Annotated in this window: 96 protein-coding genes, 1 tRNA gene, 1 pseudogene and 1 riboswitch (1 of these 99 cut by a window edge); of the genes and pseudogenes, 47 read left to right on the top strand and 51 right to left on the bottom strand. The window is 75.0% G+C overall.

Annotation, left to right across the window (positions count from 1 at the left end; genetic code table 11):
- Positions 1–316: 316 nt before the first annotated feature.
- Entirely contained in the window at positions 317–943 is a 627-nt protein-coding gene (locus DQ244_RS08945; protein WP_113811093.1) for an alpha-ketoglutarate-dependent dioxygenase AlkB, read from the bottom strand.
- Positions 944–996: 53 nt separating this feature from the next.
- Positions 997–3219, bottom strand: a complete 2223-nt coding sequence (locus tag DQ244_RS20150) for a RecQ family ATP-dependent DNA helicase (RefSeq protein ID WP_113811092.1) — start codon at positions 3217–3219, stop codon at positions 997–999.
- An 80-nt stretch (positions 3220–3299) separates the two neighbouring features.
- Between DQ244_RS20150 and DQ244_RS08935 the strand changes: the two genes are divergently transcribed.
- The gene (locus tag DQ244_RS08935; RefSeq protein ID WP_199580304.1) at positions 3300–4133 is read left to right on the top strand and encodes a PHP domain-containing protein; all 834 of its coding nucleotides are present in this window, start codon (positions 3300–3302) and stop codon (positions 4131–4133) included.
- Between the two features lie 6 nt (positions 4134–4139).
- Here DQ244_RS08935 and DQ244_RS08930 read toward each other — a convergent pair whose 3' ends face one another.
- Positions 4140–5303, bottom strand: a complete 1164-nt coding sequence (locus tag DQ244_RS08930) for a benzoate/H(+) symporter BenE family transporter (RefSeq protein WP_113811091.1) — start codon at positions 5301–5303, stop codon at positions 4140–4142.
- A 42-nt stretch (positions 5304–5345) separates the two neighbouring features.
- Here DQ244_RS08930 and DQ244_RS08925 point away from each other — a divergent pair, with 42 nt between their 5' ends.
- Entirely contained in the window at positions 5346–5882 is a 537-nt protein-coding gene (locus DQ244_RS08925; RefSeq protein ID WP_113811159.1) for a GNAT family N-acetyltransferase, read from the top strand.
- A gap of 8 nt (positions 5883–5890) precedes the next feature.
- Here the strand turns inward: DQ244_RS08925 and DQ244_RS08920 are convergent, their stop codons facing one another.
- Positions 5891–7603, bottom strand: a complete 1713-nt coding sequence (locus tag DQ244_RS08920; protein WP_113811090.1) for a signal peptidase I — start codon at positions 7601–7603, stop codon at positions 5891–5893.
- 63 nt (positions 7604–7666) lie between these two features.
- Positions 7667–8053 (bottom strand): hypothetical protein, encoded by a 387-nt coding sequence (locus tag DQ244_RS08915; protein ID WP_113811089.1) that lies wholly within the window; start codon positions 8051–8053, stop codon positions 7667–7669.
- A 421-nt stretch (positions 8054–8474) separates the two neighbouring features.
- Between DQ244_RS08915 and DQ244_RS08910 the strand changes: the two genes are divergently transcribed.
- Both DQ244_RS08910 and DQ244_RS08905 read left to right on the top strand, forming a co-directional pair.
- Positions 8475–9620 (top strand): Cache 3/Cache 2 fusion domain-containing protein, encoded by a 1146-nt coding sequence (locus DQ244_RS08910; protein WP_113811088.1) that lies wholly within the window; start codon positions 8475–8477, stop codon positions 9618–9620.
- Positions 9621–9697: 77 nt separating this feature from the next.
- On the top strand, positions 9698–10780 hold the full coding sequence (locus DQ244_RS08905; protein ID WP_233491276.1) for a PP2C family protein-serine/threonine phosphatase: 1083 nt from the start codon (positions 9698–9700) through the stop codon (positions 10778–10780).
- Between the two features lie 67 nt (positions 10781–10847).
- On the opposite strand, the gene DQ244_RS08900 is transcribed toward DQ244_RS08905, so the two are convergent.
- From DQ244_RS08900 to rpsD, 3 genes are all read right to left on the bottom strand, one after another.
- Positions 10848–12533: a SpoIIE family protein phosphatase gene (locus DQ244_RS08900; RefSeq protein ID WP_113811087.1), complete on the bottom strand. Its 1686-nt coding sequence runs from the start codon at positions 12531–12533 to the stop codon at positions 10848–10850.
- Between the two features lie 192 nt (positions 12534–12725).
- Positions 12726–13340, bottom strand: coding sequence for a hypothetical protein (locus DQ244_RS08895; RefSeq protein WP_113811086.1), 615 nt, complete (start codon positions 13338–13340; stop codon positions 12726–12728).
- A gap of 43 nt (positions 13341–13383) precedes the next feature.
- Positions 13384–13986 carry a 30S ribosomal protein S4 gene (rpsD, locus tag DQ244_RS08890; protein WP_113811085.1) on the bottom strand — a complete coding sequence of 201 codons (603 nt, stop codon included), beginning with the start codon at positions 13984–13986 and terminating at the stop codon, positions 13384–13386.
- A 62-nt stretch (positions 13987–14048) separates the two neighbouring features.
- Between rpsD and DQ244_RS08885 the strand changes: the two genes are divergently transcribed.
- The 3 genes from DQ244_RS08885 to DQ244_RS08875 all read left to right on the top strand — a co-directional run bounded on the left by DQ244_RS08885 (position 14049) and on the right by DQ244_RS08875 (position 16813).
- The gene (locus DQ244_RS08885) at positions 14049–14804 is read left to right on the top strand and encodes a DUF2470 domain-containing protein (protein ID WP_113811084.1); all 756 of its coding nucleotides are present in this window, start codon (positions 14049–14051) and stop codon (positions 14802–14804) included.
- Positions 14805–14846: 42 nt separating this feature from the next.
- Entirely contained in the window at positions 14847–15248 is a 402-nt protein-coding gene (locus DQ244_RS08880; RefSeq protein ID WP_113811083.1) for a DUF4345 domain-containing protein, read from the top strand.
- 71 nt (positions 15249–15319) lie between these two features.
- On the top strand, positions 15320–16813 hold the full coding sequence (locus DQ244_RS08875) for a uracil-xanthine permease family protein (RefSeq protein ID WP_113811082.1): 1494 nt from the start codon (positions 15320–15322) through the stop codon (positions 16811–16813).
- A 79-nt stretch (positions 16814–16892) separates the two neighbouring features.
- On the opposite strand, the pseudogene DQ244_RS08870 reads toward DQ244_RS08875, so the two are convergent.
- Positions 16893–17456: pseudogene (locus tag DQ244_RS08870) on the bottom strand (peroxiredoxin family protein); the annotation flags it as partial.
- Between the two features lie 169 nt (positions 17457–17625).
- Here DQ244_RS08870 and DQ244_RS08865 point away from each other — a divergent pair.
- On the top strand, positions 17626–18021 hold the full coding sequence (locus tag DQ244_RS08865; RefSeq protein ID WP_113811080.1) for a hypothetical protein: 396 nt from the start codon (positions 17626–17628) through the stop codon (positions 18019–18021).
- Between the two features lie 44 nt (positions 18022–18065).
- The gene (locus DQ244_RS08860; RefSeq protein WP_113811079.1) at positions 18066–18995 is read left to right on the top strand and encodes an SDR family NAD(P)-dependent oxidoreductase; all 930 of its coding nucleotides are present in this window, start codon (positions 18066–18068) and stop codon (positions 18993–18995) included.
- A 63-nt stretch (positions 18996–19058) separates the two neighbouring features.
- Here the strand turns inward: DQ244_RS08860 and DQ244_RS08855 are convergent, their stop codons facing one another.
- Positions 19059–19610 carry a hypothetical protein gene (locus DQ244_RS08855; protein WP_113811078.1) on the bottom strand — a complete coding sequence of 184 codons (552 nt, stop codon included), beginning with the start codon at positions 19608–19610 and terminating at the stop codon, positions 19059–19061.
- Positions 19610–20743: a serine hydrolase gene (locus DQ244_RS08850; protein ID WP_113811077.1), complete on the bottom strand. Its 1134-nt coding sequence runs from the start codon at positions 20741–20743 to the stop codon at positions 19610–19612. The genes DQ244_RS08855 and DQ244_RS08850 overlap by 1 nt, the downstream gene beginning before the upstream one ends.
- A 194-nt stretch (positions 20744–20937) precedes the next feature.
- On the opposite strand from DQ244_RS08850, the gene DQ244_RS08845 reads away from it, so the two are divergent.
- The 6 genes from DQ244_RS08845 to DQ244_RS08820 all read left to right on the top strand — a co-directional run bounded on the left by DQ244_RS08845 (position 20938) and on the right by DQ244_RS08820 (position 27635).
- Positions 20938–21579 carry an NAD(P)-dependent oxidoreductase gene (locus tag DQ244_RS08845; RefSeq protein WP_113811076.1) on the top strand — a complete coding sequence of 214 codons (642 nt, stop codon included), beginning with the start codon at positions 20938–20940 and terminating at the stop codon, positions 21577–21579.
- Positions 21580–21608: 29 nt separating this feature from the next.
- On the top strand, positions 21609–22085 hold the full coding sequence (locus DQ244_RS08840; protein ID WP_113811075.1) for a hypothetical protein: 477 nt from the start codon (positions 21609–21611) through the stop codon (positions 22083–22085).
- Positions 22086–22158: 73 nt separating this feature from the next.
- On the top strand, positions 22159–24867 hold the full coding sequence (locus DQ244_RS08835; protein WP_113811074.1) for an FtsX-like permease family protein: 2709 nt from the start codon (positions 22159–22161) through the stop codon (positions 24865–24867).
- Complete coding sequence (locus DQ244_RS08830) at positions 24857–25687, top strand: ABC transporter ATP-binding protein (protein WP_113811073.1); 831 nt, start codon at positions 24857–24859, stop codon at positions 25685–25687. The genes DQ244_RS08835 and DQ244_RS08830 overlap by 11 nt, the downstream gene beginning before the upstream one ends.
- Positions 25684–26331, top strand: coding sequence for an ABC transporter ATP-binding protein (locus DQ244_RS08825; RefSeq protein ID WP_199580303.1), 648 nt, complete (start codon positions 25684–25686; stop codon positions 26329–26331). Before DQ244_RS08830 ends, DQ244_RS08825 begins: the two co-directional genes overlap by 4 nt.
- 77 nt (positions 26332–26408) lie before the next feature.
- Positions 26409–27635, top strand: coding sequence for an EAL domain-containing protein (locus tag DQ244_RS08820; protein WP_113811072.1), 1227 nt, complete (start codon positions 26409–26411; stop codon positions 27633–27635).
- 9 nt (positions 27636–27644) lie between these two features.
- Here the strand turns inward: DQ244_RS08820 and DQ244_RS08815 are convergent, their stop codons facing one another.
- From DQ244_RS08815 to DQ244_RS08805, 3 genes are all read right to left on the bottom strand, one after another.
- Positions 27645–28556: a sensor domain-containing diguanylate cyclase gene (locus DQ244_RS08815; protein ID WP_233491275.1), complete on the bottom strand. Its 912-nt coding sequence runs from the start codon at positions 28554–28556 to the stop codon at positions 27645–27647.
- Positions 28557–28701: 145 nt separating this feature from the next.
- A complete protein-coding gene (locus tag DQ244_RS08810) occupies positions 28702–29784 on the bottom strand; it encodes an alkene reductase (protein WP_113811071.1) in 1083 nt (360 codons plus the stop codon).
- A gap of 58 nt (positions 29785–29842) precedes the next feature.
- Positions 29843–31576: an ABC transporter ATP-binding protein gene (locus DQ244_RS08805; RefSeq protein ID WP_304557014.1), complete on the bottom strand. Its 1734-nt coding sequence runs from the start codon at positions 31574–31576 to the stop codon at positions 29843–29845.
- A 179-nt stretch (positions 31577–31755) separates the two neighbouring features.
- Between DQ244_RS08805 and DQ244_RS08800 the strand changes: the two genes are divergently transcribed.
- Both DQ244_RS08800 and DQ244_RS08795 read left to right on the top strand, forming a co-directional pair.
- Complete coding sequence (locus tag DQ244_RS08800; protein WP_113811070.1) at positions 31756–32172, top strand: MarR family winged helix-turn-helix transcriptional regulator; 417 nt, start codon at positions 31756–31758, stop codon at positions 32170–32172.
- A 27-nt stretch (positions 32173–32199) separates the two neighbouring features.
- Entirely contained in the window at positions 32200–32550 is a 351-nt protein-coding gene (locus DQ244_RS08795) for a hypothetical protein (protein WP_113811069.1), read from the top strand.
- Between the two features lie 29 nt (positions 32551–32579).
- Here the strand turns inward: DQ244_RS08795 and DQ244_RS19615 are convergent, their stop codons facing one another.
- Positions 32580–32750, bottom strand: a complete 171-nt coding sequence (locus DQ244_RS19615) for a hypothetical protein (protein ID WP_199580302.1) — start codon at positions 32748–32750, stop codon at positions 32580–32582.
- A gap of 121 nt (positions 32751–32871) precedes the next feature.
- Here DQ244_RS19615 and DQ244_RS20070 point away from each other — a divergent pair, with 121 nt between their 5' ends.
- Positions 32872–33003 (top strand): hypothetical protein, encoded by a 132-nt coding sequence (locus tag DQ244_RS20070; RefSeq protein ID WP_255411600.1) that lies wholly within the window; start codon positions 32872–32874, stop codon positions 33001–33003.
- A 3-nt stretch (positions 33004–33006) separates the two neighbouring features.
- Here DQ244_RS20070 and DQ244_RS08790 read toward each other — a convergent pair whose 3' ends face one another.
- The gene (locus DQ244_RS08790) at positions 33007–33504 is read right to left on the bottom strand and encodes a DUF1992 domain-containing protein (RefSeq protein ID WP_113811068.1); all 498 of its coding nucleotides are present in this window, start codon (positions 33502–33504) and stop codon (positions 33007–33009) included.
- A gap of 140 nt (positions 33505–33644) precedes the next feature.
- On the opposite strand from DQ244_RS08790, the gene DQ244_RS08785 reads away from it, so the two are divergent.
- The 3 genes from DQ244_RS08785 (at position 33645) to DQ244_RS08775 (ending at position 38094) form a co-directional block, all read left to right on the top strand.
- Complete coding sequence (locus DQ244_RS08785; protein WP_113811067.1) at positions 33645–35114, top strand: SulP family inorganic anion transporter; 1470 nt, start codon at positions 33645–33647, stop codon at positions 35112–35114.
- Between the two features lie 70 nt (positions 35115–35184).
- Positions 35185–36198, top strand: a complete 1014-nt coding sequence (locus DQ244_RS08780) for an ATP-dependent DNA ligase (protein WP_113811066.1) — start codon at positions 35185–35187, stop codon at positions 36196–36198.
- Positions 36199–36261: 63 nt separating this feature from the next.
- Positions 36262–38094 carry a sensor domain-containing diguanylate cyclase gene (locus DQ244_RS08775; protein WP_113811065.1) on the top strand — a complete coding sequence of 611 codons (1833 nt, stop codon included), beginning with the start codon at positions 36262–36264 and terminating at the stop codon, positions 38092–38094.
- Between the two features lie 6 nt (positions 38095–38100).
- On the opposite strand, the gene DQ244_RS08770 is transcribed toward DQ244_RS08775, so the two are convergent.
- Positions 38101–39093 (bottom strand): sensor histidine kinase, encoded by a 993-nt coding sequence (locus DQ244_RS08770; RefSeq protein ID WP_113811064.1) that lies wholly within the window; start codon positions 39091–39093, stop codon positions 38101–38103.
- Between the two features lie 141 nt (positions 39094–39234).
- Between DQ244_RS08770 and DQ244_RS08765 the strand changes: the two genes are divergently transcribed.
- The gene (locus tag DQ244_RS08765; RefSeq protein ID WP_113811063.1) at positions 39235–39729 is read left to right on the top strand and encodes a phosphoribosyltransferase; all 495 of its coding nucleotides are present in this window, start codon (positions 39235–39237) and stop codon (positions 39727–39729) included.
- A 211-nt stretch (positions 39730–39940) separates the two neighbouring features.
- Here DQ244_RS08765 and DQ244_RS08760 read toward each other — a convergent pair whose 3' ends face one another.
- From DQ244_RS08760 to msrA, 3 genes are all read right to left on the bottom strand, one after another.
- Positions 39941–41518, bottom strand: a complete 1578-nt coding sequence (locus DQ244_RS08760; protein WP_113811062.1) for a methyl-accepting chemotaxis protein — start codon at positions 41516–41518, stop codon at positions 39941–39943.
- Between the two features lie 130 nt (positions 41519–41648).
- A complete protein-coding gene (locus tag DQ244_RS08755) occupies positions 41649–42767 on the bottom strand; it encodes a class I SAM-dependent methyltransferase (RefSeq protein ID WP_113811154.1) in 1119 nt (372 codons plus the stop codon).
- Between the two features lie 56 nt (positions 42768–42823).
- Positions 42824–43486, bottom strand: a complete 663-nt coding sequence (gene msrA / locus DQ244_RS08750; protein ID WP_113811061.1) for a peptide-methionine (S)-S-oxide reductase MsrA — start codon at positions 43484–43486, stop codon at positions 42824–42826.
- A 98-nt stretch (positions 43487–43584) separates the two neighbouring features.
- On the opposite strand from msrA, the gene DQ244_RS08745 reads away from it, so the two are divergent.
- The 4 genes from DQ244_RS08745 to DQ244_RS08730 all read left to right on the top strand — a co-directional run bounded on the left by DQ244_RS08745 (position 43585) and on the right by DQ244_RS08730 (position 46050).
- Positions 43585–44607, top strand: coding sequence for an NADP-dependent oxidoreductase (locus DQ244_RS08745; protein WP_199580301.1), 1023 nt, complete (start codon positions 43585–43587; stop codon positions 44605–44607).
- A gap of 28 nt (positions 44608–44635) precedes the next feature.
- The gene (locus DQ244_RS08740) at positions 44636–44845 is read left to right on the top strand and encodes a hypothetical protein (RefSeq protein ID WP_113811060.1); all 210 of its coding nucleotides are present in this window, start codon (positions 44636–44638) and stop codon (positions 44843–44845) included.
- Positions 44842–45528 (top strand): alpha/beta hydrolase, encoded by a 687-nt coding sequence (locus tag DQ244_RS08735; protein ID WP_113811059.1) that lies wholly within the window; start codon positions 44842–44844, stop codon positions 45526–45528. The genes DQ244_RS08740 and DQ244_RS08735 overlap by 4 nt, the downstream gene beginning before the upstream one ends.
- A 75-nt stretch (positions 45529–45603) precedes the next feature.
- Positions 45604–46050 (top strand): rhodanese-like domain-containing protein, encoded by a 447-nt coding sequence (locus tag DQ244_RS08730; protein ID WP_113811152.1) that lies wholly within the window; start codon positions 45604–45606, stop codon positions 46048–46050.
- Here the strand turns inward: DQ244_RS08730 and DQ244_RS08725 are convergent.
- Both DQ244_RS08725 and DQ244_RS08720 read right to left on the bottom strand, forming a co-directional pair.
- Positions 46034–46588 carry a GNAT family N-acetyltransferase gene (locus tag DQ244_RS08725; protein ID WP_113811058.1) on the bottom strand — a complete coding sequence of 185 codons (555 nt, stop codon included), beginning with the start codon at positions 46586–46588 and terminating at the stop codon, positions 46034–46036. The genes DQ244_RS08730 and DQ244_RS08725 overlap by 17 nt on opposite strands.
- Positions 46589–46611: 23 nt before the next feature.
- A complete protein-coding gene (locus DQ244_RS08720) occupies positions 46612–47418 on the bottom strand; it encodes an SDR family oxidoreductase (protein ID WP_113811057.1) in 807 nt (268 codons plus the stop codon).
- A gap of 176 nt (positions 47419–47594) precedes the next feature.
- Between DQ244_RS08720 and DQ244_RS08715 the strand changes: the two genes are divergently transcribed.
- The 5 genes from DQ244_RS08715 (at position 47595) to DQ244_RS08695 (ending at position 52471) form a co-directional block, all read left to right on the top strand.
- The gene (locus DQ244_RS08715) at positions 47595–48887 is read left to right on the top strand and encodes an Nramp family divalent metal transporter (protein ID WP_199580300.1); all 1293 of its coding nucleotides are present in this window, start codon (positions 47595–47597) and stop codon (positions 48885–48887) included.
- A gap of 23 nt (positions 48888–48910) precedes the next feature.
- Positions 48911–49014, top strand: a riboswitch (TPP riboswitch).
- Positions 49012–49647, top strand: coding sequence for an ECF transporter S component (locus tag DQ244_RS08710; RefSeq protein WP_113811056.1), 636 nt, complete (start codon positions 49012–49014; stop codon positions 49645–49647). It overlaps the preceding riboswitch by 3 nt.
- A 7-nt stretch (positions 49648–49654) precedes the next feature.
- Positions 49655–51079, top strand: a complete 1425-nt coding sequence (locus DQ244_RS08705; protein WP_233491274.1) for an ABC transporter ATP-binding protein — start codon at positions 49655–49657, stop codon at positions 51077–51079.
- A gap of 70 nt (positions 51080–51149) precedes the next feature.
- A complete protein-coding gene (locus tag DQ244_RS08700) occupies positions 51150–51920 on the top strand; it encodes an energy-coupling factor transporter transmembrane protein EcfT (RefSeq protein ID WP_199580299.1) in 771 nt (256 codons plus the stop codon).
- 116 nt (positions 51921–52036) lie between these two features.
- Positions 52037–52471, top strand: a complete 435-nt coding sequence (locus DQ244_RS08695) for an ATP-binding protein (protein ID WP_113811055.1) — start codon at positions 52037–52039, stop codon at positions 52469–52471.
- A 10-nt stretch (positions 52472–52481) separates the two neighbouring features.
- On the opposite strand, the gene DQ244_RS08690 is transcribed toward DQ244_RS08695, so the two are convergent.
- Positions 52482–54983 carry a SpoIIE family protein phosphatase gene (locus DQ244_RS08690; protein WP_113811054.1) on the bottom strand — a complete coding sequence of 834 codons (2502 nt, stop codon included), beginning with the start codon at positions 54981–54983 and terminating at the stop codon, positions 52482–52484.
- 2031 nt (positions 54984–57014) lie between these two features.
- On the opposite strand from DQ244_RS08690, the gene DQ244_RS08680 reads away from it, so the two are divergent.
- Positions 57015–58355: an APC family permease gene (locus DQ244_RS08680; protein WP_233491273.1), complete on the top strand. Its 1341-nt coding sequence runs from the start codon at positions 57015–57017 to the stop codon at positions 58353–58355.
- Positions 58356–58467: 112 nt separating this feature from the next.
- On the opposite strand, the gene DQ244_RS08675 is transcribed toward DQ244_RS08680, so the two are convergent.
- Positions 58468–59157 (bottom strand): GAF and ANTAR domain-containing protein, encoded by a 690-nt coding sequence (locus DQ244_RS08675; protein WP_113811148.1) that lies wholly within the window; start codon positions 59155–59157, stop codon positions 58468–58470.
- Between the two features lie 126 nt (positions 59158–59283).
- On the opposite strand from DQ244_RS08675, the gene DQ244_RS08670 reads away from it, so the two are divergent.
- Positions 59284–59784, top strand: a complete 501-nt coding sequence (locus tag DQ244_RS08670) for an ATP-binding protein (RefSeq protein WP_113811051.1) — start codon at positions 59284–59286, stop codon at positions 59782–59784.
- A gap of 2 nt (positions 59785–59786) precedes the next feature.
- Here the strand turns inward: DQ244_RS08670 and DQ244_RS08665 are convergent, their stop codons facing one another.
- The 7 genes from DQ244_RS08665 to DQ244_RS08635 form a co-directional block, all read right to left on the bottom strand.
- Positions 59787–61367 (bottom strand): GTPase, encoded by a 1581-nt coding sequence (locus DQ244_RS08665; protein WP_113811050.1) that lies wholly within the window; start codon positions 61365–61367, stop codon positions 59787–59789.
- Positions 61364–63061: a GTPase domain-containing protein gene (locus tag DQ244_RS08660; RefSeq protein ID WP_113811049.1), complete on the bottom strand. Its 1698-nt coding sequence runs from the start codon at positions 63059–63061 to the stop codon at positions 61364–61366. The genes DQ244_RS08665 and DQ244_RS08660 overlap by 4 nt, the downstream gene beginning before the upstream one ends.
- A gap of 38 nt (positions 63062–63099) precedes the next feature.
- Positions 63100–63735, bottom strand: a complete 636-nt coding sequence (locus tag DQ244_RS08655; RefSeq protein ID WP_113811048.1) for a flagellar brake protein — start codon at positions 63733–63735, stop codon at positions 63100–63102.
- A gap of 183 nt (positions 63736–63918) precedes the next feature.
- Positions 63919–64617 carry an NYN domain-containing protein gene (locus DQ244_RS08650; protein ID WP_233491272.1) on the bottom strand — a complete coding sequence of 233 codons (699 nt, stop codon included), beginning with the start codon at positions 64615–64617 and terminating at the stop codon, positions 63919–63921.
- Positions 64618–64721: 104 nt separating this feature from the next.
- Positions 64722–66833 carry a bifunctional diguanylate cyclase/phosphodiesterase gene (locus tag DQ244_RS08645; RefSeq protein ID WP_199580297.1) on the bottom strand — a complete coding sequence of 704 codons (2112 nt, stop codon included), beginning with the start codon at positions 66831–66833 and terminating at the stop codon, positions 64722–64724.
- Between the two features lie 116 nt (positions 66834–66949).
- Positions 66950–68569: an acyl-CoA dehydrogenase family protein gene (locus DQ244_RS08640; protein ID WP_113811046.1), complete on the bottom strand. Its 1620-nt coding sequence runs from the start codon at positions 68567–68569 to the stop codon at positions 66950–66952.
- A gap of 292 nt (positions 68570–68861) precedes the next feature.
- Positions 68862–69308, bottom strand: a complete 447-nt coding sequence (locus DQ244_RS08635; protein WP_147251493.1) for a hypothetical protein — start codon at positions 69306–69308, stop codon at positions 68862–68864.
- Between DQ244_RS08635 and DQ244_RS08630 the strand changes: the two genes are divergently transcribed.
- From DQ244_RS08630 to DQ244_RS08620, 3 genes are all read left to right on the top strand, one after another.
- Positions 69301–69834 carry a hypothetical protein gene (locus DQ244_RS08630; RefSeq protein ID WP_147251492.1) on the top strand — a complete coding sequence of 178 codons (534 nt, stop codon included), beginning with the start codon at positions 69301–69303 and terminating at the stop codon, positions 69832–69834. The two genes, DQ244_RS08635 and DQ244_RS08630, sit on opposite strands and share 8 nt — an antisense overlap.
- Before the next feature lie 227 nt (positions 69835–70061).
- The gene (locus DQ244_RS08625; RefSeq protein WP_147251491.1) at positions 70062–71471 is read left to right on the top strand and encodes a hypothetical protein; all 1410 of its coding nucleotides are present in this window, start codon (positions 70062–70064) and stop codon (positions 71469–71471) included.
- 137 nt (positions 71472–71608) lie between these two features.
- Positions 71609–72445, top strand: a complete 837-nt coding sequence (locus DQ244_RS08620; RefSeq protein ID WP_233491271.1) for a class E sortase — start codon at positions 71609–71611, stop codon at positions 72443–72445.
- 10 nt (positions 72446–72455) lie between these two features.
- On the opposite strand, the gene DQ244_RS08615 is transcribed toward DQ244_RS08620, so the two are convergent.
- Positions 72456–72839 carry an SRPBCC family protein gene (locus tag DQ244_RS08615; protein WP_113811042.1) on the bottom strand — a complete coding sequence of 128 codons (384 nt, stop codon included), beginning with the start codon at positions 72837–72839 and terminating at the stop codon, positions 72456–72458.
- Positions 72836–74119: a competence/damage-inducible protein A gene (locus DQ244_RS08610; protein ID WP_113811041.1), complete on the bottom strand. Its 1284-nt coding sequence runs from the start codon at positions 74117–74119 to the stop codon at positions 72836–72838. Before DQ244_RS08610 ends, DQ244_RS08615 begins: the two co-directional genes overlap by 4 nt.
- Before the next feature lie 151 nt (positions 74120–74270).
- Here DQ244_RS08610 and DQ244_RS20145 point away from each other — a divergent pair, with 151 nt between their 5' ends.
- Positions 74271–74981: a hypothetical protein gene (locus DQ244_RS20145; RefSeq protein ID WP_113811040.1), complete on the top strand. Its 711-nt coding sequence runs from the start codon at positions 74271–74273 to the stop codon at positions 74979–74981.
- A 15-nt stretch (positions 74982–74996) separates the two neighbouring features.
- Here the strand turns inward: DQ244_RS20145 and DQ244_RS08600 are convergent, their stop codons facing one another.
- Together DQ244_RS08600 and DQ244_RS08595 are read right to left on the bottom strand one after the other, a co-directional pair.
- Entirely contained in the window at positions 74997–76484 is a 1488-nt protein-coding gene (locus DQ244_RS08600) for a protein kinase domain-containing protein (protein ID WP_233491270.1), read from the bottom strand.
- Positions 76481–78082, bottom strand: coding sequence for a serine/threonine protein kinase (locus DQ244_RS08595; RefSeq protein WP_233491269.1), 1602 nt, complete (start codon positions 78080–78082; stop codon positions 76481–76483). Before DQ244_RS08595 ends, DQ244_RS08600 begins: the two co-directional genes overlap by 4 nt.
- A 304-nt stretch (positions 78083–78386) precedes the next feature.
- Here DQ244_RS08595 and DQ244_RS08590 point away from each other — a divergent pair, with 304 nt between their 5' ends.
- Positions 78387–79163 carry an enoyl-CoA hydratase-related protein gene (locus DQ244_RS08590; RefSeq protein WP_113811038.1) on the top strand — a complete coding sequence of 259 codons (777 nt, stop codon included), beginning with the start codon at positions 78387–78389 and terminating at the stop codon, positions 79161–79163.
- Positions 79164–79246: 83 nt separating this feature from the next.
- On the opposite strand, the gene DQ244_RS08585 is transcribed toward DQ244_RS08590, so the two are convergent.
- Entirely contained in the window at positions 79247–79465 is a 219-nt protein-coding gene (locus tag DQ244_RS08585; protein ID WP_113811037.1) for a hypothetical protein, read from the bottom strand.
- A gap of 103 nt (positions 79466–79568) precedes the next feature.
- Between DQ244_RS08585 and DQ244_RS08580 the strand changes: the two genes are divergently transcribed.
- Positions 79569–80207 carry an MBL fold metallo-hydrolase gene (locus DQ244_RS08580; RefSeq protein ID WP_113811036.1) on the top strand — a complete coding sequence of 213 codons (639 nt, stop codon included), beginning with the start codon at positions 79569–79571 and terminating at the stop codon, positions 80205–80207.
- A 27-nt stretch (positions 80208–80234) separates the two neighbouring features.
- On the opposite strand, the gene DQ244_RS08575 is transcribed toward DQ244_RS08580, so the two are convergent.
- The 3 genes from DQ244_RS08575 to DQ244_RS08565 all read right to left on the bottom strand — a co-directional run bounded on the left by DQ244_RS08575 (position 80235) and on the right by DQ244_RS08565 (position 81845).
- Complete coding sequence (locus DQ244_RS08575; RefSeq protein WP_199580296.1) at positions 80235–80510, bottom strand: GlsB/YeaQ/YmgE family stress response membrane protein; 276 nt, start codon at positions 80508–80510, stop codon at positions 80235–80237.
- Positions 80511–80637: 127 nt separating this feature from the next.
- Positions 80638–81105, bottom strand: a complete 468-nt coding sequence (locus tag DQ244_RS08570; RefSeq protein ID WP_113811035.1) for an SRPBCC family protein — start codon at positions 81103–81105, stop codon at positions 80638–80640.
- Complete coding sequence (locus DQ244_RS08565; protein WP_233491268.1) at positions 81105–81845, bottom strand: GntR family transcriptional regulator; 741 nt, start codon at positions 81843–81845, stop codon at positions 81105–81107. The genes DQ244_RS08570 and DQ244_RS08565 overlap by 1 nt, the downstream gene beginning before the upstream one ends.
- Before the next feature lie 142 nt (positions 81846–81987).
- Here DQ244_RS08565 and DQ244_RS08560 point away from each other — a divergent pair, with 142 nt between their 5' ends.
- Together DQ244_RS08560 and DQ244_RS08555 are read left to right on the top strand one after the other, a co-directional pair.
- Positions 81988–83016 (top strand): ATP-dependent 6-phosphofructokinase, encoded by a 1029-nt coding sequence (locus DQ244_RS08560; RefSeq protein WP_113811033.1) that lies wholly within the window; start codon positions 81988–81990, stop codon positions 83014–83016.
- A 74-nt stretch (positions 83017–83090) separates the two neighbouring features.
- Entirely contained in the window at positions 83091–83669 is a 579-nt protein-coding gene (locus tag DQ244_RS08555; RefSeq protein ID WP_158544501.1) for a TetR/AcrR family transcriptional regulator, read from the top strand.
- Positions 83670–83676: 7 nt separating this feature from the next.
- Here DQ244_RS08555 and DQ244_RS08550 read toward each other — a convergent pair whose 3' ends face one another.
- Both DQ244_RS08550 and DQ244_RS08545 read right to left on the bottom strand, forming a co-directional pair.
- Positions 83677–84930 (bottom strand): metallophosphoesterase, encoded by a 1254-nt coding sequence (locus DQ244_RS08550; protein WP_233491267.1) that lies wholly within the window; start codon positions 84928–84930, stop codon positions 83677–83679.
- Positions 84931–85060: 130 nt separating this feature from the next.
- Positions 85061–85675, bottom strand: a complete 615-nt coding sequence (locus tag DQ244_RS08545) for a CYTH domain-containing protein (RefSeq protein ID WP_113811031.1) — start codon at positions 85673–85675, stop codon at positions 85061–85063.
- Positions 85676–85738: 63 nt separating this feature from the next.
- Between DQ244_RS08545 and DQ244_RS08540 the strand changes: the two genes are divergently transcribed.
- Together DQ244_RS08540 and DQ244_RS08535 are read left to right on the top strand one after the other, a co-directional pair.
- Complete coding sequence (locus tag DQ244_RS08540; protein ID WP_113811030.1) at positions 85739–86710, top strand: endonuclease/exonuclease/phosphatase family protein; 972 nt, start codon at positions 85739–85741, stop codon at positions 86708–86710.
- Positions 86711–86789: 79 nt separating this feature from the next.
- On the top strand, positions 86790–87632 hold the full coding sequence (locus DQ244_RS08535; protein ID WP_113811029.1) for a PRC-barrel domain-containing protein: 843 nt from the start codon (positions 86790–86792) through the stop codon (positions 87630–87632).
- Positions 87633–87639: 7 nt separating this feature from the next.
- On the opposite strand, the gene DQ244_RS08530 is transcribed toward DQ244_RS08535, so the two are convergent.
- The 9 genes from DQ244_RS08530 to DQ244_RS08490 form a co-directional block, all read right to left on the bottom strand.
- Positions 87640–88401, bottom strand: a complete 762-nt coding sequence (locus DQ244_RS08530; RefSeq protein ID WP_113811028.1) for a nitrilase-related carbon-nitrogen hydrolase — start codon at positions 88399–88401, stop codon at positions 87640–87642.
- A complete protein-coding gene (locus tag DQ244_RS08525) occupies positions 88398–89579 on the bottom strand; it encodes a pyridoxal phosphate-dependent aminotransferase (protein WP_113811027.1) in 1182 nt (393 codons plus the stop codon). Before DQ244_RS08525 ends, DQ244_RS08530 begins: the two co-directional genes overlap by 4 nt.
- Before the next feature lie 46 nt (positions 89580–89625).
- On the bottom strand, positions 89626–89841 hold the full coding sequence (locus DQ244_RS08520; RefSeq protein ID WP_199580295.1) for an RNA-binding S4 domain-containing protein: 216 nt from the start codon (positions 89839–89841) through the stop codon (positions 89626–89628).
- A gap of 5 nt (positions 89842–89846) precedes the next feature.
- Positions 89847–90566, bottom strand: a complete 720-nt coding sequence (locus tag DQ244_RS08515; protein ID WP_233491266.1) for an MOSC domain-containing protein — start codon at positions 90564–90566, stop codon at positions 89847–89849.
- A 7-nt stretch (positions 90567–90573) separates the two neighbouring features.
- The gene (locus tag DQ244_RS08510; protein ID WP_113811025.1) at positions 90574–91488 is read right to left on the bottom strand and encodes an aldose 1-epimerase family protein; all 915 of its coding nucleotides are present in this window, start codon (positions 91486–91488) and stop codon (positions 90574–90576) included.
- Between the two features lie 42 nt (positions 91489–91530).
- Complete coding sequence (locus DQ244_RS08505; protein ID WP_113811024.1) at positions 91531–92586, bottom strand: hypothetical protein; 1056 nt, start codon at positions 92584–92586, stop codon at positions 91531–91533.
- On the bottom strand, positions 92583–93170 hold the full coding sequence (locus DQ244_RS08500) for an RNA polymerase sigma factor (RefSeq protein WP_233491265.1): 588 nt from the start codon (positions 93168–93170) through the stop codon (positions 92583–92585). The genes DQ244_RS08505 and DQ244_RS08500 overlap by 4 nt, the downstream gene beginning before the upstream one ends.
- A 189-nt stretch (positions 93171–93359) precedes the next feature.
- Entirely contained in the window at positions 93360–93716 is a 357-nt protein-coding gene (locus DQ244_RS19380) for a hypothetical protein (RefSeq protein WP_158544499.1), read from the bottom strand.
- Between the two features lie 62 nt (positions 93717–93778).
- Positions 93779–94264 carry a GNAT family N-acetyltransferase gene (locus DQ244_RS08490; protein WP_113811022.1) on the bottom strand — a complete coding sequence of 162 codons (486 nt, stop codon included), beginning with the start codon at positions 94262–94264 and terminating at the stop codon, positions 93779–93781.
- 63 nt (positions 94265–94327) lie between these two features.
- Between DQ244_RS08490 and DQ244_RS08485 the strand changes: the two genes are divergently transcribed.
- Positions 94328–95491 (top strand): acyl-CoA dehydrogenase family protein, encoded by a 1164-nt coding sequence (locus DQ244_RS08485; protein WP_113811021.1) that lies wholly within the window; start codon positions 94328–94330, stop codon positions 95489–95491.
- An 86-nt stretch (positions 95492–95577) separates the two neighbouring features.
- Positions 95578–96033, top strand: coding sequence for a DUF1707 domain-containing protein (locus DQ244_RS08480; protein ID WP_113811141.1), 456 nt, complete (start codon positions 95578–95580; stop codon positions 96031–96033).
- A 31-nt stretch (positions 96034–96064) separates the two neighbouring features.
- Here DQ244_RS08480 and DQ244_RS08475 read toward each other — a convergent pair.
- A tRNA-Leu gene (locus tag DQ244_RS08475) sits at positions 96065–96150 on the bottom strand.
- A 175-nt stretch (positions 96151–96325) separates the two neighbouring features.
- On the opposite strand from DQ244_RS08475, the gene DQ244_RS08470 reads away from it, so the two are divergent.
- Positions 96326–97156 (top strand): DUF3662 and FHA domain-containing protein, encoded by an 831-nt coding sequence (locus DQ244_RS08470; RefSeq protein WP_113811020.1) that lies wholly within the window; start codon positions 96326–96328, stop codon positions 97154–97156.
- A gap of 70 nt (positions 97157–97226) precedes the next feature.
- Positions 97227–97265 carry the beginning of an FHA domain-containing protein gene (locus tag DQ244_RS08465; RefSeq protein WP_113811019.1) on the top strand. It continues 420 nt past the right edge of the window, so the window shows 39 of its 459 coding nt (coding positions 1–39); its start codon is at positions 97227–97229; its stop codon lies beyond the right edge, outside the window.

Here is a 97265-nt window from a genome sequence, read left to right as displayed (position 1 = left end):
CCACGACTGCACGAGCCGCGGCACGGGGTATTACTTGGCACTGACTTTCGGCACGCTGTTGAGTTCTCAAGGAGCGGACGCGCAACAACTCGACCCTTCCGGGCTCCGTCACTGGCTGGATGTCCAACTCTACGCCGCTTCCAGAGCTTCCCCCGCGGGGGGCTCCTCGGTCTCCCTTGCGGGCTTCCGTGGGGCGCAGGGAGAACAATACATGCCCAGATCGGCCCCCTGCAGGGGGGGTCCCTGGGCCCTGGAGCGGGCCCCCTCAGGGGCCCGCGTCGAGCGTGCGAGGCGTGGGGGGAGGGGTGGTCCTTCCTCAGGCGACGCCCCGAGGCCGGAACTGGACGCTCACCCGCGGTCCGACGGGCTTCGTCGTCTTCGGGATGCAGTGCTCCCACGTGCGCTGGCACGAGCCGCCCATGACCACCAGGTCGCCGTGGCCCAGGGGGAAGCGGAGCGACTCCCCGCCACCGAGGGGGCGGAGGAGGAGCGGGCGCGGCGAACCGAAGGACACGATCGCGACCATCGTGTCGGTCGAACGCCCGCGGCCGATGCGGTCGCCGTGCCAGGCGACGCTGTCCCGCCCGTCGCGGTACAGGCACATGCCGGCGGAGACGAAAGGCTCCCCGAGCTCCGGGCCGTAGTGACGGTTCAGTTCACCCCGTGCCTCGGTGAGCAGCGTGTGCGGCAGCCGCTCCTCCCTGCCGTACCAGCGGAGCAACCGAGGGACCGCGACCTCGCGCTCGTACATCTGCCGGCGGTCCTCCCGCCAGCCGATGTCGCCGAGCAGGACCTCGAGCACCTCGTCGGAGCCGCTGACCCAGCCGGGGAGGTGGTCCACCCACGCGCCCTGACCGAGCTCGTGCCGCACGACCGCGTCGAGCCGACCGAGGCTCGCCTCGTCCGCGAGGTCCCACATCGAGGGCTGGTGCGCCAGCGTCATGGGGAGGACGCTACCCGGACTTTTCGCACATGTGTGCGAAAAGCTGTGGAGAACTACGCGGTGAGCGCCAGAGCGAAGGGCAGAACGGACGACGCACCCGCGCGGCGCAGCTCCCGGCCGGCGACCGTCATGGTCCAGCGGGAGTCCGCCAGGTCGTCGACGAGCAGCACCGGACCGGAGACCTCGGTCAGGCGTTCGCGCAGCTCGGGTCCGACGACGATCCGGTCCCACACCGCGGCCAGGCGGAAGGCGCTGTTGCCGCCGGGCTGACCGGTCGGCCCACCGTGCGCGAGGGACAGCTCGCCCAGGTAGGGGAGTCGTCCCAGCCGGGCGAGGCCCTGCGCCACACCGCTGACCAGCCGGGGTCGGCGGCGGGACGGGATCGCGACGACCGCCGCGGGCCGCTCCGCCCAGTCCCAGGCAGCCAGGACCCGCCCGCAGGCACGCAGCAGCTCCTCGTCCGGCGGGACGTCGGAGACCGAGCGGCGCACCGGAACCTCGAACGCGGCGTCGGGGTCCTCCTCGATGCCGGGCGCCTCCAGGTCGAGCTCCACCACGCCGCCCAACCCGTCGTCACCCAGCAGGGAGCGGAGCCGCTGCCCCCAGCCGAGGTCGGTGAGCCGGGCGACCGCGCGGCCGGTGGCCATCTGCTCCGACTGCGGGATCTTGCCCTTCACGTCGACACCGAGCCGGTCGGCGCCGGTCGGCCACATCGCCCGGGGGGCGAGCTCGACGCCGGGGCGGTCCAGGGCGGCCGAGGCCTTCTCCGCGGCGGCCTCGGGGACGTCGGTCGAGTACCAGGGGCCGGCGCAGACGTCGCACCGGCCGCAGGGGGCCGCGGTCGGGTCGTCGAGCGCGGACTGGAGGAAGGACATGCGGCACTCCGCCTCGTCGACCGGCCTGGCGTAGGCGAGCATCGCCCGCTGCTCGGCCTCCCGGGTGCGCGTGACCCGGCCGTAGCGGTCGGCGTCGTAAACCCACGGGCGGCCGGTCGAGCGCCAGCCGCCCTGCACCCGCTCCACGGCGCCGTCGACGGCGAGCACCTTGAGCAGCAGCTCCAGCCGGGAGCGGCGCACGTCGGCGACCGTCTCCAGGCGCGCCACCGACCACGCCTTGCCGTCGGCCATCGCGGTCAGCACCGCGGCGGCGTGGTCCTCCCGGGGCATGGACGACGTCGCGAACCACTGCCAGATGGCGATGTCCTCCGGGCCCGGGAGGAGCAGCACGTCGGCGTGCTCCACGGCGCGACCGGCACGACCCACCTGCTGGTAGTAGCTGACCGGCGACGACGGGGCGCCCAGGTGGACGACGAAGCCCAGGTCGGGCTTGTCGAAGCCCATCCCCAGGGCGGAGGTGGCGACGAGCGCCTTGACCCGGTTCTCGCGCAGCGCCTCCTCGGCGTCCTTGCGGTCGGCGTCGTCGAGCCGGCCGGTGTAGGCGCGCACCTCGTGGCCGGCGTCGCGCAGCAGGTTGGCGGTCTCCTCCGCGGCGGCCACGGTGAGCGTGTAGACGATGCCGCTGCCCGGCAGGTCGCCGATGTGGGAGGCCAGCCAGGCCAGGCGCGCGCGGTCCGAGGGCAGGCGGAGGACGCCCAGCCGCAGCGAGTCACGGGAGAGCGGGCCGCGGACCGTGGTCACCTCGACGCCACCGGCGCCCAGCTGCTCGGCGACGTCGTCGACCACGCGCTCGTTCGCCGTCGCCGTCGTGGCCAGGACCGGCGTGCCCTGCGGCAGGGTGCCCAGCAGGTCGCGGATCCGGCGGTAGTCGGGCCGGAAGTCGTGCCCCCAGTCGGAGACGCAGTGCGCCTCGTCGACCACGACCAGGCCGCAGCGCGCGACGAGGCCGGGCAGCTGCTCCTCGCGGAAGCGCGGGTTGGTGAGGCGCTCGGGGGAGACGAGCAGGACGTCGACGTCGTCAGCGGCCAGACGGGCGGCGATGTCGTCCCACTCGGTCATGTTCGCGCTGGAGATCTCGACGGCGCGGATGCCGGCGCGGGCGGCGGCGGCGACCTGGTCGCGCATCAGCGCCAGCAGCGGGCTGACCAGCAGCGTGGGCCCGGCGCCGCGGCGGCGCAGCAGCGCGGTGGAGACGAAGTAGACCGCCGACTTGCCCCACCCGGTGCGCTGCACCACCAGGGCCCGGGCGGAGCGCTCGACCAGCGCGGCGACCGCGGCGTCCTGCCCCTCGCGGAAGACGGCGTCGGGCCGGCCGGTGAGCTCGCGCAGGATCTCCAGGGCCTCGTCGGCGATCTCCGACGGCGGGGCAGCGGTGGTCATGCCGACGACAGTAGGCATGCGGGCCGACAGAACGGGTGCCCGCGCGCGGGGTGGGGACGGCGGTGGAGAATCCACAGGCGATGGCACACCAGGGGCAGCTTCCGGCCGACAACCACGTGCACACCCACTGGTCGTGGGACACGCCGGACTCGTCGACGATGCGGAGGGCCTGCGAGCGGGCGATCGCGCAGGGGCTGCCGGCGATCGCGTTCACCGAGCACCTGGACTTCACCGTCTGGCAGGCCGGGGACCGGGCCACCGAGGAGGGGCTGGTCGACCGCTTCCCGGCCCACCAGCTGCCGATCGACGTCGAGGGCTACTCCGCCGAGATCGCCGAGGTGCGCGACCGGTTCCCGGAGCTGCGGATCTGGTCGGGGATCGAGACCGGTGAGCCGCACCTGTTCGCCGCGAGCATCGCCAAGCACCTCGAGGACTCCCCGGTGGACCGGGTCCTCGGCTCCCTGCACTCGCTGTCGGACGAGGGCCGGCTGATCGGCGTCGGGCGGCTGCTGCACGGGGACGCCGACGCGACCATGCGCCGCTACCTCGGCGAGATGGTCGGGATGATCGAGAGCAGCGACGTCTTCCAGGTCCTGGCGCACGTGGACTTCCCGCGGCGCTACTGGCCCGGCGGCAGCCACCGGTTCGTGGAGAAGGACTACGAGGAGGAGTACCGGGCGGTGTTCCGCGCGCTGGCCGGCAGCGGCCGCGCGCTGGAGATCAACACCAGCAGCCCGCTCGCCTCGGCCGACCAGGTGCGCTGGTTCCACGAGGAGGGGGGCGAGGCGGTCAGCTTCGGCAGCGACGCCCACGCGCCGGCGGCCGTCGGGCAGAAGTTCGACCTGGCCGTGGCGGTCGCCGAGGCCGCCGGGTTCCGCCCGGGGCGCGACCGCTTCGACTTCTGGCGCCGCTGACCCCGGTCACGCCGCGACGGGGGACGGGCGGAACCACGCCCACAGCACCAGCCCGACCACCAGCGACCAGAACGCCGAGCCGATGCCGGCCACCGTCGTGCCGCTGATCGCGACGAGGAAGGTGGCGACGACGGGGATCCGGTCCTCGGCCCGGGCCAGCGCCCCGCTCAGGGACGAGGCCAGCACCGGCCACAGGGCCAGGCCGGCGGCCGCGGCGACGAAGCCGGCGGGCGCCGTGGCCACCAGCGCGGCGACCGCGGCCGAGACCAGCGCGAAGCCGACGTAGGCGACCCCCGCGGTGCGGGCGGCCAGGTAGCGGCGTCCCGGATCGAGGTCGGCCTCGGGACCGGCGGCCAGGGCCGCGCTGATGGCGGCCAGGTTGATCGCGTGGCCGCCGAAGGGCGCGCCGAGCAGCGTGCCGGCGCCGGTCACCGCCATCGCCGGCCGCCACGGCGCCCGGTAGCCGTACGCGGCCAGCACCGCCATGCCCGGCACGTTCTGCGAGGCCATGGTGACCAGGAACAGCGGCAGCGCCAGGCCGATCGCGGCGACGGACGTGAGGTCCGGCGTCGTCCACTCCAGGCTCGGGACCAGCTCCCCGAACGGGACGCCGCCCTCGCGGAGGGACAGCCACCCGATGATGCCGAGCGTGACCGCGAAGGCGGCCGGCACCGCCCAGCGCGGGGAGAACCGGAGCAGCGCGATCCAGACGGCGACCACCGGCAGCACCAGCCAGGGGATCTCCAGCGCCGACCGGACCGGCTCGAGGCAGAGCGGGACCAGGACGCCGGCCAGCATCGCCTGCGCGAGGACCGGCGGGATGGCGGCGATCGCGCTGCCGAGCCGGGGCCACGCCGCGGTGAGCAGGACGAGCGCCCCGACCAGAACGAACGCGCCCACGGCCACGGGCCAGGACGGCGCGGAGGCGGTCGCCAGGAGCGCCGCGCCGGGGGTGGACCAGGCGACGGTGATCGGCATCCGGGTGCGCTGCGCGAGGAGCACGGTGGCGAGGCCCATCGCAACGGACAGGACCACGAGACCCGAGGCGGCCTGCGCCGGCGTCGCCCCCACCGCCCGGAGCCCGGTGAGCACGACCGCGAAGGAGCTCAGGAACCCGACGAGGGCGGTCACCAGTCCCGCGACGGTCGTCGACGACGGAGCGGCGGGCACGGGCCGCGACGCTAGCGGAGCACCGCTCTACCGTTGGTGATCATGGGTTCCCCTGCTCCGGTCGTGCGTGACGCCACGGCTGCCGACGCGGCGGTCTGCGCAGCGATCTACGCGCCGTACGTCACCGACAGCGCCATCACCTTCGAGCTCGAGCCGCCGTCCGCGGCGCAGATGGCCGGCCGGATCGCCGCGGCGCAGCGCGCGCACGCCTGGTTGGTGCTGGAGGACGACGGCGTCGTCGTCGGGTACGCCTACGCCGGTCCGTACAAGGAGCGCGCCGCCTACCGCTGGTCCTGCGAGGTGAGCGTCTACCTGGACGGCGGACGACGACGGCGCGGTGGCGGCGGCCGCACGCTGTACGAGGCGCTGTTCGCCCGGCTGGCCGAGCGCGGGTTCCGCACCGCGGTCGCGGGGATCACGCTGCCGAACGAGCCCAGCGCGGGGCTGCACACCGCGCTGGGGTTCGAGCCGATCGGCACCTACCGGCGGATCGGCTACAAGCAGGGGCGGTGGCGCGACGTCCTCTGGACCCAGCGGAGCCTGGGCCCCTACGACGACGAGCCGGCCGAACCGGTCTGAGCCGGCGGTCAGGCCAGGCGGCCGCGGAGGCCACCAGCGCGCGGGAGCGGGGTCGTGTAGTCGGAGTCGTACGCGGCGGCCGGGTGGGACGCCGGGACCGGCGGCTTCCCCCGTCGCCGGGCCGCGGCATCCGGGACCACGAACCGGTAGGTGGCGTCGACGTCGCGCACGGCGAAGACGTCCTCCTCCTCGCCGGCGTGGTGCAGGACGACGGTGTCGAAGCGCTCGGCGACCCGGTGCAGGGACTCGGCGTCGGACACGTCGATGACGGTGCCACCGGTGGCGAACGCGGCGACCGGCACGATCCGGTCGGCGTGGCGGACCGCGAAGTCGTCGGCGGCGTCGCCGCGGCCGATCCGGCCCATCCAGGCACCGCCGGCGGCGCAGGCCAGGGCGAGCGCCAGGACGAGCACCGCTGCGGCCCGGGCCACCCCGAGGGGGACGGTCGTGCCGGCGACCTCGAACGACCGGGGGACGACCTGGTCGGCCGTCACCTCGGTCTCGGTCCGGGTGTTCAGCGCGGTCTCGGCGTCCCCGGCCAGTCGGAGCGAGGTCGCGTCGAGCGCGAAGTCCAGGGGGGCGGGGCCCTCCGCCTCGAAGGGGATCCCCCGCACGGAGCCCGAGGTCGCCGTCGTGGGCGTGATGCGCAGGGTCGCGCCGGCGCCGCCCCCGCCCACCTCCGCGTAGTGCTCGGCGAGCACGGAGGCGGCGAGGGTCGTGTCGACGGTGACGCTCGCGGTCGCCGTGCCGTCCTGCAGGCGGACGACCGGCCCGCTGTTGAGGTAGGCGCCCCAGCCGTCCGGTGCCTCGACCGAGACGTCGAGACGCAGGACGCCCTGGAGGTCGGTGAGCCCGTCGGAGTCGAGGGTGCTCGCGTAGGAGACGGTGAGGCCGTCGGTGAGCTTGGTCCAGACGGTGTCGCCGGACTCGATGACACCCTCCGGGTAGGTGGTGCCGCGCGTGGCGGTACCGGTGTAGCTGAACGCGCCCCGTTCGGTGACCGCGAGGGTCTCGCTGCCGGTCTCGGTGGAGGGAGCGAGGAACAGCGCGCCGGCGGCGAGAGCGGCGACGAGCGCCACGGATGCGGAGGCGAGGGCGACCTGCCGGGCGCGGGCCCGGGCCCGCATCGACACGGCTCCCGCGGTCGGGCGTGGCAGGCTCGGACGCGGGAGGGCCGGACGCGGGAGGGCCAGAGCCGGGACGGAGAAGGACGGCATCCGGAGGGACGGCGCACGCCGGCGCCTGGCCCGTCGTGCCCTGCGTTCCTCACCGGCCTTGGCCGCGCCCACGACGAGGACCGTGGCGAACCCCACGACCGCGAGGGTCCAGGGCGAGGTGAGGGCGGCGAGCGTCTGGCCGCCGTTCGGGACGCGGAAGAAGAGACTGCCCAGGATCTCGTCCCGGGTCGGGCGGTCCTCGTCCAGGAAGTCGTTGTTGTCGCCCTGGGTGATGAAGCCGTCGGCGTCGGCCGCGACGATGCGGTGCATGACGACGGTGCCGAGGGATTCGCTGCGGTAGGCGACGACGTCGCCCACCGAGTACGAACCGGCCTCGCTGAGCACGGCCAGGTCCCCCGCGGAGAAGCCCGGCTCCATGCTGGTGCCGTAGGTGCTGAGGTAGGTCGTGCCTCCCCCCAGCGAGGCGGGCCAGAACAGCCACAGCGTCACGAGCACCAGCGCGGCGACGGCGCTGGTGCTGATGACTCTCGGTGCGGATGTCATGGAGGCCCTTAGCGGGTGCGGGCGGGGCGGCTACGAGAGCCGCCCCGCCCGGTGCGGAACTGCTTAGTTCGAGGTGACCGTCAGGGCGAGCTGGTCGAACGCCGTGAAGAGCAGCGGCGAGGTGAAGGTGCACGTGATCGTGTCCGTGCCGGAGACGCCGCAGGTGTTGGCCTGGCCGGCCGCGTTGGTACCCGCCAGCTTCATCGTCAGGACCGCGCTCGCGTTGGCGATGTTGTTGCTGGTGGTGAAGACGACCGAGTCGAGCCGGCTCTGGTCCGTGGAGTTGGGGGTGTAGGCGATGTTGCTGATGACCGCACCGCTGACCGACGTCTGGATGTAACCGGCGACGTTGTTGTCCGCGGTGATGGTGTTGGCGCTGGTGAAGGCGGAGGTCGTGACGCCGGCAGCGGCAACCGCGACTCCGGCGAGCAGAACGCGCGACTTGCGCATTGCCTGGGTCCTTTTCTCTCAGCGGCCTGGCCCGCCCGAGTGCTGGTCACTCGGGTCATCGGCACCGGCCTGTCGTTCGACAACCAGGTCTTCGGCACCGTCCGACACATTCTTAACTCCATTCCCAGAAGAAACTCGAGTCTCCGAGTCGACAATGAAAAGGCGGTGACCGAACACCATTCTTCTAATGCGCGGGAGTGCAACCCGGCTCCTTGCGGCGTGCCTACCGCCATCGCCGGACGAGCGACCTACCGTGTTCCGCAACCCGTCGCCCGTGGACTTCCCGAGGTGCCGATCCCGAGGTGTCAGCAGGAGGTATCGCGTCGTGCGCTCGTCGATGTCGCAGGGACCGGTCGCGCCCGCGCCGCCGGCGCCCGTGAGGGGAACAGCCCCCCGGCGCAGCACCGAGCGGGACACCAGCATGGAGGCCGCCGCCCAGCAGGCGGGCGTGCTCGCGCAGGCCTCCCGCGAGGTCTCCGACACCTCGCGCGAGGCCGCGGCGTCGCTCGCCGAGCTGCGGGCCGCGATCGGTGACATCTCCGCCAGCACCAGCCGCGCCTCGACGGTCGCCGAGGACGCCGTGCGCGACGCCCAGGCCGTCGACGAGCGGATCACCGCCCTCCAGGCGGCCAGCGCCTCGATCACCGAGTTCGTCCGCATGATCACCGCGATCAGCCAGCAGAGCCGGTTCCTGGCGCTCAACGCCTCCGTCGAGGCCACCCGCGCCGGTGACCTGGGGCGCGGCTTCGCCGTCGTCGCCGACGAGGTCAAGGAGCTCGCCGGGCGCACCGCCCAGGCCGCCCAGGACATCGACGCGCAGATCAAGGCGGTGCAGAAGGAGACGCAGCAGGCGGTCGAGGTCATCCAGCGGATCACCGGGACGCTCGGCTCCATCGCCGAGGCGCAGGACGCCATCGCCGCCGCCGTCGAGCAGCAGCGCGCCGCGACCGAGCGCGTGGTCGAGAACGTGGACCGGGCGGCCAGCGGCTCGGCCCGCATCACCGACGCCGTCGCGCAGCTGGCCGAGAGCCAGCGGGTCGTCTACGTCCGGCGGGCGCTCACCGTCGCCGAGCAGCACCTGGCCGACCTCGGCGGCGCCCGGCTCGGCGAGCACCGCTCTCCCGTCACGGTGACCGACCAGGTCAGCGGGGCGGTCCGCACGGCCCAGCTGGCCGACGTCCTCATCGGGGACGTCGCGCTGGACCGGGGCGACGACCCGCGCCGTCCGGCGCTGCTGGTCGACGAGGTGGTGCGGCAGGTGGGCGGCAGCTGCACGCTGTTCCAGCGCCTCGACGACCAGGGCAGCATGGTCCGGGCCGCGACGACGGTGCTCAACCCCGCCGGTCGGCGCAACGTCGGCACCTACATCCCCCGGACGGGCGCCGACGGCACACCGAACCCGGTCCTCGCCGCCGTCCTCGCCGGGAAGATCTACACCGGAGAGGCGACCGTCGCAGGGCGGCAGTACTTCACCGCCTACACGGGGCTGCAGGACGACGCCGGAGCCCTGATCGGGATGCTCTACGTCGGCCTCCCCCTGGACTCGATGCCCGGCTCCGGCAGCTGACGAGCACGTCGGCGTCGTCGTCTAGGTTGGGAACCCGGTTCGACAGGCGCCGGGCTCCCGGGCCGGACGAGGGGAACGTGGTGAACCGGTCGCGGCGGATCGACGCGGTGGTGCCCGCCGTCGTCCTCGCGCTGGTCGTGCTGGGCGAGATCGTCAGCGGCCGCGAGCAGGTGGTGCTGGGCCTCTCGGTCATGGCGCCGCTGATGGCCGCCACGTCGCTGGGCCGGCGGGCCACCATCGCCTACGGATCGGCCGCGTTCGTCGTCGCCACCGTGCTCGGGCTCTACTCGCAGCAGTACACGGGGGACGCCGTCCTGGCCCAGAGCATCCGGCTCGTCGCGGTCGTGCTCGCGGGGGTCATCGCCGTGGGCGCCTGCGACCTGCGGCTGCGGCACGAGCGCCAGGTGGCGCGGCTCAGCGCCGAGGCCGCGGCCACGCGCGCCGTGGTGCGCACCGGCGAGACGCTGCAGCGGGCGCTGCTCGGCGCCCCGCCCCAGGTACCCGGCATGGAGACCGCGGCCCGCTACCTGCCCGGGGACCAGGGCGCGCAGGTCGGCGGCGACTGGTACGACGCGTTCCCGCTCGCCGACGGCCGGATCATGCTCGTCATCGGCGACGTCGCCGGTCACGACGCCCCCGCCGCGGCCACGATGGCGCAGACCCGCGGCATGGTGCGCGCGCTCGCGCGGTCCGGGCACACCTCCCCCGCCGCCCTGCTCACGGCCCTGGACGACGTGCTCGCCGGGCTCGGCCTGGACACGCTGGTCACGGTGACCGTGGCGACGGTCGACGTCCGTGGCGCCGTCGCGCCGCTCTGCTGGTCGAACGCCGGCCACCTGCCCCCGGTGCTGGTGCGCGCCGACGGCACCGCGGGGCTGCTGGAGCGCACGCCCGAGCGGCTGCTGGGAGCAGGCCCGGCAGAGGCGTCGCGGAGCGAGCACCACGTCGAGCTGCACCGCGGCGACTCGATGCTCTTCTACACCGACGGGCTGGTCGAACGCCGGGGCATGACCCTGGACGACGGCACCGCCTGGCTGGTGCGCGCGCTCTCGCGGATCGGGCAGGAGCCGCTGGACCGGGTGTGCGACGGGCTGCTCGGCGCCCTGGGTTCCCGCGGCGACGACGACATCGCGCTGCTGGCGGTGCGGTTCCCCCGCTGAACCTCGGCCCTCCGGCGCGGTCAGGTGCGACGGCAGGACGGCGTCGACGTGCCGGAGCTCCGGGGGATCAGCCGCAGCGGAAGAGGACGAAGGCGACGTCGTCGTCGGGGGCGTCGCCGAGCAACCGCTCGGTGAGCAGGGCGCCCAGCTCCGCCGGGCCCAGGTGCCGCCCCTCGACGAGTGCCTCCGCGGCCCGGGAGATGCCCTCGTCCAGGGCCTCGTCCCGCCGCTCGATCAGGCCGTCGGTGTAGAGCAGCAGCGTCGAACCGGGCGGCATCCGGAGCTCGCCCTCGGGGCGCTCGGCTCCGTCGTCGACGGCCAGCGGGAGGGCGGAGCCGTCCTCCAGCTGCCGGACGGTGCCGTCGGCCTGCACGAGCAGGGCCGGCGGGTGACCGGCGCTGCTGTAGCGGATGCTGCCGCTGCGCGGGTCGATGACGGCGCAGAACACGGTGCTCACGGCAGCGCCGGGGACCAGCGCCGCGAACCGGTCGAGCGCGGAGAGGACGTGGCCCGGTGAGCGGCTCTCCAGCAGCAGCGCCCGGCCGGCGCTGCGCAGCTGACCCATCACGGCGGCGGCGGGCAGGCCGCGGCCGACGACGTCACCGACCACCACGCCGTAACCGCCGTCGGGCATGTCGACGACATCGTACCAGTCGCCGCCCACCTCCAGCGTGCCGGTGGCCGGCTCGTAGTGGACGGCGAATCCCGCCGGGAGCACGGTCGGACCGAGGACGGCGCGCTGGAGGGTGACGGCCACGTCGGTGAAGAACTGGGCGCGGGCCCGCTCCGACCTCGCCCGCTCCTCGGCCCGCCGACGCTCGCGCGCGACCGCCTGCGCGTCGGTCACGGTCGCGGCGACCTGGCCGGCGGCCAGCGACATGAAGATGCGGTAGTCCTCGTCCAGCGGCAGGTGCGGGCTCGCGCCCAGCACCAGCGCGCCCACCGGCTGCTCCGCACCGGCCGCCGTGAGCGGGAGGACGACCGCGGTGTCGACGTCGGCCGGCCCCACCGGGCTCGCGCCGTGGGTGGCCAGGCCCGGGAGGTGCGAGGCGAGACCCGTGACGGTCTGGATCTCCCCGGTCGCCATCGCCCGGCGCACGTGCTCGGGAATGGGGCCCGCGGTCAGGTCCAGCCCGGCGCCCAGACCCTGCGCCGCCACCAGCCGCGGCTCCGCGTCGTCGTCCTCGGTCAGGTAGACGACCCCGAAGGGGCAGTCGCTGCGCGCCTCGGCGAGGATCCCGAGGGCGGTGGCGACCGCCTCCGTCGTGTCACCGTGCGAGGCGCGGGGCAGGCTGCCCAGCTGCTGCAGGACGCCGAGCCGCCGGGCGGCCAGCACGCGGTGCGTGGTCTCGACGACGGTGTCGAGGAGCCCGACGACCCGGCCACCGGGTTCGACGACGGGGCTGAACGAGAAGGAGAAGTAGGTCTCCTCCTCCCAGCCGTTGCGGGTCATGACCAGCAGCAGGTCCTCGGAGTACGTGGGCCGCCCGGCGAAGACCTCCTGGACCATGGGCTCGAGCGCGGGCCAGATGTCGGCCCAGACGTCGCGGGCCGAGCGGCCGAGCGCGGAGGGGTGCCGGGCGCCGAGCATGGGGGCGTAGTCGTCGTTGTAGACCATGACGAGGTCCGGACCCCACATGAGGAGGAACGGGAAGCGCGAGTTGAGGGCGGTGCTCAGCGCCGTGCGGAACGTCGCGGACCAGTTCTCCGGGGGACCCAGCGGCGTGGCGGCCCAGTCGTGCTCCAGGACCATCCGCTGCAGCTCGGTCCGGGGCGCGCCCGGTACGAGCTCCGCCAGATGCCTGTCCAGTGCTGTTCCCCCCACGCCCGGAGCACGTCCCGGCCGGCCTCACGGACAGTCGTCGGATCGTGCTCCGCCGCATTCTTGCACCGGTGCGCCCGATCGGTGCATTGGGCAAGACCTTCCACCCTTCGACCCTGCGGGTCAGCGGGCGAACCAGCTGTCCGCCGGCAGGTCGGGGAGCGGGGGCGGCTCCGGGTCGGGGGAGCGCGGCGGCTCCCAGGGCCACAGCTCGACGACGTCGTCCACGGCGCGGGCCATGCCAGCGCCGTCCAGCTCCACCGTCGTCTCCTGGATCCCGAGGTCGTCGCAGCGCAGGACGAGGCGCAGCGGCCCCGGCGGCGGCACGGGGCTGAGCCACCAGGACTGGTGGATGGACGAGTGACCGCCGGAGCCACCGCCCTGGTGGAAGATCAGCCCGTTCGCGTCGCCGCGGCCGGCCATCGTGCCCGCCCGCCTGCCGTCGGCGAACTCGACGCCGAGCAGGAAGCCGCGCCCCGCACCGGGCCCGTGCCGCCAGAACAGCTCGTTCAGGTCGCGGCCACCGGTGATCTGCGCCGACGGCCGGGCCTGCGCGACCAGCTGGAACGCCACGCCGGTCGTGTAGACGTGCAGCCCGATCACCGCGACGCCGACGTCGTCCGTGCGCGCGAGCACGCGGTTCTGCGGCAGGGCGACCGGGACCTCGTTCTCCGGCGGGTTCATCCGCCGCAGGAAGTCCGGGTCGGGCTCGCCGTCGGAGTGGTACGAGGTCCACATGGCCGCGGAGCCTGGCGGCCCCGCGACCGCGCGGCAAGCGAGATCAGCGGGAGTAGTACTCCACGACCAGCTGCTCCTCGCAGACGACCGGGACCTCGTCGCGGGTCGGCGTCCGCTCGTAGCGGGCGACCAGGTCGGCCAGCCGCACCTCGAGGTACTTCGGGGCCTCGGCGTGCGCGCCGGAGGCGGCGACGAGGAACGGCTCCTTGGTCCGCGACTTCTCCGCGATCTGCACGAAGTCGCCCGGCTTCAGCCGGTAGGAGGGGCGGTCGACCCGCTTGCCGTTGACCAGCACGTGCTGGTGGGTGACGAACTGGCGGGCCTGGTAGATGGTCCGCGCGAAGCCGGCGCGCAGCACCATGGCGTCCAGCCGCGACTCGAGGTCCTGGATCAGCGCCTCGCCGGTCTTGCCGCCGGTGCGCCTGGCCCGGTCGAACGCGGCGCGCAGCTGGGTCTCGGAGATGTCGTACTGCGCGCGCAGCCGCTGCTTCTCCTTCAGCCGGGTGGAGTAGTCGCTGTCCTTGCGGCGCTTCCGGCCGTGCTCGCCCGGCGGGTACGGACGGCGCTCGAAGTACTGGACGCACTTCGGCGTGAGCGGGATGCCCAGCGCGCGGCTGAGCCGGACCTTGGGGCGGGGCGTGTTCACGGGTGACCTCCGGTTTGGTTAGGCTCACCTTACTACTCGATCCCGAGCACCCGAGGTGGTCCATGACGGCCGGCCCGACCCACTCGTCCGCGGCCCTCGACCGGCAGCCGCCGGCCGCCGAGCGCGCTCGCACCGTCGCGCTGCGACCCACTGCCGCCCTGCACGTCGCCGGCACCGGCTCCTGCCCGGTCCTGGCCGCGACGACGACGGCCGACGGCGACGTGCTGCTCGTCGTGCCCGGGTCCGGCGGAGTGGTGGAGGCGCTGCGGACCTCGCCGCTGGGCGACGTCCCGGCCCGGCTGTCCGTGACGGACCGGTCCTCCCTGCCCCTGCGGCACCCGGTGCGGGCGCTGGTCCGGCTCTCGGGCTGGCTCACGCCCGTGCCGGCCGGGGAGGTCGCGGACCTGGTGCTCGACTTCGCGGAGACCTCGCCGTCGGAGGCGCTGTTCGAGGTGGGGCTGGGCGCCGTCCTCCTGCGGATGGACCTGGCCGAGGTGGAGCTCGAGGAGTCGGGGACCTGCGCCGACGTCGACCCGGACGACTTCCGCGCCGCCGCACCCGACCCGGTCAGCCGGGCGGAGGCCGAGCTGATGGCCGCGCAGGGCGAGCCGCTGGGCCGGCTGTGCGCCCGGGTGCAGAACTGGGCCGGCCGGCGGGACGACGTCCGGCTGCTGGGGCTGGACCGCTTCGGCATCCGGTTCCGGGTGCAGGGGCGGCACGGGTGCTACGACCTGCGGGTGCCGTTCGCCGCGCCGCTGACCGGGCCCGGCGGGTTCGCCGCCGCGCTCGACGACCTCCTGACCTGCGGTCCCGCCTGATCTGCACTGGTCCCGACGGCCGGACTGTGCCACGGTCCTGCGATGACCTCCTCCGACGGCGGCCGACGCGGCCTGCAGATCACCCTGGGCGTGCTCTCCGCGATCCCGCTGGCCTCCGGCCTCGGCGGAGCGCTGCTCGGCCCGGCCTCGCTGCCCGGGAACACCGGCCCCTTGGCGCCGGACGTGGAGAACGAGTACCGCTACACCCACGCGGTCTACGCCGCGGTCGCCCCGCTGATCTGGTCGGCGATCCCCCGGGTCGAGCGGTCGGGCGCGCTGGTCCAGGGGGTCTCCGGCGCGCTCTTCGTGGGTGGCCTGGTGCACCTGCTGGCCTGGCAGAAGGCGGGCAAGCCCCAGCCGGCGCTGGTCGCGGGCGCGGCGCTCGAGCTGCTCGGGACGCCGGTGCTCGTGGCCTGGCAGCGGAGGGTCGCCGCCCGGAGCTGACACCTGCGGCTCGTCGTCGTCGCCCTCTGGAACGATGCGCGCGACGTTCGTGCAGCGCGAGGAGGCACCCGATGGCGTTCGGCTGGAAGCTGTACGGGGACGGGAAGACCCCACCGCTGGGCGAGGCGGTCGCGCCGGACGAGCGGCTCTCCTGGCCGCGCACGGTGGGCATCGGCGCGCAGCACGTGGTCGCCATGTTCGGGGCGACCTTCGTCTTCCCGCTGCTCATGGGCCTGGACGCCAACCTCGCGATCATGATGAGCGGGGTCGCGACGATCCTGTTCCTGCTGATCGTGCAGGGGAAGGTACCGAGCTACCTGGGCAGCTCGGCGTCGTTCGTCGGCGGCGTGATCGCGGTGCAGGCCGCCGGCGGCTCGGACGCCGAGGTGCTCGGCGCGCTGCTGGTGTCGGGCGTGGTCCTGGCGCTGGTCGGCCTGGTGATCCACCTGGTGGGCGTGCGCGTGGTGAACCGGGTGCTGCCGCCGGCGGTGACCGGCGCCGTCGTGATGCTCATCGGCTTCAACCTGGCACCGGTGGCGACCGCGACCTACTGGGTGCAGGACCAGTGGGTGGCGCTGGCCACCATGGCGTTCGTCATCGTCGCCTCGCTGCTGCTGCGCGGCTTCCTCGGCCGGATCTCGATCCTGCTGGGCCTGGTGTTCGGCTACCTGCTGTCGATCCTGCTCGACCTGACCGCCGGGCCGATCACCTCGGTGCTGCCCGGCCAGAATCTGCAGGACGCCGACGGCAACCCCTGCGACGGAGGCGCGTACTGCCTGCCGACGCCGTTCGCGCACGACCGGGTGGACTTCAGCGCCGTCGGGGAGTCCCCGTGGTTCGGGCTGCCGTCGTTCAACGGGCCGAGCTTCTCCTTCAACTTCGCGCTGCTGGTGCTGCCCGCGGTGATCGCGCTGGTCGCGGAGAACGCCGGGCACGTGAAGGCGGTGGCCGAGATGACCCGCCGCGACCTCGACCCGATGATCGGCCGGGCGGTCTTCGCCGACGGTGTGACCACCGTGGTGGCGACGTCGGTCGGCGGATCCCCCACCACCACGTACGCGGAGAACATCGGCGTGATGGCGGCGACCCGGGTGTACTCGACGGCGGCGTACTACGTGGCCGCTCTCGTCGCGATCGTGCTCGGCCTGGTGCCGAAGTTCGGGGCGCTGATCAACGCGATCCCCGGCGGCGTCCTCGGCGGGATCACGGTGGTGCTCTACGGGATGATCGGCCTGCTCGGCGCGAAGATCTGGAAGGAGAACCGCGTCGACTTCGCCAACCCGGTCAACCTCGTGCCGCTGGCCGCGGGGATCATCATCGCCGTCGGGAACTCGGGCAACGACGCTCCGCTGCTGCAGTTCAGCGAGGACTTCTCCCTGGGCGGCATCGCGCTGGGGACGATCGTCGCGGTGGTCGGCTGGCACGTCGCGCGGGCGCTGGCCCCGGCGGAGATGAAGGCGTCGCTGACGCGCGAGGGCCCGCACCCTGCCGCCGGCTCGACCTTCGGCTCCGTGCACGGCGAGGAGTTGCCGGCTCCGGTCGGGAGCCCGGACCGCACGACCTGAGCCACCGGCCGACTGCACGCTGAGGGCCCTCTCGGATCGTCCGAGAGGGCCCTCAGCGTGTTCTCGTCGACGTCCGCGATCAGGGGCGGTTCGGCGGGTGCTCGGCTCGCCACTCGTCGAAGGCGGCGAGGAACGACTCGGCCATCTCCTTCTCCGCCACCAGCTGGTCGCGGTCCCGGTCGTCGACCATCCGCTCGCTCAGCGCCATCGTGTTGAAACGGATGGCGCGGAAGTAGGGGATGAACGAGGCGGGCTGGAACGCCCGCTTCGACGGCTTCGGCTCGACGCCGTCCGGCGTCCACTCCGCCACCGCCACCGGGTCGAGGCCGATGCCCTCGAGAGCGCTGAGGACCGGTTCGTCGTCCGTGCGGTCGGTGAAGTCCCGCGACAGCTCGCGGAAGACCTGCCGCCCGTCCGGCGCCACCGCGACGATGATCGGCCGGAAGATCGAGGCGTCCTCGTCCCAGGCGCCGAGCGGCTTGGCCAGGCGCTCCCCGTCCGGGTCGCTCACCCAGCGGAACGGCAGGTGCCAGGTGCGGTTCATCGCCAGCTGGACCTCGGGCGGGTCGACGGAGGCGAGCACCACCTCGGTGCCGGCGTCGGCGAGACGGGACAGGGACCGGGCCAGGCGGACCGCCTGGGCGCAGCAGTACGGCTACCAGTCGCCCCGCAGGCCGACCAGCAGGAGGGCGGCGCGCTCGTCCGAGCGCAGGGCGAGGAGATCGGCGGCGTCCATCCCCCGACCGTACGGACGATCCCGGCCCACCGCAGCCGGGCTGCCGGACGGCCCGACCCGCCGTAGCCTCCGCACCGTGCAGCCCCTGGACGAGCCTACGGAGTTCGTCGAGCAGATGTACCTCGCCGTCGTCGAGGAGTCCTGGCTGTGGGAGGTGCCGCTCGGCGTCCCCGACGGCCACGGCGGCTACGAGCACGGCCCGTGGGACCCGGCCGAGTGCTCGAGGCAGCTCGTCACCTGGTTCGACGCCGGCCTGGTCGAGCTGTACGCCGACCCACCGGACGACGCGCCGCGACCGCGGGACCTCCGCGAGTGGCGGGCCTGGAACGGCCGGCCCCGGGTCGGTCCCGCCGCCGAGGTGGCCCGCGCGGTGCTCACCGACCCGGCCCGCTGGACCGGCGCCTCCGAGGCCGGCTTCCTGCGGCTGTCGCTCAGCTCCGCCGGCAGGGGCCTGGACGCCGCCTGGACCTGAGCCCCGCACTGCCGGACGGCGACCGGCGCACCAGACTGGCGCCCATGGCCTGGACCCCGGACGACATCCCTGACCTGACCGGCCGCATCGCGGTGGTCACCGGCGGGAACGGCGGTCTCGGCCTGGTCTGCGTGCACGAGCTGGCCAAGGCCGGCGCCCACGTGGTCCTCGCCGCGCGCGACCAGGACAAGGCCCGCGTCGCCGACGAGCAGGTCCGGGCCCGCAACCCCGCGGCGCTCACCGAGATCGTGCCGCTGGACCTGGGCTCGCTGGCCTCGGTCGCGTCCACCGCCGAGACGATCCAGCGGTCGCACCCGCGCATCGACCTGCTGGTCAACAACGCCGGCGTGATGGCCATGCCGAAGCGGACGACGGACGACGGCTTCGAAATGCAGTTCGGCGTCGACCACCTCGGCCACTTCGCCCTCACCGCGCACCTGCTGCCCGCCCTTCTCCGGGCCGACGCCGCCCGCGTCGTCACCGTCACCAGCACCGTCCGCTTCGCCGGCAGCCCGGTGGACCCGGCGGATCCCCACTACACGCGCGGCTACGGGCCATGGCGCGCCTACGCCCGCGCCAAGTGGGCCAACTACCACTTCGGGCTCGGCCTGCAGCGGCAGTTCGAGAAGGCGGGGCTGCGCGCGACCAGCAACATCGCCCACCCGGGGCTGTCGAACACCGACCTGCAGTCGCGCACCGTGCGCGAGGGCGGCGCCGGCTGGCTGGGTGCGGCATCGGAGGTGCTCGCGAAGCGCAGCGGCATGCCCGCGGCCCTCGGCGCCCGGCCGCAGCTGCGCGCGGCCACCGACCCGGCCTCGCGCGGCGGAGAGCTCTACGCGCCGCGGTACGCCTCGAACGGACCGGCCGTGCGCCGTCCGATCCTGCGCCGCTGGGACCTGGACCGGCGGATCGCCGACCTGTGGGCGCTCTCCCAGCGCGAGACCGACGTGCTGCTCGACGTCACCCGCGCCTGACGACTGTGCGCTGATCGGGGTGACGGGGGCGGCATCACCCCGGTGAGCGCACGGTCGGCGGTCTCAGAGGCGGCCGGTGGCCTTGAGCTCGACCGCGGTCAGGACCTCCCAGCGGATCGCGGTGCTGCCCGGCCGGACCAGCCGCCAGTAGCGGTCGAACCGCCGCCGCACCTCGGCGTCGGTCGACATCACCCGGGTCTCCGAGCTCAGCTCCGTGCCGCCCCGCTGCGGGGTCAGCCGGAAGTCCATCGCCGCCTTGACCCAGCCGCGCTGCGTGAACCGGCGGAAGCTCTCGGCGTCCAGCTCGGGTCCGCTGTCGCCACCGGAGAGCTTCCAGGCCTCCAGGGCCCCGCCGAACACCACCGACTCAGGCTCGTCCGACCCCAGCAGCGGGACCGGCAGCGCGTCGAGGAACGGCCGGTCGTGCAGCTCGCCGGACCCGCGGCCCGAGAGCACCACCGGCAGGAACCGGGCGGCGGAGAGGGTCAGGGTCACCGGCAGCTCGGAGAGCCGGACGGCGTGCAGCGCCGACCACACCGCGGCCGGCGGGGCGCCGATCCACCGGGCCTGCCGGGTCACGTGCTCCGGCCGGGGGAGGACGTCGTCGAGGTCCATCAGGCGAGCGCGTCGTACACGGCCCGCACGTAGGCCTCGCTGCGCGGCGAGCCGATCAGCCCGTCACCCATCCTGTTCATCATGTAGGTGATCGTCAGCCGCCGGTCGAGGTCCATGACCGCCAGCGAGCCGCCCCAGCCGCCCCAGTAGAAGGTTCGGCCCTCCGGCACGTACGGCACCGTCGGCGAGCCGAGGCAGAAGCCGTTCCCCCACCGGAACGGCGCCCCCAGGACCAGGTCCACGCCGTTCGCCTGCTCTTCGAAGACCTGCTCGATCGTCGACGGCGACAGCAGCCGCACGCCGCCGGCCTCGCCGCCCAGCGAGAGGATCCGCAGGACCTTCATCACGCCGCGCGCGTTCGAGTGCCCGTTCAGCGCGCCCAGGTCGGCGGCTCGCCACTCCGGGGAGTTCGCCGCCTTCGCCGACGCCTTCGGACCGGTGAAGGTCTTCACGCTCACCGACTCGGGGTCCAGCGTGCGCGGGTCGACGGCGGGCGGCGGCGGGGGGACCACCGGGGCGATCCGCGACACCTCCGACTCCCGCGCGCCGATCTGGAAGTCCGCGCCCAGCGGGTCGGCGATGTGGTCGGCGACGAACCGCTTGAACGTCGTGTTGGTGATGCGCCGGATGACCTCGCCGACCAGGTGCCCCTGGTTGTTGGCGTGGTAGCCCGAGGCGGTGCCCGGCTCCCACCACGGCCGCTGCTGCGCCAGCCGCTCGGTGGCCGTGGGCCAGTCGTACATGTCGCGGATCGAGAAGGGCTGCTCCCAGCCGGAGACGCCGGAGGTGTGCGAGAGCAGGTGCCGCACCTCGACGTGCTTCTTGCCCTTGGCGCAGAACTCGGGCCAGTAGTCACCGACGGGCGCGTGCAGGTCCAGCTCGCCGCGCTCGACCAGCATCAGCGCGGCCAGCGCCAGCACGCACTTCGTCGTCGACCAGACGTTGACGATCGTGTGCTCCGACCAGGGCTCGGTCCGCGCCTCGTCCCGGTAGCCGCCCCACAGGTCGACGACGGTCTCGCCGTCCAGGTCGACGGCGACCGATGCGCCCAGCTCCTCGCCGTCCAGCTGCTGCGCGAGCGCCTCGCGCACGCCGGCGAACCGCTCGTCGCACCGCCCGTGGACCTCCGCCATCGACCCCTCCTCGCCGCCGGCGACCCCGTTGTCGCCCCTGGCATGAGATCACGGCCACAGCGGCGGTGGCACCCGCTGTCAGGCCCCCGGGACGCGAGCACTCGGAGGACCCCGGCCACCAGCCCCAAGGGCAACGGCCGGCCGCGGTCCCATCGGTGGCGGAATGGCCGCCCTCCCGGGCGGGTTCCCCGGGCATGGCACGGATCAGCGTCTTCGGCGGAACGGGTTACACGGGCGGCCACCTGGTGGCAGAGGCGGCGCGGCGCGGTCACGAGGTGACGTCGTACAGCCGCACGCTGCCCGAGCAGCAGGCGGACGGCGTCACCTACGCCCAGGGCTCGCTGCTCGACGAGGCCACCCGGCGCGCCGCGCTCGAGGCCGCCGACGTCGTCGTGGTCGCCGTCGCCCCGCGAGGCGACATGGCCGGATCGGTGCGCGACGGCATCAGGGCGCTGGCCGCCGAGGCCGAGCAGGCCGGCGTGCGCGTGGGCGTCGTCGGAGGTGCCGGGTCGCTGCACGTGGCCGAGGGCGGCCCGCGCCTGTTCGACACCCCGGACTTCCCGGCCGAGTACAAGCCGGAGAGCCTCGAGATGGCCGCCGCGCTCGACGACCTGCGCGAGACCTCGACGCTGGACTGGTTCTACCTCTGCCCGCCCGCCGCCTACGGCGGCTTCGCGCCCGGCGAGGCGCTCGGCACCTACCGGGTGGGCGACGACCTGCTGCTCACCGACGCCCACGGCGGCTCCTTCATCGGCGGCGCCGACTTCGCCCTCGCCCTGGTCGACGAGATCGAGCAGCCGGCCCACCGGCGGGCACGCTTCACCGTCGCCTACTGACCGCCGTCCCCTCCCGGCAGGATGCAGACGTGTTCAGCTGGCTGAGGCGACGAGAGCAGGACGAGCCCGAGATCCCCGGCATGGTGACCTCCCGCCGCCGACGGCGGGATGAGCAGCCCGCCGGCCCGCACCCGGCGCTGCGCTCGACGCTGCACCACGCGGTGCTCAACGACACCTGGCTGTTCGACATCACCGAGGGCGGTTTCGTCGACGCGCCCGGCACCTGGGGACCGCTGGACCCGCAGGACTGCTCGGCGCAGCTGCTCCGCTGGTTCGACGCCGGGCTCGTGGAGCTCCACCAGGACGACGACCCGTCCGGCGAGGCGCTCACCGATCCCGCGGTCGACCTGGACTACGAGGCCGCCGACCTGCCGCTGATCCCGTTCGGCGAGGCCCGGGCCCTGCTCGCCGATCCCGGGCGGTGGACCGACGAGACGCCAGACGGGTTCGCCGTCCCCGTCCCCACCGAGCGCGGCAGGGACACCCCGGTCGACCGCTGGCCCTGATCGGGGCAACGACTGCGCAACGAGTCCGGACGAGGGATCGGAACCGTCCCCGGGCCCGGATAGGTTCCCGGCGATGATCAGGATCCGGTCGGCCCTGCGCCACCTGCGCCTCCGGCTGCTGCCGGTGCCCGCGCAGGCGCTCGGGCTCGCCGTGCTGGTCGTCGTCCTCGCCGCGGCCCTGGTGTCCGCGCCGCTCATGGTGGCCGGCGCCGAGCAGGGCGCCTGGGAGCAGGAGCGGGAACGGCTGGGCGAGACCGTGCTCGGCCCCACCCTGGGCACCACGAGCCAGTCCCGGCGGCAGCGCTTCTCCGACGATCGGATCCCCCGGACCGCCCAGCTCGACGACGCCGTCACCGCGGCCGCCCGCCAGGCACGGGTCGAGGGCTCCGGGCTCGGCCTCCCGCAGACGCTCGCGTACCTGATGGACCCGCTGCGGTTCAGCTCCGCCGCGACCACCGGTCCCGTCCAGCTCGTGCACCGCACGGAAGCCACCGCGCACGTCCGGGTCGTCGACGGCGCCGTCAGCGACACCGGCGTGCTCATCCCCCAGGGGATGGCCGAGCGCGCCGGTCTCGGTCCCGGTGACCGGCTCCCCGTGACCCGTCCCGGCACCCCGTTCGTGGTCACCCTGGAGATCAGCGGCGTCTACGCCGACCTCGTCGCGCCGCTGCCCGAGTTCTGGCAGCCGCAGGGCTTCCTCTTCCTCCCCGTGCTCGACGAGCGCAGCGGCAACCTCGTGTACCCGCCGCCCGCGGTCCTCGGCTCCCGCGCGACCGTGATCGGCACCGCCGCCGAGGTCGAGGAGAACCTCTTCCTCGAGTGGTTCCTCCCCCCGGTCCCCGGCCTGCGGGTGGACGGCGCCCGCGACGCCGTCGCCGCGATGGAGCGGATGCAGGCGGCGATCGCCTCCCCCGAGTCGGAGGTCTCGGCGCTGATCGAGCAGGAGGGCTACCAGGTCCCTGTCGGCCGGTCGGCGCTGCCCACCGTGCTCGAGGGCGTCGACACCACCACCCGCCTGCTCGAGCCCCCGGTCCGCGCAGTCGGCATCGGTGGCGGGGTGGCCGCGCTCGCGCTCGTCGGCGCCTGGGCCGGGCAGCGGGTGCGCCGGCGCGAGGACGAGCTCCGCTCGCTGGTCACCCGCGGGCTGTCCCCGGTGCGCGGCGCGGTCGACGCAAGCCGCGAGGCGCTGCTGCCCGTGCTGGCCGGCCTGGCCGTCGGCGGCGCCGTGGGCTGGCTGCTGGTCCAGCGCCTCGGCCCGGCGGACACCTTCCCGCCGGGTGTGCTGGCCCGGGCACTGGTGGTCCTGGCCGCGGGCGGTCTCGCCGCGCTGGCCGTCGTTGCCGTCGTCACCGCCGTCCTGGTCACCCGGCTGGACTCGATCGGCAGCGGGCAGGCCGCGCACCTGCTCGGGCGGGTGCCGTGGCTGGCGGTCACCGCCGTGCTCGCCGTCGTCGCCACTGTCCCGCTGGTCACCGCCGAGCCGGCCGAGGACGGCGGAGGGATCGACGTGCTGACCCTCGTGGTCCCCCTGCTGATCACCGTCGTCGTCGCCGGGGCGCTGAGCGCGGTGCTCCCCCGGCTGTCGGCCGGCCTGGGCACCCGCCTGCGGCGGCTGCCCGTGGGCCCGTTCCTCGCCGCCCGCCGGGTGCTGGCCGGGCACGGCGCGGCGCGGCTGGTCGTGGTGACGACGGCGCTCTCCCTCGGGCTGGTCGTCTACGCCGGGGCCCTGGGCGCCTCCACCGACCGGACGATCGCCACGAAGGCGGCGGTGGCGACCGGCAGCGACGTCGTGGTCCCGATCGGCGCGGACACCACCGGTGCGGACCTGCCGGCCGGCTCGATGGTCGTGGGCGTGGAGAACGACGCCACGCTTCTGCCCGGTGACACCCGCATCAACGTCCTCGCGGTGCACCCCGAGCAGGTCGCCGGCGTGGTCCGCTGGGACGAGGGCCTGGCCGACCGGCCGCTGGACGAGCTCATGCGCGCGCTGGCCGACGCCGACGGCCCGCGGGTGCCGGTCGTCGTCGCCGGGGACGTGGCCGACGGCGTGCTCGAGGGCACCGGCGGTGAGCTCACCCTCGACTTCCAGTACTACTCGCTGCCCGCGCAGGTCGTCGGCCGGGCCGAGGCCTTCCCCGGGCAGACCTCGGCCGAGCCGCTCGTGGTGGCCGACTGGGACGGCTACCTCGCCGCCATCGAGGACGCGGGCCGCGACCCTGCCCTGGTGCTCGGCCGCGAGGTGTGGTCCCGCGGTGAGGTGCCCGCCGTGTTCGAGGCCCTCTCGGCGGCCGGCTACACGCCGGATCCCTCCGCGCAGGTGTCGACCGCGGCCGACTTCGCCGCCCGCCCCGAGCTCGCCGCGCAGACCTGGTCGCTGGACTACCTCCGCGCGATCGCGCTGGCCGCGGGCGTGCTGGGCCTGGTCGGCGTCGCCATGCACGCGGTCGCCCAGCAGCGTCGCCGCACCGTCGCCGGGCTGCTGCTGCGGCGCATGGGCATGAGCCGCCGGGCCGCCGACGTCTCCGCCGGGCTGGAGATCGGCCTGCTGGCCGGGCTCGCCGCGCTGGTCGCCGTCGCGGTGGCGCTGCCCGCCTCGGCCCTCGTGCTGCGGGTGATGGACCCGGTGCCGAGCCTGGAGCCCGAGGCCGTCTTCGCGGTGCCGTGGGGCAGCATCGCCGCCGTCGGGGCCGGCGTCGTGCTGGTCACCGCCGCCGGCTCGTGGCTGGTCGGCCGCACCGCCCGGCGGGCCACCGGAGGTCAGGTGATGCGCGATGCGACATGACGGCCCACCCGCGGCCACCTGTGAGGGACTGGTCCGCATCTACTGGTCGCCCAGCGGTGAGGTGCACGCGCTCAAGGGCGTGGACGCCGTCGTGCCCGCCGGGGGCCTGACCGCGATCACCGGCCCCTCCGGCTCCGGCAAGAGCTCGCTGCTGCGGATCCTCGCCGCCCAGGACCGGCCCACCGCCGGACGGGCCGAGGTCGCCGGGCACCCGCTGACCGGGCTCTCGGCGCGGAAGCTGCGGGCGCTGCGCCGCCGGCACATCGGCTACGTGTTCGCCCGGCCCCCGCAGAACCTGCTGCCGCACCTCACCGGTACCGAGCACTTGGCGATGGCCGCCCGCTTCCGCGGCGTCGGGCGGACCGAGGCCCGTCGCGAGGGGGCCGAGCTGCTCGACCTGCTCGGGATCGCCGACCGCGCCGACCACCTGCCCGGGCAGCTCTCCGGCGGCGAGCAGCAGCGGCTGGCCTTCGCCCAGGCGGTGATCGGCCGGCCGGCGCTGGTGGTCGCCGACGAGCCGACCAGCGAGCTCGACAGCACGACCACCGCCGACCTGCTCGCCGCCGTGCACCAGCTCACCCGCACCGGCACCACCGTCGTCATGGCCACGCACGACCCGCTGGCCGCCGGCGCCGCGGACCAGGTCATCCACCTCCGCTCGGGCGCGGTGTCGCACGAGGAGGTGGCCGGGCGACGGCTCGCCGTCATCGACGGCGACGGCCGCGTGCAGCTGCCCGAGGAGGCGCTGGCCCGCTTCGCCGCCCGCCGCGTGCTCATCGACGTCACCGACGACGGCGTCGTGCTGCGGGAGCCGTCGTGACCCTGAGCGCGTCCGGCGTCCACAAGACCTACCGCCGGGGCCGCGAGCGGGTGCACGCGCTGCGCGGGGTGGACATCGAGGTGCGTCCCGGCGAGATGGTGGCGCTGCTCGGCCGCTCCGGGTCGGGCAAGACGACGCTGCTCAACTGCCTGCTCGGCTGGGAGACCCCCGACGCCGGCGCGGTGTCGGTGCCCGGCGTCGCGGCCCCCGACCGGGCACCGTGGACGACGATCGCCGTCGTCCCCCAGCGGTTCGGCCTGCTGGACGAGCTGACGCTGACCGACAACGTGGCCCTCCCCGCCCGGCTGGCCGGGCTGCCCGAGCCGCACGACGCCGCCCTCGCAGCGCTGGAGGCGCTGCGCCTGGGGCACCTCGCCGCGCGGACACCCGAGGAGGTCTCGCTGGGCGAGCAGCAGCGGACGGCGCTGGCCCGCGCGCTCGTCGTCCGGCCGGCCTTCCTCGTGGCCGACGAGCCGACCGGGCGGCTGGACGAGGAGCTCACCGGGCACGTGCTGGCGGGCCTGCGGGAGCACTGCGGATCGACCGGGTGCGGCGTGCTGCTGGCCAGCCACGACCCGGTGGTCATCGCCTCGGCCGACCGCGTGGTGCGGCTGCACGACGGCCTCGTCGTCGACGGCGCCTGACCCGCCCGGGTGGTCCCCCTCCAGGACCGGTCCCGGCCTGCCGATGAGGACCCGACATCTCGGCGGAGGGAACCCACGTGGGCAGAGATCGCTCGGCGGCCGAGCAGCAGATCGCGGATCTGCTGCACACCGCCCGCAAGTCGCTCCGGCTCAGCGTCGCCTTCCTGAGCCGGCTGGACGGGACCACGCAGACCCTCGAGGTGGTCGACACCTCGGTTCCGTTCCTCTTCCAGGAGGGCTACCAGCAGCGCCAGGAGGTCACCCTCTGCCAGGCCGTGCTGGACAAGAAGGTGCCGCAGGTCATGCCGAACCTGAAGGACTTCCCCGAGGCCATGAAGCTGCCGGCCGCGCGCATGCCGCGCCTGCGCAGCTACGTCTCGGTGCCGGTGACCCTGAGCGACGGCTCCCTGTACGGCACCTTCTGCGCCGCCGGGCTGACCACCGACAAGGACCTGAGCCAGCGGGACAAGGCGCTGATGGACGTGCTGGCCTCCGCCGCCGCGGTGATCATCGAGCCCGAGGTCCGCTCGCAGGAGCGCCGCGAGGAGATCTCCGGGCGCCTCGACCCGCTGATGGCCGCCGGCGGCCCCGTCGTCGTGCTGCAGCCGATCGTCTCGCTGGCCACCGGTGAGCGGGTGGGCACCGAGGCGCTCAGCCGGTTCCCCGGCGACTGGGGAATGGCCCCCGACGTCTGCTTCGCCGAGGCGCACAGCATCGGCGCGGGCCACCGCCTGGAGGTGCTCGCCCTCGAGCGCGCCGCGGCCCTGCTGGACCGGGTCGACGGGTACGTGTCGATGAACGTCTCCCCCGCGACGCTGCTCACCCGCGAGTGCGGCGAGCTGCTCGCCCGGCTGCCGCTCGACCGGATCCTGCTGGAGCTCTCCGAGCACGACCAGGTGGCCGACTACCCGGCGCTGCTGGACGCGCTGGCGCCGCTGCGCGCCGCCGGGCTGCGGCTGGCCATCGACGACGTCGGCGCGGGGTTCTCCTCCCTGCGGCACATCGTCGTCACCTCCCCCGACGTGATCAAGGTCGACCGCAGCATCGTCGCCGGCCTGGACATCGATCCGGTGCTCACCAAGCTGGTCGGCTCGCTCGTGGAGTTCGCGCACGGCTGCGACGTCCACGTGGTCGCCGAGGGCGTCGAGACCGCCGCGGAGCACGCGGTGCTGCGGGGCCTGGGCGTGGACTACGGCCAGGGCTGGCACTACGGCCGTCCCGGGCCGCCCGAGGCCCTCGAGGTCAGGGCGGCGCCGGCCATCCCGGCACCGCGCAGGCCGCTTCCCGCCGCCGTCGAGGTCTGACCGCGCGCCTCAGGACGAACGCGGTTCGCGGCGGCGCTGGTGGCTCTTCGCCCCGTACATGGCCCGGTCGGCCCGGGCGATGACCTCGTCGGCGGGCTCCCCGGGCCGGCCGATGGCGGCACCGACGCTCACCCCGACCCGCAACGCCCCCTCCGGTCCCTGGAACGGCGCGCCGAGCCGGACGGCGACCCGGGTGGCCAGCGCCCGGAGCCCCTCCTCGTCGGCGTCGGGGCAGAAGATGACGAACTCGTCGCCGCCGAACCGCGCCACCAGGTGCTCCGGCGCGGCCACCTCGGCCAGCCGCGCGGCCGCCTCGGCGAGCAGCCGGTCGCCCACCCCGTGCCCGTGCACGTCGTTCACCCGCTTGAAGTCGTCCAGGTCGCAGAACAGCAGCCCGCACCCGGGCGCTCCCTCGTCGGCGAGCCGGGCGCTCAGGGCGTCGAACAGGGCACCCCGGTTGGCGACGCCGGTGAGCGGATCGGTGCGCGTCTGGTGGCGCAGCACGGCCTCGCGGGCCCGGTCGGCGGTCACGTCGATGCCCACGCAGGCGATGGCGTAGGCACGGCCGTCGTCGTCGTGCAGCACCGTGTTGCGCATGGCCACCCGGCGCCGCTCGCCGCCGGCCGCGATCCAGTCGCCCTCCTGCGGGTGGGCCTTGCCGCTCTCGATCGCGGTCGCGACTGCGTGCTCGGCGAGCGCGACGTCCTCGGGGACCACCCAGACGTCCCAGAACCGACGGCCCAGCAGGTCGGCGGCGTCGCGGCCGGTGAACCGCTCCAGGGCGGGGTTGGCGAAGAGCACCCGCCCGTCGGGGCCGACGATGCACAGCAGCGCCTCGACCGCCTGGACGAAGGCGTGCGCCAGGTGCGCCTGCTCCTGGACGGTCACGGCCGACGGCCGCGCACCCTCCTGCTCGAGCACTGGCTCACTCCCGGGGTTTCGGTGGGGACGGGGGATCCGGACCGGATCCGTGACGGTACGGGCCGGATCCGCGTTGCGGAACTGCCCGGCCCCCACCCGTCCCCACCGTGTTCGCACGCGACCCGTGCGGCGGATTGCCGGACGGTCAGCGCCCGGCCGCCGCCAGGAACGGGTAGTCGGTGTAGCCCTCGGGTCCGGAGGCGTAGAAGGTGCTCGCGTCGGGCTGGTTCTCCGGGTGCTCGCCCTGCCACCGCTCGACCAGGTCGGGGTTGGCGATGAGCGCGCGCCCCACGGCGACGGCCTCGGCGTGCGCGTCGTCGATCAGCCGCAGGGCCTCCTCGCGGGTGGTGACCGAACCGAAGCCGCTGTTGGCGATCAGCGGGCCGCCGAAGCGTCTGCGCAGCTCCTGCACCAGCTCGCCGCCCGGTTCCACGTGCAACACGCTCAGGTAGGCCAGGCCGAGCGGGCGGAGCTGGTCGACCAGGGCGCCGTAGGTGGCGAGCACGTCGTCGCGGTCGGTCTCCAGCGCCCCCTGGATGTTGTGCTCGGGGGAGATCCGCAGGCCCACCTTGCCGGCGCCGATCCGCTCGGCCACCGCCGTCACCACCTCGACGACGAAGCGGGCGCGGTTCTCGGGGGTCCCGCCGTAGACGTCGTCGCGCTGGTTCGACGCCGGCGAGAGGAACTCGTGCAGCAGGTAGCCGTTGGCGGAGTGCAGCTCCACGCCGTCGAGGCCCGCGGCGACCGCGCGCTCGGAGGCGGAGACGAAGTCCTCCAGGGTGGCGCGCGCCTCGTCGATCGTGAGCGCGTGCGGGACCGGGAAGGGCTTCTTGGTGCCGCCGCCCACGTGCACCTCGCCGTCGATGGCGATCGCGCTGGGAGCGACGACGCGGCCGCCGGTCAGCTCCGGGTGCGAGACCCGCCCACCGTGCATGACCTGCATGACGATCCGGCCGCCGCGCTCGTGCACGGCGCCGGCCACCCGCTTCCAGCCCGCGGCCTGCTCCTCGGTCACGATGCCGGGCTGCCCGGCGAAGGCGCGCGACTCCTCGTTCGGGAACGTGCCCTCGGTGATGATCAGCCCGGTACCGGCGCGCTGCTCGTAGTGCTCGACCACGATGTCGCGCGGGATGCCGGCCCGGCCGGAACGCATGCGGGTGAGGGGCGCCATCACGACGCGGTTGGCCAGCTCGAGGTCACCGAGCCGCACGGGGGAGAACAGGTCCATGCCGGGGCCAACCGGCCCACGCGCCGGATAGATTCCGGGTGCGAGCCTCGTCACGCCGTCAGCCGACGAGCTCGGCGGCCCGTTCGGCGGCGCCGACCAGCCGGGCGTAGCGCCCACCGAGGGCCAGCAGCTCCTCGTGCGTGCCCTGCTCCACGACCCGCCCCGCGGCGAGGACGGCGATGAGGTCGGCGTCCCGGACCGTGGAGAGCCGGTGCGCGATGGTGATCGTCGTGCGCCCGCGGGCCGCCTCGCCGAGCGCTGCCTGCACGGCCCGCTCGGTCTCGTTGTCCAGGGCGCTGGTCGCCTCGTCGAGCACCAGGATCCTCGGGTCGCGGAGCAGCGTGCGGGCGATCGCCAGGCGCTGCTTCTCCCCGCCCGAGAACCGGTGCCCCCGTGCGCCGACGACGGTGTCGTAGCCCATCGGCAGCGCGGTGATCAGGTCGTGCACCTGCGCGCGCCGCGCGGCGTCGGCCATCTCCTCCTCGGTGGCCTCCGGCCGCGCGTGCCGCAGGTTCTCCCGGATCGTGCCGTGCAGCAGGTAGGTCTCCTGCGAGACGACGCCGACCACGCGGGCCAGGTCGGCCAGGGTCAGGTCCCGCACGTCCACGCCGTCGATGGTCACCCGGCCCTCGGTCGGGTCGTTGAGCCGGGCGACCAGCGAGGCCAGCGTGCTCTTGCCCGATCCGGTCTCGCCGACCAGCGCCAGCGTCGTCCCGGCGGGCACGGCGAGGTCGACGCCGGTCAGGGCCGGGCGGACGCCGTCGGGGTAGCGGAACCCGACCCGCTCGAACCGGACCTCGCCGCGGACCTCCGCCGGGTCCAGGCGCACCGGGTCGACCGGGTCGTCGATGTCGACCGGCAGGTCCAGGTACTCGAAGATGCGGCTGAACAGCGCCATCGAGGCGGTCAGCGAGACGCCGATGTCGAGCAGTTGCATGAGCGGGCGGAAGAGCGCGCCCTGCAGCGTGGTGAAGGCGACCAGGGTGCCGATGGTCATCCCTCCCGACGTCACGGGCAGGCCGGCGGCGAGGTAGATCAGCGCCGGGATCCCGGCGAACACGATGCTCATCGTGGCCATGCGCCACCGGCCGGCCAGCTGCGAGCGGACCTCCAGGGCGACCAGCTCCTCCGACGTGCCGCCGAAGCGCTGCGACTGGGCCGGCCCGGCGCCCAGGGTCTTGCCGAGCAGGACGCCGCTGACCGACAGGCCCTCCTCCACCTGCGAGTGCAGGTCGGCGAGGGAGCGCTGGCGCTGGGCGGTGATGGTCCGGCGCATGCGGGCCACCCGGCGGGTGAGGACGATCGCCGGCGGCAGCACGATCAGCGAGAGCAGCGACAACCGCCAGCTCAGCGCCGCCATGGCGACGACGGTGCCGATGACCGTCGTGGCGCTGGAGGCGAACGACGTCGCCGTGGTGGTGACGACCGACTGCATGCCGCCGATGTCGTTGGTCAGCCGGGACTGCACCTCCCCGCCCCGGGTGCGGGTGAAGAAGCCCAGCGACTGGCGCTGCAGGTGCCCGAAGACCGCCGTCCGCAGGCCGTGCATGACCCGCTGGCCGACGGTGGTGGACAGCCACGTCTGCACGACGCCGAAGACCGCCGTCACGACGGTGACGGCGAGCATGCCGCCCACGGCCCACAGCAGCAGCGCGACGTCCCGCTCGGGGATCGCCTCGTCGATGACCAGGCGGATCAGGAACGGGGTGGCCAGCGCGACGGCGGAGGACGCCACGATCAGCGCGACCACGACCGCCAGCTGCGCCCGGTAGGGCCGGAAGAGCGCGGCCACGCGGCTCCACCTCACCGGCGCGCGCTCCAGCTGCGCCTTGTCGGCAGGGTCGGACCGGCGGCCGCTCCGACCGCCGCCGCTCCCCATCGCCGTCGGGTCGATGCCGACCACCTCCTCGCTCGATCGCTGAGGTTACCTCACGGTGTGGTAACCGCAGCGGTCCCGCTACGATTCCCGCCATGGGCGGCGACGGGACGGCGGACCTCGGCGACCTGGTCATGCGCGTCGCCCGCGTCCAGCGGCGCCGCTTCCGCGAGGTCCTGGAGCCCTGGGACCTCTCGCCCCACCACGCCCGCGCCCTCGTGGTCATCTGCGCCGGCGACGGCGTGCGGCTCTCGGACCTCGCCGGGAAGCTGCGCATCGCGCCGCGCTCGGCGACGGAGGTGGCCGACGCCCTGCAGGAGCGCGGGCTGATCGAGCGCACTCCCGATCCGGGCGACCGGCGGGCGGTGCTGCTCCGCGCCACCGACGAGGGACGGCGGGTGCGCGAGGAGATCGGCGCCGCGCGGGCGGCCGGCGCCGCCGAGCTCTTCGGCCGGCTGTCCCCCGAGGACCGCGAGATCCTGGCCCGGATCCTGCGCGCGCTGGCCGACTGACACCCGCCGGTCTGCCACAGTGCGGCCATGACCGAGCCCCGGCCCCCGGACGTGCGGACGCCGCTGCGGATCTCGCTGGCCGTCGTGCTCCTGCTGGCGACGTTCGGCAGCTTCGGCGCGGGCTTCGGGATCATGACCGACTGCACGAACACGTTCAGCTGCACGGTGACCTCGTGCTCCCCGTGCGCCACGGCCGACGGCTGGCTGACCGGCGGCTGGATCGCGCAGGGGGTGCTGCTGCTGGCCGGCGTGGTCCTGGCGGTGCTGTCCGCCCGGCGCGTGCGGCTCCCGGCGGTGCGCCGGGCGGCGCTGGTGCTGGGACCGCTCGCGGCGGTGCTGTTCGTCGTCACCACCACCGTGGCGACGACGAGCTTCTGACGCCACGAGCAGCCCCGGCGACGGTCAGGTCACGTGTCGGTGCTGCCCGGCCGGGGCTTCACCTCGTCTCCGGTCACGCCCTCGTCGCCCTGCGGACGCGCCTCGTCGCCGGCGCCCTCGACGCCCTCGGGCGCGAGCGGCGTCTCCTCGCCCAGCTTCTCGCGGGCCTCGTCGCGGTCGGTGCCTGGTACCTCGGTCATGACGACCTCCTCCTCGGATGAAGCCTCCCCCTACCCGGGCGGCTGCCCCCCGGACCGGGGATTCGCTGCGGGCGGAACGCCCGAGCTGCGAGTTCCCCGCCGCGGCCGCAGGCTCGGACGCGTGACCGGACCCGCGCACGACGCCGACGAGCCGAACCTCCACCCCGGGCCGCACGACGAGGGCGGGGAGGGCGGGATGGCCACCCGCGAGGTCGCCGCCGCCGAGCAGGAGGACCAGCAGCAGGACGGCTGACGCTCAGCGGCGCCGGAAGCGGGCGACGAGCCGCTCGAAGCGGCGGTGGGCGCGCACCTCCACGACCTCCGGGGACGGCGAGGGCAGCACCGGCGGCCGCGCCCGGCGCCAGCCCGAGACGAGCGCGTCGACGTCCGCCAGGCCCGGCACCGGTGACCACCGGCTCTCCTGGGGCTGCCGCCAGAAGGCCTCCACCCGGGCGTTGTAGTCCTCGGCGACCGCGCGCACCTCGGCCTCGGAGGGCAACCGGTCCACCCGTGCGGGGAGCTCGTCCCGCTCCCGGCGCAGCGCCAGCCCGGTCGGCAGCATCGCCGCGGTGTCCACACCCTCCCGCCGGGCCTTGGCGACGGCCCAGTCGTAGGCGGTCGCCTCCAGGTCGCGCCGGGACAGGGGGTGGCCCGCTCCGGCGAGCCCGTCGAAGTCGCCCCGCTCCGCGGCGCGGGCGATCTGCTGCTCCACCCACGTCTCGAACGAGACCCCCTCCGGCTTGCGCTCGGTCATCGTCCCCCCGTTCCCCCGGCCGGGCGTGACCAAGCACGCACCCCTGCCGGTTCCCGGGCAAGCCGGGTTGCTCCCGCAGACTCGACGGCGATCCGCATCCCGCCGCCCGGGACGCCCGCGCCACCACCGGAAACGGGAGCATGTCCACCCTGCCTGCCCTGCGCCTGCCGCGTCCCGCCTGGCTGGACCCCCGCGTCGCCCGCACCGAGGTCCTCGCCGGCCTCGTCGTCGCCCTCGCCCTGATCCCCGAGGCGATCAGCTTCTCGATCCTGGCGGGGGTCGACCCGCAGGTCGGGCTGTACTCGTCCTTCGTCATGGCGGTGGTCATCGCCTTCACCGGCGGGCGCCCGGCCATGATCACCGCCGCGACCGGCGCCATCGCGCTCGTGGTCGCCCCGCTGGCACTCGAGCACGGCGTCCAGCACCTGTTCGCCGCGGTCGTCCTCGGCGGCCTCGTCCAGGTCGTGCTCGCCGCGGCAGGCGTCGCGCGGCTCATGCGGTTCGTCCCGCGCAGCGTGATGGTCGGCTTCGTCAACGCGCTGGCCATCCTGATCTTCAGCGCCCAGCTGACCCACCTGGTCGACGTGCCGTGGCTGGTCTACCCGATGGTCGCCGCCGGGCTGGCGATCATCTTCCTGCTGCCCCGGCTGACGACCGTGATCCCCCCGCCGCTCGTGGCGATCGTGGTGCTGACCGGGCTGGCGCTGCTCGCCGGCTGGGACCTGCCCGACGTCGGCGACGAGGGCGAGCTGCCCGACAGCCTGCCCTTCTTCCTGCTGCCCGACGTCCCGTTCACGGTCGAGACGCTGGCCGTCCTCGCCCCCTACGCCCTGGGCATCGCCTTCGTCGGGCTGATGGAGTCGCTGATGACGGCGAAGCTCGTCGACGACATCACCGACACCCGCTCGGACAAGACCCGCGAGTCCTGGGGCCAGGGCGTGGCCAACGTCGCCTCCGGGTTCTTCGGCGGCATGGGCGGCTGCGCGATGATCGGCCAGACGATGATCAACGTGAAGGCGTCGGGCGCCCGGACGCGGTTGTCCACGTTCCTGGCCGGCGCCTTCCTGCTGGTCCTCGTCGTGGCGCTGGGTGACGTCGTGAGCGTCATCCCGATGGCCGCCCTGGTCGCCGTGATGATCTTCGTGTCCATCGCGACCTTCGACTGGCACAGCCTGCGGACCATCCACACGATGCCCCGGAGCGAGACCACGGTGATGCTCTCGACCGTCGCGGTCACGCTGGTCACCCACAACCTGGCGATCGGCGTGGGCGTCGGCGTGCTGGTCGCCTGCGTGCTCTTCGCCCAGCGCATCGCGCACCTGGTGGACGTCGACCGGGTCCTCGAGGCCGACGGCTCGGCCCGCTACACCGTCGACGGGGCGCTGTTCTTCGCCTCCAGCAACGACCTCTACACCCAGTTCGCCTACGCCGACGACCCCGAGCGGGTGGTCATCGACCTCTCGAAGGCGCAGGTCTGGGACGCCTCGACCGTCGCCGCCCTCGACGCGATCACGCACAAGTACGCGACCCGGGGGAAGACGGCGACCGTCGTCGGCCTGGAGGGGCAGTCCGCCGACCGCTTCGAGCGGCACACGGGGCAGCTGGCCTGACCGACCCCGAACGGGTGTGCCGCCCGGCGGCCGGGGTGCGCCCGGAGCGCCGGGTCGGCAGGCTGTCCGGGTGCCCCTGTCCGCCCCCGGCCTGCCCGCGCTGCCACCCGAGCTCAGCGGCCCCGTGGCCGTGCAGCTGGCCAAGCCGGTGCGCGCGATCCCGCAGCCGGCGGCGCTGGCCGGCGGCTGCCGGTACGAGCCCAAGTGGGACGGCTACCGCCTGGTCGTCGTGCGCGAGCGGAACTCCACCCGGCTGTGGTCCAAGCAGGGCCGCGACCTCACCGACCGCTTCCCGGACGTCGCCGCCGCCGCGCTGGCGCAGATCCCCGCCGGGTCGGTGGTCGACGGCGAGGTCGTCGTCTGGAACGGCGAGCGGCTGGACTTCGGGCTGCTGCAGCGCCGCATGGTCACCGCCGCCGGGCGGATCGCCGCCCAGGTGAGCGCGGCCCCGGCCTCCTACGTCGCGTTCGACCTGCTGGCCGCCGGCGGGGAGGACCTCCGCCGGCGGACGTTCACCCGCCGCCGCGCGGCGCTGGAGGACCTGGCCGGGCGCTGGGCCCCACCGCTGCAGCTCTCCCCCGTGACCGCGGACCCGGCCGAGGCCGAGCAGTGGTTCGCCGACTTCCGGCCGGCCGGCATCGAGGGGCTGGTCGTGAAGGGCGCCTCCACCCGCTACGCCCCGGGCCGCCGCGACTGGCTCAAGGTGAAGAGCTGGGAGACCACCGAGGTGCTTGCCGGTGGCGTCATCGGGTCCCTCGAACGGCCCGGCCAGCTGGTCGCGGGCCGGTACCGCGACGGCGAGCTGGTCGTCGTCGGCCGGACGAGCCCCCTGTCGCCGGCGCAGTCGGCCGAGCTGGCCGCCGTCCTGCGGCCCGCGGGCGGGGACCACCCGTGGCCGGACCGGATCGGGACGGGGCGGTTCGGCGGCGGGAGGCTGTCGGTGCCGCTGACCCGGGTCGAGCCCTCCACCGTGGTCGAGGTCAGCGCCGACGCCGCCCTCCAGGCGGGGGTCTTCCGGCACCCGCTCCGCTTCGTCCGGGTCCGTCCCGACCTCCACCCGGAGGATCTCCCGCCGGCCCGCTGACCTGGCACTCCCTCCGAGGGAGGAAGCGGTCAAGGTCCGCGCCGCACGTGTCGATGAGGACGCGTGATCGGCTCCCCGACTCCCACCGCCCGCGCTGCCTGGTGGCACGCGGCGGTCGCTGCCGTGGTGGTCGTGGCGATGGGCACCGTCGTCTCCGGCGCGGTCCGCGCGGTCTTCGAGATCGCGCTCCTGGGCCTCGGCCTCGCCGCCGTCTCGTGCGCCCTGGGGAAGCACCGCGCCGCGAGCGTGATCGCCTGGCGCGGCCTGGCCGTCACGATGGTGCTGTTCGCCCTCAGCACCGCGGCCGAGATCCCCGTGCTCCTCGGCACCGCGCCCGGCTTCTTCGCGCCCGTCGAGTCGGGCCTGGACATCGCCGCCTACGGCGCCCTGGTGGTTGCCGCGCTCGGCCAGCTCGCCGTCGGCCGCCGCCGCCGCGACCGCGAGGCCTGGGTCGACACCGCCAGCCTGCTGCTCGCCGCCGGGCTCGTCGTCCTGGCCTTCTCCAGCGGTGTGGGCGGCTCCCTCACCGACCGGCAGCTCGGCGCCCCGGTCATCACCGCGCTGGTCCTCGTCGTCTGCGTGCCCCTCGCTGTGCCGGACAACGGCCGCTCGGTCAGCGCCATGGCGCTGGTCGGGGCCGGAACGCTGGCCGCCGTGGGCTACGGCGGCGCTTTCGTCGTCCCCGGTTTCGGCGACCTGCTCTTCGCCGGCGAGCTGCCCCAGTTCGGCATCGCGTGCCTCGTCCTCGCCGGCCGCCACCCCTCGGTGGCGCGCCTCGGCCTGACCTCCGCACCGGCGACCACCGTCACCACCGGCCGGCTCGTGGGCCTGGGCGCCGCCCTGCTCATCAGCCCGGTCCTCCTCTTCTTCCTCGGTTTCCGCGACGGCAGCGGGACCGGGTTCCTGCTCGCCGCGGGCAGCGCCGCCCTGACCGGCGTCGCCCTCTGGCGCCTGGCGTCGATGAACCGGCAGCGCGAGGCGACCAGCGTCGCGCTCGCGGCCAGCGAGGCCCGCCTGCAGCTCCTGCTGGAGAACGCCGCCGACGTCATCACGATCGTCGACACGGCGGGCTCGGTGGCCTACATGAGCCCGGCCGTCCAGTCGCTGCTCGGCCGCCCCGCGGCGGACTACCTCGGCCGGGACGCCATCTCCCTGGCCGACCCCCGCGACCAGCCCCGCCTGCGTGCCGCCGTCGCGGCCGCCGGGGAGATGGGCGCCGAGGGCGCCGGCGTCGTCGACACCGACATCCGGGTGCAGCACAGCTCCGGCGGCACCCGCTGGGTCGAGATGCGGATCAGCGGCCGCGTGGACGCCGCCGGAATCGAGGGCTGGGTCGTGAACTTCCGCGAGGTCACCGACCGCAAGCTGTTCGAGGACGAGCTCCGCCGGCAGGCCCGCACCGACCCGCTGACCGGCCTGCTCAACCGCACCGCCTTCAACGAGCGGCTCGCCGCGGCCACCTCCCAGGTGGACGCCGTCGCGCCGCCGGCGGTGCTGTTCGTCGACGTCGACGACTTCAAGACCATCAACGACACGCTGGGCCACGGCGCCGGCGACGAGCTGCTGCTCGCCGTCGCCGGCCGGCTCTCGGCCCAGGTCCGGGGGGACGACGTCGTCGCCCGCCTCGGCGGTGACGAGTTCGCCCTGCTCCTGGACGGCGCGGACGGCGACCGGCTGCGCGACGTCGCGGACCGGCTGCTCGTCGCGATGCGGGCGCCGGTGCACATCGCCGGCGAGACGGTGACCGTCACGGCCAGCATCGGCGGCGCGCTCGCCGAGCCGGGCTGCACCGCCGAGCGGCTGCTGCACCGGGCCGACACCGCCATGTACACGGCCAAGCGCGCGGGCAAGGACAGCCGCGCGCTGCTCGACGGCACGGAGTCCGTGCTCGCCTGACCCGGGTCAGACCAGGCGGGAGCTCAGCCGGACGGTGACGCCTCGCGACTGCGGCAGGACGTCGACGTGGTCCCAGAGCTTGCGGGCCAGCCACAGGCCCATGCCGCCCAATGCCAGGTCCTCGCCGTGGGCCGGCCGGAACCCGGCGAACGGGTCGTCGAAGCCACGGCCGCTGTCGGTGATCGCGCAGACCAGCCGGTCGCCGTCGACCCAGACGCGCGCCGAGACCGGGCGGTCGCCGTGGCGGAACGCGTTGGACGCCACCTCGCTCGCCGCGAAGTGCAGATCCTCGGCCTGGTCCCGGTCGGCGACGCGGGCGTGGATCACCGAGCGCAGCTGACCGCGGAGGACGGCCAGCGAGGGCGCATCGGTCGCGAGGAGCACCGGGCTCCCGTCCTCGACCGGCTCGCGCGGCAGCGGGAGGCGGATCGCGTACTCCCGCGGGTCCCCGAACTCCTCGCTGCGCACCACCCGGCCGTCCACGAGCAGCTCCGGATGGGTGGGGGCGACGCCGGCGAGCACCTCGGCCGGCAGCACCCGCTCGTCGAACAGGCACAGCGCCGAGACCGGGTCCGTGGCGAAGAAGCGGTTCTTCGCGGCCTCGTACCGCAGGCCCTCGCGGAAGTTCCGGGGCGCGGCGCCGAACTGCATCTGGCCGACGATCCGCAGCCGGCCGGAGCCGGTGCTCGCGGCCCGGCGCACCCATTCCACGCTCGCGGCCACCGCGTCGGCCACCCGGGTGCCGAGCAGGCAGATGCGCGCGTCCTCGGAGACCGCGGAGGCCTGCTCGCCCAGGGCGGAGGTGATCAGCGCGGCCGTCTCCGGGGGGCAGCTGAGGAGCACCGTGTCACCGGCCCGCAGACCGTCCTCCAGGTGCGGCACGGCCCCGGCCAGCAGCTCCTCGTCGGACCGGGCCACCAGGCCGACGTGGGCGTGCCCCCGGGTCGCCGGACCACGGCCACCGGTGACGACCGGCCCCGCGTCCACCGCCTCAGCCATGCAGCCCTCTGCTCACGCGGGCCGGAGCGTTCCCGGCCGACTGGTTGAACATTGTGGGACATCTGCCCCGAGGACCTGCCACCGCCCCCGGGCAGCCACGCCGATCCACCGCGCGCGATGTTTCACGTGCACCATGCGCGGATGGGATCCGACCACGAGGTGTTGACCTACGAGGCGTTCGGCCGAGCGGCCCGTGAACTGGCGGAACAGGTGGACGCGGACGGGTTCGAGCCCGATCTGGTGCTCTGCATCGCCCGGGGAGGCCTGTTCCTCGGCGGGGCCCTGGGCTACGCGCTGGACGTGAAGAACCTCTTCGTGATGAACGTCGAGTTCTACACGGGGGTCGACCAGCGGCTGGACCTGCCGGTCGTGCTCCCGCCCACCCTGGACGTCGTCGACCTGACGGGCGCGCAGGTGCTGGTCGCCGACGACGTGGCCGACACCGGCAAGACGCTGGAGCTGGTGCGCAACTTCTGCGCCGGCTACGTGGCCGACGTCCGCACGGCCGTGGTCTACGAGAAGCCGGGCTCGCTGGTGCAGTGCGACTACGTGTGGCGGCGCACCGACCGGTGGATCGACTTCCCGTGGTCGGCCGAGCCGCCGATCCGGCGTCGTGCGGGCCGGTCCGGCGACTGACGCCCCCGGAACAGACCGACGGCGGCGGGATCGCTCCCGCCGCCGTCGTCCCCCCAGGTCGCCCCGGCGCCGCGTCTTGCGCCGGGCCCCGCGACCAAGTTCCCGGTACCGGGAGTTCCCGGTGCCGTGGTCCCTTCATCGACACGTCGATGCAGGAACTACAGCGGAATCACCCGATCGATGATCCTTCCTCGTTCCGCAATCCGGCAGGTCAGTACCGGAAGGCGGCGATCGAGGCGTTGAGCGACGTCGCCATGCGGGCCACCTCGTCGATGGCGGACTGCGCATCGGTCATCGCCCGCGTGGTGGACGCCGTGGCCGAGGCGACCGCGTCGATGTTCCGGGCGATGCGGCCCGCGGACGTGGCGGCCTCGGCGACGTTCCGGTTCATCTCGTTCGTCGTCGCCGTCTGCTCCTCGACGGCCGCGGCGATGGTGGACTGGGCGTCGTCGATGCGGGCGATGATCGAGGAGATCTCGCCGATGGCGCGCACCGCCCCGGCGGTGTCGGCCTGGATGGTCGCGACGCGGCGGGAGATGTCCTCGGTCGCCTTCGCAGTCTCCTGCGCCAGCTCCTTGACCTCGTTCGCGACGACGGCGAAGCCCTTGCCGGCCTCACCGGCGCGGGCCGCCTCGATCGTGGCGTTCAGGGCGAGCAGGTTGGTCTGCTCCGCGATGCCGGTGATGACCTTCACGACGCCGGCGATCTCCAACGAGGAGTCCCCCAGCTTCGCGACGGTCGCCGTGGTCTCGTCGGCGACGGCGACCGCCTCACCGGCGACGCGGGCGACCTCGCCGGCGTTCTGCGCGATCTCGCGGATCGACGCGCCCATCTCCTCGCTGCCGGCCGCCACCGTCTGCACGTTCTCCGAGACCTGCACCGCGGCGCCGGCGACGACGCCGCTCTGCACCGAGGACTCGTCGGCCAGCCGGGCCATGTCCGCGGCGCTGGCCGAGAGCTGCTCGGTGGCCGAGGCGAGGGTCGTGGAGCTGTCGCCGATCGCGGTCATGACCGAGCGCATGTTGGCCATGGACGCCTCCAGCGACGCGGCCATCTGACCGATCTCGTCGCGGCTGCTGATGCCGGCCGACCCGCGCAGGTCGCCGTCGGCCAGACCGGCCAGGACGCCGCGGACCCGGTGCAGCGGACGGACCACCGACCGGGTCACCGTCCAGCCGAGCGCGGCGAGGACGAGCACGCCGCCGACTGCGACGACCAGCGCCGTGACGATCGCCGTCTCGCGCTGCTCGGCGCTGGCCTCCGCGGCGGACGAGGCGTGCGCACCGACCGACTCCTGCACGGTCGGCAGCTCCTCCTCCAGCGCGCCGAACGCCTCCGCGAAGGAGGGGTAGGCGCTCCGCGCCGCCGCGGGGTCGCGGCCGGCCACCGTGACGATCTGCCCGGCCGCGGCGAGGTACTCCTCGACCGCGGGGGTCACCCCCGCCACGGCGTCGTCGACGTCGGCGCCCAGGTGATCGGCGGCCACGCCGTCGAGCACCTCGAGGAAGGTGGCGCTGTGCTCGCGCAGGTCGGTGACGGCCGAGGCGTGCAGCGAGCCGCCCTGGAGAGCCTGCAGCACGTCGCCGCGGATGGCGTCGTGCATCATGTCGGCCTCCAGCGCCAGCCCCGTGGCGTGCGTGGTGGCGAGCAGCTCCTCGGTCCGCTCCCCCGACTCCTGCAGGGCGGACACGGTGACGACGGCGAAGACACCCAGCGCGACGGCGCCCGCCGCCACCAGGGCCGACAGCTTGACGCCGAGCGGACGGTCCGACCAGAGCGAACGTGCCATCGGGGATCTCCTGGAGCCGCAGCCGACGGTGGCCGATCCACCGTCGTCGGCGCCCTATCGGCCGGTGGGTGGAGCGACTACAGCGGAACCGCCGGTACCTGATGTCCTCTTTCGTTCCGCATCGCGACGGTCAGCGCCGGGTCGACACCGTCACGGTGAACTTCGGCGTCTGCTCGGCCAGCCGGGTCGGCCCGACGAGGCGCGACAGCACCGGCTTGTAGCGGAGCGCGCTGTTGTAGACGGTCCACAGCTCGCCGCCGGGCCGGAGCACGCGGGCCGCGGCGGCGAAGAGCCGGTCGGCGACCGTGGTCACGACGGAGGCGCCCACGTGGAACGGCGGGTTGAGCACCACGAGGTCCACGCTCGCGTCGGGCAGCGAGGCCGCGGCGTCGTCCCGGACCACCCGGATGCGCCCGCCCAGGCCGTTGGCCTCCGCGGTCGCCCTCGCCGAGGCCACCGCAGCCGCGGACTGGTCGGCCGCGATCACCTCGAGCTCCGGCCGGCTGCGGGCCAGCGCGGCCGCGAGGACCCCGGTGCCGCAGCCCAGGTCGAGCGCCGTCCCTGCCGACGGCATGCGCTCGAGGCCGCCGAGCAGCGCCCGGGTGCCGATGTCGACCTTGGTGCCGGCGAAGGCCGCGCCGTGCGCGCACACCGTCAGCCCGAGATCGGCGTGCTCCTGCCGGCGGGGGAAGGACGACGTCCCCGGCCGGGGCCCGCGGGCGACGAGCACCCGCGACTTCTGCCGGGCCAGGGTCGCCGAGACGTCGTCGAACGAGGCGCGGAGGACGTCGTTCATCGCGTGCGTCATGTGCTTGACCCGACCGCCGACCAGCAGCGTGACGTCGGGGGCGGCTCCGGCGGCGACGGCCTCGGCGATCTCGCGCAGCGCGTCGAGCGCCTTGGGTGCCTGCACCAGCACCACCCGCGCTCCGATCGCCACCTCGGCGAGCGGCAGGGCGCGGTAGCTGCCGGCCAGGCCGGTGCGCTCGGCGTTGGCGGCCAGCGCCAGCTCGCCCACCAGCAGGTCCTGGGACACCCGCACGTCGCTCGCTGCGTGCAGCGCCACCGCGCCCAGCGTCAGCGCCCCGTAGGCGTCGTCGACGACGGCGACCTCACCCGGGCCGGCCAGCGCCAGCGCGGCGGCCGCCTCGTCGAGGAGCAGGCGGTCGGTCGCGTCGACGGCGACCAGGTCCGGCGCCTCGACGTCGGGCTCCCGGCGGAGGACGTCGAACAGTTCGGGGCCGGGCATGGTCACCACTCTGCCCGATGCCTCTTCTCCGGCATCGCGCCCGGCAGGCTCCCGGATCAGTCGGAGCTGTCGACGCCCAGGCCGACCGGGCACGAGACGCCGGTCGAGTGCACCGGGCAGTAGCCGTGGGGCACCTTGTAGAGGTACTGCTGGTGGTAGTCCTCGGCGTAGAAGAACTCGCCGAGGGGCGCGATCTCGGTGGTGATCCGGCCGTAGCCCGCGGCGGCCAGCCGCTCCTGGTAGGCGTCGCGCGTGGCCAGCGCCGCCTTCTCCTGCTCGGGCGAGGAGTGGTAAATCGCCGACCGGTACTGCGTGCCGATGTCGTTGCCCTGGCGCATGCCCTGCGTCGGGTCGTGGTCCTCCCAGAACACCTTGAGCACCTGCTCGTAGGAGATCACCGCCGGGTCGAAGACCACGAGCACGACCTCGGTGTGCCCGGTGCGCGCGGAGCAGACCTCGTCGTAGGTGGGGTTCGGCGTGTACCCGCCGGCGTAGCCCGCGGCGGTCGACCAGATGCCCGGGGTCTCCCAGAAGACCTTCTCCACGCCCCAGAAGCAGCCGGCGCCGAAGACGGCGGTCTGCATGCCCTCGGGGAACGGGGGCTGGATGCGGTTGCCGGTGACCGCGTGCACCTCAGGCACGTGCGGCAGCGGATCGGGGCGCCCGGGCAGCGCGCCCTCGGGCGAGACCAGCTGCGTCTTGGTCCGGGAGAACAGCATGTCCCGAGCGTAGTGGAGGGACCTCGCCGCCCCCCTCCGTTCGCACGCTCGCAGGGGGCCCCGCAGCGAGGCCGCTCCAGGCGGGGCACGATCGCGGCGTGACCGTGCACACGCGTGAATGGCAGCTGGCCGCCCGCCCCGTCGGCGAGCCCACCCCCGACGACTTCCGGCTGGTCGAGCTCGACCGGCCCGACCCGGCCGAGGGGCAGGTCGTCGTCCGCATGCTGGTGATGTCGGTCGACCCGTACATGCGGGGCCGGATGAACGCCGGGAAGTCCTACGCCGCGGCCTGGGAGATCGGCGAGACGATGAAGGGCGGGGCCATCGGCCGGGTGGTCGAGTCCCGCTCCCCCGACGTCCCCGAGGGGTCCCTGGTGCTGGCCGACGCCGCGTGGCGCGACGTCGCCGTGCTCGACGCCAGGCACGTGCGGGTGCTGCCCGACCTGCCCGGCATCCCGCCGAGCTACCACCTCGGCGTCCTGGGGATGCCCGGGCTCACCGCCTGGGTGGGGCTGTTCCGGCTGGCCGAGTTCCGCGAGGGCGACACCGTGTTCGTCTCCGGTGCCGCCGGCGCCGTGGGCAGCCTCGTCGGGCAGCTGGCGCGTATCAACGGTGCCTCGGCCGTCATCGGCAGTGCCGGCACGCCGGAGAAGGTGCGCTGGCTGACCGAGGAGCTCGGGTTCACCGCGGCCTTCGACTACCACGACGGTCCGGTGGCCGGGCTGCTGCGCGAGGCGGCGCCGAACGGCATCGACGTCTTCTTCGACAACGTCGGCGGGGAGCACCTCGAGGCCGCCATCGGCGCGTTCAACGAGTTCGGCCGGGCCGCGCTGTGCGGGGCGATCTCCGCCTACAACGCCACCGAGCCCGCCCCGGGTCCGCGCAACATGTTCCAGATGGTCAGCAAGAAGCTGACCCTGCGCGGCTTCATCGTCGGTGACCACGCCGACCTCCACGGCGAGTTCATCGCGAAGGTGCCTGCCCTGGTGACCTCCGGCGAGCTCGTGGTCCGCGAGACGGTGCGCGAGGGGCTGGAGAACGCCGTGGACACGTTCCTCGACCTCCTCCGGGGCGGGAACACGGGCAAGATGATCGTCCGCCTCGCCGAGGACCAGGCGTGAACGACGGGTCCGGGGTAAGGGGCAGGCCATGTGGCTCTTCCTGACCAGCCGGTTGCGCACCTGGCTGCTGCTGACCGTCGTCGTCCCGCTGGCCACCGGCCTGCTGCGCCGGCTCGGCCTGGCCCTGCAGCGCCGTCGCGGCCCCTCGGCCGTGAGCAACGCCCTGCTGAAGGCCGGCGACCTGGGCGATCGGGCACGGGCCACGCTGCGCGGGGGCCGCCGCGGACGCCGCCGGTGACCGACCCGTTCCTGGAGTCCCGGCCGGCCTCGACGACGCCGCGCGCGGTGGCGCTCTTCTGCCACGGCGGCACGGTGGCCAGCGTGGAACCGCCCAAGGAGCGGGCGCTCTCCCTGGTGCGGATGCGCGCCATCGAGCAGTTCGTCTCGGGCACCGGCGGGCACGCCGGCCTCACCACGCACCTGCTCCGCTACCGGGTGGCGGGCTGGAACGGCGCCGCCGCGGACGCCTACGCCGACGTCCGCTGGGCCATCGACGTCATCCGCGCCGAGCACCCCGACCTGCCGGTGGTTCTGGTCGGCCACTCGATGGGCGGCCGCGCGGTGCTGCGCGCCGGCGGGCACGACGGGGTCAGCGCGGTGTGCGCCCTGGCTCCGTGGACGCCGCCCGGCGAACCCGTCGAGCACCTGCGCGACCGGTCGGTGACGATCGTGCACGGTCGAGGCGACCGCTGGGTGCCGGCCCGGCTGTCCGAGGAGTTCGCCGCCCGGGCCGTGGACGCCGGCGCGCACGTCGCCCGGTTCACCGTCGCCGGCGGCCACAGCATGCTGCGCCACGCCCACCGCTGGCACACCTTCGTCAGCGACGTCGTCCTCGCCGGCGCCGGGCTCGCACCGGTGCCGGGCGACGTGGCCCGGGCGCTGGACCGCCCGGCCGCCGAGCGGGTCGACGTCCCGCTCTGACCTCGGCAGAGCCGCTGCGGTCGTTGGCAGGGCAGGTCCTGTCGGCCGGGGACCGGCGTGCCTAGCGTGGCCCTCATGATCGACTGGGGCACCGCGCCCGCCGACGCCGCCGCCCACTTCGCGCACCGCCTGGCGGTGGAGACCGACGTCAGCGACGTCCACGCGGCGCTGGAGTCCGGGCGGCCCGGGTTCGTCCTCCTCGACAGCCGGGGCGACGACGCCTGGCGGCAGGGGCACCTGCCGGGCGCGGTGCACCTGCCGGGCCGCGAGATCGCGACCCGGGCGCCCCTCGAGCTGGACAGGGACGTCCCGGTCGTCACCTACTGCTGGGGGCCCGGCTGCAACGGGGCCACCCGCGCGGCGCTCGCCCTGGCCCTCCTCGGCTTCCGGGTGCGGGAGATGATCGGCGGCTTCGAGTACTGGGCCCGCGAGGGACTGCCGGTGGCCACCGCCGGAGGTGTCCACCGCCCGGACGTCGACCCGCTCACCGCGCCGGCCTCCGGCGTCAGCTGCGGGTGCTGAGGTCCGGAGCGGGGTCGTCGGATAGCCGGGCCCAGAGCAGCTCGTCGTGCTTGGCACCGTCGCCGTAGCGGAACGAGCGGCGCAGCCGGCCCTCGGAACGGAAGCCGGCCTTCTCGGCGACCCGTCCGGACGCGGTGTTCTCCACGGCGTGGCAGAGCTCGATCCGGTCCACGGCCAGCGCGCCGAACACCCAGCGGCAGGCGGCGTCGACCGCCCGGGGCGCGACGCCGCGCCCGCGGGCCGCCGCCACCGTCCAGTAGCCGATCTGGGCGTTGCCCTGCCCCAGGTCGATCGAGTGGACGGTCACCGAACCGAGCAGCTCCCCCGAGGCGGCGTCGACCACGGCCCAGGACGCCCGGTTCGGCTGGGAGCGCAGCCGGTCCACCAGCGCGACGGCGTCGTCGCGGGTGTCCAGCGCGCCACCCCCGGCCCACAACCGCGACGCCGCGTCCTGCTGCCCGGCGAACACGGCGTCGACGTCGTCGTCGGTCCACGGCTGCAGGCGCAGCTCACCGAGGTCCAGGGGCGGGGTCTCCACCCCGCCATCCTGCCCGGGGGAGATCAGCTCCCGGCGGAGCCCGGGGCGGTCATCGGCTTGTGGCTCTTGCCGGCGACCGCGTCGGGGAGGACGGCCGACAGCTTGCCCATGAGCTTGCTGGTCACCGAGCCCGCGAAGACCGACGCCTCGCCCTTCATCAGCCCCTCGAAGCCCTGACGGGCGACCTGCGCGGGGTCGTCCTTGCTGTCGGAGGCGCCGAGCTTGGTGTCGGTGGCGTCGGCGCGGTCGAAGAACTCGGTGTCGGTGGGGCCGGGCAGCAGCGCGGTGACGGTGACGCCGGTGTCGCTCAGCTCCTCCCGGATGCCCAGGGCCAGGAACTGCACGAACGCCTTGGTCGCCGAGTAGGCGGCCTGGAAGGGCTCCGGCGCCTGCGAGGCGACCGAGGAGGTGAACAGGATCCGCCCCTCGTCGCGGGCCACCATGTCCTGGACGACGCGCTTGGCCAGGTGCAGCGTGGAGGCGCAGTTCAGCTCCACCATCCCGAGCTCGGCGTCCAGGTCGGTCTCGGCGAAGCGGCCGGCGACCCCGACCCCGGCGTTCAGCGCCGCGGCGGCCAGCGGGCGGCCCGACCCCCGCACCGCCGCGACGACCTTCTCCACCTCCGCCCGCTTCGTCAGGTCGGCCCGGATGTCGGAGACGGCGGCGCCACGCTGCTGCAGCTGGAGCTTGGCCGCGTCCAGCTCGCCGTCCTCCGCGACGACGACCAGGTCGAAGCCGTTCTCGGCGAACTGCTTGGCCAGCTCCAGGCCGATGCCGCTGGAGGCACCGGTGACGAGGGCGAGGGGGCGGGGGGCTGCTGCGTCGGTCACGGGACCTCCAGAGTGGGGACGGGCGGACCGTTCCTTCCCGAACCGGAGCGGCCCACGCGCGGCGCGCTCAGGTCAGGCTGACCTTGGCCCCGCGGGGCCACAGGTCGGCCCGGGTGTGACACCGCCGAGGGGCAGGACAGGAGCGACCACCCGCCGCTCCACCCTGCGAGGCCGCCGTGTACCTGTCGAAGACCGAGGCAGCCGTGCTGCCGACGACGCTCGTCGCCACCCCGCGGCCGCCCGCTCCCCCGGCGGCCGGGCGGCGGATCTGGCCGATGCTCGGCCCGGCCTTCGTCGCGGCCGTGGCCTACGTGGACCCGGGCAACTTCGCCACGAACTTCTCCGGCGGTGCCGCGTTCGGCTACACGCTGCTGTGGGTCATCGTCGCGGCGAACCTCATGGCGATGCTCATCCAGACGCTGACGGCCAAGCTCGGGCTCGCCACCGGCCGGGACCTCGCCACGCTCTGCCGGGAGCGCCTCCCCCGGCGGCTCACCGTCGTCCTCTGGGTCCAGGCCGAGGCGGTCGCCATCGCCACCGACCTGGCGGAGATCATCGGCGGCGCGGTCGCGCTCCACCTGCTCTTCGGGGTCCCGCTGCCGATCGGCGGGCTGATCACCGCGGTGGTGGCCTTCGTCCTCCTGGCCGCGCAGTCCCGCGGCCACCGGCCCTTCGAGCGGGTGATCACCGGCCTGCTGCTGGTGGTGGGGCTCGGGTTCGGCTACACGCTGGTGGGGTCCGGCGTGGACGTCGGCGGGGTGGCCGGCGGCATGGTGCCCTCGTTCGAGGGCCAGGAGAGCATCCTGCTGGCCACCGGCATCCTCGGCGCCACGGTCATGCCGCACGTCATCTACGTGCACTCCGCGCTCACCCCCGGCCGCTACGGCGACGTCGTCACCGCCGGGCGGACCGAGGGCGGGCGGCGGCGGCTGCTGCGCGCCCAGCGGCTCGACGTGGTCCTGGCCATGGGGCTGGCGGGCCTGGTCAACGCCGCGATGCTGATCATCGCCGCGCAGCTGTTCACCGGCGGCAGCCAGGCCGACACCCTCGAGGGCGTGCACGCCGGGCTGGGCGACCAGCTGGGCTCCGGGGCGGCGATCGCCTTCGCCCTCGCGCTGCTCGCCTCGGGCTTCGCGTCGTCGTCGGTGGGCACGCACGCCGGTCAGGTCGTGATGGCGGGGTTCCTGCGCCGGCACATCCCGGTGCTGACCCGGCGGCTGATCACCCTCGCCCCGGCGCTCGGGGTCCTGGCCCTCGGCGGCGACCCCACCACCGCGCTGGTCTGGTCGCAGGTGGTGCTGTCCTTCGGCATCCCGTTCGCGCTGGTGCCGCTGCTGTGGCTCACCAGCCGCCGGGACCTGATGGGTGGCTGGGTGAACCGGCGGATCACCACGCTGGCGGGCTGCCTGGTGGCCGCGCTGATCATCGGCCTGAACGCCCACCTGCTCCTGGGTCTCGCCCTGGGCTAGGCTCGGCCGCACAACTGAACACACATCAACAGCAGGGGAGCGCTTCGGCGCTGAGAGTGCGGGACACCGCAGACCCTCGAACCTGATCCGGGTCATGCCGGCGCAGGGAGTCTGGAGGAAAGACATGGCCCAGAAGGCCGTCCACCCGTCGTCCGCCGAGAACGCCGAGCAGCAGCCCGGCTCCGTCCGGTGGCGCACCGTCGACATCGTCGTCACCGCCGTCCTGGGCGTCGCCTTCGGCGCCGTCTTCTGGGCGTGGAACCTGTTCGCGGAGGTGGCCTCGACCCCGCTGGACTTCCTGCCGCCCCTCAAGGGCCTGCTCAACGGCGTCTTCCTGATGCCCGGTGTCGTCGCCGGTCTGCTGGTCCGCAAGCCGGGGGCGGCGACCTTCGCGTCCACGATCGCCGCGACCGTCAGCCTGCTGCTCGGCTCCCCGTACGGCCTGATCATCGTCTGGTACGGCGTGGTGCAGGGTCTCGGCGGCGAGCTCGGGTTCCTGCTCACCCGCTACCGCAGCTTCGGCTGGGGGACGGCGGTCCTGGCCGCGGTCACCGCCGGCCTGTCGACGGCGATCCTCGACCTGAGCCTCTACTACCCGGTGTCGGGCGAGTACCCGCTCTGGGCGTTCACGCTGCCCTACATCGCGTTCACCGTGCTCTCCAGCGTGCTCCTGGCCGGCGTCGTCGGTCTCCTGCTGGTGCGCGCCCTGGCCCGCACGGGGGCCCTGAGCTCGTTCGCGTCGGGTCGCACGCGGGTCTGACCCCGCCGTGACGACCACGCGGGGGCACCTCCGCACGGACGCCGGCCCCGCGCGCCTGGTCGCGCGGGGCCTCGGCGTCCGGCACGCCTCGCGCCTGGCCTGGGCGCTCACCGGCACCGACCTCGTCGTGGAGCCCGGGGAACGGGTGCTGCTCACCGGGGCGTCGGGCGCGGGCAAGTCGACGTTGCTCGCCGCCCTGGCCGGGATCCTCGACCCGGAGTCCACCGAGTTCACCGGCGAGCTGACCGTCGACGGCGTCGCGCCGGCCGCCGCCCGCGACCGGCTGGGTCTGCTCGCGCAGGACCCCGACAGCCAGCTGGTCATGACCCGCGCCGGGGACGACGTGGCGTTCGGGCTGGAGAACGCGGGCCTGCCCGCCGACGAGATCTGGCCCCGGGTCGACGACGCCCTGACCGCCGTGGGATTCCCGTACGGCCGGGACCGACCGACACAGGCGCTGTCCGGCGGCGAGAAGCAGCGGCTGGTGCTCGCCGGCGCGCTCGCCCGCCACCCCTCGCTGCTGCTGCTCGACGAGCCCACCGCGCAGCTGGACCCCGACGGTGCCGCCCTGGTGCGCGGCGCGGTGGCGCGGGCGACCGCCGACCGGCAGGCCACGGTCGTCGTGGTCGACCACGACGCCGAGCCGTGGCTCCCCCTCGTCGACCGCGTCCTCGAGCTGGTGCCCGGCGGGCTGGTGGAGCAGCCGCCCGGCTGGCGCCCGCGCCCCCGTGCCGACGGGCTCCGGCTGCCGCGCGCCGAGCAGGGCCCCCTCCTGCTCACCGCCGAGGCGGCCGGGTTCACCTACCCGGGCGCGACGCTGCCGGCGGTGCGGCCGACCGACGCCGCCCTGTCCGGCGGCCGGGTGCTGGCGGTCACCGGCCCCAACGGACGGGGCAAGTCGACGCTCGCCCTCCTGTTGGCCGGGCTGCGCGCCCCGACGACCGGTCGGGTGACGGCGACCGCCGAGCTGACCGGCGACGTGCGCCGCGGCTCCCGGGAGCCCGTGCGCTGGCGGGCCGGGGAGCTGGTCACCCGCATCGGCACCGTCTTCCAGCACCCCGAGCAGCAGTTCCTCACCGGCCGGGTGCGCGACGAGCTGGCGCTGGGCCCGCTGCGGTCGGGCTCAGGAGCGGCGGAGGCCCGGGCCACGGCCGAGGAGCTGCTCGAGCGGCTGGGGCTGGGCGCCCTGGCCGGGGCGAACCCCTACACGCTGTCGGGCGGCCAGCAGCGCCGGCTGTCGGTGGCCACGGTCCTCGCCACCTCCCCGCGCGTCCTGGTCCTCGACGAGCCGACCTTCGGGCAGGACGCCGCGACCTGGCGCGAGGTCGTCACGCTGCTGGCCGAGCAGCGGGCGCGCGGGTGCGCGGTCGTCACCGTGACCCACGACGTCGACCTCGTGGCGGCGCTGGCCGACGCGGAGCTGGTCCTGTGAGGACGACGTGCGGGCGAGCATCGCAGCGAGCGCCGGCGCGCGAGGAGCGGAACGAGCACGGAGTCGAGCCGTGGTCGCTGTGACGGCACCGCTGGCCCTCGGGCCCGTCGCCGACGTCCCGCTGTCGCGCATCAACCCGGTGGCGCAGCTGACCGCCATCGGCATCGTGACGCTGGTGCTGCTGACCAGCCTCGACGTGGTGACTCCCGCCGTCGTGGTGGCCGCCGAGCTGTGCCTGTTCCGCGCCGCGGGGCTGACCGACCTGCGCACCGTGTGGCACCGCACCTGGCCGCTGCTGATCGGCGCCGGCTCGGTGGGCGTGGTGAACGTGGTCCTGTCCGACGAGGCCGGCGCGCTGACCGGTCTCGGCCTCGCCCTGCGGGTGGTCGGGCTGGCCCTCCCCGGCGTCCTGCTCGTCGCCTCCACCGACCCGGTGCGGCTCGCCGACGCGCTCACGCTGCACTGGCGGGTCTCCACCCGCTTCGCCTACGGCGCGCTGGCAGCCCTGCGGCTGGCCCCGCTGCTCGTGACCGAGTTCGAGCAGGTGCGCCTGGCGCGCCGCACCCGCGGGGTGGAGGCGGGGCGCAACCCGATCGCCGGGGCCCGGCTGCTCGCCGGCGTGGCGTTCACCCTGCTCGTGGGCGCCGTCCGCCGGGGATCGCGGCTGGCCACCGCCATGGACGCGCGCGGCTTCGACTCCGGGATCCCGCGCTCGAACGCCCGCGGCTCGACCCTGCACGGGCGGGACGCGTGGTTCGTCGTCGGCACCGTCGTCGTCTGCGCCGCGGCCGTCGCGCTCAGCGTGCGTACGGGATACTGGGCGCCGGTCTTCGTCGGCTGATCCGCCCCCGGGCGTGATCCGCACGACATCATGTTTGACCGTCAGCGAGATGGCCCATACGTGATTGTTCGGCCAGCACAGCGTCCCGCCGGCCAGGAACCGAGGAGAGCACGCGCGTGACAGGGCAGGCGGCCGGCACCACGTGGCCGTCGGCGTACCCACCTGCGGCGGATCCGGTCCTGGACTGGCAGCTCACCACCGTCGCCGAGCTGCCCGGGGTGCGCGCCGACGTGCGCCGCGAGCTGACCGCCGTCGCGCGCGGATCGGTCACCCCGGACCTCATCGACCGGCTCGTCCTGGCCCTCGACGAGATGGCGTCCAACGCCCTCCGGCACGGCGGGGGAGACGTCCGGGCCGCGATCGGCCGCACGGGTTCGGCCTACCTCGTCCAGGTCGCCGACCGGGCGCCGCACACCCCGCCGTCCCCCGCGGTGGGCCGCGACCCGAGCCTCGGCGGGCTGGGGCTCTACCTGATCGCCGAGCTGGCGCAGGGCCACGGCTGGTACGTCGCCGACGGCGCCAAGCACGTCTGGGCCCTGCTCCCCCGCTGAGCGGTCCGGGTCAGCGCTCCTGCGGGTGCAGGCGCACCGCGACCAGTGCGACGTCGTCCTGCAGGCCCTCGGGCCGCAGCCGCTCCAGTAGCGCGTCGCAGAGCTCGGGCAGGGGCAGGTCCGCCATCTCCCGCAGCGCGACGACGAGCCGCTCGGTGCCCTCGTCCAGCAGCAGGTCGCGGCCCTCGACGAGCCCGTCGGTGTAGAGCAGCACCGTCGCGCCCCGGGCCACGGTCGTCTGGCTCTCGGTGCGCCGCGTGCCGGCGTCGACGCCCAGCATCAGCTCCGCCCGTCCGCCGGCGAGCACCTCGATCCGGCCACCGGGGTGCACCACCAGCGGCGGCGGGTGCCCGGCGTTGGACCAGCGGAGGCGGGTGAGGCCGGCGGCGCGCTCCTCGTCGTCCTGCTCGACCCGCACGATGGCCGCGGTCGCGAGCGTCCCCATCCCCAGCCCCTGGACCGTCGCGTCGAGGTCGCCCAGGACGCGGGCCGGGCCGATGCCGTCCCGGTAGGCGACGCCGCGGAGCATGCCGCGCAGCTGTCCCATCGCGGCCGCGGCCTCGGTGTCGTGGCCCACGACGTCGCCGATGACCAGCATGGTCGCGCCCGACGGCTGCACGAACGCGTCGTACCAGTCGCCGCCGACCTCGGCGGCGGCCATCGCCGGGTGGTAGCGCACCACGATCTCGGCGTCGTCGGGCTGCGGCGGAGCGGTGAGCAGGCTGCGCTGCAGGTCCTCCGCCAGCCGGCGCTGCTGCCGGTACAGCCGGGCGTTGTCCAGCGCGAGGGCGATCCGGCCGGCCACGTCGTGCGCCGTCGCGACGTCCTCCTCGTCCGGGACCGGCCGGTCGGCGGACCGGTAGATGCTCAGCGCGCCCAGGGTCCGGCCGCGGGCGGACAGCGGCAGGGTCATGGCCGAACGCGGGGCCAGCCGGCCGAACGCGTCGCTCACCTCGCCCGGGGGCAGCGTGCGCCCCACCGCCTCCGCCACGTCGTCGACCACGAACACCTGGCCCGAGGCCAGGGCCTGCAGCACCGGGGCTCCCGGCTGCAGGGAGGCCAGCCGGAGGGCCGCGTACCGGGCCACCGTCTGCCGGAGCGCGGCGTCCCGGTGCCAGCCGGCGACGTCGCGCATCCGGCCGTCCTCGTCGACCAGGCTGATGATCACCCAGTCGCCCAGCCCGCTGACGAGCAGTTCGGCCACCCGCTGCAGCGCCCGCTCCTCGCTGGCCACGTTGCCGAGGGAGGCCGACATCGCGCTGGTGGTCTGGGCGACGAGGGAGAGGCGCGTCGTGCTGCGCCGCGCCTGCTCCTCGGCGGCCCGCCGCTCGGTGACGTCGAGGAACGAGACCGACAGGCCGTCGGGCGTGGGCCACGCGCGCACCTCGAACCATGCGTCCAGCGGCGCCGGGTAGTACGCCTCGAACATCTGCTCGGAGCCCAGCTCCACGGCCGCCCGGTAGTGCCGCTCGAAGTCGCTGCCGACCGCCGCCGGGAAGAGCTCCCAGACCACGCCGCCGAGCAGGTCCTCGCGCGAGGTGCCCAGCACGCGCTCGGCCTCGGCGTTGACGTAGGAGAACCGCCACTGCCGGTCAAGCGAGAAGAAGGCCGCCTTCATCGCCTCGAGGACCCGGGCCACGCGGGCGTCGCCGTCGCGCTGGGGGGTCGTGTCGTAGGCGGCGCCGATCATGCGCAGGGGGCGGCCCTCGTCGTCCACGACCACGCGGCCCCGCCCCTGGACCCAGCGCGTCTCGCCCGAGGGCAGCTGCACGCGGTACTCGACGTCGAGCACGCCGTTCTGCTCGATGACCGCCTGCGCGGCCTCGGCGGTGCGCTGGCGGTCCTCCGGGTGCAGCCGGCCGAGGAAGGAGTCGAACGACTCGTCGAAGGCGCCCCGCTCGAAGCCGAACAGCTCCACGAGCCGGTCGTCCCAGATCAGCCGTCCGCTGCCCAGGTCCCAGTCGAAGCTGCCGATGCCGGCCGCGTCGATGGCCAGTTCGAACCGCAGCCGGTTCCCCTCGAGCTCCGCGGTCACGGTGGTGAGCTGCAGCTCGGTGGCCACCGACGCGGCCAGCTGCCGGAGGACGGCGACGTCCCGGTCGCTCCAGGAGCGGGCCCGGGGACCATAGGCGCACAGCGCGCCGACCGGCTGGTCCTCGGGGACGACGAGCGGGATCCCGAGGTAGGCGCCGATCGCGCCGGACCGGACGGGTTGCCTGTCCCGGACCCGCGGATCGGCGGCGGCGTCCTCGACCACCAGGGGCGCGGCGCCCGCGATGGCGACGGCGCAGAGCGAGTCGGTCAGGGGGAGCTGCGTGCCCACGGCGCCGGGCGGGAGCCCGGTGGCGACGACGGCCGTCTGCACCTCACCGAGCAGGGAGATCTGGGCGACATCGCAGTCGAGCAGGCGGACGGCGAGGTCGGTCAGCCGCTGGAGGTTGCGGGCACCGACGGCGCTTCCGGTCAGGTGGCGGACCAGGTCCAGGCGGGAGACATCGGCGGCGGCGGTCACTACTCGCGCCTCCCCCGGCGTCCTCTGTGACCGACACGCGGCATTCTTCCGCACGGTCTCCGGGCAAGAGCGTGTCACACCGGGAGGCCGGACGCGCGGACCGCGGTGGGGGATCGACGGGGGCAGGTGCCTCCGGCGGCCGAGGCGGGCGCCCTCGGCGGGCCGGACCGTGTGGGGGTCCGGCCCGCGTGGCGGGCGCCCGCCGGTCGGCGGGGGGAGCGGACGGGAAGCCGTCCGCCGGCGCGGTCCACGCATGTCCGCGACGTCGTCCCCGGTGGCCGGAGCGGCTGGAGCAGGACTGCCGGCTCCCGGTCCCGGCGCCGTCCACCTCGCACCGCCGCGAGCCGCTGGCGGTCAGAGACCCGCGTCGCGAGAGTCGCGCCGCCGGGTACCGGCAGGGCCCGTCGTCCCCCGGACGGTTCCGGGCCCGCAGCCGGCGCCGTCCGCGATCCGGGCCTCCCGGGAGGGTCCGCGCGCTGCGCAGTGCAGTCGGCGGGAGGTCGAGGCCGGATACGTGGTGCGACGAGGTCTGCGGGCGTCCGGAGGGACACCGTCGGGGTGGACAGGGGGTGCGGCCGAGGGGGCTCGGCCGGGGGAAGGACGTGGTCGGGATCGGGACGACGGTCCGCGGCCACCCGGGGAAGGGGGCGGCCTGTTCCGGCGTGCTCGACGTGCGGTGGGGACGGCGTCCGCGGCTGGCTGCCGTGGTCCGCGCTCCAGCATCAGCCGGGCGCGGACTGCGCCCAGCGGGGGTGCGACGAAGGTGCCCGCACAGGGAGCGGCCCCGGGGGGTATCCGCTCGCGGGCCAGGTTCGTCGCGGTGGGAGGGGAGAACCCCTGGCCGTGCCCGGGAGCGGGTCCCCCCGCGCCCTGGCGTCACCGGCCCCCCGGGAGGAGCGCGGTGCGGGCACCCCCGGGACGCGGCTGGACGGGCCGGAGGGGCGGACCGGTGGGTTCGGCAGCGTGGACCGTGCCCCGTTCCGACCCGGGGACGGCCAGTCCCGCGGTGGAACCCAGCCGACGCGTGGCTGGTTCCTGACCGCGGGTTCCGTGGGACCCGGGGAGGAGGGACGGGCGGTCGCCTCAGGTGCGGCCGTACCGGTTCGCGACCCCGGCGACGACGCCGGTCCCGCGGGAAGGAGCGCCGCGGCGGGGGAAGGCGCCACGGGCTGGATCGAGGGGGTGCTGGGCAGCTCGCGCAGCACCACGGGGGGTTCGAGCGTGCGGCGGGCCGGGGCGGGGGCGCCCCAGGCGAGGTGCTCGCCGCGCTCGCCGGCGCCCCACAGGGCGACCCGGCGGGTGAGGGCACGCAGCGCCGAGCGGCGGGCCCGCGGTGCCGGGGTGGGGTGCGCCGCCACCGGCCAGGCCAGGTACTCGTGCTGCTCGCCGGAGCCCCACAGCGCGGCGCGGCGGACGATGCCCCGCAGGCCGCCGAGGGGCTGGCGGACCCGCTCCGGGACGACGACCACGCGCGGGACCAACGGAGCGGCGACCCGGACCGGGCGCGCCAGCGGGGCCGGCTGCACCGAGCGGAGCGGACCGGGACGTCCACCCGTCCGGTGGACCGGGGGCCGCGGGCGCAGGCGGCCGGCGTCGGCCCGGTCGAGGACGTCGATCAGACCGGCCAGCGACGAAGGCCCGCGCCCGGGCAGGTCGGCGGACACGCGCGCCGGAGCCGTCCGGATGGCCTGGTGGCTGCTGCTCATGTCGCCTCCTCACGTCGTGTCCGCAGCCGGGGAAGGTGCTGCGGACAAGGAGAAAGGTAGGGATCCGGGACGCCGGCGACCCGTTCATCGGACACCCCTCCGGGGGCGCGTGACCGAACCGTTGCGCGGGTGTCCCGGACCGGTCGGTCACCCCTCTCCCGGGCCGGAGCCTTGTCGACAAGCACCCGCCTCCTGAGCGTGGAGAGGCCGGTCCGGGGCGTCGGTCATGCGGCGGGGCCGGCGGCGCGCGCGGCGTGTCGGAGGCCTCGCCCGAACGGGGCACGGCCGAATTGCCGCCCCCGGAGGCCGCGGAAAGACTCTGCGGGTGAGTGATCGAGCAACCGCCGACGAGGTCTCCGAGGCCGATGGCGGCCCCACCAGGCTGCGCCGTGCCGTCAGCGGCCGCCTGCTGTTCCTGTTCATCCTCGGCGACGTGCTCGGCGCCGGCATCTACGCCCTGATCGGCGTCATCGCCGGTGAGGTCGGGGGCGCGGTGTGGATCCCGCTGCTGGTCGCGCTGGGCCTGGCCCTGCTGACGGCGGCCTCCTACGCCGAGCTGGTGACGAAGTACCCGCGGGCCGGGGGCTCGGCGGTCTTCGCCGAGCGGGCCTACGGCAGCCCGCTGATCTCCTTCCTCGTCGGCTTCTGCATGCTGGCCGCCGGGGTGACCAGCGCGGCGGGGCTCTCGCTCGCCTTCGCCGGCGACTACCTGAGGGTGTTCCTGGACGTGCCCGCCGTGCCGGCGGCCCTGGTCTTCCTCGTGCTGGTCGCCCTGGTCAACGCCCGGGGCATCCAGGAGTCGGTCCGGGCGAACGTCGTCATGACGGTCGTGGAGGTCTCCGGCCTGGTCCTCGTCGTCGTCCTGGGCGCCGTGGTGCTGGGCCGGGGGGACGGCGACGCCGGCCGCGTGCTCGAGTTCCCGCCCGGGGTGTCGGTCGCCTCCGGCGTGCTGGCCGCGGCGCTGGTCGCCTACTACTCCTTCGTCGGCTTCGAGGTCTCGGCGAACGTGGCCGAGGAGGTGCGCGACGTGCGGCGGGTCTACCCGCGGGCGCTCTTCGGGGCGCTGCTGGTCGCCGGGGTCGTGTACCTGCTGGTCGGGCTCGCCGCCTCGGTGGTGCTGGCCCCCGACGACCTGGCCGCCTCCTCGGGCCCGCTGCTGGCCGTGGTGCAGGCCGCCGACGTCGGCATCCCCGACCAGCTGTTCAGCCTGGTGGCCCTCGTCGCCGTCGCCAACGGAGCGCTGCTCACCATGATCATGGCCAGCCGCCTCGTGTTCGGCATGTCCGAGCAGGGGCTGCTCCCCCGGCCGCTGGGACGCGTCCTCCCGGGCCGCCGCACGCCGTGGGTGGCGATCGTGCTGACCACGCTGGTGGCGATGGGGCTGACACTGGTCGGCGACCTGGGCGATCTCGCCAACGCCGTCGTGCTGCTGCTCCTCCTGGTCTTCCTGAGCACCAACACCGCGGTCCTGGTGCTGCGCCGCGAGCGGGTCGAGGAGGAGCACTTCCGCGTGCCCGCCGTCGTGCCGGTGCTCGCCATCGGGTCCTGCCTGCTGCTGCTCTCGCAGCAGGAGTGGCGGACCTGGCTGCTCGCCGGGGCGGAGCTCGCCGTCGGCGTGCTGCTCTACCTGCTGGCCCGCGCGCCCTGGTGGGCCGGCCGCCGCTGACCGGCGGGGTTCCACGTGCAACCGGACGACGAGAACCCGCTGAGGGCCCTCTCGCACGGTCTGAGAGGGCCCTCAGCGTGCGTTCGACGTGCGGGGGCAGGGGGGTCTGTCGTCAGGCCTTGGTCTGCGTCGACTCCACGATGCCGACGGCGATGTCGCGCAGCTTGCGGTTGTAGCGCTGCGAGGCCTGGCGCAGGATCTCGAAGGCCTGCTCGGCGTCCACGTGCCGCTGGGCCATGAGCACGCCCTTGGCCTGCTCGATCACCGCACGCGACTCCATGGCGATGCGCATGTTGCGCGCCTGGTCGGCCAGCTGCGCGTGCGCGTCGGCGTTGGCGACGGCGACCGCGATCGCCTCGGCCGCCCCCAGGCCCGCGGCCAGCGACTCGGGCGAGGCGAAGGCACCCGGCTTGCTCGAGTAGATGTTGATCGCACCGATCCAGGAGCCCTGGTAGGGCAGCGGCACCGACAGCGAGCTGCGCACCTCGATCTCCCGGATCCGGGCGATGTACCGGGGCCAGCGCTCCTCCGTCCAGGTGTCGTCGATGCGCAGCACGACCCCGCCGCGGCCGGCGTCGATGCACGGGCCGCCGTCCTCGGCGTACTGGAGCTCGTCGGCCAGCAGCGACATCTCGCCGGAATACGCGGCGGTGAAGGGCTTGTCGTCGCGGATGAGGGTGGTCGACACCGACTCCGCGCCGGGGATGGCCCGGGCTGCGATCGCGGTGATGTCGCCCAGCACGTCGGAGAGCTCACGGCCGCCGAGGGTCACCCGGCTGAGCTCCAGCATCACGTCGTCCACCACAGCATTGTGCCTGGTGGAACGGGTCCTACCCGCCCGCCTTCGCGCGCGGCCGACGGATCGGTCAGGATGGGGGTTCGGGCACCCGGGTTCCCGGAGCCCGCGGAGCAGACGCGAGAGGATGCGATGGCCGACGAGCTGGCCCACGACGCGTGGCCCTGCAAGCCCGTCCCGTCGGTCCCCGGCGACGTCTGGCACTGGCAGCTGGAGGCCATGCACGTGGTCTCCCGCGTCCGGTCGGACCTGCGGGCCCGGATCGCCCACCCGTCGGTGTCCGCGGCCTCCACCGAGGACGCCCGGGACGGCCTGCTGCTGGTGTTCGAGGAGCTGGCGTCCAACGCGCTGCGCCACGGCGGCGGCGACGTGCGGGCGCTCGTGGTGGCCGGTCCCGCGGGGTGGCTGCTGGACCTCAGCGACGAGGCCCCCGACCGCCCGCCGGTCCCGGCCGTCGACCGCGACCCCGCGTTCGGCGGGATGGGCCTGCACCTGGTCGCCCAGCTCTCCCAGGGCTTCGGCTGGGAGCAGCGCCCCGGTCGCAAGCACGTCTGGGCCCTCCTGCCCTCGGGCAGGGACGTCCCGCAGCCGCTCCGCGGGCGCCTGCCGGAGCAGCGCTCCCCCGGCTTCTGAGCTCAGCGCGCGGCGGCCGCCACCGCCGCGCAGAAGCGCTCCGCGTCCCGCTCCACCTCCGTCAGGGGCGCGAGCACCTCGCCCTCGGCGACCTCCTGCACCGCCGCCCGCAGCCGGCGCCCGGCCGATCGCGCCCGTCGTCGGGCACGCAGGGCGACCAGCGGCCGGCAGACCAGCGCCAGCAGCAGCCCGGCGAGCAGACCACCGCCCACCAGCAGCGTCGGCAGCGGGAAGCCCTCGACGCGCGGCAGCGGCACGACGTCGTCCAGCTGGAAGAAGCCGAGGACGACGAGGGCCAGCAGCCACAGCGCGCCGACCAGGGCGACGACCACGAGCAGCCACTGCAGCCCACCGGCCGCGCGCTGCCACAGCGGCACCCGGTCGGGGCCGTGGTCGACGCCGGCGACCGCCTGGTCGAGCGCGTCGGTCAGCCGGTGCTCGCCGTCCTCGGCGGTGCGCCGGAGCTCGTCCCGCCAGGCCGGGGCCAGGCCGTCGCCCAGGTCCTCGCGGACCTCCCGCACCGCGGTGGCGACCCGCGCCGCCTCGACCGCCCCGGCGGCCGGCAGCGACGTCCGGCCCCCGCCCAGGTGCAGCCGCTCGAGCGGGTCCGCGCGGAGCTTCCGGGTCCAGCGCAGCAGCGGCCAGCCCGTGCGCCCGGTGCCCTCGCGGTAGGTGGAGCGCTCGACCGCCGCGATCACCGTGGGCACGCCGGCCGCGACGGCCAGCGCGTCGGTCAGCTCCTCGGCTCCCGGTCGCCCCCCGCGCCCCGGCGCCGCGTCCCCCTCGGGGCAGTGCGCCGCCAGCGCGGCGGCGCCGGCCCGCACGTCGGCGACCAGCCGCTCGGTGGCGGCCCGGCGGGCGGACACCCGGCGGGCCAGCTGGCCGCGCAGCTCGGACAGCCCCTGGCCGGTGCGCCCCGACACGGCCAGCAGCGGCGTCTCCGCCAGCCCCTCGCGGTCCAGCAGTCCCCGCAGGTCGGCGAGGCAGGCCCGCGCGGCCGGTTCGTCGAGGCGGTCGACCTGGTTGAGGACGACGAGCAGCACGCCCGCGTGCGTGGCCAGCGGGGCGAGGTAGCGCTCGTGCACCGCGGCGTCGGCGTACTTCTGCGGGTCCAGCACCCAGACGAGGACGTCGACCAGCCCGACCAGCCGGTCGACCTCCAGCCGGTGCTCCAGGCGCACGCTGTCGTGGTCGGGGAGGTCGAGCAGGACCAGTCCGTCCAGGGCGGGCTCGGGCGCGTGCCGGTGGCGGCGGGGCACCTCCAGCCAGTCGAGCAGCCGGTCGGCGCCGTCGTCGGCCGTGCCCCACACCGTGGCGTGCGCGACCCCGGTGGTCGGGCGGCGGACGCCGGGCGTGCTCACCTCGCTGCCGGACAGGGCGTTGAACAGGGTGGACTTGCCGCTGCCCGTCGCTCCGGCGAGGGCGACGACGGTGGCGTCGCCCAGGGCCTCCCGCGCTCCCGCCTTGGCCAGGACCGCCCGCGCCCGGGCCAGCTCGGGCACCTCCAGGCGGCCGTCGGCGACCTCGATCGCCTCCCGCAGCGCCGTCAGCCGGTCGGTCAGCGACCGCTCCGCCCGCTTCACGCGGCGCGCCGCGCGTCCGCCAGGGCCGCGACGGCGGCGCGCAGCCCGCCGGCGGTGGTCTCGTCCGGGGCGGCGTCGTCGACCCGGTCGTCGAAGCGGTCCTGCTCGTAGCGCAGCAGGGCGTCGGAGCGCTCGCGCAGGTCCTCGCGGGCGCGCTCGGCCAGGGCACGGACGGCCGCGTCGCCGAACACCGCCTCCAGCACCCGCTGGCCGACGGCCGTCGTGCCGCCGGCGACAGCCACCTCGCCGCCGGTCAGCCCTCCGGTCTGGGCGAAGACGGCGACCATCACCACGGCCCCGGTGCCGTTGACGCCCCAGGACAGCAGCCGGGCCCGGGAGCGCTTGTCCGCTCCCTGGTCGCGCACGAGGTCGAGCACCGTGCCCTGCCAGTCCCGCACCTGGGCGGCGGCGGCCTCGGGGAAGTCGGGGGAGACGCGGGCCAGGTCGCGCTCCTGGCCGGCCAGGAGCGCCGGCCCACCCGGCAGCGCGCGCCAGGCGGTCACCGTGCGCTCGGCGGCGCGGTCGGCCTCGGCGCGCAGCAGGCCCTCGACGCTGCTCTCCAGCGCACCGGCCAGGCCCTCGGCGGGGGCGGGACGGCCGGAGAGCGCGGCGGTCACCCGGTCGCGCAGCCGCCCGACCCGGTCCTGGAGCGTGCGCATCCACTCCCCCGTGCCGACGAACTCCTGCCAGCGCGTCAGCACCTCGCCGCGCAGCAGGCTGCCGCTGCGCACGCCCTCGTCCACGCCGTCGCGCGCCGAGTCGTAGGCCGCGGCGGCGGCGGCGCGCAGCGCTCCGGCCGCTCCCACCTGCTCGTCCACGGCCGCGACGACGACGCCCGTCCGCTGCTCCAGGCTGCCCAGCGCGCCGACCAGCGTCTGGCGCACGACCGCGGCCCGCTCCTCCTGGTCGGCGGCGAGGGCGTGCAGCCAGGTCCGCAGCGGACCCACCTGCGCCTCGGGCAGCAGGCCGTCGGCCAGCGGGCCCTCCTCCACCACGAAGAGCCGGGTCCCGGGCAGGCCGGCCCGCTCCAGCATCCCGCCGAGGTCCGCGGCGATCTCGCCGGCCGCCTCCGGTGGCACCCGGTCCAGGACGACGGCCAGCGCCGTCCCCCGTTCCTGCGCCGTGCGCAGCAGGTCCCACGGGACGGCGTCGGCGTAGCGGGCCGCCGTCGTCACGAAGACCCAGAGGTCGGCCGCCGCCAGGAGCTGGGCGGCCAGGTCGCGGTTCGTGGCGACCACCGAGTCGACGTCCGGGGCGTCGAGCAGGGCGAGGCCTGCGGGTACGTCGTCCCGGACGACGAGCTGCACCGTGCCCGCTCCCCCGTCGCCGCCGGTCACCCGGGCCAGGCCCGGCAGCACCCGGTCGCCGGAGAAGCTGGCCGCGTCGGTGCGCGAGCACACGAGGACCGGGGCGCGGGTGGTGGGCCGGAGCACGCCGGCCGTGGTGACCGGGGTGCCGATCAGGCTGTTCACCAGCGTGGACTTGCCCGCGCCGGTGGACCCGCCGACGACGGTCAGCAGGGGCGCGTCGAGGTCGCGCAGCCGCGGGAGGAGGTAGTCGTCGATCTGGTCGACGACGCCCCGCGCCGCGCGGACGGCGTCGTCGCGGGCCGGGGTCGCGAGCAGCAGCGGCGCGGCGGCCAACCGGTCCCGCAGGTCGGTCAGTGCCTCGGGCAGGCGCGGCGGTGAGGTCACGCTCCCTGCACTGCCCCGCGAGGACCGCCGTTACCCGCTCAGTCGGACAGGCGGGCCCGCTCCTCGCGCAGCGCCTGGAACACGCGGCGGCGGAGGCGGTCCTGGTCCTTCTCCTCGATGTGCAGGAACGTGATGCTCAGCGTCCAGCGCGAGCCGCGGCTCTGCAGGCGGACCACCTCGCCCGAGGCCCGCACCGGACCGTCGTCCATCCCGATGACGAGCGAGAGGCGGGTGCCCGCCTCCGGGGCCAGCCCGAACCCCTCGAAGACGGCCCGGATGCCCCCTTCGCTGAGGTCCATGGTCTCGCCGGTCAGCTCCACGCCCGCGACGTCGGCCGTGACCGGGACGGCGATGCGCCCCCGGACCGCGTCCCGGCGCTGGCTGTGCTCGGACGGGCCGGTGATCGTGAGCCGCCAGCGGACGACGGGCTCGCTCTCGAAGTCCAGCACCTCGGCCGGGACGGCGCGGTGACCGTCGGCGGTCCGCCAGTACACCTCGACCTGGTCGCCCGTGCCGACCACCGGTCCGACGAAGTCGCCGGCCGAGGGGCGCACCGAGATGACACCGTCGTGGACGACCTCCACGCGCGCCGAGACCGAGACGTTCGCAGCGGTCAGCCTGATGTCCACCTCGCTCTGCTCAGCGGGGTGGTCGACGTCCGGAACGCTGCTCATGGGTCCTCTCCGATCGGTGCTCGGGCCGACGGCCGACCTGCCGCCGCCCCGCCCGCGCTGGGAAACCGTAACCGCCCCCTCCTGGCGGCCGCTGCCCCGGCACGGCGACGCGCCGGGCGCGACACCCCGGGCGCGACACCCCGAGAGGGGCCGGTGGGGCCAGGCCTCCGCGGGGTAGCCGGGTCAGCCGTTGCGGCGGGCGGTGAACCCGGCGACGAAGTCGCGCAGGCTGCGGGTCGGCCGCAGCCAGGCGCCGTCCGCGGGCAGCGCGTCGAGACGCACCCGGTCCAGCGGCTCGGTGAACGCGCCCGGCACGTCCTCGATGTCGATGAACTCGAGCAGGTCCGAGCCGATGGCATAGCCCGCGACCTCGCTGAACGCCACGACGACGACCTGCGTGCCCTGACGGGCGAGGTCCTCCAGCGGCTCGGCGAAGTTGCGCCCGTCACCGGAGAAGACCAGCAGCTTGCGCAGCCGGTGGCTGTGCGCCCGGACCGCGATGTGGTCGAGCATGTCCTGGTCGATGTCGTCGTCCGGCTGGCTCTTCGGACGCGCGAACACCGAGTACCCGAAGCCGCGCAGCGCCTCGACCCAGCGCTGCAGCGAACCGGGCTGCGGGGGGATGTTGGCGAAGACGCAGGCCTCGACGTCGGGTGCTCCCGGCGCCCCCGGATCACCGGCGCCCTCGACGAACCAGGCCGCGATCGCGTCGAAGCGCGGACGGGAGGCCGCCGTCGGGCGCGCGCCGATCACGGTCGACAGGGTCATGTCGATGTTGGGGGCGTCCCAGATCAGCAGGTCCAGCGCGGGGCGGGCCCGGCCGTCGTCGACGGCGGTGAGCTCGTCGGGAGCGCCGTCGAGGGTCTCGGGGGTGTCCAGCACGGGCCCAGTCTGCCGGTCGCCGTCCGCGGGCGGGAGCACGGGCGGCTCGGCGGGCCGGGGCGGGCCGACGGGTGAGGTCGCCCGCCGCACGCGACGACGGACGTTCACCCTCGGGCGGGGACGGCCCGGCCGGAGGCCGCCAGCGCGCAGACGTCGCCCCCGGCCTGCTGGACCTCGCGCACCCAGGGGAGCAGCCGCTCGGCCGGCATCGGGTGGCCGAGCAGCCACCCCTGCGCGAGATCGCAGCCCGCGGCGCGCACCATCCGCAGGTGCTGCGGGGTCTCGATACCCTCCGCGACCGATCGGATGCCCAGCGTGCGGGTGAGGCCCACGATGGCGCCGAGCACGGCACCGGTGTCCGCCGCCGCGACCCGCTCGGCGGCGGCCAGGAGGGAGCGGTCGATCTTCAGCGTGCCGATGGGCAGCGCGAACAGCTGCGCCAGCGACGACCAGCCGGTGCCGAAGTCGTCGATGGCCACGCGCACGCCGAAGCTGCGCAGCACCGACAGCTGGTCCTCGGCCCGCGTGGGGTCCTCGGCGACGCTGGTCTCGGTCAGCTCGAGCACGAGCTGGTCGGCGGGCAGCCCTGACTGCTGGAGGGCCACCCGCACGTCCCGGACCAGCGTCTCGGCGGAGAAGTGCCGGGCGCTCACGTTCACCGACATGCGCAGCCGCAGCCCCTGGGCGGCCCACTCGGCGGCCTTGCGGGTCGTCTCGCGCAGCAGCCACCGCGTGATCGGGATGATCTGGCCGGTCTCCTCGGCGACGGACAGGAAGGTGTCCGGCGGCAGCAGCCCGCGCTCCGGGTGCTGCCAGCGCACCAGCGCCTCCACGCCGTCGATCTGGCCGGTGTCCAGCCGCACGACCGGCTGGTAGTGCACCACCAGCTGGTCGATCGCGTCACCGCGCAGGCGGGTGGCCACCTCCAGCCGCCAGCGGGCGGCCTCGCGCAGGGACGGGGAGAACAGGTGCACCCGGTCCCGCCCGGAGCTCTTGGCGGCGAACATCGCCGCGTCCGCGTCGCTCAGCAGGTGGTGGGCGTCGCGGACCTCGGGCCGCGCGACCGCGACGCCGATGCTCGCGCTGAGCGGCACGGTGATCTCCCCGACGCGGAACGGCAGGGCGAACACCGTCTGCAGCCGGAACGCCAGCGCCGCTGCCTCGGAGGCGTCGCAGCCGTGGGCCAGGACGACGAACTGGTCGCCGCCGAGCCGGGCCACGGTGTCCCCCGGCCGGATCTCCTCGGAGAGGCGGCCGGCCACCAGGCGCAGCAGCTCGTCACCGATCTCGTGGCCCAGCGAGTCGTTGACGGTCTTGAAGCCGTCGAGATCGAGCATGAGCAGCGCGCCGTCGGTCCGGTCGGCCGCGGCCAGCGCCTCGCCGGTCAGCTCGAGCAGCCGTGCGCGGTTGGGCAGGCCGGTCAGGTCGTCGTGCCGGACCTTCCACTCCAGCTCCTCCCGCGCCCGCACCTGCTCGGTGACGTCCAGGTGGGTGATCACCACCCGCCCCTCGACGTCGACGCGGGTGGCGTGCAGGTGGAACCAGCCCGTGCCCGCGAGCATCTGGCAGGAGTAGTCCCACCGGAAGGTGCCGTCACCACCGGGCTCGTTCCTCGCCAGCAGCCGCTCCAGCCCCGCGACCAGCTCCGCGTGGGTCGCGCTGTCCAGCCCGCGCGACATGACCATCAGGTAGTCCTCGCCCAGCCGGCTCGGCAGGACCTGGTTCGGCAGCGCCGCGGCGTTGCTGGTCCACGCCCGGTTCGTGGAGAGGATCCGTCCGTCGGAATCCACCAGGACGGTGGGGTGGGGGAGCGCCTCCAGCACGGCGGTCAGCTGACGGACCTGCGCGTCCCGTTCCTCGTCGCTGCGCCGGCGGACGTCGATATCGCGGAAGAGGACCGCAGCGCCCCCGGAGTCGGGGAACACCCGCACCTCGAACCAGCGGCTGCTGGGCTCGTAGAAGAACTGGAACTCCCGGGGCCGACCGTCGGCGAGCACCTGCCGGTACTGGTCCTCGGCGAGGGAGTCGCGCAACGCCGGGAAGGCGTCGACCGCGGACCGGCCCAGGAGCTCCTCGGCCTGCTTGCCCAGCAGCTGCTCCGCGGCGGCGTTCAGGTAGGCGAACCGTCCCCGCACGTCCAGGCGGTACACCGCGTCGGGAACGTTGCCCAGGGGGTCGGGCCGGCCCTCCGGGGGCCGGTCGTCACCTGGTCGCACGCTGCCCGCTCTCGTCACTGATCCGGCCCGCGCCTGCGGACTCCGGGCACGAGCCGCCTCCGCCGATCGGCGGGCAGCACGTGAACCACTCCTGAGAGTAGTAGCCGCGACCGTCGTCAGGGCGCGACGACGCCAGCCCGGTCGACGATCCCGGCGACGGCGGTGCCCCCCGGCAGGGTGCCGAGGACGCTCCCGGCCTCCCCGCCCAGGCGAGAGGCGCAGAACGTGTCGGCGACGGCTGCCGGCGCGTACCGCAGCAGCAGCGACCCCTGCAGGCAGAGCGCCAGCTGCCCGGCGATCCGGCGGGCGCGGAACGGCAGCCCGTCGCGGTCGCCGAGCTCGGCCGACAGGTTCTTCACGGCGTCGTCGAACCGCCGGTCGGCACCCCGGGCCAGCTCGAGCTCCGCGACGACCGCGGCCAGCGACTCCTCCGAGCGCTCCAGGGCGCGCAGCACGTCCAGGGCGATGACGTTGCCCGATCCCTCCCAGATGGAGTTCAGCGGCGCCTGCCGGTAGAGCCGTGGCAGCCCGGAGTCCTCGACGTAGCCGTTGCCCCCGAGCACCTCCATCGCCTCGGCGACGACGCCTGGGGTGCGCTTGCAGACCCAGTACTTCGCCGCCGCCCCCGCCAGGCGCAGGAACGCGGACTCGCCCTGGTCCACCGCGGCGGCCAGCCGGATCGCCAGCGCGGTGGCCGCCTCGCTCTCCACGGCGAGGTCGGCCAGCACGTTCTGCATGAGCGGCTGGTCGACCAGCCGGGCGCCGAAGGCGGACCGGTGGCGGGCGTGGTGGATCGCCTGGGTCAGCGCCGCGCGGACCGTCGCGGCCGAGCCGAGCACGCAGTCCAGCCGGGTCATGTTGACCATCTCGATGATCGCCGGGACACCGCGGCCCGGCTCCCCCACCAGCCAACCGGTCGTGCCCTCGAACTCCACCTCGCTGCTGGCGTTGGAGCGGTCGCCGAGCTTGTCCTTGAGACGTTGCACGTGGAACACGTTGCGGCTGCCGTCCGGCAGCACCCGGGGCACGGCGAAGCAGGACACGCCCTCGTCCAGCTGGGCCAGCACCAGGAACAGGTCGCTCATCGGCGCGCTGGTGAACCACTTGTGGCCGGTCAGGGCGTAGCTGCCGTCCGGCCGGGCGACGGCCCGCGTGGCGTTGGCGCGCACGTCGGAGCCGCCCTGCTTCTCCGTCATGCCCATGCCGGCGATCAGCCCGGCCTTGCCGGTGGGCTCGCGCAGGCCGAACTCGTACCGGCGTGCCGTGAGGCCGGGCTCGTAGCAGGCGGCGAGCTCGGGGGCGCGGCGCAGGGCCGGGACGACGGCGTAGGTCATCGTCACCGGGCAGCCGTGGCCCATCTCGACCTGCGTCCACCCGAGGTAGCCCACGGCCCGGCGCACGTGGGCGTGCGCGTCCTCGCTCGCCCAGGGCGCGCCGGCCAGCCCGTGCTCGACGGCGCTGCGCATCAGCTCGTGCCACACCGGGTGGAACTCCACCTCGTCGATGCGGTGCCCGTAGCGGTCGTGGGTGCGCAGCCGGGGCGGGTTCTCGTTGGCCAGCCGGCCCCACTCCTGCGCCTGCTCGCTGCCGGCCAGGCGGCCGAGCTCGGCGAGCGACCCGAGGGTGGCGGCGTCGGCGTGCCGCACGCAGGCCTCGGAGAGCGCGGCGTCGCCGGCGATCGAGTCGTGCCCGACCAGCGGGGGGACCTGGTTGGTGACCTCGTGGGTGGCGGTCATGAGCGCACCGTACTGGCTGGGCCCGGGACCTCCTGGGAACGTCGCGATCCACCGTCGACAGCCGCCGTCGGGCCGATTCGGTCACTCTGTGCAATCCCCCGATCAGGTTGTTGCGAGTGACACGCACCACACGAACGGGTGGCGCCCCACCTACTTCCGTGCCGGACGGAACGGTTCCTACCGTCCGCCCCATGTCGCCCACCGTCGAGCCGGGAAGCGGCCCGCGGCCGTCCTCGGCCCGTCGGCCGTGGTGGCGGCAGGTGCTGACCAGCTGCGTGCTCGGTGCCGGCGTCTACGTCGGGATGGCGGCCGTCGCCGACCTCTCGGCGCGCGCGGACGAGGCCCCGGCGACGGTGGAGAGCAGCACGTCCGACTCCTCGGGGAGCGCCCCGCAGTCGTCCTCGTCCAGCCAGGCGACGTCGTCCACGTCGTCCACCACCACGACACCGGGCACGACGTCCACCTCGTCCAGCGACAGCGCGTCGTCGTCCACGACGACGACCACTTCCTCGGAATCCGGCACGTCGACGGCGTCGACCACGTCGAGGTCGACGGCGACGTCCACGGCCTCGACCGACGGCGCATACGGGACCGCCGCGGGCAGCGCGGGGGACACCTCTGGCGCAGCAACCACCACCACGACGACCACGACCAGCACCGCCGGCGACACCACCACCACGACGACGACGACGAGCACCACCGGCGACGCCACCACGACGACCACGCACTCCGTGGCCACGGACGGCACCCCGGCCGACCAGCAGCCGACGACCCCGGCCTGTGTCGAGGGCGCCTCCTCGCCGGGCACCGCGTGCGGGCCGCTGCCGGCCGGCACGGCCACCGCGGTCGGACCGACTCCCTCCGCCGCCGACTGCGGCCCGGTCACGACGACCGCCTCGGTGCGCGACACCGGGCACGTCGGCAGCACGGTCGCCCGTCCCACCACCTCCCCGCTGGCCCTGGCCACGGCGACGCCGATGGCCACGGTGGAGCCGGCGGCGGGAGCGAGCCCGGCAGGGACGCCGCTCAGCCCGCCCGCACCGCTCCCCCTGCACATCCCCTCGGCGACCGCCCTCAGCGGCGCCACGGGCTGCGGCGCCCAGAGCGCCGGTCAGGGCGTCCCGCGCACCGGCGCAGCGGCGGCGACCGCCGTCCTGGGCGCGTCGTGGGGCATGCCCACCGAATCGAGCAGCAACGAGCGCACGGCGCCGGTGGCGGGGTCGACCGCCACGACGGCGACCGACCCCGCCACCCGGCCGGACTGACGCGCCGCCTACGCGGCTCGCGCTGTCCCCAGGTGTGCCACGGGGGGCACATCACCGACCAAGTGCAGCCGCCCCGCTCGTTTTCCCAACCCATTCACTCGCGCGTCATGTCCTACCCGTTCAGGGCGCGCACACCCACGAAGGACACGCAGAAAATGAGACGATCCGTACGCAACGGCCTCGCCGTTGCAGGAATGGCCGGAGGAATGATCTTCCTCGGCCAAGCGGTGGCAAGCGCCTCCGACGGCGGTGACGCGAGCGTCGCCGGCAGCAACAACGCCGCGAGCGGCAACAGCGCCGAGTACAGCGCCCAGTCCGGCAACAGCAACGAGTCCACCACCACCGGCGGGGGCGGCGGCAGCACCGGTAGCGGCGGGGGCGGCGGGGGCGGCGGCAACGCCACCTCCGACGTGACCCAGGACAGCACGGCGAAGAACGACGTCGACAACGACGCGAAGTCGGGCAACACCACGGCCACCGGCGGCACGTCCTACGTCCTCGTCATCGCCGGCAACGGCAACTCGGTCGACAGCTCGAGCGGGAACGGCGGTGGCCACGCCTCGCAGACCGTCCACAACGAGGTCGGCGTCGCTTCCCAGGGCGGCTCCGCGTCCGTCAGCGGTAGCAACAACGCCTCGGCGGGCAACGGCGCCTCCTACAACGCCGAATCCGGTAACAGCAACGAGTCCACCACCACCGGCGGAGCCGGCGGCGGGCGCGGCGACGGCGGCGACGCCGACGACGACGTCGACCAGGACAGCAAGGCCCGGAACGACGTCGACAACAGGGCGAAGTCCGGCAACACCACCGCCACCGGCGGCAGCTCGCTCGTCACGGTCCTCGCCGGCAACGGCAACGAGGTCGACGCCGAGAGCGGGGACGACCGGTACAAGGACGGCAAGGGCCACAAGGGCCACGACGGCGACGTCAAGGCCTCGCAGCACATCCACAACGAGGTCGACATCACCTCGCGCGGCGGCCACGCCGCCGTCCGGGACAGCAACAACGCCTCGGCCGGCAACGGCGCCCACTACGACGCCGAGTCCTACAACGACAACGACGCCGTCACCCGAGGTGGTTCGGGCGGCAAGAAGGGCGGCGGCGGCGACGCCGACTCGGAGGTCGACCAGGACAGCTCAGCCAGGAACGACGTGGACAACGACGCCAAGACGGGCAACGTCCGAGCCGAAGGCGGCGATTCGATCATCAAGGTGATCGTGGGCAACGACAACACGCTCACCTGCACCTCCGAGAAGGGCGACGTCGACTGCGAGCAGCACATCACCAACATCGTCAACATCATCTCGATCGCCGGTGGCGCTGACGTGACCTGCTCCAACAACGCCTCGGCCGGTGGCCACGGCTGGTCCTGCTACCCGACGCCTGTCCAGAAGCCGGCCGACAAGCCGGCTGCCCAGCCCGTGCACCACGCCGCTCCGGCTCCGGTGCACGCCGTGAAGGCCGCTCCGGCCGCCTACAAGGCGCCGACGCACAAGGCCTCCGCGGCCCAGCCGGCGAGCCAGCTCGCCTACACCGGTTCCGACGTCTCCGCTCCGCTCACCCTGGGCCTCCTCGCCCTCGGTCTGGGTGCCGCGCTGACGCTGGCCGGTCGCCGTCGCTCCACCGCGACGGTCTGATCCACCGGTCCGCCGCCCGGACCATCTCGGGGCGGCGGACCGGGCTCCACCTCACGACGCCGCCTGCCGGGCGCCCCCCGGCAGGCGGCGTCGACCCCATCGAGCACGACCCAGGGACGACCCGGAGGTGATCTGCGGTGACCAGCGCACTGGACCCCGGTGTCTCACGGGGAGCGACCCCCGACGCCGACAACCCTCCCCCGCGCCGGGACCTGGGTCGCACGTTCGTCCGCGGCACCGGGCAGACGCTGCTCACCATCGGCCTGGTCGCGCTGCTCTTCGTCGTCTACCAGCTGTGGGTCACCGACCTGCTCGCCGCCCGGGCCCAGGACCAGCTCAGCGAGGAGGTCCAGGACCGATGGGCCGGCTCGCCCACGGTGACCTCCCCTTCCGCTCCCGCGGACCCCGCCGCACCCGCGCCGCACACCCCCGCGACCATCGACGTCGGTGTCGGTGACCCCTTCGCGATCCTGCACATCCCCCGGCTGGGCGAGGACTACGCCCGCGTCGTCGTCGAGGGCGCCTCGGAGGTCCAGCTCGAGCAGGGGCCGGGCCACTACATCGGGACCGCGATGCCGGGGGAGCAGGGGAACTTCGCCGTGGCCGGTCACCGCGTCGGCCGTGGCTCGCCCTTCCTCCACCTGGACCGGATGCTGCCGGGCGACCCGATCGTCGTCGAGACCGCCGACTCCTGGTTCGTCTACCGCGTGCTCGGCGATCCGGCCACGGGCAGCTTCGGCGGCGACCCCACCGGCATCCCGGGCCGGGAGATCGTCCGGCCGTCACAGGTGTCGGTCATCGCGCCGACACCCGGCGGGCCGGACGGCGGATCCCCCACCGACGCGTTCCTCACCCTGACCACCTGCCACCCGAAGTACTCCGCCGAGCAGCGGCTGATCATCCACGCCCGGCTCGACGGCGCACCGGTGAGCAAGGCGACCGCACCCGACGGCCCGCCGGCGCTGCTCGGCTGACCCGGCCCGCTCAGCGCACCAGCCGCTGCAGCGCCCAGAGCGCCAGCGGCGCGTAGCCGAGCACCAGCGGCGCCGGACCGGTGGTCCGCAGGCCGGTGGTCGTGCCGCCGCCCGGGCCGGCGACGACCCAGTGGTGCAGCCGCATCCGCAGCGGGCCGACGGCGACCGTCCACGACCACGAGCGGGCCGCGGGATCGACCGCCTCGATGGTGAACGGCAGCGGGACGCCCAGGCCGCGCACCCGGCCGCGGGCGCCGGCGGTGAGCTCGCGCTGCGGGCACTCGACGCCGGTGATCTGCGGCGCCCAGTCCGGCCAGCGGTCGAGCAGGCGGTAGCGCTCCCAGACCTCCGCCGGGGGCAGCGACCCGGTCGCGTGCAGCGTGGTCGTCGTCATGCCGGGGGGCCACCGACCAGCAGCTCGCGGAGCAGGTGCATCGCCATCGTGACCGACCGTTCCCGCACCGCCGTCCGGGAGCCCTGCAGCCGCAGGGCCCGCTCCCGCACGCCGTCCGGGCCGACCACGCAGACGTGCACGGTGCCCACCGGCTTGCCGCTGCTGCCGCCACCCGGGCCGGCCACCCCCGTGATGCCCACCCCGACGTCCGCCCCGAACCGCGACCGGGCGCCGTCGGCCAGCGCCCGGGCCACCTCCGCGCTGACCGCCCCGTGCTCGGCGAGCAGCTCCGCGGGCACGCCCAGCAGCTGCTGCTTCGCGGCGTTCGCATAGGCGGTCACGCCGCCCAGGACGTACGTCGAGGAGCCGGGGCGCTCCACGAGCCGGGCCGAGAGGAGCCCGCCGGTGCACGACTCCCCGGTCGCGATCGTGAGCCCTCGGTCGCCGAGCGCCTGCGCGACCAGCTCGTCGAGCGTGGGGCCGGTGGAGAAGACGGTGTCCCGGTACCGGTCGGTGACGACGCCGGCGAAGCGGTCGTAGGCCGTCTCGGCATCGGGGGAGAACCGGGTGACGATCTCCAGCTCGCCCTCGCGCAGGCAGGTGGTGATCTCCAGGCCCGCCAGCCCCGGTTCGACCTCGCGGAGGGTGGACGCGAGCTGCGCCTCGAGGGTTCCCCACAGCCGCAGCGTCCGCTGGTGCAGCTCCGTCGTCCCCTCGAGCAGCGCGCGCACCGCCGGGGCGGCCACGGCCGCGGGCCACATGCCCTGCAGCTCCCCCGGCGGGCCGGGCAGCACCACGACCGGGGGACCCTCCGTGCCGTCGGCCGGCGGGACGACGAGGCCCGGTGCGGTGCCCACCGGCTCCAGCACCGTCGCGCCGTCGGGCACCGTCGCCTGCTTGCGCACGCCGGCGGCGGTGGCCTCCGGGTCCGCCCGCCAGCCCCGGCGGGCCATCAGCCGCTCGACGACCGCGGCGACCCGCTGCTCGAGCGCGGGGTCCACCGCCGTCGGACGGCCCTGGAAGTCGGCGACCACCTGCGCGGTGAGGTCATCGGCGGTCGGGCCCAGGCCGCCGGAGGTGATCAGCAGATCGGTGCCCAGGCCGGCGAGGAAGGCCAGCGTCGCGCGCAGGTCGTCGGGCCGGTCACCGACCACGACGACGTGGCCGACGTCGATCCCGAGCCGGCGCAGCTGCTCGGCCAGCCAGGGCCCGTTGCGGTCGGCCACCCGGCCGGTGAGCACCTCGGTGCCCGTGACGACGATGCCGGCGCGCGTGACCACGCAGCCGACCCTAGGGCCGCCGCACCGGGCCGGCAGGTCCGGACACCGCCACCCGATCGGGGCGTCCCGCTGCTCCGGCGGGCCCCCGCCGATAGCGTGCGGGAGGAAAACGCACCGACCGGCGATCTGCCGGAGCCGCGAGGAGGCACCGATGAGCACGCCGTCCGACCAGCAGTCCCCCGACCTGGGTACCGCTCCGCGCTCCCCCAGCACGCAGGAGATCCCGGTGGTGACGCCGGCCCCGGCCGGCGCCACCTCGGTGCAGCAGCTCCCGCCGCCGTCGGCCCCGGTGCCGCCGCCCGCCCCCGCCGAAGCCCCCGCGCCCGCGCCCGCGCCCGCGCAGCCCACCGGTCCGGTGGACTTCGTCCCCGGGCTGCCCGGTCTCGGCACGCCGCCGCCCCCGCCGCCCCCGCCGCCCCCGCCGCCCGCGGCGTCGTGGCCGCAGACCCTGGAGAGCGACACCGCCGGCCCGACCGTGGCGCCGAAGAAGGTGCGAGCGCCGCGCGACCGGTCGCTGCTCGTGGCGGCGGGACTGGTCGTGCTCTCGCTGGTCCTCCTCCAGCTGGGCCTGGCCCTCGACTTCGGCACCACTTCGTTCTGGTCAGCCGTCCCGCTGTGGTCGGCCTTCGCCACGCTGTGCGTGGTGCTGGGTCTGGCCGCGGTCGCCGACCTGGTCCCCGGCGCGCGCCGCCTGGGGCGTGCGGGGTGGACCCTCGCGGCCGCCGGGCTGGTGGGGCTGGCTGTGTTCTGGGTGCTGGTCGTGCTCCCCAACGCCGACAGCGACCGCGGCTTCCTGCTCACCGCGGCACTGGGTGCCCTCGGCGGCGCCCTCTGGCTCACCGCCGGACGCCGCTCCGCCTGACGTCGCGACCGGGGGTCAGTCGTCCTCGCCCCGGCCCTTGCCCTTGCCCTTGTCGTTCCCGTTCCCGTTGCCGCGCCCGTCGCTCGCACGGTCGTCGTCCCCGTCGTCCCCGTCGTCCTCGCCGTCGTCGTCCCCGGCCGGGGCGGGTGCGGGTGCGGGTGCGGGTGCAGGCGCGGGGGCAGGCGCGGGGGCGGGGCTGACGACCTCCACCACCGGCGCCGGCGCCGGCGCCGGCGCCGGCGCGGGAGCCGGCGGCACAGGGGCCGGAGGGGCGACCGCGTAGGTGAGCGTGACGACCGTTCCCGGCGCCAGCGCACCCACCGGTCCGACGGCGACCACCTGCCCGGCCGGCGCATCGGCCGTCTCCCGGGCCTCCCGCCGCACGCCGAGGCCGCGGTCGGTGAGCTCGGCCTCCACCTGGTCGACCGGTCGGCCGACGAGCTCGTCGCTGCGGACCTCGACCGACTCGGGCACCGCCGCCTCGGCCACGGGCACGGCGGGCGCGGCGCCCCACACCTGCAGCGCCGCGATACCCAGCCCGGCACCGACCACCAGCGCCGCGACCGGGGCCAGCACCCGCCGGTGCAGCGGCCGCGGACCCACGCCGGCCGCCGTGAAGGGGCGGGTGTCGCGGGCGAGGGGGACCGGTGACAGGGGGCGCCCGGAGCGCACGTCGTCCACGGCGTCCCGGAACGCGGCGCCGTCGGAGAAGCGCTCGGCGGGGTCCTTGAGGAGGGCCCGGTCCACGAGGATGCGGACCTGCTCGGGCACGTCGCCCGGGAGCGGCGCCGGCACCTCGCGGAGCTGGCGCAGCGCGATCTGCACGGAGTTCTCGCCGTCGAAGGCGCGGTGCCCGGCCAGGCACTCGTAGCCGATCATGCCCAGCGCGTAGACGTCGCTGGCCGGACCTGCCTTCTCCCCGGCCGCCTGCTCCGGCGAGAGGTAGTGCGCGGTGCCCACGACCTGGCCGGTCTGGGTCAACGGGGCGCTGCCGGCCGACCAGGCGATGCCGAAGTCGGTGATCTTGACGGTGCCGTCGGTGGCGACCAGCAGGTTGCCGGGCTTCACGTCCCGGTGGACGAGCCCCGCCGCGTGCGCGGCGGCCAGCCCGGACGCCGCCTGGCACAGCACGTCGAGGGTGCGGTCGGGGCCCAGCCGGCCCTCGCGGGTCAGCAGCTGGGCCAGCGACTCGCCCTCGACCAGCTCCATGACGAGGTAGGCCAGGTGCTCGCCGTCGTCGGCCGACGTCTCCCCGTAGTCGAACAGCGCCGCGATGTTGCGGTGCGCGAGCGCGGCGGTGTGCTGCGCCTCGGCCCGGAAGCGGGCCAGGAACGTGGCGTCGCCGGTGTACTCGCTGCGCAGCACCTTCACCGCCACCGGGCGGCGGAGCAGGGTGTCCCGTCCCCGCCAGACCTGCCCCATCCCGCCGGTGGCCAGCAACGAGAGGAGCTCGTAGCGGCCGCCCAGCAGCGAGGCGCCGGCCGGGTGGGGCCTCCCGGTCACGCGGCCGGGGACGGCGTGGTGGTGGCGGCAGGGGAGGCCGTCGTCGGGGAGGCGGACGACGGCGAGGCCGTCTGCTCCGGCTCGGTCGGCTCCGGGGCCTGGGTCGTGGGGGTGGCGGCGAGCGTGGGCGTCGGCGCCGACTCCTCCGTCGTGGGGGCCGCGGGCTCGGCCTCCTCGACGACGGGCTCCTGGGTGGCCGGCGCCACCGGACCTGGGTCGACGGCGGCACCGGTCTGGGCCGAGCCGGGGTTCGAGCTGCGTCGCTCCGCCGCGGCGGCGTAGTACACGACCACCTCGTCGCCGGCCCGGAGCTGCCGGCCGGCCGGCTCGACGCCGGTGACCCGGTCGGGCACGACGTCGTCGCGCGCCTCGGCCCGCACCGTGACGGTGAGGCCGAGCGCGGTGAGCCGGTCGGTGACCTCACCGACCGGGCGGCCGACGTAGTCGTCCTCGTCCAGCACGAAGCTGCCGCTGATCGGCTGCTCGGCGGCCGAGGCGGTGGTCGCGGGGGTCTCCTGGGTGAGCGAGTGCAGCACCGCCGCGGTGATCCCCGCGCCGGCGAGCAGACCGAGCAGCGGGAGCAGGACGACGGTGAGCCGGTTGCGGCGGCGCGCCGCGGGGGGCCGGGTGAACCCGGGCTCGGTCCGGGATCCGCCCGGACGGGACGACGCCGACCGGCGGCGCTCCCCGGGAGCGGAGACGGGTAGGGGGCCGGCGACGGCAGCGGCCGTGACCGTGCCCTCGGCCGGAGCGATCTCGCGGCCTGCCTCGACGTCGGCGATCGCAGCCACGAACGCGGCGCCGTCGGGGATGCGCGCCGACGGGTTCTTGAGCAGAGCCCGCCCGATCAGGGTGCGGACGCCCGGCGGCAGCTCGTCCGGCAACGGCTCGGGCTCCTGCTGCACCTGCTTGAGGGCGATGGTCACCGCGTTGTCGCCCTCGAACGCCGGACGACCGGTGAGGCACTCGTAGCCGATCAGGCCGAGCGCGTAGACGTCGCTGGCCGGGCTGGCGTGCCGTCCCTCCGCCTGCTCCGGCGAGAGGTACTGCGGGGTGCCGATGACCTGCCCGGTGCGGGTGAGCGCGACGCTGCGGGCCGACCAGGCGATGCCGAAGTCGGTGATCTTCACGGTGCCGTCGGGCCGCACCAGGATGTTGCCGGGCTTCACGTCGCGGTGGACCATACCGACGCGGTGCGCCTCGGCCAGCGCGGACGCGGTCTGGCGGAGCAGCTCGAGCGTGGTGGGTGCGGGCAGCGCCCCCTCGCGGCGGAGCAGCGCCGACAGCGGCTCCCCCTCGACGAGCTCCATCACCAGGTAGGCGAGGGTCTCCCCCGACCCGTCCTGCGCGGTCTCCTCGCCGTAGTCGAAGACGGCGGCGATGTTCGGGTGGCTCAGGGCGGCGGCGTGCTGCGCCTCGGCCCGGAAGCGGGCGACGAAGGTCGGGTCACCGGTGTACTCGCTGCGCAGGACCTTGACGGCCACCGGCCGGTGCAGGGCGATGTCCAGACCTCGCCAGACCTGGCCCATTCCGCCAGCGGCGATCAGCTGGTGCAGCTCGTAGCGGTCCCCGAGGCACCGGCGCCCTGGTTCCACCACGGAGGTCACTCCTCGTCCCGAGCCCGCTCTCCAGGCCGATCGCCGTCCGGTGCCGTGCGGCGCCCCTCGGTTGCTGTCCAGTGAGCAGCCCCGTTACACATGGCTGCCCGCCCATGCTCCCCGACCGGGTGACGGGCTCCGGACCCGGTGCCCCTCCGCGGGCGGTCCTCCGGCGTGCCGGTCGCTCCCCGTGCTCGCGGGGACACGGCCCTCCGCCCGGAGACCACCCGTCCGCGTGACAGGGTGGGCGACCAGGCGGGACGGCGGCCGGCGCCGTCCTCCACCGGAGCCGGGAGGCGGGACCATGTCCGACACCGTGACGAGGGAGGACGCCGCCGGCGTCACCACGCTGACCCTGCAGCGTCCGGGTCTGACCCACGCCGCCCGCCGGGACCTGCTCGCCGCCGTCCAGGACGTGGCCGGGGACGACTCCGTGCGCGTGCTGCTGCTCACCGGGACCGGCCGGGCGTTCTGCGTCGGTCAGGACCTCGGCGAGCACCTCCAGGAGATGCAGAGCGGGGTCGAGGCGCCGCTCTCGGTCGTCGAGGAGGAGTACAACCCGCTGGTCCTGGCGCTGGCGGCGCTGCGGGTTCCGGTGGTCGTCGCGATCAACGGCGCGTGCGCCGGCGCGGGCCTCGGCATCGCGCTGGCAGGGGACATCCGGGTGGCGGCCGCCGGGGCGAAGTTCACCACCGCGTTCACCGGCATCGGGCTGTCCAGCGACTCCGCGCTCGCCGCGCGGCTGGTGCACAGCGTGGGCGGGTCGCGGGCGGCGGAGCTGCTGCTGTTCCCGGAGCCGTTCGTCGCGGAGAAGGCCGCGGAGTGGGGTCTGGTCCACCGCGTGGTCCCGGCCGAGGAGGTGCTCGGGGAGGCGCGGGCGCTCGCCGAGCGGCTGGCCGTCGGACCCACCGCTGCCTACCGCGCGGTGAAGACGGTGCTGGCGACGGCCGCGACCGACTCGCTGGAGGCGACGCTGGCGCTGGAGGCGCGGCTGCAGGCCGAGGTCGGGCAGAGCGCCGACCACCGCGAGGCCGTCGAGGCGTTCCTCGCCAAGCGCCCGCCGGTCTTCACCGGGCGCTGACCGGGCCCGGCGCGGGGCCGGGAAGGGTGCTCCTGCCGCCGGGGTGGGCCGGACCGACCCGGGGGCAGGGCGTCAGGGGCGCGTCAGGGCGCGAGGACGGCGCAGACCGGGCAGACGTCGGCGCCCGGGAGCGGCCACGCCTGCTCCGGGGTGACCCGGGCCAGCGAGCCGCAGACGGTGAGCTCGCAGGCGCCGTCGAGCTCGGCCGTCGGCCGGTGCAGCTCCACGGCGTGCCACAGCGCGGCCGTGGGGCCGTGTGCGCGACTGCGGGCGGCGGCGAAGACGGTCGTCTGCAGCATCATGCGGAAGACGTCGGCAGCACCCGGCGCCGCGGTTACGGGTCCGGCCGCCCGCCCCACCCGGAGGGGTGAGACGGCCGGAGGCGCCCGGGTGCAGGATGCGTCCATGGAGCTCACCAAGCACGGGCACGCCTGCGTCGTCCTCGCGGACGGGGACCGGCGCCTGGTCGTCGACCCGGGCGCCTTCACCGATCCGGCTGCGCTCGAGGGCGCCACCGCGGTGCTCGTGACGCACGAGCACCCGGACCACTTCGTCGCCGATCGGCTGCGGGCCGCGCTGGAGGCGACGCCGGGTCTGGCGGTGTGGACGAACAAGTCGGTGGCCGCGCAGCTGGAGGGCGCCGGCGACCGGGTGCACGTGGTCGGGCACGGCGACGTGGTCGACGTCGCGGGGTTCGAGGTCGCGGTGCACGGGGAGCTGCACGCCGAGATCCACCCGGAGATACCGCGGGTCGCCAACATCGGCTTCCTGGTCGATGGCCGGGTGTTCCACCCGGGCGACGCCTTCACCGTGCCCGAGGCACCGGTGGCCACGCTCCTGCTGCCGCTGCACGCGCCCTGGTCGCGGACCGCGGACGTCATCGACTACGTGCGGGAGGTCCGGGCCGAGCGGGCGTACCCGGTGCACGACGGCCTGCTCAACGACACCGGGCTGGGCGTCGTCGGCGGACTGCTGGGCGAGCGGGGTCCGGGGATCCCGACGCCGGTGCGCCGCCTGGCCCCCGGGGAGTCGGTCGAGGTCTGAGCCCGACCGGCTCCCCGGGGCCGGGGATCAGCGGACGGCGCCGCGCGAGCGACCGCCGGACAGGGACTCCGCGACACCGATCAGGAGCACCGCCGCGATCACCGCGATGATGAACCCGACGATGTTGAGCTCCCAGATGCTGGTGTTCCGGTTGAAGAGGTGGCCGATCATGCCGCCGATGACGGCACCGGCCACGCCGAGGAGCAGCGTGGCCAGGATGCTCAGCCGCTGCTTACCGGGCTTGATGAGCCGGGCGAGCGCGCCGATGATGAGGCCGACCACGATGAGGCCGAGGATCTGCACAGCGTTCTCCTTCTCTCGTCCGGCAACCGCCCCGTCCCGGCGGGACGCCGGGAACGGTTGCCGGTGCACGACGAGGCTCCGTACCCCCGGACAGCGCTCCTGAACGCGTGCGTCCCCCCAACGGGGGTCAGCCGGCCACCCGGGCCACGTGCGCGGGCACCTTCGCCAGCTCGGCGTCGACGGTCCGCTGGACCAGACGGCGCATCGCCCCGCGCTGGAGCCGGCGGACCACCCGCCCGCCCCCGGTCGGCTCGTGCGTGATCGTCATGGTCACCCGCGTGCCGCCGTCCTCGGAGGCCGCGAGCTCGATGCGCGTCGTCCACGTCTCGGGCGTGAGCCGCAGCCGGGTCGCGACCAGGCGGGTCGGCTCCCACTCGACGATCTCGCCCTGCGGCGCACCGGCGGCCGGCGACCCCTCGAGCCGGCCGGGCGAGCAGACGAACGTCGTGCCGATGCCCGGGGCGCCGGCACCGCCGTCGAGCACGTAGGAGACGTCGCAGACCGAGCAGTAGGGCTCCAGGACGGCCAGCGCCCGCCAGACCTCGGCGGGGGCCTGCGGCACCTCGCGGGTGCCGGTCGCGGTGGTCGTGGTCATCAGCGGCCGTTCACCGAGACCTCGAACTCCACCTGGCTGACGTCCGGGCGCAGCCGCGAGAAGCTGTGCAGCAGCGGCTCGCCGCCGGTGTCGCGGACGGTGGTCCGCACGACCAGCAGCGGCGAGCCGGCGACCACCTGCAGCAGCGTGGCCTCCTCGGGGGCCGCGGTGCCGACGTCGACGACGATCCGGGCGTGCGCCAGGTCGGCCTGGTACTCCCGTCGCAGGTAGGCGTAGAGCGAGCCCTCGCTGAAGTCCTCCTCGGCCGCGCGCGGGTAGCGATCGGCGGGGAGGTAGCTGTGCGCGACGTGGTTGGGCGCGCCGTCCACGCTGCGCAGCCGCTGCAGCTCGATGACGTCGGACGCCCCGTCGAGACCCAGCTCCGCCGCGACGGCCGCCGGGGCGGGGACGACCCGCTGGGCGAGGACCGTGGTGCCCACCTGGGCGCCGGTCTCGGTCATCACCGAGCTCCACCCGGCGATCCGGTGCACGAAGCTCTCCCGGTACTCGTGCCGGATGGCCGGGCGGGTCACGTAGGTGCCGCGCCCCTGCTCGCGGACCAGGTGCCCGTCGGCGACCAGGCCGTCGACGGCTCGGCGCAGGGTGATGCGGCTGACGCCGTACTCGGCGCAGAGCACCGGCTCGGGCGGGAGCAGCGTGAGCTCGGGGAGGGAGGCCACGCGGCGTCGGAGGTGCTCCCGGACCGACAGGTACTTCGGTCCGGGGACGGGGCTGACCACGGAGCAAAGGTACTGCGGAACCAGACGTCTGGTCGTCATGTCGTATGAGACGTTCCATCCACGCACGGATCGGCCCGCGCGTCGGACAGTCGTCTAGACGTCATGACGTATGGTGGCTGCTTCCGACCCGGAGGGAGGTCCGATGCGCATCGGAGTCCTCACCGGCGGGGGTGACTGCCCCGGCCTCAACGCCGTGATCCGGTCCGTCGTGCGGACCGCCGACCACCGCTACGGCAGCGAGGTGATCGGTTTCCGCGACGGCTGGCGCGGCCTCCTCGAGGACCGCACGACCCCGTTGGACGTCGGCCGCGTCGACGGGCTGCTCACCCGCGGCGGCACCGTGCTCGGGTCCGCGCGCGTCGCGCCCGAGCTGCTGCGCGACGGGGTCGAGCGGATGACGGCCGTGCTCGCCGCCCACGGCGTGGACGTGCTCATCCCGATCGGCGGGGAGGGCACGCTCACGGCGGCGCACGTGCTCTCCGAGGCCGGCGTCCCCGTGGTCGGCGTCCCGAAGACCATCGACAACGACATCGACTGCACCGACCTGACCTTCGGCTTCGACACCGCGGTCAGCATCGCCACCGAGATGATCGACCGGCTGCACACCACCGCCGAGTCCCACCAGCGCGTGCTCCTCGTGGAGGTCATGGGTCGGCACGCCGGCTGGATCGCGCTGCACGCCGGCCTGGCCGCCGGCGCCCACGTGACGCTGGTGCCCGAGGAGCCCTTCGACGTCGACGAGGTGTGCCGCCTGGTCACGGCCCGCTTCGAGCGCGGCGCCTCGCACGTCATCGGCGTCGTCGCCGAGGGCGCCACCCCCAAGCCGGGGACCATGTCCATCCGGGACGGCGGGATCGACGAGTTCGGCCACCGCCGGTTCACCGGCGTCGCCCAGCAGCTGGGCGAGGAGCTGGAGAGCCGCACCGGCAAGGAGGTGCGCACCACCGTGCTCGGGCACGTGCAGCGCGGCGGCACGCCCACGTCCTTCGACCGGGTGCTGGCCACGCGCTTCGGGCTGCACGCCGCGATCGCCGCCCACGAGGGCCGGTTCGGGGAGATGGTCGCCCTGCGCGGCACCGACATCGACCTGGTCCCGCTCGCCGACGCGGTGGCCCGGCTCAAGACGGTCACGCCCGCCCGGCTCGCCGAGACGGCGTCCTTCACCGGGTGAGCGCCCGGACCCTCGTGGGCGAATCGCCCGCTGGTCTGCGTGTTCACCGAGGGGGACAGGGCACACTCGGTCGTGTGAACGACGCGGAGGGGCGCAGCGCCCGGTGGGAGGACACCCACCACCGCATCGGTGCGACCGCGGTGCAGCTCTTCCAGGAGCACGGCTTCGACGCGGTCAGCATCGGCCAGATCGCCACGGCGGCCGGGGTGTCGGTCCCCACCTTCTACGCGCACTACGCCGGCAAGGAGCACGTGGTCCTGCAGCTGCCGACGCCGGACCAGACCGCCGCCCTCCTCGCCGCTCAGCCGCCGGAGCTGCCGCTGGGCCAGCGGATCCGCGGCATGTGCGTGCAGGTGGTGTCCTCGGTCGCCGGCAGCGAGTACGAGGTCGCGCTGGCGGCGCGGTGGCAGGTCATCGCCGGCACGCCCGCGCTGCGCCACCGGGCCGCGGAATTCGAGCGCGCGACCGCGGGCCTGGTGCTGGCGAAGCTCGCGGAGGCCACCGGCCGCCCCGTGGGCCCCACCGACGCGGTGGTCGCCGGCGCCTACCTGTCCGCGTACACCGTGGGACTGCTGCTCTGGGCCGACAGCCGCGGCGAGCGCAAGCTGCTCGAGTGCGTCGAGGAGGCCTTCGACGCGCTCGGGGCCACCTGACCCCGGCTCACCGCCCCGGAGCGCGCAGCTCCACCACCGTGACCTCCGGACGCGCGCCGATCCGCATCGGCGGGCCCCAGTAGCCCGCACCCGCGCTCACGTAGAGCTGGGTGTCGCCGTGCCGCGAGAGCCCCTCCACGGCCGGCTGGTCCAGCCGGATCGCGTAGTCGAAGGGCCAGAGCTGACCGCCGTGCGTGTGCCCGGACAGCTGCAGGTCCACCCCGGCCTGCGCCGCCTGGTCGACCATGACCGGCTGGTGCGCGAGCAGCACCACCGGCGTGGTGTCGTCCCGGCCGTCCAGGGCGGCGGCGAGGTCCGCGCCGTGACCGGGCAGACCGGAGGCGGCCGCCGTCCGGTCGTCGATGCCGGCCAGGTCGAACGACGCGCTCCCGCGCACGATCGGGACCCGCTCGTTGCGGAGCACCTCGACGCCGAGGGTGGGCAGGTGTCGCAGCCACGCCTGCGTCTCGGTGAAGTACTCGTGGTTGCCGGTCACGAAGTAGACGCCCTGCTCGCTCACCAGGTCGACGAGCGGGGCGACGTCCTCGCGCAGCTCCTCGACGGTGTCGTCGACCAGGTCACCGACGATCGCCACCACGTCGGGGCGCTGCTCGTTGACGATCTCCACCAGCCGCTCGAACCGGCGCCCGCCGTAGGTGGCCCCGAGGTGCCCGTCGGAGAAGGTGACGATCCGGAGCCCGTCCAGCGCCGGGTCCAGCCGCGGCAGGGTGATCGGGACGCGGCGGACGACGGGGGCGCTGTTGGCGAAGTACGCGCCGGTGCCGGCGGTGCCGAGGGCGACCGCCCCCGCGGTCACCGCGAGGCTGCGGGCGAGGAACAGCCGCCGCGAGGGCGCTGTGACATCGCGATCCTGCCGGACCGCACCGCCTTCAGCTGCCGTTCCCCCGTCGGGGTGAGCCGCTTCGTCGTCGCTGCGCGGGCCCCTCCGGGGACCACTCGCGACGACCATGCCTTCCTTCCGCTTGATCAGCGCGTTGCCCACCGCGCGGACCGGCTCGAGCGCGAGCAGCGCCAGGAACGCGTACATCGCGACGCCCAGCCAGACGAAGCCCACCCAGCTCAGCGGTGCGGCGGCCGCCAGGGGCAGCTGCCCGCGCGCGATGACGGCCAGCACCGGCAGCAGGGCCAGCACGACGGTGAGCCAGGTCAGCCGCTTCCGCAGCCGCCCGCGCTCGGTGGTGCTCCGCACGAGCCGGAACCACAGGTAGCCGTGCAGCAGCCCCACGGCGAGCAGGACCACGGTGGCGAAGCCCAGCAGGCCGATGACGGACAGGACGGCCTCCGGGCCTCGGGACGTTCGACGGACCCCGACATCGTGCCCGCCCTTCCTCCGGGACGACGACGCGGCACGGCAGGAGGTTCCCGCCGCGTCAGCCGGGCAGGCCCAGCGCGGTCGCGAGCTTCGACACGCGGGGCGAGGGCCGGGCGCCGGCGGCCACGAGCCGGTCGCCCACCGCGGCCAGCAGCGCCTCGTCCCCGTCGACCAGCTCGACCTCGACCTCCCGCCAGGCCCGCTCGACCGGCTCCTCGCCGGGGCGCACCGGCAGCGTCGTGGACCGCACGGTGTCGTCGGCGAGCTCGGCCAGCTCCCGGCCGGCGTCGTCGGTGAGCGCCGTGACCACCCGCCGGGTGCGCAGCTCGACGACCGGGGCGGGCGTCGCACCGCCCAGGAGCTCCGCGACGAGGGCGAGCAGCTCGCCGGGCGGCTCCTCCGGACCCACGTCCAGGGGCACGTGCAGCTCCCGGCGAGCGGCACCGGCCGGCAGCTTCAGGTGCCAGCCCTCGTCGGGGCCGCCCGTCCGCCGGCGCAGGGTGATCCGCGACCGGGCCAGCAGCAGGTCCGCCGTGTCCAGGTAGACCGCCACCAGGTCGTGGGTCTGCGGCGGCGAGGTGCGCGCTCCCGCCGGGAGCCCGGAGAGGTCGGGGACGACGAACTCCGGGTCGACGTCGAACTTCCGCTCGACCTCCAGCTGCTCGGTGACCACGCGACCGACCGTAGGACCCCGGCGCCGACGGCGCCGGGAACGGCTCCCGGCTACCGTCCGGGCATGCGTCTGCCGCCCGCTCCCCGCCGGCGGTGGGCGGTGGCCGCGGCGCTCCCGTGGGCGGCATGGGCGGCGCTGCGGGTCGCCGGCGCCGAGCGCGGTTTCCCGCTGGTCCCCGCGCTGGCCTTCACGCCGCACGCCGCGGCGACCGCCGTCCTGCCGCTCGCCGTGGCCGCGGCCGCCCGGTCCCGCACCGGTGCCCTGGTGGCGGGCGCCGCCGGGCTGGCGCTGGCCGGCGCCGTGCGCGGCAACCGGGGCACCCGGCGACCCCTGCCACCGGGCGGGACGGCGCTGCGGATCGCGACGGTGAGCCTGCGCAAGGGGCTGGTGCCCGCTCGCTCGGTCGTCGAGCTCGTCCGCCGGGAGGCCGTGGACGTCCTCGCCGCCCAGGAGCTGACGCCGGACGCGGAGCGGGGGCTCCGGGAGGCGGGGCTGCACCGGCTGCTGCCCCACGCGCACGTCGTCCCGGCCCGGCCCGGCTCGGTCGTGTCGGGGTCCGGCGCGATCTGGAGCCGGGTGCCGTTGCACGACCTCGGGAACGCGCCGGGGGAGTTCGAGCAGCCGACCGCGCGGGTGCGGATCGGCGACGGCGCCGAGGTCGAGGTGGTGTCGGTGCACACCGCGCCGCCGGCCACCTCGCCCGCGGCGGTCCGCTCGTGGGCCGCCGACCTCGCGACGCTGCCCCTGCCGGACCCGGGCGTGCTCCGGGTGCTCGCCGGCGACTTCAACGCGACGCCGGACCACGCCGCGCTGCGCGCCGTCCTCCGCCGCGGGTGGGTCGACGCCGCGCAGGCGCTCGGCCTCGGCAGCACCTGGACCTGGCGCCCCCTGCGGCCGCCGTTCCCCCGGCTGGTGCTGGACCACGTGCTCGTCGACCCCCGGCTGGGTGTTCGCGGGTGCTCCTTCGCGCGGGTGCCGGGCAGCGACCACCGTGCCGTCGTCGTCGACCTGGCGGTGCCCGCCGCGGCCCGGTGATGTTCACCGATCGGCCGCCCGGGGAAGCCCTACCCGGAGCGGCGCCCGTCGGAGCGCGCCGCAGCGGAGAGGAGCGGCGATGTTGAGCCAGCGCGAGGTCACCTCGGCCATCGGCAGCACCGCGTACGGCAGCGGCGGCGACAAGCTGGGCACGGTCGAGCACTTCTTCGTCGACGACCGGACCGGTGAGCCCACCTGGGTGGCGGTGACCACCGGCCTGTTCGGCACCAAGCACTCCATCGCGCCGGCGGGGGACGCCACGTTCGCCGACGGCCACCTGCGGCTCCCGGTCACCGCCGACGCCGTGAAGAACGCCCCCGCCATGACCGGCGACCACCTCGACCCCGGCGAGGAGGCGGAGCTGCGCCGGCACTACGGCATCGCTGGCGCGACCGGGGCCCCGGTACAGGACACCCCGGCCCCGGGGACGGCCACCGACACCGTCACCGTCCCGGTGACCCCGCCGGTGCCGGTCCCGGAGGAGACCACCGCCCGGCACGCCGCTCCCGAGGAGGCCGCACCTCCCGCCCCGGTCGCGACCGACGGCGCCATGACCCGCAGCGAGGAGCGGCTCCGGGTCTCCACCGAGCGGGTCCCCGAGCGCCGCGTGCGGGTGAGCAGGTACGTCGTCACCGAGGAGGTGCAGGTGACGGTGCCGATCCGGCGGGAGGAGATCCGGATCGAGGAGCTGCCGCTCGGCGCCACCGACGGGGTGCCGGCGTCCTCGCTCGCCGGCGGCACCGGCCTGCCCCCGGAGATGGTGCTGCACGCCGAGCGGCCGGTGGTGAGCGTCGAGGTCGTCCCCGTCGAGCGGGTGCGGCTGTCCGTGGAGATGGTGCAGGGGCAGGAAACCGTCAGCGGTCAGGTGCGCCGCGAGCAGATCGCTGTCGACGAGGACGCGCTGCCCGGACGGGAGGTCTGACCCCGGGTCAGCTCCGGCGGTCGGCCAGGAAGCGGAACCGGTCGCGGGTGGCAGTCACCTCGGCGGCGTCGACGTCGGCCAGCACCACGGTCTCGATGCCGGCCGCGGTGGCCAGCAGCTCGCCCATGGGGCTGACCACCCGGCTGTCACCGACGTGCTCGGTGCCGTCCCCGGCGGTCCCCACGCGGTTGCAGCCGACGACGTAGGCCTGGTTCTCGATCGCGCGGGCCTGCAGCAGGGCCTGCCAGTGCAGCCGCCGGGCCGCCGGCCAGTTGGCGACCACGACGTACAGGTCGGTCTCGGGAGCGGCCCGCCAGAAGACGTCGGCGAAGCGCAGGTCGTAGCAGATGAACGGCGTGATCCGCAGCCCTCCGACGGTCACCGTCAGCGGCCCGTCGCCCGCCCGGAACCGCTCGTGCTCCCCGCCGTGGCTGAACGGGTGCAGCTTCCGGTAGCGGTGCGTGGTGCCGTCCGGGCCGGCCAGGACGAAGGAGTTGTACGGCAGCTCCTCGCCGGGCGCGATCTCCGGGCAGCTGCCGCCCACCCAGACGCCGTGCTCGCTGGCCTGGGCGGCCAGGAATTGCGCGGAGGGCCCGTCCTCGGGCTCCCCGATGCCCGGTGTCATGGAGAACCCGGTGGAGAAGGTCTCGGTCAGCAGCACGAGTTCCGCGCCGGCCGCCGCGGCCCCGGCCACCTGGGGGGCCAGGCGGGCGTAGTTCGCCTCGCGGTCCTCCCAGACGATGTCGTGCTGCACCGCCGCGATCCTCACGCCAGCCTCCTCAGCCGATCGACGGCGTCCGCGAGGACGGCGTCGCTCTTGCAGAACGCGAACCGGACCAGGTGCCGCCCGAGGGCGGCGTGCTCCGGCGTGTAGAAGACCACGGTCGGGATCGCGACGACGCCGGCCAGGCCAGGGAGCTCCCGGCAGAAGGCCAGTCCGTCGCCGTCGGCCCGCACCGGCCGGACGTCGACGGTGGCGAAGTACGTGGCCTCCGGGCTCACCACCGGCAGCCCCGCCCCCTGCAGCCCGGCGACGAGGACGTCCCGGCGGGCCTGCAGGTCCCGCGCCACCCCGGCGAAGTAGGAGTCCGGCAGCCCGAGCCCCGCGGCGACGGCGGGCTGGAAGGGCCCGCCGCTGACGTAGGTGAGGAACTGCTTGGCGGTGCGGACGGCGGCCACCAGCGGCGCCGGCCCGCAGATCCAGCCGATCTTCCAGCCGGTCACGTTGAACGTCTTGCCTGCGCTGGAGACGACGAGGGTGCGCTCGCGCATGCCGGGCAGGGTGGTGGGGGAGACGTGCCGCGCGCCGTCGAACACCAGGTGCTCGTAGACCTCGTCGGTGAGCACGACGAGGTCGTGCTCAAGGGCGAGGGACGCCAGCACGGCGAGCTCGTCGGGCGTGAACACCTTGCCGGTGGGGTTGTGCGGCGTGTTGACCAGCAGCACGCGGGTGCGGGAGCCGACGGCGGCCCGCAGCTCGGCCTCGTCGAAGGTCCAGGGACCCTCCCCGCCGGCCGGGGGGTGCAGCGGGACGGCGCGCACCACGCCCCCGGCCATCGCGATCGAGGCGCTGTAGCTGTCGTAGATCGGCTCGAAGAGGACCACCTCGTCGCCGGGCTCGAGCAGGCCGAGCATCGCGGCGGCCAGCGCCTCGGTCGCGCCGGCGGTGACCAGCACCTCGGTTCCCGGGTCGTAGCTCAGGCCGGTGTACCGCCGCCGGTGCTCGGCGACCGCGGCCCGCAGCTCCGGGATCCCGGGACCGGGCGGGTACTGGTCGGCCGCGGTGCCGATCGCCGCGCGCGCGACGTCGAGCACCTCGGGCGGACCGGGGTAGTCCGGGAACCCCTGCCCCAGGTTGACCGAGCCGGTGTCGACCGCCAGCGCGCTCATCTCGGCGAAGACCGTCGTCCCGAAGCCCCGGAGGCGGGACGCCAGCGGTGCGCTCACGGTGCTCCTCCCCGGTTCCACGTGGAACCGCCGTCCGTGCCCGGACTCAGCCGATCCGGACGTCCTCGTGGCCGATGATGGCGACGACGTCGCCCCGGCGCAGCTGCCGTCCGCGACGCTCCTCCTGCTCACCGTTCACGGCGACCGCGCCGGAGAGCAGCACGTCCTTCACCTGGGCGCCGGTCGGGACGGCGTCGACGAGCTTGAGCAGCTGGCCGAGCCGGATGGTGTCCTCACCGGGACGCAGGTCGATGGTGCGCACGGGGCTCAGTCTGCCGTCGGGACGAGCGCGTCGCCGACCCGGACCCTGCCGGGCTCCAGCACGAAGGCCCGGACCGCGAGCAGGCCGTCCCGCTCGCGGTGGATGGTCTTGAGCACCGAGGTGTCCCGGCCGATGCCCCCGGGCTGTGGCCGGGTGGTCATGACGCAGCGGGCGATCGGGACGCCGAACCGCAGCCGGACGTCGCCGAGCACCGCCTCCCGGCCCCGCAGGCGGTCCTCCCCCTCGCCGTCGAGGACGACGTTGGCGCGGAACCGGCGGCGGTCCCAGGGGCCCAGGGTGCCGGTGGAGACCAGGGACAGCCGGATCCGCGGGCTGTCGTGGAACGGACCGGGGGCACCCTCCCACTGCAGCCACTCGGTGGGGTCGGGCACCTCCTCGTCGGCCGGCGTCTCGTAGGTCGGCACGACGTCGCCGTCCTCGGCAGCCTGGCGCAGCTCCACCGGGCGGCCGAGCCAGTCCGAGAGCACCTCGTCGTCCGCGGTGACGGTGCCGTCCGGCAGCACCACCTCGACCCCGCCGTCGGCGCGCAGCCGGGCGGCGCCGAAGAGCAGCTCCGGCACCCGCCGGGCGGTGAGCCCGAGCCCGGTGTCCCGGTCGAAGAGCGCCCAGCGCCGGTCGCCGGCGATGCCGAGCGCACCGATCTCCGCCTCGGCCAGCCGCTCGCCCTGCAGCGACTTCACCGGGTAGCGCCAGAGCTCGAGCACCTGCACCTCAGGCCGCCGTCCAGGCCAGGGTCCAGCTACCCGACCACGCGGCGCCGGGCTCCAGCACGATCAGGTCCGCGCCGTCGGCCAGCGCGTTGGGCGGGCAGGTCATCGGCTCCACGGCGAGGCTGCGCCGCCACTGGCCCGGCGGCAGGGTGTCGCCGCTGTAGACCTGCAGCCACGGCCACGAGCGGTCCACCGCGACCTCCAGCTCGCCGGCCGCACCGGCCAGCCGCAGGCGGGCCCACCCGTCGTCGTCCCGCTCGAGGTCGGTGAGCGGGGTGTCGAGGGCGCGGTCGCCGATCCGGCCCACCGCCCCGTCGAACGGCGCACGCTCCCCCGTCGGCATGCCGCCGTCCAGGAGCAGCTCGGTGCGGGCCGGGACCGCGAGCTCGGCGTCGCCGATGCCGCCGTCCTCGGTGGCGCCCACCGACAGGTACGGGTGGACGCCGGCGCCGAACGGCGCGGGCCGGTCGCCGAGGTTGCGCACCCGCACGGTGACGGTCAGGCGGTCGGCGTCGAGCACGGAGTCGACGGCGGCGGCGAGCCGGAACGGGTACCCGGGGTGCGGCTCGACCGTCGTCCCGATCGTGACGGACCGGTCCGACCGGTCGAGCACCGTCCAGGGCTGCCACGAGAGCAGGCCGTGGATGGCGTGCGGCTCCGCCGGCGACTGCACGTCGAGCTGCAGCTCCTCCCCGGCCCAGCTCCAGCGCCCGTCGCGGATCCGGTTCGGCCAGGGCAGCAGCACCGCACCGCGCCAGCCGGGCAGGACGGTGCCGGCCGGGTACCCGTCGATGACCTCCCAGTCGCCGACGGCCAGCCGGCGCAGCGCCCCGCCCCGCAGGTCGACGACGAGCACCGCGTTCCCGGCGGTGAGCTCCACCTCGGACGGCGCGGCCGGGGGCCAGGTGTCGGGCATTCCGTCAGCTCACCACACGTGCGCCCCCTCCTCCCGATGAGATCAGCGGTTGTGCGTCACCTGCTCGGCGAGCTCCACCACCTGCTCCTGGGTGAAGGCGTCCGGCGCCTGGACGGTGAACGTCGTCCCGTCGGCGAAGCTCGCCTGCAGGTACCAGCCGCCCATCCCCGGACCGTGGTCGGTGGGCACCACCCGCGCGGGCAGGCCGTGCACGGTGACCGGGACGGCGGGGCCCGCGGGGGCCTCGATGCCGGTCGGGAGCTGCTCGAGCGGGATCACGTCCTCGCTCAGCGGGACGTGCACGGTCAGCGTCTGCTGCTCGTAGGCGTCGTTGACCAGGGTGAGGACACGGCCCATCGTGAAGAACTGCACCGACCACCCAGCCGGCGCCAGCCCCATCTCGAGCGTGGCCGGCTGCGGACGGTCCACCAGCGAGCCGGCCACCGCCTGCAGCTGTTCCGCGTCGGCGTAGTCGCCGTGACCGAGGAGGGAGACCCACTGGTCGTCCCGGCGCTCCCAGCTCAGCCACGTGAAGCGGCGGCGCTCGGTCAGGCATCCGGTGGCGGTGTCCTCGACGCACCAGTCGCGCGCGTAGGTCACGGCCTCGACGTCGTCGTCGCCCAGCGGGATCTCGTCGACGTCGAGCAGCTCGTGGCCCGGCGCCCCGTCGTCCGGGCCGTTGCCCTCGGGCTCGTCCTCGCCGACGTAGACGGTGAAGCCGTTCTCCCCGGCCGCATCGTCGAACGACGCGATCGACGCGCCGTCGCCGTTCCCGTCGAAGGCCGGCCGCAGGCCGTCGGGGACCGGGTCGAGGGACAGCGGGAAGGTGGGCATCGCGAAGTCCACGAGCGTGACGCTCTCCGCGGGTGTTCCCGGCCCGTCGGGCGCGGCGATCAGCACGGCGCCGGTCCAGGCCGCGGCCGCCGTGGCCAGCGCGACGCCGAGCCGGAACGCGACCTTCCGGCTCGGCCGGCGGGAGCGGCGCGGCGCCGGGCCCTCGATCTCGGCCAGCAGCGCGGCACGGGCGGCGGAGCGGGCGGCGGGGGTGAGCTCCGGGGCCTGCGGTCCGGCCTCGCGGAGCAGCGTGAGCTCGTTCATCGGTCCTCCTCCTCGGAGGTCGGGTGGAACGGGGAGACGGCGCCCAGCGCGGCGCGGGTCTGGCGGCGCGCGCGGTGCAGCCGGGAGCGGACGGTGCCGACGGGCACGTCGAGGACGGCGGCGATCTCCTCGTAGCCGAGCTGACCCCAGGCCAGCAGCAGGAGGGCGTCGCGGTCGTGCGCCTTGAGCTTCGCCAGCGCGGCGGCGAGCGGGCCGCGCAGCGCCTCGGCGTCCAGCCGGTCGGCGGAATCCTCCGGGACGGCGGCCTGCCCCTCGGGCCGGGCCGCCTCCCGGGCCAGCGCGCGGTAGCGGCGCTGCTCGGTGCGGACGTGGCCGTGCACCAGGTTGGTGGCGATGCCGAGCAGCCACGGGCGCACCTCGACGTGATCGGCGCGGTAGGCGGCCCGGCGCCGGAAGGCGACGAGGAACGTCTCGCTGAGCAGGTCGTCGGCCAGGTCGCCGACCCGGCGGCCCAGGTAGCGGTGCACCGTCACCGCATGACGGTCGAACAGCGGCGCGAAGGCCTCGGGGTCGTCGAGCGAGCGGACCATCAGCTCGGCGTCGGAGGGGGCAGCGCTCGGCATCGCCCGCATGCGGGGCGGCTCCGGCGGTGGACCGGCAGACCGGTGCAGCGCCGTCGGTGTCACGGAACGGAGCGATCCGGCCGCGATCGGTGAAGTGGTCACACCCCTCCATGTCCGGAGCGGCGGATCCGGTTCACGGTCGTGCGGAGGTCGCCGCGACCCCTGGGACCAGGGGCCGCGGCGGCGGGCTCAGCTCCCGCAGTTCTCGTCGCCGTAGCCCTGGACGGTGTCGGCGGCCGCGGCGAACTCCTCCGCGTCCTCCTCGCTCAGGTCGCCGTTCTCCACGGCTGCCTCGAAGTCGCCGTCCTCCGGGAAGTTCTCGGCCAGGAACTTCGCGGCCTCCTCGACCTCGTCGCCGGCGTCGTCGGGCACGTTGCCGGCCAGCTCCTCGAAGGCGTCCTTCGCCTCGTCGGCGTCCTCCTCCTCGATCTGGTCGATCGCCTCGTACTGCTCGCAGAAGTCCTCCACGCTGGCGCCGCCGCAGGCGGTGAGGGTGAACGGGAGGGCGGCCGCGGCCGCGACCAGGGCGAGCTTGCGGATGCGCATGGGGGGTCCCTTCGGTGGGTGGCGTCGGCGACACCCTCACACACGCCGGCGACGAACCGGGTTCAGGCGGTACCCGAACGACCCGATCCGGTGCGGAGCTCGCGCTCGAAGAAGTAGGAACCCTCGGCATCGGGATCGCCCACGTAGGCGCCGAACGCCCCGATCCGCCGGTAGCCGGCGCCGGTGTAGAGCGCGACGGCCTCCGGCTGCAGCGGCCCGGTCTCCAGCCGCAGCGTCGTCCAGCCGCGCTCGCGGGCGGCGTGCTCGAGGCCGGCCAGCACCGCCTTGGACACCCCACGGCCGCGCGCCGCCGGCACGACGTACATGCGCTTCACCTCCGCCACCCCGCCGCCCAGCTCGCGCAGCGCCCCGCAGCCCAGCGCCGTCCCGTCGTCGTCCCGGGCCACCAGGACGACGGAGATGTCCGCGGCCGACGGGTGCGCACCGGGCTCCTCCTTGCCCCCGTAGCGGGCCCGGACCTCGTCCTGCTGGTCGCCGGTGAGCCGGCGGACGTCGGCGTCGTCCCACGCGGCGGGCTCGATGATCACGCCCTGATCCTCACAGGGCGCCGGAGGTACGGTCCGGGGCAGCACCCACCGCGAAGGAGCACCGTGCCGGTCGACCGCGAACTGCCCACCCCCGAGGCCGCCGATCTGCTGGCGCTCACCCGTGAGATCGCCGACGCCGAGCTCGCGCCGAAGGCGGCCCGGTACGAGCGCGAGGAGCGCTTCCCCCGCGAGGTGTTCCGCACGCTCGGGGAGGCCGGGCTGCTCGGGCTGCCCTTCGCCGAGGAGGTCGGTGGGGGCGGCCAGCCCTACGCCGTCTACCTGCAGGTGGTCGAGGAGCTCGCCGCCCGCTGGGCCAGCGTCGCCCTGGGCGTCAGCGTGCACACGCTGGCCTGCTCCCCCATCGCCAACCACGGCACCGAGGCCCAGCGCCGCGACCTGCTGCCCGAGATGGTGGGCGGGTCGCTGCTGGGCGCCTACTCGCTCTCCGAGGCGCACGCCGGGTCCGACGTCGCCTCGATGCGGGCCGCCGCCACGCGCACCGAGGACGGCTGGGTCGCCCGCGGTGAGAAGGCGTGGGTCACCCACGGCGGGCACGCCGACTTCTACTCGACGTTCCTGCGGACGCCGGACGACGGTCCCCGGGGCATCTCGTGCTTCCACCTGACCCCGGACCTGGCCGGCTTCAGCGCCGCGAAGCCCGAGGAGAAGATGGGGCTGACCGGCTCGACGACGTCGGCGATCAGGCTGGACGACGTCCCGGTGCCGGCCGACCGGCTCGTCGGCGAGCCCGGCAAGGGCATGGCGATCGCCCTCGGCGCGCTGGACTCCGGCCGGCTGGGCGTGAGCGCCGTCGCCGTGGGGCTCGCGCAGTCGGCCCTCGACGTCGCCGTCCGGTACGCCGTCGAGAGGGAGGCGTTCGGCCGGCCGATCGCCGAGCACCAGGGCGTGTCCTTCCTGCTCGCCGACATGGCCGCGGCCGTGGAGTCCGCCCGCGCCACCTACCTGGTCGCCGCCCGCCGCAAGGACGCCGGCAAGCCGTTCTCCCGGCAGGCCAGCATCGCCAAGCTGGTCGCCACCGACGCCGCGATGAAGGTGACCACCGACGCGGTGCAGGTGCTCGGGGGCGCCGGCTACACCCGCGACCACCCGGCCGAGCGCTACATGCGCGAGGCGAAGGTCATGCAGATCTTCGAGGGCACGAACCAGATCCAGCGCATGGTCATCGGCCGGCACCTCACCTCGGAGGCCGTCCCGCCGGCCGGCTGAGCCGGTTCCACGTGGAACCGGCCCAGGGGATGGACCCCGTGCGGTCGGCGCACGAGACTGGACCTCCCACCGCCCTGGAGGGCCCGATGCACGAACCGCACCTGCGCGCCGCCGACGCCGACCGCACCGCCGTGGCCACCACCCTCGGCGAGCACATGGCAGCCGGCCGGCTGACGGTCGCCGAGTACGAGGACCGGCTCGAGCGGACCTACGCCGCCAAGACCTACGGTGAGCTCGCGGAGCTCACCGCCGACCTGCCGAGCACGGGCGCCACGCTGCAGGAGGCCGATCCCGCGCCGACGCGGTGGCACGGCGCCGACGCCGCGGAGTGGCGGTCCTGGGCGGGCACCGGCCTGATCGTGGTCGCCATCTGGGCCATCACCAGCCTGGCCACCTGGGAGTTCCTCTACTTCTGGCCGATCTGGGTCCTGGGCCCGTGGGGTGCGGTGCTGCTCGCCCAGCGGTTCTTCGGCGACGACGAGGACGACGCGGAGGACCCGCCGGCACTGCCCGGGAGCCCCGACGGCAGGGCCCGGGAATGACGAAGGGCTCCCCTGAGGGAGCCCTTCGCACTGGTGGGCAAGGGGGGACTTGAACCCCCACGGGTGTTACCCCACTGGCACCTGAAGCCAGCGCGTCTGCCATTCCGCCACTTGCCCTGGCGCGGAAGAACGATAGCAGCCGCCGCCCGTACCCCGGTCACGGGGTGCGTCGTTGCCCTGTCCCCGGGTAGACCTGCGGGGAGTCGCGGTTCACCGGGCGGTCACCTGCCCCGCACCCGGCTACGATCACCGGTGGCACAGCTGGATCCCGACCGAGCGCAGAGGAGCGACTGTGGGTGTGCTGCAGCGCTTCGAGCGCCGCCTCGAAGGCATGGTCGGTCTGGCCTTCGCCCGGATCTTCAAGGGCAAGGTGCACCCCGCGGAGATCGCCAAGGCGCTCCAGCGGGAGGCCGACGAGCAGCGTTCGGTCATGAGCGAGGGCCGCGTCCTGGCCCCGAACGTCTACGTCGTCCGGCTGGGTGAGACCGACTTCGGGCACCTGGGCCAGTGGTCCGACCAGCTCGCCGGCGAGCTCGCCGACATGGTCACCGAGCACATCGAGGACGAGGGCTACCAGGTCTTCGACAAGGTCACCGTGCACCTGGAGCAGGACGACGAGCTGACCACCGGCGTCTTCGAGGTCAGCTCGCACGTCGCCGACCCGGCCCGCCCGGCGCCGCGCTCCGGCGTCGCGCCGATGGCCTCGGCGCCGGTCGCCCCCGGGGTCCCGCCCCTCCCCCCGCTGCCCGCCCTGCCGCCGCTGCGCGGGCGCAGCGCCACCGACACCGGCAAGCAGGGCCCCTCGATGGTCGGTCGCGCCGGCACGCGGAACACCGCGACGCACGCGCTCGTCGTCGACGGCCCCGGGACCAGGCACGAGCTGACCACCGGCCGGAACGTGATCGGCCGGGGCACCGAGGCCGACATCCGCCTGCCCGACACCGGGGTCAGCCGCAAGCACGTCGACGTCGTCCTCGAGGGCGGGGTCGCCACCGCCGAGGACCTCGGCTCGACCAACGGCACGCTGGTCAACGGGCGCCGGATCACCCGCCACCCGCTCAGCGACGGCGACGTCATCCGCATCGGCCACTCGGTCCTGGTCTACCGGCAGGACGGCGCGTGAGCGGATCCACGCGCTCACGGCGGCTCGGGGCACCACGGCACCGCAGCACCGCCCCCGGGGTGGTGACCCGGTGACCGAACTCGTGCTCCAGATCTTCCGGTTCGGCTTC

The organism is Blastococcus sp. TBT05-19, from assembly GCF_003319095.1.
GTDB lineage: Bacteria > Actinomycetota > Actinomycetes > Mycobacteriales > Geodermatophilaceae > Blastococcus.
The sequence above is the reverse complement of the archived record's forward strand: the minus strand, read 5'-3'. Positions and strand labels throughout refer to the sequence as shown.

Bases quoted from the DNA above. Each gene is read 5' to 3' on its own strand.
- DQ244_RS08900 (WP_113811087.1), bottom strand. From the start codon at position 12,533: ATGGTCCTGGAGCACGACTGGGCCGCCACGCCGCTGGGTCCCCCGGAG.
- msrA (WP_113811061.1), bottom strand. From the start codon at position 43,486: ATGCTGTTCTCCCGGACCAAGACGCAGCTGGTCTCGCCCGAGGGCGCG.
- DQ244_RS08755 (WP_113811154.1), bottom strand. From the start codon at position 42,767: ATGCCCGGCCCCGAACTGTTCGACGTCCTCCGCCGGGAGCCCGACGTC.
- DQ244_RS08730 (WP_113811152.1), top strand. From the start codon at position 45,604: ATGATCGACTGGGGCACCGCGCCCGCCGACGCCGCCGCCCACTTCGCG.
- DQ244_RS08710 (WP_113811056.1), top strand. From the start codon at position 49,012: ATGGCCCAGAAGGCCGTCCACCCGTCGTCCGCCGAGAACGCCGAGCAG.
- DQ244_RS08920 (WP_113811090.1), bottom strand. From the start codon at position 7,603: ATGACATCCGCACCGAGAGTCATCAGCACCAGCGCCGTCGCCGCGCTG.
- DQ244_RS08850 (WP_113811077.1), bottom strand. From the start codon at position 20,743: ATGGCGGAGGTCCACGGGCGGTGCGACGAGCGGTTCGCCGGCGTGCGC.
- DQ244_RS08740 (WP_113811060.1), top strand. From the start codon at position 44,636: ATGTGGCTCTTCCTGACCAGCCGGTTGCGCACCTGGCTGCTGCTGACC.
- DQ244_RS08945 (WP_113811093.1), bottom strand. From the start codon at position 943: ATGACGCTGGCGCACCAGCCCTCGATGTGGGACCTCGCGGACGAGGCG.
- DQ244_RS08570 (WP_113811035.1), bottom strand. From the start codon at position 81,105: ATGACCACGACCACCGCGACCGGCACCCGCGAGGTGCCGCAGGCCCCC.
- DQ244_RS08480 (WP_113811141.1), top strand. From the start codon at position 95,578: ATGCACGAACCGCACCTGCGCGCCGCCGACGCCGACCGCACCGCCGTG.
- DQ244_RS08560 (WP_113811033.1), top strand. From the start codon at position 81,988: ATGCGCATCGGAGTCCTCACCGGCGGGGGTGACTGCCCCGGCCTCAAC.
- DQ244_RS08535 (WP_113811029.1), top strand. From the start codon at position 86,790: ATGTTGAGCCAGCGCGAGGTCACCTCGGCCATCGGCAGCACCGCGTAC.
- DQ244_RS20145 (WP_113811040.1), top strand. From the start codon at position 74,271: ATGAGCACGCCGTCCGACCAGCAGTCCCCCGACCTGGGTACCGCTCCG.
- DQ244_RS08500 (WP_233491265.1), bottom strand. From the start codon at position 93,170: ATGCCGAGCGCTGCCCCCTCCGACGCCGAGCTGATGGTCCGCTCGCTC.
- DQ244_RS08910 (WP_113811088.1), top strand. From the start codon at position 8,475: ATGGAGGCCGCCGCCCAGCAGGCGGGCGTGCTCGCGCAGGCCTCCCGC.
- DQ244_RS08835 (WP_113811074.1), top strand. From the start codon at position 22,159: ATGATCAGGATCCGGTCGGCCCTGCGCCACCTGCGCCTCCGGCTGCTG.
- DQ244_RS19615 (WP_199580302.1), bottom strand. From the start codon at position 32,750: ATGACCGAGGTACCAGGCACCGACCGCGACGAGGCCCGCGAGAAGCTG.
- DQ244_RS08795 (WP_113811069.1), top strand. From the start codon at position 32,200: ATGACCGAGCCCCGGCCCCCGGACGTGCGGACGCCGCTGCGGATCTCG.
- DQ244_RS08810 (WP_113811071.1), bottom strand. From the start codon at position 29,784: ATGGACCTGTTCTCCCCCGTGCGGCTCGGTGACCTCGAGCTGGCCAAC.
- DQ244_RS08800 (WP_113811070.1), top strand. From the start codon at position 31,756: ATGGGCGGCGACGGGACGGCGGACCTCGGCGACCTGGTCATGCGCGTC.
- DQ244_RS08760 (WP_113811062.1), bottom strand. From the start codon at position 41,518: ATGGCACGTTCGCTCTGGTCGGACCGTCCGCTCGGCGTCAAGCTGTCG.
- DQ244_RS08640 (WP_113811046.1), bottom strand. From the start codon at position 68,569: ATGACCGCCACCCACGAGGTCACCAACCAGGTCCCCCCGCTGGTCGGG.
- DQ244_RS08880 (WP_113811083.1), top strand. From the start codon at position 14,847: ATGACCTCCTCCGACGGCGGCCGACGCGGCCTGCAGATCACCCTGGGC.
- DQ244_RS08655 (WP_113811048.1), bottom strand. From the start codon at position 63,735: ATGAGCAGCGTTCCGGACGTCGACCACCCCGCTGAGCAGAGCGAGGTG.
- DQ244_RS08845 (WP_113811076.1), top strand. From the start codon at position 20,938: ATGGCACGGATCAGCGTCTTCGGCGGAACGGGTTACACGGGCGGCCAC.
- DQ244_RS08885 (WP_113811084.1), top strand. From the start codon at position 14,049: ATGACGGCCGGCCCGACCCACTCGTCCGCGGCCCTCGACCGGCAGCCG.
- DQ244_RS08670 (WP_113811051.1), top strand. From the start codon at position 59,284: ATGGCCGACGAGCTGGCCCACGACGCGTGGCCCTGCAAGCCCGTCCCG.
- DQ244_RS08860 (WP_113811079.1), top strand. From the start codon at position 18,066: ATGGCCTGGACCCCGGACGACATCCCTGACCTGACCGGCCGCATCGCG.
- DQ244_RS08790 (WP_113811068.1), bottom strand. From the start codon at position 33,504: ATGACCGAGCGCAAGCCGGAGGGGGTCTCGTTCGAGACGTGGGTGGAG.
- DQ244_RS08935 (WP_199580304.1), top strand. From the start codon at position 3,300: ATGGCACACCAGGGGCAGCTTCCGGCCGACAACCACGTGCACACCCAC.
- DQ244_RS08615 (WP_113811042.1), bottom strand. From the start codon at position 72,839: ATGACGACGACCACGCTGCACGCGACCGGGTCGCTGCCCCCGGCGGAG.
- DQ244_RS08855 (WP_113811078.1), bottom strand. From the start codon at position 19,610: ATGGACCTCGACGACGTCCTCCCCCGGCCGGAGCACGTGACCCGGCAG.
- DQ244_RS08770 (WP_113811064.1), bottom strand. From the start codon at position 39,093: ATGGCTGAGGCGGTGGACGCGGGGCCGGTCGTCACCGGTGGCCGTGGT.
- DQ244_RS08915 (WP_113811089.1), bottom strand. From the start codon at position 8,053: ATGCGCAAGTCGCGCGTTCTGCTCGCCGGAGTCGCGGTTGCCGCTGCC.
- DQ244_RS08830 (WP_113811073.1), top strand. From the start codon at position 24,857: ATGCGACATGACGGCCCACCCGCGGCCACCTGTGAGGGACTGGTCCGC.
- DQ244_RS08765 (WP_113811063.1), top strand. From the start codon at position 39,235: ATGGGATCCGACCACGAGGTGTTGACCTACGAGGCGTTCGGCCGAGCG.
- DQ244_RS08875 (WP_113811082.1), top strand. From the start codon at position 15,320: ATGGCGTTCGGCTGGAAGCTGTACGGGGACGGGAAGACCCCACCGCTG.
- DQ244_RS08585 (WP_113811037.1), bottom strand. From the start codon at position 79,465: ATGATGCTGCAGACGACCGTCTTCGCCGCCGCCCGCAGTCGCGCACAC.
- DQ244_RS08505 (WP_113811024.1), bottom strand. From the start codon at position 92,586: ATGAACGAGCTCACGCTGCTCCGCGAGGCCGGACCGCAGGCCCCGGAG.
- DQ244_RS08580 (WP_113811036.1), top strand. From the start codon at position 79,569: ATGGAGCTCACCAAGCACGGGCACGCCTGCGTCGTCCTCGCGGACGGG.
- DQ244_RS08925 (WP_113811159.1), top strand. From the start codon at position 5,346: ATGGGTTCCCCTGCTCCGGTCGTGCGTGACGCCACGGCTGCCGACGCG.
- DQ244_RS08590 (WP_113811038.1), top strand. From the start codon at position 78,387: ATGTCCGACACCGTGACGAGGGAGGACGCCGCCGGCGTCACCACGCTG.
- DQ244_RS08510 (WP_113811025.1), bottom strand. From the start codon at position 91,488: ATGCCCGACACCTGGCCCCCGGCCGCGCCGTCCGAGGTGGAGCTCACC.
- DQ244_RS20150 (WP_113811092.1), bottom strand. From the start codon at position 3,219: ATGACCACCGCTGCCCCGCCGTCGGAGATCGCCGACGAGGCCCTGGAG.
- DQ244_RS19380 (WP_158544499.1), bottom strand. From the start codon at position 93,716: ATGCGCATCCGCAAGCTCGCCCTGGTCGCGGCCGCGGCCGCCCTCCCG.
- DQ244_RS08895 (WP_113811086.1), bottom strand. From the start codon at position 13,340: ATGTGGACCTCGTACCACTCCGACGGCGAGCCCGACCCGGACTTCCTG.
- DQ244_RS08540 (WP_113811030.1), top strand. From the start codon at position 85,739: ATGCGTCTGCCGCCCGCTCCCCGCCGGCGGTGGGCGGTGGCCGCGGCG.
- DQ244_RS08785 (WP_113811067.1), top strand. From the start codon at position 33,645: ATGTCCACCCTGCCTGCCCTGCGCCTGCCGCGTCCCGCCTGGCTGGAC.